Annotated in this window: 109 protein-coding genes, 1 tRNA gene and 3 rRNA genes (2 of these 113 running past the window's edge); 82 read left to right on the forward strand and 31 right to left on the reverse strand. The window is 72.0% G+C overall.

Annotated elements, in window-relative coordinates:
• From GFH29_RS04715 to GFH29_RS04745, 7 genes are all read left to right on the forward strand, one after another.
• Positions 1–41, forward strand: a 16S ribosomal RNA gene (locus GFH29_RS04715); it begins 1,477 nt to the left of the window's first position.
• 382 nt (positions 42–423) lie between these two features.
• Positions 424–3,542 (forward strand): 23S ribosomal RNA (locus GFH29_RS04720).
• Between the two features lie 157 nt (positions 3,543–3,699).
• Positions 3,700–3,816, forward strand: a 5S ribosomal RNA gene (rrf, locus tag GFH29_RS04725).
• The 16S, 23S and 5S rRNA genes sit together here, the layout of an rRNA operon.
• A gap of 147 nt (positions 3,817–3,963) precedes the next feature.
• Entirely contained in the window at positions 3,964–4,347 is a 384-nt protein-coding gene (locus GFH29_RS04730) for a hypothetical protein (protein WP_153322270.1), read from the forward strand.
• A 27-nt stretch (positions 4,348–4,374) separates the two neighbouring features.
• Positions 4,375–5,478, forward strand: a complete 1,104-nt coding sequence (locus GFH29_RS04735) for a DNA glycosylase AlkZ-like family protein (RefSeq protein WP_153322271.1) — start codon at positions 4,375–4,377, stop codon at positions 5,476–5,478.
• 39 nt (positions 5,479–5,517) lie between these two features.
• Positions 5,518–6,288 carry a VOC family protein gene (locus GFH29_RS04740; RefSeq protein ID WP_153322272.1) on the forward strand — a complete coding sequence of 257 codons (771 nt, stop codon included), beginning with the start codon at positions 5,518–5,520 and terminating at the stop codon, positions 6,286–6,288.
• Positions 6,285–6,884 carry a nucleosidase gene (locus GFH29_RS04745; RefSeq protein WP_228387768.1) on the forward strand — a complete coding sequence of 200 codons (600 nt, stop codon included), beginning with the start codon at positions 6,285–6,287 and terminating at the stop codon, positions 6,882–6,884. The genes GFH29_RS04740 and GFH29_RS04745 overlap by 4 nt, the downstream gene beginning before the upstream one ends.
• On the opposite strand, the gene GFH29_RS04750 is transcribed toward GFH29_RS04745, so the two are convergent.
• On the reverse strand, positions 6,872–8,182 hold the full coding sequence (locus GFH29_RS04750) for an MFS transporter (protein WP_153322273.1): 1,311 nt from the start codon (positions 8,180–8,182) through the stop codon (positions 6,872–6,874). The genes GFH29_RS04745 and GFH29_RS04750 overlap by 13 nt on opposite strands.
• Before the next feature lie 143 nt (positions 8,183–8,325).
• Between GFH29_RS04750 and GFH29_RS04755 the strand changes: the two genes are divergently transcribed.
• The 4 genes from GFH29_RS04755 (at position 8,326) to GFH29_RS04770 (ending at position 12,171) form a co-directional block, all read left to right on the forward strand.
• A complete protein-coding gene (locus tag GFH29_RS04755) occupies positions 8,326–9,750 on the forward strand; it encodes a M15 family metallopeptidase (protein ID WP_153322274.1) in 1,425 nt (474 codons plus the stop codon).
• On the forward strand, positions 9,747–10,184 hold the full coding sequence (locus GFH29_RS04760; protein ID WP_153322275.1) for an HIT family protein: 438 nt from the start codon (positions 9,747–9,749) through the stop codon (positions 10,182–10,184). Before GFH29_RS04755 ends, GFH29_RS04760 begins: the two co-directional genes overlap by 4 nt.
• Before the next feature lie 43 nt (positions 10,185–10,227).
• On the forward strand, positions 10,228–10,995 hold the full coding sequence (locus tag GFH29_RS04765) for an SDR family NAD(P)-dependent oxidoreductase (protein ID WP_153322276.1): 768 nt from the start codon (positions 10,228–10,230) through the stop codon (positions 10,993–10,995).
• A 177-nt stretch (positions 10,996–11,172) separates the two neighbouring features.
• Positions 11,173–12,171, forward strand: coding sequence for a DUF3048 domain-containing protein (locus tag GFH29_RS04770; RefSeq protein ID WP_194289037.1), 999 nt, complete (start codon positions 11,173–11,175; stop codon positions 12,169–12,171).
• A gap of 30 nt (positions 12,172–12,201) precedes the next feature.
• On the opposite strand, the gene GFH29_RS04775 is transcribed toward GFH29_RS04770, so the two are convergent.
• The gene (locus tag GFH29_RS04775) at positions 12,202–12,909 is read right to left on the reverse strand and encodes a TetR/AcrR family transcriptional regulator (protein WP_153322278.1); all 708 of its coding nucleotides are present in this window, start codon (positions 12,907–12,909) and stop codon (positions 12,202–12,204) included.
• A gap of 85 nt (positions 12,910–12,994) precedes the next feature.
• On the opposite strand from GFH29_RS04775, the gene GFH29_RS04780 reads away from it, so the two are divergent.
• The 3 genes from GFH29_RS04780 (at position 12,995) to GFH29_RS04790 (ending at position 15,748) form a co-directional block, all read left to right on the forward strand.
• Positions 12,995–13,579 (forward strand): YqgE/AlgH family protein, encoded by a 585-nt coding sequence (locus tag GFH29_RS04780; RefSeq protein WP_228387769.1) that lies wholly within the window; start codon positions 12,995–12,997, stop codon positions 13,577–13,579.
• Positions 13,580–13,670: 91 nt separating this feature from the next.
• Positions 13,671–13,940: a DUF3039 domain-containing protein gene (locus GFH29_RS04785; protein ID WP_153322279.1), complete on the forward strand. Its 270-nt coding sequence runs from the start codon at positions 13,671–13,673 to the stop codon at positions 13,938–13,940.
• Positions 13,941–14,050: 110 nt separating this feature from the next.
• Positions 14,051–15,748 carry a DEAD/DEAH box helicase gene (locus tag GFH29_RS04790; protein ID WP_416224780.1) on the forward strand — a complete coding sequence of 566 codons (1,698 nt, stop codon included), beginning with the start codon at positions 14,051–14,053 and terminating at the stop codon, positions 15,746–15,748.
• A 6-nt stretch (positions 15,749–15,754) separates the two neighbouring features.
• Here GFH29_RS04790 and GFH29_RS04795 read toward each other — a convergent pair whose 3' ends face one another.
• Complete coding sequence (locus GFH29_RS04795) at positions 15,755–16,231, reverse strand: Lrp/AsnC family transcriptional regulator (RefSeq protein WP_153322281.1); 477 nt, start codon at positions 16,229–16,231, stop codon at positions 15,755–15,757.
• A gap of 94 nt (positions 16,232–16,325) precedes the next feature.
• Between GFH29_RS04795 and hppD the strand changes: the two genes are divergently transcribed.
• On the forward strand, positions 16,326–17,519 hold the full coding sequence (gene hppD, locus GFH29_RS04800) for a 4-hydroxyphenylpyruvate dioxygenase (RefSeq protein WP_153322282.1): 1,194 nt from the start codon (positions 16,326–16,328) through the stop codon (positions 17,517–17,519).
• 38 nt (positions 17,520–17,557) lie between these two features.
• On the opposite strand, the gene GFH29_RS04805 is transcribed toward hppD, so the two are convergent.
• Positions 17,558–18,196, reverse strand: a complete 639-nt coding sequence (locus GFH29_RS04805; RefSeq protein WP_153322283.1) for a TetR/AcrR family transcriptional regulator — start codon at positions 18,194–18,196, stop codon at positions 17,558–17,560.
• Between the two features lie 99 nt (positions 18,197–18,295).
• Between GFH29_RS04805 and GFH29_RS04810 the strand changes: the two genes are divergently transcribed.
• From GFH29_RS04810 to GFH29_RS04820, 3 genes are read left to right on the forward strand one after another with little or no spacing between them, the layout of a single operon-like run.
• Positions 18,296–19,612 (forward strand): cytochrome P450, encoded by a 1,317-nt coding sequence (locus tag GFH29_RS04810; RefSeq protein WP_153322284.1) that lies wholly within the window; start codon positions 18,296–18,298, stop codon positions 19,610–19,612.
• Positions 19,609–20,463, forward strand: a complete 855-nt coding sequence (locus tag GFH29_RS04815; RefSeq protein WP_153322285.1) for an SDR family oxidoreductase — start codon at positions 19,609–19,611, stop codon at positions 20,461–20,463. Before GFH29_RS04810 ends, GFH29_RS04815 begins: the two co-directional genes overlap by 4 nt.
• 50 nt (positions 20,464–20,513) lie before the next feature.
• A complete protein-coding gene (locus GFH29_RS04820) occupies positions 20,514–21,038 on the forward strand; it encodes a DUF1697 domain-containing protein (protein ID WP_153322286.1) in 525 nt (174 codons plus the stop codon).
• A 151-nt stretch (positions 21,039–21,189) separates the two neighbouring features.
• Here the strand turns inward: GFH29_RS04820 and GFH29_RS04825 are convergent, their stop codons facing one another.
• The 3 genes from GFH29_RS04825 to GFH29_RS04835 are packed head-to-tail and all read right to left on the reverse strand — an operon-like array spanning position 21,190 to position 23,802.
• Positions 21,190–21,960, reverse strand: coding sequence for an enoyl-CoA hydratase-related protein (locus tag GFH29_RS04825; protein ID WP_153322287.1), 771 nt, complete (start codon positions 21,958–21,960; stop codon positions 21,190–21,192).
• Positions 21,953–22,528 (reverse strand): nicotinamidase, encoded by a 576-nt coding sequence (locus GFH29_RS04830; protein WP_153322288.1) that lies wholly within the window; start codon positions 22,526–22,528, stop codon positions 21,953–21,955. The genes GFH29_RS04825 and GFH29_RS04830 overlap by 8 nt, the downstream gene beginning before the upstream one ends.
• 35 nt (positions 22,529–22,563) lie before the next feature.
• Positions 22,564–23,802 (reverse strand): nicotinate phosphoribosyltransferase, encoded by a 1,239-nt coding sequence (locus tag GFH29_RS04835; RefSeq protein WP_416224779.1) that lies wholly within the window; start codon positions 23,800–23,802, stop codon positions 22,564–22,566.
• Positions 23,803–23,891: 89 nt separating this feature from the next.
• Here GFH29_RS04835 and clpS point away from each other — a divergent pair, with 89 nt between their 5' ends.
• Positions 23,892–24,197 carry an ATP-dependent Clp protease adapter ClpS gene (gene clpS / locus GFH29_RS04840; protein WP_153322290.1) on the forward strand — a complete coding sequence of 102 codons (306 nt, stop codon included), beginning with the start codon at positions 23,892–23,894 and terminating at the stop codon, positions 24,195–24,197.
• A gap of 6 nt (positions 24,198–24,203) precedes the next feature.
• Positions 24,204–24,794, forward strand: a complete 591-nt coding sequence (locus GFH29_RS04845) for a DUF2017 domain-containing protein (protein ID WP_153322291.1) — start codon at positions 24,204–24,206, stop codon at positions 24,792–24,794.
• Positions 24,795–24,878: 84 nt separating this feature from the next.
• On the opposite strand, the gene gdhA is transcribed toward GFH29_RS04845, so the two are convergent.
• Positions 24,879–26,225: an NADP-specific glutamate dehydrogenase gene (gdhA, locus tag GFH29_RS04850; protein ID WP_153322292.1), complete on the reverse strand. Its 1,347-nt coding sequence runs from the start codon at positions 26,223–26,225 to the stop codon at positions 24,879–24,881.
• Between the two features lie 106 nt (positions 26,226–26,331).
• Between gdhA and GFH29_RS04855 the strand changes: the two genes are divergently transcribed.
• The 11 genes from GFH29_RS04855 (at position 26,332) to GFH29_RS04905 (ending at position 34,060) form a co-directional block, all read left to right on the forward strand.
• The gene (locus tag GFH29_RS04855) at positions 26,332–26,799 is read left to right on the forward strand and encodes an NUDIX hydrolase (RefSeq protein ID WP_228387770.1); all 468 of its coding nucleotides are present in this window, start codon (positions 26,332–26,334) and stop codon (positions 26,797–26,799) included.
• Positions 26,800–26,858: 59 nt separating this feature from the next.
• Positions 26,859–27,287 (forward strand): Mov34/MPN/PAD-1 family protein, encoded by a 429-nt coding sequence (locus tag GFH29_RS04860; protein ID WP_153322293.1) that lies wholly within the window; start codon positions 26,859–26,861, stop codon positions 27,285–27,287.
• Between the two features lie 104 nt (positions 27,288–27,391).
• On the forward strand, positions 27,392–27,667 hold the full coding sequence (locus tag GFH29_RS04865) for a MoaD/ThiS family protein (RefSeq protein ID WP_153322294.1): 276 nt from the start codon (positions 27,392–27,394) through the stop codon (positions 27,665–27,667).
• 18 nt (positions 27,668–27,685) lie between these two features.
• A complete protein-coding gene (locus tag GFH29_RS04870; RefSeq protein WP_153322295.1) occupies positions 27,686–28,249 on the forward strand; it encodes an NYN domain-containing protein in 564 nt (187 codons plus the stop codon).
• A gap of 55 nt (positions 28,250–28,304) precedes the next feature.
• On the forward strand, positions 28,305–29,252 hold the full coding sequence (locus GFH29_RS04875) for a PLP-dependent cysteine synthase family protein (protein WP_153322296.1): 948 nt from the start codon (positions 28,305–28,307) through the stop codon (positions 29,250–29,252).
• 151 nt (positions 29,253–29,403) lie between these two features.
• Positions 29,404–30,177 carry an MBL fold metallo-hydrolase gene (locus GFH29_RS04880; protein WP_153322297.1) on the forward strand — a complete coding sequence of 258 codons (774 nt, stop codon included), beginning with the start codon at positions 29,404–29,406 and terminating at the stop codon, positions 30,175–30,177.
• Between the two features lie 83 nt (positions 30,178–30,260).
• A complete protein-coding gene (locus tag GFH29_RS04885; RefSeq protein ID WP_153322298.1) occupies positions 30,261–31,190 on the forward strand; it encodes an ABC transporter ATP-binding protein in 930 nt (309 codons plus the stop codon).
• Positions 31,187–32,014, forward strand: a complete 828-nt coding sequence (locus GFH29_RS04890; RefSeq protein ID WP_153322299.1) for an ABC transporter permease — start codon at positions 31,187–31,189, stop codon at positions 32,012–32,014. Before GFH29_RS04885 ends, GFH29_RS04890 begins: the two co-directional genes overlap by 4 nt.
• Before the next feature lie 50 nt (positions 32,015–32,064).
• Positions 32,065–32,784, forward strand: coding sequence for a ribonuclease PH (gene rph, locus GFH29_RS04895; protein WP_153322300.1), 720 nt, complete (start codon positions 32,065–32,067; stop codon positions 32,782–32,784).
• Positions 32,781–33,401, forward strand: a complete 621-nt coding sequence (rdgB, locus tag GFH29_RS04900; protein WP_153322301.1) for an RdgB/HAM1 family non-canonical purine NTP pyrophosphatase — start codon at positions 32,781–32,783, stop codon at positions 33,399–33,401. Before rph ends, rdgB begins: the two co-directional genes overlap by 4 nt.
• 50 nt (positions 33,402–33,451) lie before the next feature.
• Positions 33,452–34,060, forward strand: coding sequence for a 1-acyl-sn-glycerol-3-phosphate acyltransferase (locus GFH29_RS04905; RefSeq protein ID WP_153322302.1), 609 nt, complete (start codon positions 33,452–33,454; stop codon positions 34,058–34,060).
• 43 nt (positions 34,061–34,103) lie between these two features.
• Here the strand turns inward: GFH29_RS04905 and GFH29_RS04910 are convergent.
• Together GFH29_RS04910 and bcp are read right to left on the reverse strand one after the other, a co-directional pair.
• Positions 34,104–34,180: transfer RNA gene (locus GFH29_RS04910), tRNA-Leu, on the reverse strand.
• A 73-nt stretch (positions 34,181–34,253) separates the two neighbouring features.
• Positions 34,254–34,736, reverse strand: a complete 483-nt coding sequence (gene bcp / locus GFH29_RS04915) for a thioredoxin-dependent thiol peroxidase (protein ID WP_153322303.1) — start codon at positions 34,734–34,736, stop codon at positions 34,254–34,256.
• Positions 34,737–34,867: 131 nt separating this feature from the next.
• Here bcp and GFH29_RS04920 point away from each other — a divergent pair, with 131 nt between their 5' ends.
• From GFH29_RS04920 to GFH29_RS04940, 6 genes are read left to right on the forward strand one after another with little or no spacing between them, the layout of a single operon-like run.
• Positions 34,868–35,560, forward strand: coding sequence for an energy-coupling factor ABC transporter permease (locus GFH29_RS04920; RefSeq protein ID WP_194289039.1), 693 nt, complete (start codon positions 34,868–34,870; stop codon positions 35,558–35,560).
• Positions 35,557–35,895, forward strand: coding sequence for a PDGLE domain-containing protein (locus GFH29_RS20425; RefSeq protein WP_194289036.1), 339 nt, complete (start codon positions 35,557–35,559; stop codon positions 35,893–35,895). Before GFH29_RS04920 ends, GFH29_RS20425 begins: the two co-directional genes overlap by 4 nt.
• Positions 35,892–36,623 (forward strand): cobalt ECF transporter T component CbiQ, encoded by a 732-nt coding sequence (gene cbiQ, locus GFH29_RS04925; protein ID WP_153322304.1) that lies wholly within the window; start codon positions 35,892–35,894, stop codon positions 36,621–36,623. The genes GFH29_RS20425 and cbiQ overlap by 4 nt, the downstream gene beginning before the upstream one ends.
• Positions 36,620–37,381, forward strand: coding sequence for an energy-coupling factor ABC transporter ATP-binding protein (locus tag GFH29_RS04930; protein WP_153322305.1), 762 nt, complete (start codon positions 36,620–36,622; stop codon positions 37,379–37,381). Before cbiQ ends, GFH29_RS04930 begins: the two co-directional genes overlap by 4 nt.
• Positions 37,382–37,440: 59 nt before the next feature.
• Positions 37,441–37,695 carry a DUF3618 domain-containing protein gene (locus tag GFH29_RS04935; protein ID WP_153322306.1) on the forward strand — a complete coding sequence of 85 codons (255 nt, stop codon included), beginning with the start codon at positions 37,441–37,443 and terminating at the stop codon, positions 37,693–37,695.
• A 29-nt stretch (positions 37,696–37,724) separates the two neighbouring features.
• Complete coding sequence (locus tag GFH29_RS04940) at positions 37,725–38,024, forward strand: GroES family chaperonin (RefSeq protein ID WP_153325641.1); 300 nt, start codon at positions 37,725–37,727, stop codon at positions 38,022–38,024.
• Positions 38,025–38,054: 30 nt separating this feature from the next.
• Here the strand turns inward: GFH29_RS04940 and GFH29_RS04945 are convergent, their stop codons facing one another.
• Positions 38,055–39,062 carry an MDR family NADP-dependent oxidoreductase gene (locus GFH29_RS04945; RefSeq protein WP_194289035.1) on the reverse strand — a complete coding sequence of 336 codons (1,008 nt, stop codon included), beginning with the start codon at positions 39,060–39,062 and terminating at the stop codon, positions 38,055–38,057.
• 106 nt (positions 39,063–39,168) lie between these two features.
• On the opposite strand from GFH29_RS04945, the gene GFH29_RS04950 reads away from it, so the two are divergent.
• Together GFH29_RS04950 and GFH29_RS04955 are read left to right on the forward strand one after the other, a co-directional pair.
• Positions 39,169–40,098 carry a hypothetical protein gene (locus GFH29_RS04950; RefSeq protein ID WP_153322308.1) on the forward strand — a complete coding sequence of 310 codons (930 nt, stop codon included), beginning with the start codon at positions 39,169–39,171 and terminating at the stop codon, positions 40,096–40,098.
• Positions 40,099–40,375: 277 nt separating this feature from the next.
• The gene (locus GFH29_RS04955) at positions 40,376–41,971 is read left to right on the forward strand and encodes an ABC transporter substrate-binding protein (RefSeq protein ID WP_194289034.1); all 1,596 of its coding nucleotides are present in this window, start codon (positions 40,376–40,378) and stop codon (positions 41,969–41,971) included.
• A 102-nt stretch (positions 41,972–42,073) separates the two neighbouring features.
• Here GFH29_RS04955 and GFH29_RS04960 read toward each other — a convergent pair whose 3' ends face one another.
• Entirely contained in the window at positions 42,074–43,462 is a 1,389-nt protein-coding gene (locus GFH29_RS04960; RefSeq protein ID WP_194289033.1) for an MFS transporter, read from the reverse strand.
• 174 nt (positions 43,463–43,636) lie between these two features.
• Here GFH29_RS04960 and GFH29_RS04965 point away from each other — a divergent pair, with 174 nt between their 5' ends.
• The 13 genes from GFH29_RS04965 (at position 43,637) to GFH29_RS05025 (ending at position 57,036) form a co-directional block, all read left to right on the forward strand.
• Entirely contained in the window at positions 43,637–44,473 is an 837-nt protein-coding gene (locus GFH29_RS04965; RefSeq protein WP_153322311.1) for a VOC family protein, read from the forward strand.
• Complete coding sequence (locus GFH29_RS04970; RefSeq protein ID WP_153322312.1) at positions 44,470–45,936, forward strand: FAD-dependent oxidoreductase; 1,467 nt, start codon at positions 44,470–44,472, stop codon at positions 45,934–45,936. The genes GFH29_RS04965 and GFH29_RS04970 overlap by 4 nt, the downstream gene beginning before the upstream one ends.
• 1 nt (position 45,937) lies before the next feature.
• Entirely contained in the window at positions 45,938–46,900 is a 963-nt protein-coding gene (locus GFH29_RS04975) for a VOC family protein (protein WP_153322313.1), read from the forward strand.
• Between the two features lie 100 nt (positions 46,901–47,000).
• On the forward strand, positions 47,001–48,329 hold the full coding sequence (locus GFH29_RS04980; RefSeq protein WP_194289032.1) for a DUF4437 domain-containing protein: 1,329 nt from the start codon (positions 47,001–47,003) through the stop codon (positions 48,327–48,329).
• Positions 48,330–48,442: 113 nt separating this feature from the next.
• Entirely contained in the window at positions 48,443–49,873 is a 1,431-nt protein-coding gene (locus GFH29_RS04985; RefSeq protein ID WP_153322315.1) for an FAD-dependent oxidoreductase, read from the forward strand.
• A 14-nt stretch (positions 49,874–49,887) separates the two neighbouring features.
• Positions 49,888–50,484 (forward strand): cupin domain-containing protein, encoded by a 597-nt coding sequence (locus GFH29_RS04990; protein WP_153322316.1) that lies wholly within the window; start codon positions 49,888–49,890, stop codon positions 50,482–50,484.
• 231 nt (positions 50,485–50,715) lie between these two features.
• A complete protein-coding gene (locus tag GFH29_RS04995) occupies positions 50,716–51,516 on the forward strand; it encodes an ABC transporter ATP-binding protein (RefSeq protein WP_228387772.1) in 801 nt (266 codons plus the stop codon).
• Positions 51,513–52,313 carry an ABC transporter permease gene (locus tag GFH29_RS05000; protein ID WP_153322318.1) on the forward strand — a complete coding sequence of 267 codons (801 nt, stop codon included), beginning with the start codon at positions 51,513–51,515 and terminating at the stop codon, positions 52,311–52,313. Before GFH29_RS04995 ends, GFH29_RS05000 begins: the two co-directional genes overlap by 4 nt.
• Positions 52,314–52,337: 24 nt before the next feature.
• Positions 52,338–53,387, forward strand: a complete 1,050-nt coding sequence (locus GFH29_RS05005) for an ABC transporter substrate-binding protein (RefSeq protein ID WP_153322319.1) — start codon at positions 52,338–52,340, stop codon at positions 53,385–53,387.
• Positions 53,384–54,409, forward strand: coding sequence for a nitrilase-related carbon-nitrogen hydrolase (locus GFH29_RS05010; protein ID WP_228387773.1), 1,026 nt, complete (start codon positions 53,384–53,386; stop codon positions 54,407–54,409). Before GFH29_RS05005 ends, GFH29_RS05010 begins: the two co-directional genes overlap by 4 nt.
• A gap of 21 nt (positions 54,410–54,430) precedes the next feature.
• Positions 54,431–54,901 carry a DUF3598 family protein gene (locus GFH29_RS05015; protein ID WP_153322320.1) on the forward strand — a complete coding sequence of 157 codons (471 nt, stop codon included), beginning with the start codon at positions 54,431–54,433 and terminating at the stop codon, positions 54,899–54,901.
• 5 nt (positions 54,902–54,906) lie between these two features.
• Positions 54,907–55,626, forward strand: coding sequence for an SDR family oxidoreductase (locus tag GFH29_RS05020; RefSeq protein ID WP_194289031.1), 720 nt, complete (start codon positions 54,907–54,909; stop codon positions 55,624–55,626).
• 60 nt (positions 55,627–55,686) lie between these two features.
• Positions 55,687–57,036, forward strand: a complete 1,350-nt coding sequence (locus tag GFH29_RS05025) for an aldehyde dehydrogenase family protein (protein WP_153322322.1) — start codon at positions 55,687–55,689, stop codon at positions 57,034–57,036.
• Between the two features lie 22 nt (positions 57,037–57,058).
• On the opposite strand, the gene GFH29_RS05030 is transcribed toward GFH29_RS05025, so the two are convergent.
• A complete protein-coding gene (locus tag GFH29_RS05030) occupies positions 57,059–57,829 on the reverse strand; it encodes an SDR family oxidoreductase (protein WP_153322323.1) in 771 nt (256 codons plus the stop codon).
• Positions 57,830–57,929: 100 nt separating this feature from the next.
• Here GFH29_RS05030 and GFH29_RS05035 point away from each other — a divergent pair, with 100 nt between their 5' ends.
• Complete coding sequence (locus tag GFH29_RS05035; RefSeq protein ID WP_153322324.1) at positions 57,930–58,775, forward strand: LysR family transcriptional regulator; 846 nt, start codon at positions 57,930–57,932, stop codon at positions 58,773–58,775.
• Between the two features lie 856 nt (positions 58,776–59,631).
• On the opposite strand, the gene GFH29_RS05040 is transcribed toward GFH29_RS05035, so the two are convergent.
• The 4 genes from GFH29_RS05040 to GFH29_RS05055 all read right to left on the reverse strand — a co-directional run bounded on the left by GFH29_RS05040 (position 59,632) and on the right by GFH29_RS05055 (position 63,867).
• The gene (locus GFH29_RS05040; protein ID WP_153322325.1) at positions 59,632–60,645 is read right to left on the reverse strand and encodes a hypothetical protein; all 1,014 of its coding nucleotides are present in this window, start codon (positions 60,643–60,645) and stop codon (positions 59,632–59,634) included.
• Positions 60,646–60,807: 162 nt separating this feature from the next.
• Positions 60,808–62,076: an HNH endonuclease signature motif containing protein gene (locus GFH29_RS05045; RefSeq protein ID WP_153322326.1), complete on the reverse strand. Its 1,269-nt coding sequence runs from the start codon at positions 62,074–62,076 to the stop codon at positions 60,808–60,810.
• Between the two features lie 95 nt (positions 62,077–62,171).
• The gene (locus GFH29_RS05050; RefSeq protein WP_153322327.1) at positions 62,172–63,464 is read right to left on the reverse strand and encodes an RNA polymerase sigma factor; all 1,293 of its coding nucleotides are present in this window, start codon (positions 63,462–63,464) and stop codon (positions 62,172–62,174) included.
• Positions 63,465–63,504: 40 nt separating this feature from the next.
• The gene (locus tag GFH29_RS05055) at positions 63,505–63,867 is read right to left on the reverse strand and encodes a YciI family protein (protein ID WP_228387774.1); all 363 of its coding nucleotides are present in this window, start codon (positions 63,865–63,867) and stop codon (positions 63,505–63,507) included.
• A gap of 267 nt (positions 63,868–64,134) precedes the next feature.
• On the opposite strand from GFH29_RS05055, the gene GFH29_RS05060 reads away from it, so the two are divergent.
• Positions 64,135–64,992, forward strand: a complete 858-nt coding sequence (locus tag GFH29_RS05060; RefSeq protein ID WP_228387775.1) for a YihY/virulence factor BrkB family protein — start codon at positions 64,135–64,137, stop codon at positions 64,990–64,992.
• Positions 64,993–64,999: 7 nt separating this feature from the next.
• Here the strand turns inward: GFH29_RS05060 and GFH29_RS05065 are convergent, their stop codons facing one another.
• Positions 65,000–65,770 (reverse strand): response regulator transcription factor, encoded by a 771-nt coding sequence (locus tag GFH29_RS05065; protein ID WP_153322330.1) that lies wholly within the window; start codon positions 65,768–65,770, stop codon positions 65,000–65,002.
• A 139-nt stretch (positions 65,771–65,909) separates the two neighbouring features.
• On the opposite strand from GFH29_RS05065, the gene GFH29_RS05070 reads away from it, so the two are divergent.
• Positions 65,910–66,212, forward strand: coding sequence for a hypothetical protein (locus GFH29_RS05070; RefSeq protein ID WP_153322331.1), 303 nt, complete (start codon positions 65,910–65,912; stop codon positions 66,210–66,212).
• 531 nt (positions 66,213–66,743) lie between these two features.
• Here GFH29_RS05070 and GFH29_RS05075 read toward each other — a convergent pair.
• The 4 genes from GFH29_RS05075 to GFH29_RS05090 form a co-directional block, all read right to left on the reverse strand.
• On the reverse strand, positions 66,744–68,006 hold the full coding sequence (locus GFH29_RS05075; RefSeq protein ID WP_153322332.1) for an HNH endonuclease signature motif containing protein: 1,263 nt from the start codon (positions 68,004–68,006) through the stop codon (positions 66,744–66,746).
• Positions 68,007–68,117: 111 nt separating this feature from the next.
• Entirely contained in the window at positions 68,118–68,540 is a 423-nt protein-coding gene (locus GFH29_RS05080) for a DUF3224 domain-containing protein (protein ID WP_153322333.1), read from the reverse strand.
• A 115-nt stretch (positions 68,541–68,655) separates the two neighbouring features.
• Positions 68,656–69,372, reverse strand: coding sequence for a hypothetical protein (locus GFH29_RS05085; protein WP_153322334.1), 717 nt, complete (start codon positions 69,370–69,372; stop codon positions 68,656–68,658).
• A gap of 85 nt (positions 69,373–69,457) precedes the next feature.
• Positions 69,458–70,984: a class I adenylate-forming enzyme family protein gene (locus tag GFH29_RS05090; protein WP_153322335.1), complete on the reverse strand. Its 1,527-nt coding sequence runs from the start codon at positions 70,982–70,984 to the stop codon at positions 69,458–69,460.
• 285 nt (positions 70,985–71,269) lie between these two features.
• On the opposite strand from GFH29_RS05090, the gene GFH29_RS05095 reads away from it, so the two are divergent.
• From GFH29_RS05095 to GFH29_RS05120, 6 genes are all read left to right on the forward strand, one after another.
• Positions 71,270–72,079, forward strand: a complete 810-nt coding sequence (locus GFH29_RS05095) for an IclR family transcriptional regulator (protein WP_153322336.1) — start codon at positions 71,270–71,272, stop codon at positions 72,077–72,079.
• Between the two features lie 181 nt (positions 72,080–72,260).
• Positions 72,261–73,208 (forward strand): hypothetical protein, encoded by a 948-nt coding sequence (locus GFH29_RS05100; RefSeq protein WP_153322337.1) that lies wholly within the window; start codon positions 72,261–72,263, stop codon positions 73,206–73,208.
• A 157-nt stretch (positions 73,209–73,365) separates the two neighbouring features.
• Complete coding sequence (locus GFH29_RS05105; protein ID WP_153322338.1) at positions 73,366–74,331, forward strand: ABC transporter permease; 966 nt, start codon at positions 73,366–73,368, stop codon at positions 74,329–74,331.
• 5 nt (positions 74,332–74,336) lie between these two features.
• Positions 74,337–75,371, forward strand: a complete 1,035-nt coding sequence (locus tag GFH29_RS05110) for an ABC transporter permease (protein WP_153337587.1) — start codon at positions 74,337–74,339, stop codon at positions 75,369–75,371.
• Entirely contained in the window at positions 75,368–76,426 is a 1,059-nt protein-coding gene (locus GFH29_RS05115; RefSeq protein WP_153322340.1) for an ABC transporter ATP-binding protein, read from the forward strand. Before GFH29_RS05110 ends, GFH29_RS05115 begins: the two co-directional genes overlap by 4 nt.
• Positions 76,423–77,472: an ABC transporter ATP-binding protein gene (locus tag GFH29_RS05120; protein ID WP_153322341.1), complete on the forward strand. Its 1,050-nt coding sequence runs from the start codon at positions 76,423–76,425 to the stop codon at positions 77,470–77,472. The genes GFH29_RS05115 and GFH29_RS05120 overlap by 4 nt, the downstream gene beginning before the upstream one ends.
• A 15-nt stretch (positions 77,473–77,487) precedes the next feature.
• Here the strand turns inward: GFH29_RS05120 and GFH29_RS05125 are convergent, their stop codons facing one another.
• Positions 77,488–78,420 (reverse strand): VOC family protein, encoded by a 933-nt coding sequence (locus tag GFH29_RS05125; RefSeq protein ID WP_153322342.1) that lies wholly within the window; start codon positions 78,418–78,420, stop codon positions 77,488–77,490.
• A gap of 213 nt (positions 78,421–78,633) precedes the next feature.
• Between GFH29_RS05125 and GFH29_RS05130 the strand changes: the two genes are divergently transcribed.
• From GFH29_RS05130 to GFH29_RS05160, 7 genes are all read left to right on the forward strand, one after another.
• A complete protein-coding gene (locus GFH29_RS05130; RefSeq protein ID WP_153322343.1) occupies positions 78,634–79,602 on the forward strand; it encodes an ABC transporter permease in 969 nt (322 codons plus the stop codon).
• Positions 79,599–80,483, forward strand: a complete 885-nt coding sequence (locus tag GFH29_RS05135; RefSeq protein WP_194289030.1) for an ABC transporter permease — start codon at positions 79,599–79,601, stop codon at positions 80,481–80,483. Before GFH29_RS05130 ends, GFH29_RS05135 begins: the two co-directional genes overlap by 4 nt.
• A gap of 100 nt (positions 80,484–80,583) precedes the next feature.
• The gene (locus tag GFH29_RS05140) at positions 80,584–82,161 is read left to right on the forward strand and encodes an ABC transporter substrate-binding protein (RefSeq protein WP_153322344.1); all 1,578 of its coding nucleotides are present in this window, start codon (positions 80,584–80,586) and stop codon (positions 82,159–82,161) included.
• A 14-nt stretch (positions 82,162–82,175) separates the two neighbouring features.
• The gene (locus GFH29_RS05145; protein ID WP_228387776.1) at positions 82,176–83,177 is read left to right on the forward strand and encodes an ABC transporter ATP-binding protein; all 1,002 of its coding nucleotides are present in this window, start codon (positions 82,176–82,178) and stop codon (positions 83,175–83,177) included.
• Complete coding sequence (locus GFH29_RS05150) at positions 83,174–84,208, forward strand: oligopeptide/dipeptide ABC transporter ATP-binding protein (RefSeq protein WP_153322346.1); 1,035 nt, start codon at positions 83,174–83,176, stop codon at positions 84,206–84,208. The genes GFH29_RS05145 and GFH29_RS05150 overlap by 4 nt, the downstream gene beginning before the upstream one ends.
• Positions 84,205–84,657: a DUF3598 family protein gene (locus GFH29_RS05155; RefSeq protein ID WP_153322347.1), complete on the forward strand. Its 453-nt coding sequence runs from the start codon at positions 84,205–84,207 to the stop codon at positions 84,655–84,657. Before GFH29_RS05150 ends, GFH29_RS05155 begins: the two co-directional genes overlap by 4 nt.
• Positions 84,658–84,727: 70 nt before the next feature.
• Complete coding sequence (locus tag GFH29_RS05160; protein WP_153322348.1) at positions 84,728–85,741, forward strand: nitrilase-related carbon-nitrogen hydrolase; 1,014 nt, start codon at positions 84,728–84,730, stop codon at positions 85,739–85,741.
• Between the two features lie 52 nt (positions 85,742–85,793).
• Here GFH29_RS05160 and GFH29_RS05165 read toward each other — a convergent pair whose 3' ends face one another.
• Positions 85,794–86,636, reverse strand: a complete 843-nt coding sequence (locus tag GFH29_RS05165; protein ID WP_153322349.1) for a FadR/GntR family transcriptional regulator — start codon at positions 86,634–86,636, stop codon at positions 85,794–85,796.
• Positions 86,637–86,721: 85 nt separating this feature from the next.
• Here GFH29_RS05165 and GFH29_RS05170 point away from each other — a divergent pair, with 85 nt between their 5' ends.
• Positions 86,722–87,522: an IclR family transcriptional regulator gene (locus tag GFH29_RS05170; protein ID WP_153322350.1), complete on the forward strand. Its 801-nt coding sequence runs from the start codon at positions 86,722–86,724 to the stop codon at positions 87,520–87,522.
• A 73-nt stretch (positions 87,523–87,595) separates the two neighbouring features.
• Positions 87,596–89,254 carry an alpha/beta fold hydrolase gene (locus GFH29_RS05175; protein ID WP_153322351.1) on the forward strand — a complete coding sequence of 553 codons (1,659 nt, stop codon included), beginning with the start codon at positions 87,596–87,598 and terminating at the stop codon, positions 89,252–89,254.
• 69 nt (positions 89,255–89,323) lie between these two features.
• Here the strand turns inward: GFH29_RS05175 and GFH29_RS05180 are convergent, their stop codons facing one another.
• From GFH29_RS05180 to GFH29_RS05200, 5 genes are all read right to left on the reverse strand, one after another.
• Positions 89,324–90,790: a dihydroorotase gene (locus GFH29_RS05180; RefSeq protein WP_153322352.1), complete on the reverse strand. Its 1,467-nt coding sequence runs from the start codon at positions 90,788–90,790 to the stop codon at positions 89,324–89,326.
• A complete protein-coding gene (locus GFH29_RS05185; RefSeq protein ID WP_153322353.1) occupies positions 90,787–92,274 on the reverse strand; it encodes an MmgE/PrpD family protein in 1,488 nt (495 codons plus the stop codon). Before GFH29_RS05185 ends, GFH29_RS05180 begins: the two co-directional genes overlap by 4 nt.
• Positions 92,271–93,101, reverse strand: a complete 831-nt coding sequence (locus GFH29_RS05190) for a cyclase family protein (RefSeq protein ID WP_153322354.1) — start codon at positions 93,099–93,101, stop codon at positions 92,271–92,273. The genes GFH29_RS05185 and GFH29_RS05190 overlap by 4 nt, the downstream gene beginning before the upstream one ends.
• A gap of 50 nt (positions 93,102–93,151) precedes the next feature.
• Positions 93,152–94,348, reverse strand: coding sequence for a CaiB/BaiF CoA transferase family protein (locus GFH29_RS05195; RefSeq protein WP_153322355.1), 1,197 nt, complete (start codon positions 94,346–94,348; stop codon positions 93,152–93,154).
• A 133-nt stretch (positions 94,349–94,481) separates the two neighbouring features.
• A complete protein-coding gene (locus GFH29_RS05200) occupies positions 94,482–95,441 on the reverse strand; it encodes a hydroxymethylglutaryl-CoA lyase (protein ID WP_153322356.1) in 960 nt (319 codons plus the stop codon).
• 63 nt (positions 95,442–95,504) lie between these two features.
• Here GFH29_RS05200 and GFH29_RS05205 point away from each other — a divergent pair, with 63 nt between their 5' ends.
• Genes GFH29_RS05205 through GFH29_RS05215 form a run of 3 tightly spaced genes read left to right on the forward strand, consistent with a single transcriptional unit; the run spans position 95,505 to position 97,961 of the window.
• A complete protein-coding gene (locus tag GFH29_RS05205) occupies positions 95,505–96,719 on the forward strand; it encodes a CaiB/BaiF CoA transferase family protein (protein ID WP_153322357.1) in 1,215 nt (404 codons plus the stop codon).
• Between the two features lie 4 nt (positions 96,720–96,723).
• Positions 96,724–97,386, forward strand: coding sequence for an isochorismatase family protein (locus tag GFH29_RS05210; RefSeq protein WP_153322358.1), 663 nt, complete (start codon positions 96,724–96,726; stop codon positions 97,384–97,386).
• Positions 97,383–97,961 carry a hypothetical protein gene (locus tag GFH29_RS05215; RefSeq protein ID WP_153322359.1) on the forward strand — a complete coding sequence of 193 codons (579 nt, stop codon included), beginning with the start codon at positions 97,383–97,385 and terminating at the stop codon, positions 97,959–97,961. Before GFH29_RS05210 ends, GFH29_RS05215 begins: the two co-directional genes overlap by 4 nt.
• 266 nt (positions 97,962–98,227) lie before the next feature.
• Here the strand turns inward: GFH29_RS05215 and GFH29_RS05220 are convergent, their stop codons facing one another.
• Positions 98,228–99,688 (reverse strand): MFS transporter, encoded by a 1,461-nt coding sequence (locus tag GFH29_RS05220; protein ID WP_153322360.1) that lies wholly within the window; start codon positions 99,686–99,688, stop codon positions 98,228–98,230.
• 74 nt (positions 99,689–99,762) lie between these two features.
• Between GFH29_RS05220 and GFH29_RS05225 the strand changes: the two genes are divergently transcribed.
• Positions 99,763–101,433, forward strand: coding sequence for a carbon-nitrogen hydrolase family protein (locus tag GFH29_RS05225; RefSeq protein WP_153322361.1), 1,671 nt, complete (start codon positions 99,763–99,765; stop codon positions 101,431–101,433).
• 131 nt (positions 101,434–101,564) lie between these two features.
• On the opposite strand, the gene GFH29_RS05230 is transcribed toward GFH29_RS05225, so the two are convergent.
• Positions 101,565–102,263, reverse strand: a complete 699-nt coding sequence (locus GFH29_RS05230) for a GntR family transcriptional regulator (protein ID WP_153322362.1) — start codon at positions 102,261–102,263, stop codon at positions 101,565–101,567.
• A gap of 176 nt (positions 102,264–102,439) precedes the next feature.
• On the opposite strand from GFH29_RS05230, the gene GFH29_RS05235 reads away from it, so the two are divergent.
• The 8 genes from GFH29_RS05235 to GFH29_RS05270 all read left to right on the forward strand — a co-directional run.
• Complete coding sequence (locus tag GFH29_RS05235) at positions 102,440–103,819, forward strand: flavin reductase (protein WP_153322363.1); 1,380 nt, start codon at positions 102,440–102,442, stop codon at positions 103,817–103,819.
• On the forward strand, positions 103,816–105,156 hold the full coding sequence (locus GFH29_RS05240; RefSeq protein ID WP_153322364.1) for an acyl-CoA dehydrogenase family protein: 1,341 nt from the start codon (positions 103,816–103,818) through the stop codon (positions 105,154–105,156). The genes GFH29_RS05235 and GFH29_RS05240 overlap by 4 nt, the downstream gene beginning before the upstream one ends.
• Positions 105,153–106,655 (forward strand): aldehyde dehydrogenase family protein, encoded by a 1,503-nt coding sequence (locus GFH29_RS05245; RefSeq protein WP_153322365.1) that lies wholly within the window; start codon positions 105,153–105,155, stop codon positions 106,653–106,655. The genes GFH29_RS05240 and GFH29_RS05245 overlap by 4 nt, the downstream gene beginning before the upstream one ends.
• Positions 106,652–107,584 (forward strand): isocitrate lyase/PEP mutase family protein, encoded by a 933-nt coding sequence (locus GFH29_RS05250; protein ID WP_228387777.1) that lies wholly within the window; start codon positions 106,652–106,654, stop codon positions 107,582–107,584. The genes GFH29_RS05245 and GFH29_RS05250 overlap by 4 nt, the downstream gene beginning before the upstream one ends.
• A gap of 10 nt (positions 107,585–107,594) precedes the next feature.
• On the forward strand, positions 107,595–108,827 hold the full coding sequence (locus GFH29_RS05255; protein ID WP_153322366.1) for an FAD-dependent oxidoreductase: 1,233 nt from the start codon (positions 107,595–107,597) through the stop codon (positions 108,825–108,827).
• Positions 108,824–110,266, forward strand: coding sequence for an aldehyde dehydrogenase family protein (locus GFH29_RS05260; protein ID WP_153322367.1), 1,443 nt, complete (start codon positions 108,824–108,826; stop codon positions 110,264–110,266). Before GFH29_RS05255 ends, GFH29_RS05260 begins: the two co-directional genes overlap by 4 nt.
• Positions 110,267–110,351: 85 nt before the next feature.
• Positions 110,352–111,167, forward strand: a complete 816-nt coding sequence (locus GFH29_RS05265) for an oxidoreductase (protein ID WP_153322368.1) — start codon at positions 110,352–110,354, stop codon at positions 111,165–111,167.
• 10 nt (positions 111,168–111,177) lie between these two features.
• On the forward strand, positions 111,178–111,952 hold the 5' portion of the coding sequence (locus GFH29_RS05270; RefSeq protein ID WP_153322369.1) for an alpha/beta hydrolase family protein. Its footprint extends 224 nt past the window's final position; only the first 775 of its 999 coding nucleotides appear in the window; the start codon lies at positions 111,178–111,180; its stop codon lies off the right edge, out of view.

Raw genomic sequence — 111,952 nt, forward strand, 5'->3', positions numbered from 1 at the left:
AAGGTAGCCGTACCGGAAGGTGCGGCTGGATCACCTCCTTTCTAAGGAGCACACGCCCCGACAACCGGCGCCTGTTCGGTTGCGCATGGTGGTGTTCACTAGTGGAATCGTCGATGAAGGCTGTGCCTGGTGCCTGTCTTTCGCTTTAGTACTGCCTCATGCTTTTGGTGTGGGGTGTGGAACGTGGTGGGGATGGGTGTGGGGGATGGTCGTGTGACACACTGTTGAGCTTTGAGGGATCAGCCCGAGTTTTGGGTTGTGAGCTCGATGCCTCCTTCGGTTGCTGCCCTGTAGTTGGGGTGGTGGTGGTTGGTGGGTTGGTTGTTTGTGAACTGGATAGTGGACGCGAGCATCTTGTGTGACACACGTTGTGTGTTGCGCATATTGCAATTAAGTCTTTGTAGTTTTTGTTGAGTGTTTGTGAGACAAGCTATGAAGGGCACATGGTGGATGCCTTGGCATCAAGAGCCGATGAAGGACGTAGGAGCCTGCGATAAGCCCCGGGGAGTTGGCAACCAAGCTGTGATCCGGGGGTGTCCGAATGGGGAAACCCAGCTGGAGTCATGTCCAGTTACCTGCACCTGAATATATAGGGTGTGTGGAGGGAACGCCGGGAAGTGAAACATCTCAGTACCGGTAGGAAGAGAAAACAATAGTGATTCCGAGAGTAGTGGCGAGCGAAATCGGATCAGGCTAAACCTCATGCGTGTGATACCCGGCAGGGGTTGCGTATGGGGGGTTGTGGGACCATTCAGGGTCGTCTGCCGGCGATCCAGACAGTAAGAAACCACAGTTGAAGTCGAATTCCATTGGAAAGTGGAGCCGTAGAGGGTGATAGCCCCGTAGGTGTAAGGCTGTGGCTGTCGAGTGGGATCCCAAGTAACACGGAACCCCTGAAATTCCGTGTGAATCTGGCAGGACCACCTGTTAAGCCTAAATACTCCTTGATGACCGATAGCGGACAAGTACCGTGAGGGAAAGGTGAAAAGTACCCCTGGCGGGGAGTGAAATAGTACCTGAAACCATGTGCCTACAATCCGTGGAGCGAGGTCTTGTATCTTGTGACGGCGTGCCTTTTGAAGAATGAGCCTGCGAGTTTGCGGTGTGTTGCGAGGTTAACCCGTGTGGGGAAGCCGTAGCGAAAGCGAGTCCGAATAGGGCGTTTCAGTAGCGCGCTCAAGACCCGAAGCGAAGTGATCTATCCATGGGCAGGTTGAAGCGCGGGTAAGACCGCGTGGAGGACCGAACCCACTTAGGTTGAAAACTGAGGGGATGACCTGTGGATAGGGGTGAAAGGCCAATCAAACTTCGTGATAGCTGGTTCTCCCCGAAATGCATTTAGGTGCAGCGTCGCGTGTTTCTTGCCGGAGGTAGAGCACTGGATAGCTAATGGGCCCTACAAGGTTACTGACGTTAGCCAAACTCCGAATGCCGGTAAGTGAGAGCGCGGCAGTGAGACTGCGGGGGATAAGCTCCGTAGTCGAGAGGGAAACAGCCCAGACCATCAGCTAAGGCCCCTAAGCGGTGACTAAGTGGAAAAGGATGTGGAGTCGCAGTGACAACCAGGAGGTTGGCTTGGAAGCAGCCACCCTTGAAAGAGTGCGTAATAGCTCACTGGTCAAGTGATTCCGCGCCGACAATGTAGCGGGGCTCAAGTCATCCGCCGAAGCTATGGCATTCGCACCCACCTTGTGTGGAGAGCCCGAAAGGGTGTGTGGATGGGTAGGGGAGCGTCGTGTCGCGGGTGAAGCCGCAGAGTGATCTAGTGGTGGATGCGACACGAGTGAGAATGCAGGCATGAGTAGCGAATCAGGAGTGAGAAACTCCTGCGCCGAATGATCAAGGGTTCCAGGGTCAAGCTAATCTGCCCTGGGTAAGTCGGGACCTAAGGCGAGGCCGACAGGCGTAGTCGATGGACAACGGGTTGATATTCCCGTACCGGCAAAGTAGCGCCCATGACGAACCTGGTGATGCTAACCATCTGAAACCGCAGTTATCGACTCCTTCGGGAGAAGAGGCTGCGGCGTAGCGTGGGACCCGAACTGGTAGTAGTCAAGCGATGGGGTGACGCAGGAAGGTAGTCGAACCGTACCGATGGTTGTGTACGGCCAAGCATGTAGGGAGCCGCCTAGGCAAATCCGGGTGGCTGACTTTGATGTCGATCCTGAGGTGTGATGGGGACCCAATTGGGGAAGTCGGTGATCCTATGCTGTCGAGAAAAACCTCTAGCGAGCTATGCGCCGCCCGTACCCCAAACCGACTCAGGTGATCAGGTAGAGAATACCAAGGCGATCGAGCGAACCACGGTTAAGGAACTCGGCAAAATGCCCCCGTAACTTCGGGAGAAGGGGGGCCCGGATCGTGTACCCACTTGCTGGGGAAGCGTGAAGGGCCGCAGAGACCAGGCCCAAGCGACTGTTTACTAAAAACACAGGTCCGTGCTAAGTCGTAAGACGATGTATACGGACTGACTCCTGCCCGGTGCTGGAAGGTTAAGGGGACCGGTTAGAACGCAAGTTCGAAGCTGAGAACTTAAGCCCCAGTAAACGGCGGTGGTAACTATAACCATCCTAAGGTAGCGAAATTCCTTGTCGGGTAAGTTCCGACCTGCACGAATGGAGTAACGACTTGGGCGCTGTCTCAACCGTGGACTCGGCGAAATTGCACTACGAGTAAAGATGCTCGTTACGCGCGGCAGGACGGAAAGACCCCGGGACCTTTACTATAGTTTGGTATTGGTGTTTGGTTCGGCTTGTGTAGGATAGGTGGGAGACTGTGAAGTGGCCACGCCAGTGGTTGTGGAGTCATCGTTGAAATACCACTCTGGTCGTACTAGATGTCTAACCTAGGTCCGTAATCCGGATCAGGGACAGTGCCTGATGGGTAGTTTAACTGGGGCGGTTGCCTCCTAAAATGTAACGGAGGCGCTCAAAGGTTCCCTCAGCCTGGTTGGCAATCAGGTGTTGAGTGTAAGTGCACAAGGGAGCTTGACTGTGAGACAGACATGTCGAGCAGGGACGAAAGTCGGAACTAGTGATCCGGCGTCGGCATGTGGAAGCGGCGTCGCTCAACGGATAAAAGGTACCCCGGGGATAACAGGCTGATCTTCCCCAAGAGTCCATATCGACGGGATGGTTTGGCACCTCGATGTCGGCTCGTCGCATCCTGGGGCTGGAGCAGGTCCCAAGGGTTGGGCTGTTCGCCCATTAAAGCGGCACGCGAGCTGGGTTTAGAACGTCGTGAGACAGTTCGGTCCCTATCCGCCGCGCGCGCAGGAAACTTGAGAAAGGCTGTCCCTAGTACGAGAGGACCGGGATGGACGAACCTCTGGTGTGCCAGTTGTCCCGCCAGGGGCACGGCTGGTTGGCTACGTTCGGAAGTGATAACCGCTGAATGCATCTAAGCGGGAAGCACGTTTCAAGATGAGGTTTCCCACCCGGTTAACGGGGTAAGGCCCCCAGCAGAACACTGGGTTGATAGGCCGGAGGTGTACAGCAGCAATGCCTAGCCGACCGGTACTAATAGGCCGAGGGCTTGTCTTACACTCACTTTACTGAAACTATCAAGACAACCGCGCAATTGATCGCGTCCACGATCCAACACAACACCACATGCACAACATGTGAATAGTGGCTTGGCTCCCCAGATACACACCCCAACTTTTTTGCGGCGGGTGTTGATGGGTGGAGTCGATAGAGTTACGGCGGCCATAGCGAAAGGGAAACACCCGGTCCCATCCCGAACCCGGAAGTTAAGCCTTTCAGCGCCGATGGTACTGCAACCGAGAGGTTGTGGGAGAGTAGGACGCCGCCGGACAATAATTCACAGAACGGGTCGCACCCCACGGGGTGCGACCCGTTCTGGCATTTCGCTATTTCGTCGCGCGCCGGACGTGCAGTGGCATGGTGCAGGGCGCGCGGGTCACCGGTGAGGCGTCCTGTCCCACGACGATGTGAGGTCACCATGTTCACGCTCCGCCGTACGACCGCCGCCCTGGGCGCCAGCGTCCTGCTCGCGGTGCCCCTGAGCATTGTCGGCACGCCGCCCGCGCACGCGGCAGATCGGGAGTTCCGCTGCGCCGGCGCCGACGTCGACTTCGAGGTCGACAAGGACGGCCGCCGCTTCGAGGTCGACGTCAGCATCGACACCACCCGCAACGCCCGCTGGCGGGTCACCCTGCGCCAGAACGGCAGGGTCTTCCACAACCGGCTGCACCGTGCGGACCGCGACGGCGACATCGACGTCGACCTGCGACGCCGCGACACGCGCGGGGCTGACGTGTTCAAGCTGCGGGTGAAGAAGGTAGGCGGTCCGGCCGCGTGCACCAGCCGGATCCGGCTGCGCTGATCACCGCCCCGCGGTCGACACCCTCAGATGGGCGTCCATGAGCTGAGCCGCGCCGACGCGCGTCGTATCGCGGTGTCGGCTCAGCTTGCCGCGCGCCCGCGGCCCACGGACCTCGAGGAGGTGGTGCGCGCTCTGTCCCAGGTGCAGCTGGAGCCGACCGCCGCGATCGCGCCCAGCGCGGACCTCGTGCTGTGGAGCCGGCTCGGCGCGGCGTACGACCCGGCGGATCTGCGTGACGCGCTCGACGAGCAGCGACTCGTCGAGCTCAGTGGCTTCGTGCGTCCGCCGGAGGACATCGCGCTGTTCCGCGCCGAGATGGCGATCTGGCCGGGGGAGGAGCCGCTGCGGGAGTGGCAGGAAGCCGCCCGCGACTGGGTGCGCGCGAACGACGGGTGCCGGCGCGAGGTGCTCGCCCTGCTGCGCACCGACGGACCGCTGCCGGCCAGCGACCTCCCGGACACCTGTGTGCGACCGTGGCGCTCGAGCGGGTGGAACGCCGATCGCAACCTGCGGATGCTGCTGGAGGTCCTCGGGCGCCGTGGTGAGGTCGCGGTGGCCGGGCGGCGCGGCCGGGAACGGATCTGGGATCTCGCCGAGCGTGTCTACCCCGACGATCCGGTGCCACCGCTCGCGGAGGCGCGCCGGCTCCGCGCCGAGCGTCGGTTGCGCTCGGTGGGCATCGCGCGGCCGCGGGGGCCGCAGGACCCGGGTGAGCCGCTCGACCTGAGGGAGGCCGGGGAGCCCGCCGTGATCGCGGGGGTCCGCGGCGCCTGGCGGGTCGACCCCGCTCGCCTGGGACAACCGTTCTCGGGGCGCACGGTGCTGCTCTCGCCGTTCGACCGGCTGGTCAAGGACCGCCGGATGCTCGCGGACGTGTTCGGCTTCGACTACCTGCTGGAGATGTACAAGCCGGTGGCTCACAGGCAGTGGGGCTACTACGCGCTGCCGGTGCTGCACGGCGACCGGCTCGTCGGCAAGCTCGACGCGCACGCCGACCGGGATGCCGGTGTGCTGCGGGTGGCCGCACTGCACCTCGACGTCGAGCTCGGCGCGGCGGCGCGCGCATCCGTCGACCGGGAGATCGCTGCTCTGGCGTCCTGGCTGGATCTGGAGGTCGAGTGCGCGGACTGACCAGCGGCTGCTCGGCTGCGGGGCGATAGGTTGCCCTGCGTGCCCGAGACCTCCAACGACGACCACGTCGTCGCCCTCAACCACGTCGGCGTGAGCGTCGCCGACCTGGCCGTGGCCCGCACCTTCTGGATCGACGGCCTGGGGGCGCTCGAGCACGGCGCCTTCGGCTGGGGTGTCGGTACGACGCCCGCCGACGAGTCCCTCGCCACCGCCGGGACGGCCGCTGAGGTGGTGCTGCTGCGCACCGACGCGGCGTTCCTCGAGCTGTTCGCGTTCTCGGCGCCCGCCCCCGCGGCGCGGCCCGCCGGCGCGCCCGGGGTGACCGCGCTGACCTGGGCGGTGGCCGACGTCGAGGCGACCCGTGCTCGGCTGCGAGCTCTCGGGGCCGGCACCGTGCCCGCCGACGAGAGCGCGCCCGTGCGCTGCCCCGACGGCACCGAGGTGGTCCTGCGGCAGGCCGGCGACGGCCCGCACGGCCTCGTCGGCGTAGGCGTGGCGGTGGCGGACCCGGCCCGGCACCCGCTCCCGGCGGTCCCGGGCCCGGTCGCGGTCGAGGTGGTCGGAGGCGCTCGCACGGCACCCGCGCGGCCGGTCGACCTCGGCGTCAACCACGTCTGTCTCGACGTCGCCGGCATCGCCGCACTGCGCGCGCGCCTCGACGGCGTGGGCTGGCACCACGAGGTCACCGAGTCCAGCGGGGGCATCGCGGCGGTCTGCTACGGCACGACCACGGACGGGCTCCTCGTCGAGCTGCTCGAGAGCCGGTCGCCCGAGGCGTTCCTGGCCCGGTGCAAGCTGGTGCACCCGTGAGCGCGCTGCGCCCCGAGCGGGTGCTCGTCGTGGCCGCCACCCGCGAGGAGGCGGCGTACCTGCCCGCGGGGACGCCGCTGGTCGTCACCGGCATCGGCAAGACCCTGGCCGCGGTCGCGACCACCCGTGCGCTGCACGAGCGCGCCGGCGAGGCGGACCTGGTGGTCAACCTCGGCACCGCCGGCGCGCTGCGCCCCGGCCTGGTCGGGCTGCACCGTCCGAGCATCGTGCTCAACCACGACCTCTCTGCAGCCGCAGTCCGCGCCCTCGGGCACGATCCGCACGATCGCCTCGAGCTCGACCGCGGCGACGAGACGGTGCTGGCGACGGGCGACGCCTTCGTCAGCGAGCCGAGCGTGCGCGACCGGCTCGCCGCCCGGGCGCACCTCGTCGACATGGAGGGGTACGCCGTGGCGTGGGCGTGCCGCGCGGCCGGGGTCCCGGTGCTGATGCTCAAGCACGTCTCCGACGCCGCCGACGCCTCCGCGCTGGACTGGCCGAGCGTCGTCGACGCGAGTGCGCGGGTGCTCGCGGCGGCGCTGGCCGAGGTCCTCGCGGACCCGACCGGCGCCACCGGCGGAGCTCAGCCGGGCTGACCCGCCCGGTCGGTGTCCAGGCCCGCGTGTGCCGCCGCGGTGGCGGCTTCCGCGTCGGCGGCGGCGGTGGCCGCCGCTGCGGCCGTCGCGGCGTCCAGGGCACGGCGTACCGGCCGCTGACCGAGCAGCGCGAGCAGGACCGCGGCGACGGTGGCCGCCACCGTCACCACGAAGGCGGCGCCGTACCCGTCGGCGTCGGCGGCCCGACCGGCCAGCCCGGAGCCGAGGGCGTAGCCGACCCCGGTGGCGCCGCCGAGCAGGGTCATCGCCATCCCGACGCGGGACATCGGGACGAGCCGCTCGCCGAGGGTGAAGACGCTGATCATGTAGGGCGCGACCGCGAACCCGAGCAGCAGCACGACCGCCACCAGCGCGCCGATCGAGTCGACCCCGAGCAGCGGCGTCGAAAGCACCACCAGGCCGGCGGCGAAGGCGAGCACGCGGCGCTCCAGCCCGAACCGCTCGGGCAGCGCGACCGTGGCCAGGCCGGCCAGCACGCTGCCGATGCCGAGGACGGCGTGCACCAGGCCGGCGACCTCCGGGTGCCCGGCCTGGTCGGTCAGCGCGGTGGTGCCGGTCTGCACGGACCCGAACAGCACGCCGACGAACATCTGGGCGAGCAGCAGACCGCCGAGCAGCGGCGTGAACAGCCGGCCACCGGCCTGGACCAGGCCCGTGGCCGCGCGGCCCGTGAGTCGGGCGGTCGGGTGCAGGGCGAACGCGGTACCGAACACCAGCAGCATCACCGAGGCGGTGAGCAGCGCCCCGCCGGGGGAGGCCACCGCCACCAGGCCACCGACGAGCGCCGGGCCCAGGACGAACGCCGCCTCGTCTGCCGCTCCCTCATAGGAGAACGCCGCCGACATCAGCCGGCCCTGGGACGTGCCCGTCGGCGAGGTGATCGGCCGCCAGCGCACCCGCGCCAGCGGGCCGACCTGGGGGATGAAGAAGCCGGCGGCGGCCGCGGCGGCGACCAGCGCGCCGTCGGCGACCTCGGCGTCGGTGAGCAGGACCAGTGCGGCCAGGCCGACGGCGCCGAGGACCGACTGCACCAGCACCACCGGGCGCTGGCCGATCCGGTCGGCGATCCCGCCGGCGAGCGGGGAGCCGACGGCGTTGGCGACCGCGAGCGCGCCGGCGGCCGCGCCGCCGGTGCCGTAGGAGTCGGTGGCGGTGGCGACCAGGAGCAGCGTGCCGATCTGGCTCATGCTCATCGGCAGCCGGCCGAGGAAGGCGACCGCGACGTAGAGCGAGCCGGTCAGGCCGAAGAGTCGTCGGTAGGTGGCGAGGGGGGACACGTGTGGGGAGTTCCTTCAGGGTCGTTCGGACAGCGCGCCGAACCCACCACCAAGACGCGCGGAACCCTGTACCGGTTCCAGATCATATCGAGCCGCCCCAGCCGGGCGTAGTCGTCGGCGCCACCCACGGCAGACTTGGTGTCATGCCGCTCGGGTCTCGCATCTTCTCCTCCCTGCTCGCCGTGACGATCGGCCTCACCGGTGCCCTGGCCGGTGTGGTCGTGACCGCACCCGCCGCCCGGGCGGCCGATCCGGTGCCCACCGTGCTGACCCTCGAGGCCCCGGCGGCCGCGGCCGGCGAGGTCAGTGACGTGACGGTCTCGCTCGGCACCGGCACCGCGCCGGTGCTCGCCGCCACCGTGGCCCTCGAGCGGCGCGTCGGCGGGTCCTGGCGTCCGCTGACCACCGCGGTGACCGACGACACCGGGCACGCGGTGGTGCCGGTGCGGCTGCGCAGGCGCGCGGCCGACAACGTCGTGCGCGCCACCTGGGCCGGTGACGAGGCCTACGGCCCCGCGAGCGCGACGCTCACCGTCGGGCTGCGCAAGCTCCCCAGCCGCCTGGTGGTCCGCGCGCCCGCCCGGGTGGTCGACGAGAAGCAGGTGCGCGTCGAGGTGCGGTGGCGCGCCGCCGGTCGCCCGGTCGCGGGCCGGGTGCAGGTGCTGCGCCGCGACGCCAGTGGCTCCTGGCGGGCGGTGCGCTGGGTGCGCACCGGCGCGCAGGGCGTGGCGCGCTTCGACGTACGCCCGCGGGTCGACACCGCGTGGAAGGCCAAGGCCCCCGCCGTCGACTGGGCCACCCGTGCGGTCAGCACGGTGCGCCGCATCGACAACGTGCCGCCCGGTACGCCGGTGACCCTGCCCGGCGCGGCGCCGAAGCCGCGCGTGTCGCTGCCGCGCCAGCAGCGCGCGGTCGGCAGCGGGCCGAACGCCGTGGTCAGCACGATCCCCGACGACGTGTGGCGCAGCATGCGGGGGCGCAGCTGGCACCGGGGCTGCCCGGTGGGTCGCAGCGGGCTGCGACTGCTGCGGATCAACTACTGGGGCTACGACGGCTACCGCTACCGCGGCGAGCTGGTCGCGAACGCCGACGCGGTAGCGCGGATGTCGGCGGCCCTCGCCGACATGTACCGCCGCGAGCTGCCGCTGCGCTCGATGTATCGGGTGGACCGCTTCGGCTGGTCCACGCGCCTCCGTGGCGCCGACGACTACGCCTCGATGGTGGCTGGCAACACCTCGGCGTTCAACTGCCGCGACGTGGTCGGGCGCCCCGGCGTCCGCTCCCCGCACTCCTACGGGCGGTCGCTGGACGTCAACCCGTGGGAGAACCCCTTCCGTGCCTCGCACGGGTGGACCCCGAACTCCTGGTGGGTCGCGCGCAGCCACCCCCGCGTGGCCTGGCGCTCGAGCGGCCACCAGGTCGTGGCGCTGATGGCCAGGCACGGCCTGCGCTGGACCTACGGCACCGCTGACGCCCATCACTTCGACGCCGTGCCCGGCGGTGCGTCGGGCCGTGCCCTGACCCCGGCCGAGCTGCACCCGCAGTGCGGCGGCTTGCTGTGCAAGTGAGCAGCGGCTGCGCGTTCTGCGCCATCGTCGCCGGCGAGGCGGCCGCGGACGTGGTGTTGGAGACCGACGACCTGCTCGCCTTCCTCGACCGCCGCCCGGTCTTCAAGGGCCATGTCCTGCTGGTGCCCCGCGCGCACGTCGAGACCCTGCCGGAGCTGCCCGCGGAGCTGCGCGACGGCTTCCTGGCCGCCGCCCAGCAGCTCGCGGCCGCGGTGGTCACCGGCCTCGGTGCCCAGGGCAGCTTCGTCGCGGTCAACAACACCGTGAGCCAGTCGGTGCCGCACCTGCACCTGCACGTCGTGCCGCGCACCAAGGGCGACGGGCTGCGCGGCTTCTTCTGGCCCCGCACCCGCTACGCCGATGCCGACGAGCCCGCGTCGTACGCCGCCCGGTTGCGCGCGGCGCTCGCCGACGGAGTCGGCGGGGACGCCTAGAGTGACCGCGGTCACCAGCACACGCCACGACGAAGGAGTCAGCATGGGTCGTTTCGAGGGACGCGTCGCCGTCATCACCGGCGCCGCTCGCGGCATCGGGTTCGGCACCGCGGCGCGCTTCGCGCAGGAGGGCGCCTCGGTCGCGATCATCGACCTCGACGAGCAGGCCGCCGGTGACGCCGCCGCCCGGCTGGAGCCGGTGGAGGGGGCGCGCGCGATCGGCATCGGCGCCGACGTGAGCGACTCCGCCTCGGTCGCGGCCGCCGTAGGCCGGGTGGTCTCCGAGCTCGGCGGCATCCACGTGCTGGTCAACAACGCCGGCATCACCCGCGACAACCTGCTGTTCAAGATGAGCGAGGACGACTGGGACCTGGTCCTCGGTGTCCACCTCAAGGGTGCGTTCTTGATGACCAAGGCTGCGCAGGAGCACTTCGTCGCCCAGCGCTACGGCAAGGTCCTCAACCTCTCCAGCACCTCGGCTCTCGGCAACCGCGGGCAGGCGAACTACTCCGCCGCCAAGATGGGCGTGCAGGGCTTCACCCGCACCCTGGGCATCGAGCTCGGGCCGTTCGGGATCAACGTCAACGCGATCGCCCCCGGCTTCATCGCCACCGAGATGACCGACGCGACCGCGGCCCGCCTGGGCATCGAGCTCGAGGAGTTCCGCCGGCTCAACGCCGAGGCCAACCCGGTGCGCCGGGTCGGCCAGCCCGAGGACATCGCGGCGGCTGCGGCGTTCCTGTGCAGCGACGAGGCCTCCTACATCACCGGCCAGACGCTGTACGTCGACGGCGGGGCCACCCTGGGCTGAGGTACGGACCACCCCCGCCCCGCGCACCGGGGGAGGGGGCGTGTCGGCGGGCGGGCGGGCGCGCCTACCCTGCAGGTGGGGTCAATCCCCCCAGACTGGGTGAGGCGACGCCGACCCGCTCGCCGCACCCGACGGGTGCACCCTTCCCCTGATGTCGATCCCGAACGGAGCCCTCCCGTGCGCCGTGCCCGCCTCCTGGCTGCCACCGTCCTCGCCTCCAGCCTCGCCCTGACTGCCTGCGGCGGCGGCGACGACCCCGAGTCCGGAGGCGACCAGCAGCAGGCCAAGGCCGAGGTCGCCTCGACCTGGCCGCTCACCGGCCTGCCGGTCGAGGGCGACGACGACGCGAGCCAGGAGCACCCGGTGATGGTCGTCAAGATCGACAACAGCTCCGCGAGCAGCCCCCAGCTCGGCCTGGGCTCCGCCGACCTCGTGGTCGAGGAGCTGGTCGAGGGCGGGATGACCCGCCTGGCCGCGTTCTTCTACTCCGAGCTGCCCGACAAGACCGGCCCGGTGCGCTCCATGCGCGCCAGCGACATCGGCATCGTGGCGCCGAGCGACGGCGTCATGGTCACCAGCGGCGCGGCGCCGGTCACGATCGATCGGATCAAGGACGCCGGCATCGAGTTCTTCGGCGAGGGCAGCCCCGGCATCAGCCGCGACGACGCGCGCGCCCAGCCCTACAACCTGTTCTCCGACCTCGCCGCCACCGCCAAGGCGGCCAAGGTCGAGGACGAGCGGCCCGACGACTACCTGGAGTGGGGCAGCGCCGAGGACCTCCCGAAGGGGCAGCCGGCGCGCACGATCGCGGCCAGCTTCTCCGGCGGGCACACCACCAACTGGCGCTTCGAGAAGGGCGCCTACGTCAACGAGAACTCCTACGCCGCCGACGGCGACGAGTTCCGCGCCGACACCGTGCTGGTGCTGCGGGTGAAGGTCGGCGACGCCGGCTACCTCGACCCGGCGAACAACCCGGTGCCCGAGACCAAGCTGACCGGCACCGGCGAGGCGCTGCTCTTCCACGACGGGCGCCTGGTCCGCGGCACCTGGACCAAGGACGGCCTCGACGCGCCGATCACCCTGTCCACCCAGGCCGGCGACCTCACCGTCCCGGCCGGGCACACCTGGCTCGAGCTGGTCCCGCAGGACGGCGGAGACGTCACCTTCGGGAAGTGACAGCGGCGCCCCGGCCGCGGGCCGGGGCGCTCACGCCTCCGGCGTCGGCGTACGCGGCGGGGTCGAGGTGGGCAGGTCCACGCCCGCGCTCGCGAGGGACTGGAAGCCCATCAGGATGAACGTGATCGCGGTCTCCACCCGCTGCGCGGCGGCGACCGGGTCGGGGTCGGTGCTGACCGTCTCACCGGCGGTCGACATCGCGCCGAAGAAGATCCGCGCGAAGGTCTGGAGCATGTCCTCGTCGAGCTCCCAGGTGCCGGCCTCGACCACCGAGCGCACGATCTCCAGCACGTTGGCGAAGGTCGAGCGTTCCTCCTGCTCGCGGTAGCGCTCGTAGCCCAGGACCGCGGGGCCCTCCTGGATCACGATCCGGCGGTAGGCGGGCTCCTGGACGACCTCGAGGAACGCCCCGAGCCCCGCCCGCGCCTTGTCCCACGGGTCGCGGTGCCCGCGCAGGGCCTTCTGGATCGTCTTCGACGCCGAGGTCTCGACGCCCTCGAAGACCGCCTCGAACAGCGCCTGCTTGCCGGTGAAGTGGTGGTAGAGCGCCCCCTTGGTCACCCGGGCACCCGCCACGATCGCGTCCAGCGAGGTGGCGGCGTACCCCTGCTCGGTGAACAGCTGCGCCGCGACCTCGACCAGCGCCCGCTTGGTCGAGGCGGAGTACTGCTGGCGCCGACTCGCCCCGGAGGCGCCGGGGACCTTCGGGACGAGCCTGGCGACGGGAGACTTCGGCATCCCGCCAGCATATGACCTACCGCGGGTACGGCGGGCGGCTCCGGTCGCGGGGGCCCGGCCTCGCAGGGGGGTGCAAGATGGAGGCATGGCAGCGGAACGAAGGATGCCGGGCACGGAGCCGGGGGCCGGCATGCTGCTGGTCGCGAGCCCCGAGCTGCTCGACCCGAACTTCGCCGAGACCGTCGTGCTGCTGCTCGACGTGGACACCGACGGCGCGCTCGGCGTCGTCTTGAACCGCCCCTCCCCGGTGCCCGTCGCCGACGTCCTGCCGGAGTGGTCGGCGGCCGTCGCGGAGCCCGAGCTGCTCTTCGAGGGCGGCCCGGTCGGGCCCGACGGCGCCCTCGCGCTGGCGCTCAGCGGCGGCACCGGCGACGACGCACCGGTCGGGTTCCAGCCCGTGCTCGGGGCGCTCGGGATGGTCGACCTCGACGCGCCGGTCGAGCTCGTGCGCGACCAGCTGCGCGAGCTGCGGATCTTCGCCGGGTACGCCGGCTGGGGCGCGGCGCAGCTGGCGGCGGAGATCGCCGAGGGCAGCTGGTACGTCGTCCCGGCCCGCGCCGACGACATCTTCCGCACCGACCCGACCCAGCTGTGGCGCGACGTCCTGCGGCGCCAGCCGGGGGAGCTCGCGTGGGTCTCGACACGCCCGGTGGACGCCGGGCTCAACTGAGCGGCGCCAGGTGGCCGCGCCGGCCTGGAGAGACCGGGCGCGGCGCATCGGCGGATGAGACCAGCCGGGATCCCTGTCGTACCCTTGCCAGGTGAGCACCATCGGATTCGGGACCGGCACAGCCGTCGACGAGCGGGTACGCGAGGACCGTTCCACGCTCCCCACCGACGGGGGTGACCACGAGCGCTTCTCGCACTACGTCGACAAGGACAAGCTCACCGAGGCGATGGTGATGGGCACGCCCGTCGTCGCCCTGTGCGGCAAGGTGTGGGTCCCCAGTCGGGCACCGGAGAAGTTCCCGGTGTGCCCGGACTGCAAGGAGGTCTGGGAGGAGCTCAACGACGACGAGGGCAAGGAGTGACCGGGGCGTCCGACGCCGCCGACCTTCAGCCCAACGCCCTCACCCCGGCCTGGCCGGAGCGAGCCGCGTGGGGTACCGCGCCGTCCCTGCGCGCCTGGCAGGCGGCTGCCATGCAGAAGTACTTCACCGAGCACCCGCGTGACTTCCTCGCCGTGGCGACGCCCGGTGCCGGCAAGACCACGTTCGCGCTCTCGGTGGCCTCCGAGCTGCTCGGGCGCCGGATCGTGGACCGCATCATCGTGGTCGCGCCGACCGAGCACCTGAAGACCCAGTGGGCCGAGGCCGCCTCCCGGGCCGGCATCCCGATCGACCCGACGTACTCCGCGGGCAAGGGCAAGACCTCCGGCGACTACGTCGGCGTCGCAGTGACCTACGCCGGCGTCGCGGTCAACCCGCTGGCCATGCGGATCCGCGCCGAGCGGTTCAAGACCCTGGTGATCCTCGACGAGGTCCACCACGCCGGTGACGCGTTGAGCTGGGGCGAGGGCGTCCGCGAGGCCTTCGAGCCGGCCACCCGCCGCCTGGCGCTGACCGGTACGCCGTTCCGATCCGACATCAACCCGATCCCGTTCGTCACCTACGCCCCGGGCCCCGACGGCGTCGCGCGCTCGGTGGCGGACTACACCTACGGCTACGGCGACGCGCTGGCCGACCACGTGGTGCGTCCGGTGCTGTTCATGGCCTACTCGGGCGAGATGTCGTGGCGCACCAGCGCCGGCGACGAGATCGCCGCCCGGCTCGGCGAGCCGCTGACCAAGGACCTCACCAACCAGGCGCTGCGCACCGCGCTGGACCCGCAGGGCTCCTGGATCCCCTCGGTGCTCGCGGCCGCCGACAAGCGCCTCTCGGAGGTGCGCCGCCACGTCCCCGACGCCGGCGGCCTGGTGATCGCCACCGACCAGGACGCCGCCCGCTCCTACGCCAAGACCCTGCGCCAGATCACCGGCGAGTCCGCGACCGTCGTGCTCTCGGATGAGAAGGCCGCGTCGAAGAAGATCGGCGAGTTCTCCAAGTCCGACAGCCGCTGGATGGTCGCGGTGCGGATGGTCTCCGAGGGCGTCGACGTCCCGCGCCTCTCCGTCGGCGTCTACGCCACGACCACCTCCACGCCGCTGTTCTTCGCCCAGGCCGTCGGTCGCTTCGTGCGCTCGCGCTCGCGCGGCGAGACCGCCTCGGTGTTCCTGCCCAGCGTGCCCAACCTGCTCACCTTCGCCTCCGAGATGGAGGTGACCCGCGACCACGTGCTGCAGAAGAAGGTGCGCACCGAGGACGACATCTTCTCCCCCGAGGAGCGGCTCCTCGAGGCGGCCAACGCCTCCGAGTCGGCCTCCTCGGACCTGCTCGCCTCCTTCGAGGCACTGGGCTCGGAGGCCCGCTTCGACCGGGTGCTCTTCGACGGTGGCGAGTTCGGCCACGCCGGCGAGGTGCAGGTCGGCTCGGATGAGGAGATGGACTTCCTCGGCATCCCCGGCCTGCTCGAGGCCGACCAGATGCGCGACCTGCTTCGCCAGCGCCAGAGCGACCGGGCCCGCAAGCAGAAGTCCGCGCTGGCCTCCCGCGTGGACGAGGCCAAGAAGGCCTCCGAGGACCTGACGGAGGTCGCCACCCACGAGCAGCTGGCGGTGCTGCGCCGCGAGCTCAACGGGCTGGTCGCCGCCTGGTACCACCGCACCGGCACCCCGCACGGCATGACCCACGCCAAGCTCCGCAAGGAGTGCGGCGGCCCCGCCGCCGCCGTCGCCAACGCCGAGCAGCTGCGCGCCCGCATCGACCGGGTGCGCGACTGGGCGGCGCGCAAGTCGTCCTGATCCGGCTCAGGCCGGGTCCACCGCCGCGCGCACGAGCGGCAGCACCCGGTAGGGGACCTGGGTCGCCAGCGCGATCACGGTCGCGGAGCGGACGATCGCGGGGTGCGCCAGCACCGCATCGATGACCCGCTGCAGGTCGGCGTTGGAGCGGGCCACCACCCGCACCCACAGGTCGCCGGCGCCGGTGATCGTGTGCGCCTCCAGCACCTCCGCGATCGCGGCCAGGTGGGCGCCGACGGCGTCGTGGCCGCCGGCGTCGGGTGACTGGCGGATCTCCAGGGTCAGGAACGCCGACACCGGGTGGCCCAGCGCCGCGGGGGAGACCTCGGGTCCCCACCCGGTGACGACCCCGGAGGCCTCCAGCCGGTCCAGGCGCGCCTGCACCGTGCCGCGGGCGACCCCGAGGCGGCGGGAGGCCTCCAGCACCCCGACGCGCGGCTCGGCGGCGAACAGCTCGATCAGGCGCCTGTCCAGATCGTCCACGGGCTCCTCCGTCCCGACCGCCCCGGCTGGGCAGTCTGTTCAGTGCTTCGCGCCACGGTTGCACAACCTGTAGCCTAGGTCACACGCTGCGACCATGACCCTCACGCCCGACGAGATCAAGGCCGACCTGACCCTCGAGCAGCTGCGCCAGCTGGTGGGGCTGGTGGAGTACGACGCGGAGTCCGACCCGTTCCCCGTCACCGGCATGGACGCGGTCGGGTTCGTCGTGGGCAACGCGACCCAGGCGGCGGCCTGGTACCAGCTCGCGCTCGGCATGGACCTGGAGGCCTACCGCGGCCCGGAGACCGGCTGCCGCGACCACAAGTCCTACGTGCTGCGCTCGGGCAGCGCCCGGTTCGTGCTGTCCGGCGCGGTCTCGCCCGACAGCCCGCTGGTCGAGCACCACCGCCGCCACGGCGACGGGGTCGTCGACCTCGCGCTCGCGGTGCCGGACGTCGACGTCTGCATCGACCACGCCCGCGCATCCGGCGCCACGATCCTCGAGGAGCCGCACGACGTCACCGACGAGCACGGCACGGTGCGCCTGGCCGCGATCGCGACGTACGGCGAGACCCGCCACACCCTGGTGGACCGCTCGCGCTACGCCGGGCCCTACCTGCCCGGCTACGTCGCGCGCACGTCGACGGTGGTGCGCCCGGCGGACCGCCCGGAGCGGCTCTTCCAGGCCGTCGACCACTGTGTCGGCAACGTCGAGCTGGGCCGGATGGACGAGTGGGTCGACTTCTACCGCCGGGTGATGGGCTTCGCCAACATGGCCGAGTTCATCGGCGACGACATCGCCACCGACTACTCCGCCCTGATGAGCAAGGTGGTCGCGAGCGGCAACCACCGGGTGAAGTTCCCGCTCAACGAGCCCGCGATCGCCCAGAAGCGCTCGCAGATCGATGAGTACCTCGAGTTCTACGACGGCGCCGGCTGCCAGCACCTCGCGCTCGCGACCGGCGACATCCTGCGCGCCGTCGACGTGATGCGCGAGCAGGGCGTGGAGTTCCTCAGCACCCCGGACTCCTACTACGACGACCCCGAGCTGCGCGCCCGGATCGGGCAGGTCCGGGTGCCGGTCGAGGAGCTCAAGCGGCGCGGCATCCTCGTGGACCGCGACGAGGACGGCTACCTGCTGCAGATCTTCACCCGGCCGATCGGCGACCGGCCCACGGTCTTCTTCGAGCTCATCGAGCGGCACGGCTCGCTGGGCTTCGGCAAGGGCAACTTCAAGGCGCTCTTCGAGGCGATCGAGCGCGAGCAGGAGCTGCGCGGCAACCTCTGAGGCCGCGCGGGTGATCAGCGCCCCGTCGTACGACGTCCTCAGTCGCGGCGGGCGAGCGCCACGAACAGGTCGCTGCCGACCTCGACCAGCCGGTCCGGGGTGACACCGGGCTCGTCGTGGAGCCAGGAGACCACCAGCTCGGCGAGGCCGGCGACGAAGAACGTCGCGTGCAGCCGCAGCCGGTCCTCGGGCTGGGCGCGCTCGCCCAGGATCGAGCGCGCCTCGTCGGCGACCACGCCGGCGAACCACGCCACCAGCTCGCGGCGCCGGGCGCGCAGCGGGGCGCTCGCGGTGGACTCCAGCACGATCACGCGCGCCTTGGCCGGCTCGGCGACCAGCAGGTCGACCGCGGCCCGCAGCGCGGCCCGGGTGCGGTCCAGCGGCTCGCCCTCGGTGGCCTGGACCGCAGCCACGGCGCTCGCCGCGAGCTCGCGGCAGACCTCGTCGAAGGCGGCCACGAGGGCCTCGTCGCGGTGCTTGAAGCTCTCGTAGAAGTAGCGCTCGGTCAGCCCGGCGGTCTGGCAGATCGCGGTCATGGTGGCCTTGTGCTCACCGTGCTCGCCGAGCAGCGTGGTCGCCGCCGCGACCAGCCGCGCCCGGCGCTCGGCCGCCCGCTCCGCCGCGCTGCGCCCGCCGTAGCTCCTGGTCCCGCCGCCGCCGTCCGTTGCCTGGGTCACAGGAAGACCTTGACATCTCGTGCTGTCGCGTCAAAACTGACAGCGCTCCCTGTCAGATGCCTCCCGGCTCCTGACGACTCCCCACCGAACGGAGTCCCGATGCCCTCCCTCCCGCTGGTCGGCGACACGCTCGCCTACGTGCGTGACGCCCCCGGCTACATGCAACGCCGCTGGGACCAGCACGGTCCCGTCTCCGAGATCACCCTCCTGGGCCGCCGCTGGACGGTCCTGCTCGGCCCCGACGCCTGCGCCGAGGCGCTGCGCAACGCCGACAAGGCCTTCGCCAGCGGCCCCGGGTGGGGCTACCTGGTCGGGCCGTTCTTCGACCGCGGCCTGATGCTGCTCGACTTCGGCGAGCACCACCAGCACCGCCGCGTCCTGCAGCAGGCCTTCACCCGCCAGCGCCTCGAGGGGTACGCCGCGGCGCTGAGCCCCGCCGTCGCCCGCGGGGTGGCCCGCTGGCCCGCGCAGCCGGGGTTCCGCGCCTACCCGGCGCTCAAGGAGCTGACGCTGGACCTGGCGACCGAGATCTTCATGGGTGGCGCCGAGCTGGCCTCGCCGGCGGAGCTGGCCCGGGTCAACCGCGCCTTCGTCGACTGCGTCCAGGCCGCGACCGGGCTGGTGCGCGCCGACCTGCCCGGCACCCGCTGGGGACGCGCCCACCGCGGGCGGCGGGTGCTGGAGGAGTTCCTGCACCGCCACCTGCCGGCCAAGCGCGCCGGCGGCGGTGAGGACCTGTTCTCGGTGCTGTGCCGGCTGCGCGACGAGGACGGCACGGCGTTCAGCGACGACGACATCGTCAACCACATGATCTTCTTGCTGATGGCCGCCCACGACACCTCGACGATCACCGTCTCCACCGTGCTGCAGCACCTCGGTCAGCACCCGGAGTGGCAGGAGCGCTGTCGCGAGGAGTCCCTGGCCCTGCCCGAGCACCCGACGCTGGCCGAGCTCGATTCGCTGACGTCGCTGGACCTGGTCATCAAGGAGTGCCTGCGCCTGGTTCCTCCGGTGCCGGTGCTGGCCCGGCACACCGTCCACGAGACCGAGGTGCTCGGCCACCGGATCCCGGCGGGGCGCCACACCGCGCTGATGCTGCACCACAGCCACCAGATGCCCGAGCTGTGGAGCGACCCGACCCGCTTCGACCCCGAGCGGTTCGCCGAGCCGCGCCGCGAGGACCGCTCCCACCGCCACGCGTGGGAGCCGTTCGGCGGCGGTGTCCACAAGTGCCTCGGCATGGCCTTCGCCGGCATCGAGGTGACCACGATCCTGCACCACCTGCTGCGCCGTCACCGCTGGTCGGTCGACCCCGGCTACCGGGCGCCGCTGAGCTATGCCTCGCTGCCCTTCCCCACGGACGGCCAGCCGGTCGACCTCGTCCCGCTCACCACCTCTCCCAGGAGCGCCGCATGACCCGAGACCTCAGCACCCTCACCGTCCTCGTCACCGGGGGCGCCCGCGGCATCGGCCGGGCCACCGCCGAGCGGCTCGCCCGCCACGGCGCCCGGGTCGCGATCGGCGACCTCGACGCCGCCCTGGTGCGCTCGGTGGCTGCGGAGATCTCCGCGGAGCCCGCGGTGTCCCGCGCCGGCGGCCGGGTCGTCGGCGCCGAGCTCGACGTCACCGAGCGCACCTCCTGGGAGGAGTTCCTCCTCGACACCGCCGAGCTCGGGCCCGTGGACGTGCTGGTCAACAATGCCGGGATCATGCCGCTCGGCTCGATCCTCGAGGAGCCCGAGGCGGTGACCCGCAAGATCGTCGACGTCAACCTGCACGGCATCATCCACGGCACCAAGGCCGTCGTACCGGGGATGGTCGCCCGCGGTCACGGGCACGTCGTCAACATCGCCTCGGCGGTGGGCCGGGTGGCGTTGCCCGGGGGCGCGACGTACTCCGCCTCGAAGTTCGCCGCGGTCGGGTTCAGCGAGGCGCTGCGCGGTGAGCTCGAGCCGCGCGGGGTGGACGTGACGGTGGTGCTGCCCAACGTCGTACGCACCGAGCTCGGCGCCGGCGTCCCGGCCGCGCGCGGGGTCAAGGCGGTCACCGCCGAGGACGTCGCCGCCGTGGTCGAGTCGACGATCCGCAAGCCGCGCCCGGAGCTGTGGGTGCCGCGCTACGCCCAGGTGGTCGCCAAGGGCGCGCTGGTGCTGCCGCCGCGGGTGCAGCACCTGCTGGCCCGTGCGATGCGCGCCGACTCGGTGCTGTCCTCCGCCGACCAGAGCGCGCGGGCGGCGTACGAGGCCCGGGTCCGCGCCCAGCACTGAGGCGGGACCGTACCGATGCGGGACCGTGCGCCTGCGGCGATGATGGCGCCATGACGACGTACGTCGGGTTCCTGCGCGCGATCAACCTGGGCGCCTCCCGGAAGTTCCCCAAGGACGTGATCGTGGCCGCGGTGGAGTCGCTGGGCTTCGCCGGGGTCGCGACCCACATCAACACCGGCAACGTCCGCTTCGACACCTCGATGCGCTCCCGGGCGCGGATCGAGGCGGCCCTGGAGAAGGCGTTCCGCGAGGCCGCAGGCTTCGAGGTCCCGACGATCGTGATGACCCCCGCCGAGCTGCGCGAGGCGCTCGCGCACGCGGAGGCCTTCGGCCACGGCGGGCGCCACTACGTCTCGTTCCTCAAACAGGAGCCGGACCCCGCCCAGGTCGCCGCGATCGAGGCGCGCAGCAGCGCCGAGGAGGTGGCCCGCGTCGGTGGCCGCGCGGTGCACCTGATGCTGGGGGAGAACTACCACGAGGCCCGGCTGACGAACGCCGTGGTGGAGAGGCACCTCGGGGTCGCCACCAACCGCAACCTCACGGTCCTGCGCGCGATCGTGGACAAGTGGTGCTGAGCTGAGGCGCGGTGGTTGCTCGTTTCCGCGCAATTGCTGGGAAAAGCACCTGGATCGGGCCGTGGGCGGTGTTTTTCCCAGCAATTGCTGAGTTCCGCGCACCCCGCGCTGACCCCGACACCGACGGGCGCGCCCCGGGCCGCGGCCGCCCTCACTCCCCGCGGAACACCGGGCGCCGGCGCTCGGAGAAGGCACGCATGCCCTCCGCGGCGTCGCGGGTGCGCAGCAGCACGCCCTGCCCGGTGCGCTCGCGCTCCAGGGCCTCCTCCAGGTGGGGGAGGGTGGCGGCGTTGACCGCCTTCTTGGCGGCCGCGAGCGCCAGGGGCGGGCCGGCGGCGAGCCGGCGGGCCAGGGTCGCGACCAGGTCGGGGAACTCCTCCTCGCCGGCCACGTGGGTGACCAGGCCCGCGGCCAGCGCCTCCGTGGCGCTCAGCGGCTCCGCGAGCAGCGCCATCCGCATCGCCCGGGCCCGCCCGATGGAGGCCGCCAGCGTGGCGCTGGCCCCGCCGTCGGGCATCAGCCCGACCCGGCCGAAGGCGAGCAGGAACGACGCGGACTCCGCCGCGACCACGAGGTCGGCGGCCAGCGCCGCCGAGCAGCCGACGCCGGCGGCGACCCCGTTGACGGCCGCCAGCACTGGCTTGTCGAGGTTGACCACCGCCCGGATGATCCGGTTCGCGGCGTCCAGCGCACGCACGTCGAAGCGCTCGTGGGCGTCCTCGCCGGAGATGTCGGCGCCGGTGCTGAACGCCGCCCCGGTGCCGGTGAGCACCACCGCGCGGACCTCGTCGCGCGCCCTGGCCCGCTCCAGCTCCTCGGCGAGGCCGGTGGCCATCTCGTCGCTGAGCGCGTTGAAGACCTCGGGCCGGTTCATCCGCAGCCACAAGACGCCGTCGGCCAGGCGGACCTCGAGGTCAGACAAGGTCGACTCCCGCCTCGCGCAGCTGGGCCAGCGCCGCCTCGGTGGTCTCCGGGGCCACGCCGGCGCACAGGTCGAGCAGCACCCGGGTCGCGAACCCCTCGCCGGCCGCGTCGAGAGCGGTCGCGCGCACGCAGTGGTCGGTCGCGATGCCGACGACGTCGACCGCGTCCACGCCGCGCTCGCGCAGCCAGCTCGCCAGCCCGGTGCCCGCGGGCTCGCGGCCCTCGAACCCCGAGTACGCCGCGGCGTGCTCGCCCTTGCGGAACACCGCGTCGAACGGGCGCGGCTGCAGGTCGGGGTGGAACTCCTCGCCCGGCGTACCGACCGCGCAGTGCACCGGCCAGGAGTCGACGAAGTCGGGCTCCTCGGACCAGTGCGCACCGGGGTCGACGTGGTGGTCCTTGGTCGCGACGACGTGGCTGTAGCCGGGCGCGTCGTCGCCGCCCGCGGACCAACGCCCGACCAGGGCACCGACGTCGCGGGCGACCTTGGCGCCGCCGCTCACCGCCAGCGAGCCGCCCTCGCAGAAGTCGTTCTGGACGTCCACCACGACCAACGCACGTGTCATGAGCCCGACCCTAGTCCGAGGCGCGGGCCCGGCGCTCAGACGTGCAGCGTCGGGATCACCGGCTCACCACGGGACAGCTTGCGCGCCGCGCGCGGCAGCTCGGCGCGGGCGAGCACGTGGCGCTCGCGGGCGGCCTCCAGCGGTTCGCGGCCGACGACCTCGCCGTCGCGGACCAGCGGGACCAGCAGAGCCCGGTCGTCGCCGTCGTCGACCGGCGCGGTGCCGACGCCGATGACCTCGGCCTCCGCGATGCCGCGGGCGCTGCGCCGGCGCAGGGCGTACTTGCGCCCGCCCATCGAGCTCTTGTCCTTGCTGAGCTTGGCCACCGAGACCAGCTCGCCGTCGACGCCCTCGCGCGCGACCAGCTTGTAGACGAAGCCGGAGGTCGGGTGCCCGGAGCCGGTGACCAGCTGGGTGCCCACGCCGTAGCCGTCGACCGGGGCGGCGGCCAGCGCGGCGATCGCGTACTCGTCGAGGTCGCTGGTGACGATGATGCGGGTCTGCGTGGCACCCAGCTCGTCGAGCTGGGCACGCACCTCGTGGGCGAGCACCCCGAGGTCGCCGGAGTCCAGCCGGACCGCGCCGAGCCCGGGGCCGGCGACCTCGACGGCGGTGCGCACGGCGGCGGCGACGTCGTAGGTGTCGACCAGCAGCGTGGTGTCGGCGCCCAACGAGGCGACCTGGGCGCGGAACGCGTCGGTCTCGCTGTCGTGCAGCAGCGTGAAGCTGTGCGCGCTGGTGCCCGTGCTCGGCACGCCGTAGCGCTGCCGGGCGGCGAGATTGGAGGTGGCGGTGAAGCCCGCGACGTACGCCGCGCGCGCGGCCGCGACCGCTGCCTCCTCGTGGGTGCGCCGCGCGCCCATCTCGATGCAGGGGCGGTCCCCGGCGGCGCAGGTCATCCGGGAGGCGGCCGAGGCGATCGCGCTGTCGTGGTTGTAGATCGACAGCAGCAGCGTCTCCAGCAGCACCGCCTCGGCGAAGGGCGCCTCGACCACGACGAGGGGGGAGTAGGGCAGGTAGACCTCGCCCTCGGGGTAGCCCCACACGTCCCCGGAGAAGCGGTAGGAGGCCAGCCACTCCAGGGTCGCCTCGTCGACCACGCCGTCGAGCGCGGCGAGCACCGGCTCGTCGAAGCGGAACGCCTCCAGGGCGTCCAGCGCGCGGCCGACCCCGGCGACCACGCCGTACCGGCGGCCCTCGGGCAGGCGTCGCGGAAACAGCTCGAAGACCGCACGGCGACCGGCGGTGCCGGCGGCCAGGGCGGCCTGCACCATCGTCAGCTCGTAGTGGTCGGTCAGCAGGGCGGTCGAGGGTGGCGTCGACGGGGACGCGGTGGGAGGAGCCACCGGGTCAGTGTGCCAACATGGTCAACGTGTCCGCCGCGAGCCCGGTCGAGGTCGAGCCGACGGTCGTCCCCGATGACCTCACCCACTTGTCGAAGCCGTGGGTGACCATCGTGTGGAACGACCCGGTCAACCTGATGACCTACGTCACCTACGTCTTCGAGACCTACTTCGGCTACCCGCGCAAGAAGGCGGAGAAGCTGATGATGGAGGTCCACGAGGACGGCAAGTCGGTGGTGAGCACCGGCACCCGCGAGGAGATGGAGCGCGACGTGCAGGCCATGCACGAGTACGGCCTCTGGGCGACCCTGCAGAAGGCGGAGTAGGCGGCGATGAGCAGCGGTTTCGAGCGGCACCGCCGCAGCGGGCGCGTCTTCGCCAACTTCACCGCCTTCGAGGCGGACCTGCTGCGCTCGCTGGCCTCCCAGCTGGTCGAGCTGCTGCGCAACGAGGCGGCCGTTCCCCGCGAGGAGCAGGACCCGTTCGAGGCGATGATGGACTTCTCCGGGCCCACCACGGCGCCCGAGGACCCGGTCCTGGCGCGGCTGTTCCCCGCGGCGTACGCCCACGACGAGGAGGCGGCCGGCGAGTTCCGGCGCTTCACCGAGGGCGCCCTGCGCGACGGCAAGGCGCAGGCGGCGAGCACCATCATCGAGACCCTCGAGGACGCCGGGCTGCCCGTCGAGCTCGAGGACGACAGCCTGCTGGTCATCGACGTCGAGCTGGACAAGGAGACCGCCCACATCTGGATGCGGTCCTTCACCGACCTCCGCCTCGCCCTGGCCACCCGCCTCGGCATCGAGGACGGCGACGAGGAGTTCTGGCTCTCGCTGCCCGACGAGGACCCCCGCGCGGCCGCCCACGACATCTACGAGTGGATCGGCTACCTGCAGGAGACGCTGGTCCAGTCCCTCATGTCCTGAGGCTCCGTTCGCACGCACGAGAGAGGCCGCCCTCACCGACTCGACGGTGAGGGCGGCCTCTTTTCGACCCTGGGGGCGTACGGCTCAGACGACGCCGAGGGAGAGCATCGCGTCGGCGACGCGCAGGAAGCTGGAGACGTTGGCGCCGGCGACGTAGTTGCCGGGCTGGCCGTACTCGTCCGCCGCGGCCGCGCACCGGTGGTGCACGCCGACCATGATCTCCTGCAGGCGCTGCTCGGTGTGCTCGAAGGACCAGGAGTCGCGCGAGGCGTTCTGCTGCATCTCCAGCGAGCTGGTCGCGACGCCGCCGGCGTTCGCGGCCTTGCCCGGGGCGAACAGCACGCCGGACTCCTGGAACAGGCGGGTGGCGTCGGGGGTGCAGGGCATGTTCGCGCCCTCGGCGACGGCGCGGACGCCGTTGTCGATGAGGACCTTCGCGGCGGTGCCGTCGAGCTCGTTCTGGGTCGCGCAGGGCAGCGCCACCTCGCAGCGGACGTCCCAGACCTGGCCGCCCTCGACGAACGTGGCGTTCGGGCGCTGGTCGGCGTACACCGAGACGCGCTGGCGGTCGACCTCCTTGACCTGGCGCAGCAGCGCGAGGTCGAGGCCGTCCTCGTCGACGACGTAGCCGGAGGAGTCGGAGCAGGCGACGACGTGGGCGCCGAGCTGGATGGCCTTCTCGGCGGCGTAGATCGCGACGTTGCCTGAGCCGGACACGATCACCCGGCGACCCGACAGCGACTCGCCGCGGGTGGCCAGCATCTCCTCGGTGAAGAAGACGGTGCCGTAGCCGGTGGCCTCGGTGCGCACCTGGGAGCCGCCGTAGGACAGGCCCTTGCCGGTCAGCACGCCGGACTCGTAGCGGTTCGTGATGCGCTTGTACTGGCCGAACAGGTAGCCGATCTCGCGCTGGCCGACGCCGATGTCGCCGGCGGGGACGTCGGTGTACTCGCCGAGGTGGCGGTAGAGCTCGGTCATCATCGACTGGCAGAAGCGCATGATCTCGGCCTCGGAGCGACCCTTGGGGTCGAAGTCCGAGCCGCCCTTGCCGCCGCCGATCGGCAGGCCGGTCAGGGCGTTCTTGAAGATCTGCTCGAAGCCGAGGAACTTCACGATGCCGAGGTAGACCGAGGGGTGGAAGCGCAGCCCGCCCTTGTAGGGGCCGAGGGCGGAGTTGAACTCGACGCGGAAGGCGCGGTTGATCTGCACCCGGCCCTGGTCGTCGGTCCACGGCACCCGGAAGATCAGCTGCCGCTCGGGCTCGCACAGGCGCTCGATGACGGCCTGGTGCAGGTACTCCGGGTGCTTGTGCACCACCGGGCCGAGGGACTCGAGGACCTCGAGGACGGCCTGGTGGAACTCGCGCTCGCCGGGGTTGCGCGACAGAACCGTCGCGTAGTGCTCCTGCAGGGCGTCGTCGAGCTTTTCCATAGGAGAAACCTTAGGCGCTGCCGGTCCGGGCCCTGCGCCCGGATGTCGGGGCCGAGACGGGCGCGTGACCTACGCCGCGCGGCGGGTGTGCTGCCACACTGGCGCCGTGCCGATCCCGCCCTTCGTCGTCGAGCTGCGCCGCATGGTCGGCACCCGCGAGCTGTGGATGCCGGCGGTGACGGCGGTCGTGGTCCGTGAGGGCCGGGTGCTGCTCACCGAACGGGCCGACAACGGCCGGTGGGCCCCGGTGACCGGCATCTTGGACCCGGGGGAGGAGCCCGCGGTCGGTGCGCGCCGCGAGGCGCTGGAGGAGACGGGTGTCGAGATCGCCGTCGAGCGCCTGGCAGCGGTGTCGGTGAGCCCCCGGACCACCCACGTCAACGGCGACCGCGCGGTCTACCTCGACCTGACGTTCGCCTGCTCGTGGCTGTCGGGGGAGCCGTACGCCGCCGACGACGAGAACACCGACGTGCGCTGGTGGCCGCTGGTGGACCTGCCGCCGATGGCGGAGCACCTGTGGGCCCGCATCGAGGCGGCGACCTCGGGGGAGACCGCCCCGCGCTTCGCCCTCTGACCTCGTCCGGGTCCCGGGCTGGTGCCGGGCGCGGCCTGCGCAACCCCTACCCTGGAACGGTGCTGACCATCGACCAGGCCACCTTCGACGCGATCGTCGCGCACGCCAAGCGCGACCACCCCGACGAGGCCTGCGGCATCGTGGCCGGGCCGATCGGCACCGACCGGCCCGAGCGGTTCGTGGAGATGATCAACGCCGCCGGGAGCCCGACGTTCTATGAGTTCGACTCGATGGACCTGCTCCAGCTCTACAAGGAGATGGACGAGCGCGACGAGGAGCCGGTGGTCATCTACCACTCCCACACCGCGACCGAGGCCTACCCGAGCCGCACCGACATCGGGCTGGCGAGCGAGCCGAATGCGCACTACGTGCTGGTCAGCACACGCGAGCACGGGAATAACGAGGGCCCCGTGGAGTTCAGGTCGTATCGGATCCTCGACGGCGAGGTGACCGAGGAAGAGGTCGTCGTCGTCCCGGCCCTGGGCTGAGGATCCCGACCGCCGCACCCGGCACCACCGCACGACCGCACCGACCTGCCCAAGACCTGTCCCGCACGACGACGCTGAAAATCCCTGAGGAGCTGTTCGAAGCCATGGCCATCGAGGTCCGGATCCCCACCATCCTGCGCACCTACACCGGCGGCGAGAAGGCCGTCTCGGGTGACGGCGCCACGCTGAGCGCGCTCATCGACGACCTCGAGGGCAACCACCCCGGCATCAAGGACCGCCTCATCGACAACGGCGACCTGCGCCGCTTCGTCAACGTCTACATCAACGACGAGGACGTCCGCTTCATCGGCGGCCTCGAGGCCGAGCTCTCCGACGGCGACCAGGTCGTGGTGCTTCCCGCCGTGGCCGGGGGCTGCTGAGACCGCGACGGTCCCGCGATGATCACCACCCCGGCGCGGCGCACGTTCGTCCTGGTCGACGGCGAGAACATCGACGCGACCCTCGGCAACTCGCTGCTGGGCCGACGCCCGCAGCCCGACGAGCGGCCCCGCTGGGAGCGGGTCACGGCGTACGCCCGTGACCTGTGGGACCAGCCGGTCACCGGCCTGTTCTTCCTCAACGCCTCCAGCGGCCAGCTGCCGACCAGCTTCGTGCAGGCGCTGCTGGCGATGGACTACCGGCCGATCCCGCTGGCCGGTCGCAGCGACGAGAAGGTCGTCGACGTCGGCATCCTGCGCACGCTCGACGCGCTCGTCGGCCGCGACGACGACGTGCTGCTGTGCAGCCACGACGCCGACTTCGCCGAGGCGCTGGGCCGGCTGCTCGGCAACGGGCGCCGGGTCGGCGTGGTGGCGCTGCGCGAGTACGCCAGCACCGCGTTCGACAACCTCGGCCTGGAGGTCCACGACCTCGAGGACGACGTGGCCGCGTTCAACGTGCCGCTCCCGCGGGTGCGGATCATCGCGCTCGAGGACTTCGACCCCGAGCGCTTCCTCAGCTGAGCCGGTCCCGGCCGGCGCTCCGTTCCACCACGACCCGAATGGCATCCTGATACCCATGCGCTACGACAACCTGCTCGCCTCGGTCGGCAACACTCCGCTGGTCGGGCTGCCTCGGTTGTCGCCGACCTCCGAGGTCCGGCTGTGGGCCAAGCTGGAGGACCGCAACCCCACCGGCTCGATCAAGGACCGCCCGGCCCTGAAGATGATCGAGCAGGCGGAGAAGGACGGCACCCTCCGACCGGGCTGCACGATCTTGGAGCCCACCTCCGGCAACACCGGCATCTCGCTGGCGATGGCGGCCAAGCTCAAGGGCTACCGGATCGTGTGCGTGATGCCGGAGAACACCTCCGAGGAGCGGCGTCAGCTGCTGCGGATGTGGGGCGCCGAGATCGTCTCCAGCCCGGCCGCGGGCGGCTCCAACGAGGCGGTGCGGGTCGCGAAGCGGATCGCCGAGGAGCACCCCGACTGGGTGATGCTCTACCAGTACGGCAACCCCGCCAACGCCCTCGCACACGAGGAGGGCACCGGTCCCGAGCTGCTCGCCGACCTGCCCTCGATCACCCACTTCGTCGCCGGGCTCGGCACCACCGGCACGCTGATGGGCGTCTCGCGCTTCTTCCGCGCGGCCAAGCCCGACGTACGCATCGTCGCGGCGGAGCCGCGCTACGGCGAGCTCGTCTACGGCCTGCGCAACCTCGACGAGGGCTTCGTGCCCGAGCTGTACGACGCGGACCTGATCGACTCGCGGTTCTCGGTCGGCCCCCGCGACGCGGTCCGCCGGGTGCGCGAGCTGCTCGAGCTCGAGGGCATCTTCGCCGGCGTCTCGACCGGCGCGATCCTGCACGCGGCGCTGGGCCAGGCCGCCAAGGCGGTCAAGGCCGGCGAGAGCGCCGACATCGCGTTCGTCGTGTGCGACGGCGGCTGGAAGTACCTCTCCACCGGCGCCTACGAGGGCACCGTGGACGACGCCGAGGAGCGCCTCGAGGGCCAGCTCTGGGCCTAGGCCGGGAGCTCCGGCCACGCCGCCGTGGTGGGGACCACCTCACCCGCAGACGTGATGTCGGTCGCGACTCGCTGCGCGCGGGGGTGCGACGCCCTAGCCTGTGCGACGTGCCCCTGACGACGACCTGCCTTCCGTGCTCCCGGGGGCGTGCATGAGGCTGACGATCGTCGGGTGCTCCGGCTCCTTCCCCGGGCCGGACTCGCCCGCCAGCTGCTACCTCCTCGAGGCCCGCCACGACGACGGCACCGGTGAGCGCACCTGGCGCGTGCTGGTCGATCTCGGCAGCGGCGCGCTCGGGGCGCTCCAGCGCTACGCCGACCCGCTGCAGATCGACGCGGTGCTGCTCAGCCACCTGCACGCCGACCACTGCCTGGACCTGTGCGGCTACTACGTGATGCGTCGCTACCACCCCGACGGGGCGCAGCCGCGGATCCCGGTCTGGGGTCCCGTGGACACCGCCGACCGGATGGCCCGCGCCTACGACCTGCCCGTGGAGCCGGGGATGCGCGAGGAGTTCGACTTCCACGACTGGGACGGCCCGATCGACGTCGGGCCCTTCCACGCCGAGCCGGTGCCCGTGGACCACCCCATCGCGGCGTACGGCCTGCGCATCAGCGTCGACGGCGCGGTGCTGGCCTACACCGGGGACACCGGCCCGTGCGCGGCCCTCGACGACCTGGCCCGCGACGCCGACCTGCTGCTCGCCGAGGCGTCGTTCCTCTCCAGCGCGCAGAACCCGCCCGCGCTGCACCTCACCGGCACCGAGTGCGGCCAGGTCGCGACCCGTGCCGGGGCCCGGAGCCTGGTGCTCACCCACATCCCGCCGTGGCACGACCCCGAGGTCGCGCTGGCCGAGGCGCAGGGCCAGTACGCCGGCCCGCTCCAGGTCGCCCGCGCCGGCGCGACGTACGAGCTGGGCGGCTGACGGCGCCACCGATCGCGGCGCGGACGGTCTCGGCACCGCGCGTCTCGGCGGAGGACGGCCTCCACCTCTGCCAGGGTGGAAGCATGATCACAGTCGAAGGACTCACCAGGACCTACGGCGCGTTCACCGCCGTCGACGACGTGAGCTTCGTCTGCCAGCCAGGACGGGTCACCGGGTTCCTCGGTCCCAACGGCGCCGGCAAGACGACGGCCATGCGGATGATGGTCGGGCTGACCGCGCCCACCCGCGGTCGCGCCACGATCGGCGGGCACCGCTACGCCGACATCCCCAACCCCGGACGCCACGTCGGCGTCCTGCTCGACGCCTCCGCACAGCACGCCGGCCGCACGGGCCGCGAGGTGCTCACGATCGGCGCGAAGACCATGGGCCTGCCCGCCTCGCGCATCGACGAGATGCTCGCCCTGGTCTCGCTCAGCGACGCCGAGTCCAAGCGCCGGGTGCGCAACTACTCCCTCGGCATGCGCCAGCGCCTGGGCATCGCCCACGCGCTGCTCGGCGACCCCGAGGTGCTGATCCTCGACGAGCCGGCCAACGGCCTGGACCCCGCTGGCATCCGCTGGATGCGCGGCCTGCTGCGCGGGTACGCCGGGCGCGGCGGCACCGTGCTGCTCTCCAGCCACCTGCTGCACGAGGTCGAGCAGATCGCCGACGAGCTGATCCTCATCGGTCGCGGGCGGATCGTGGCCCAGGGCGACCGCGAGACGCTCCTGGCCGACTCGGGCCCGGCGAGCAGCCTGGTCACGGCGCTCGACAACGACGCGCTCGCCGCCGCCCTGACGGCACAGGGCATCCAGGTCAGCCCCTCCGGGACCGGACTGCGCGTGGCCGCCTCCCCGGAGACCGTCGGGCGCGCGGCGCTCGACGCCCGCGTCGTGCTGACCGACCTCCGCACCGGCCAGGCCGGCCTGGAGGACCTCTTCCTCGAGCTCACCGCCGACACCCAGCGCGAGGGCCACCCCGCCGCCGCGACCCAGCAAGGAGCCTCCGCATGAGCACCCCCGACCTCACCGCGACGGCACCGCCGCGCACCCTCGACATCTCCAGCACCGCGCGGGTCCCCTTCACCCGGCTGGTCGCGGTCGAGTGGCGCAAGATGCTGGACACCCGGGGCGGCTTCTGGCTGATGGCCATCACCGCACTGCTGCTCGCTGGCACGATCGCGCTCGTCCTGCTCGTCGTCGCCCTCGACGACGAGGCGACGGTGAGCGCCAACGACCTCGCCCAGATCCTGTCCATCCCGCTGTCGCTGCTGCTGCCGGTCTTCCCGATCCTCGTGGTGACCAGCGAGTGGAGCCAGCGCACCGGGCTGGTGACCTTCAGCCTCGAGCCGCACCGGCTGCGGGTGCTGCTCGCCAAGCTCGGTGCCGTGGTGCTGTTCGCGTTCGCGACCATCGCCCTGGCGGTCGTGCTGGGCGCCATCACCAACCCGATCGGAGCCGCGATCGGCGGCTACGACGTGCGCTGGAACCTCGACGCCGGCACGCTGTCGATGACCGTGCTCAGCCAGCTGCTCTACTTCCTGATGGCGTTCGGCCTGGCGATGCTGATGCTGAGCACCCCGGCGGCGATCGCAGTCTTCTACGTCGTCGCGATCATGTTGCCGTTCATGGTCTATTCGATCCTCTACTTCGCCTTCGACTGGGCGCAGTCGCTGATCCCGTGGATCGACCTCAGCTACGCGTTCACGCCGTTCTTGGACGGCTTCTCGGGTGTCGACGGTCTTGACGTCGCCCGTCTCGTGGTCGCGATCGCGATCTGGATCGTGGTGCCGATGGTGCTGGGCGCTCGGCGGGTGCTCCGCTCCGAGCCCAAGTAGCCAGCAGGCCAGCGGAGCGACCGTCGGCGCCGGGTCGTAGCCTTCGGGCCATGACACGTGCCGACGGTCGCGCCGACGACGAGCTCCGCCCCATCACCATCACCCGCAACTGGCTGGACCACGCCGCGGGCTCCGTCCTCGTGGAGTTCGGCCGCACCAAGGTGCTCTGCGCCGCCTCCGCCTCCGAGGGCGTGCCGCGCTGGCGCAAGGGCTCCGGCCTGGGTTGGGTCACCGCCGAATACGCCATGCTCCCCGCCTCCACCAACACCCGCTCGGACCGCGAGTCGGTCAAGGGCCGCATCGGCGGGCGCACCCACGAGATCAGCCGCCTGATCGGCCGCTCGCTGCGCGCGGTCATCGACTACGAAGCCCTCGGCGAGAACACCATCCAGCTCGACTGCGACGTGCTCCAGGCCGACGGCGGCACCCGCACCGCCGCGATCACCGGCGCCTACGTCGCCCTCGCCGACGCCGTGGCCCACCTGCGCTCCACCGGGGCAATCAAGGGCGAGCCGCTGACCGGCTCGGTCGCCGCCGTCAGCGTCGGCATCATCGACGGTGTGCCGCGCCTCGACCTGCCCTACGAGGAGGACGTGCGCGCCGAGACCGACATGAACATCGTGATGACCGGCACCGGCTCCTTCATCGAGGTGCAGGGCACCGCCGAGGCCGCGCCGTTCGACCGCGCTGAGCTCGACGCGCTCCTCGCCCTCGGCGAGAAGGGCTGCGCCGACCTGACCCGCATGCAGGCGGAGGCGCTGGCCCGATGAGCGGCGCGCCCCGCGTCTTCCTGGCCTCGCGCAACGCCAAGAAGCTGGCGGAGATGGAGCGGATCCTGCTCGAGCACGTGCCCGACGCCGTGGTCGTGGGCCTCGACGACGTGCCGGCCTACGACGAGCCGGTCGAGGACCAGCCGACGTTCGCCGGCAACGCGCTGCTCAAGGCCCGCGCCGGCTTCGAGGTCACCGGCCTGCCCTCGGTGGCCGACGACAGCGGGCTGTGCGTCGACGCCCTCAACGGCATGCCCGGCGTGCTGTCCGCGCGCTGGAGCGGTCCGCCGAAGTCCGATGCGCGCAACAACGAGCTGCTTCTCGCCCAGCTGGCCGACGTGCCCGACGAGCGTCGTACGGCGCACTTCGCGTGCGCGGTCGCGGTGGTCCACGCCGGCGGCGAGCTGGTCGTCGAGGGCCGCATGGACGGACGCGTGGTCCACGAGGCCCGGGGGAGCGGCGGCTTCGGCTACGACGTGGTCTTCGAGGCCGACGACCGGCCCGGCCTCACCACCGCCGAGCTGGACCGCGCCGACAAGGACGCGATCTCCCACCGCGGCCGCGCGCTGCGCGAGCTGGCGCCGCGGCTGGCCGAGCTGCTCACTGGCAGCGACTAAAGGCTGACCCCACCTGCGCCGCGCGCGGGGGTGCGTGGGAATCTCGGGGGGTGAACCGCCACTTCCTCCTCCGTCGCACCCTCGCCCGCGTGCTGCTGCGCCTGGCCCGCTGGCGCACGGTCGGAACCGTTCCCGAGCGCGGGGTGCTGGTGGGCGCACCGCACACCTCCAACTGGGACTGGGTGCTGACCATCCTCCTGGCCTGGGACAACAGCGTGAACATCCACCTGCTGGTCAAGAAGGAGCTCTTCGTCGGCCCGCTCGCGTGGGTGCTGAAGGCGACCGGCGCGGTGAAGCTGGACCGTGCCGACCCCGGCGCGACCGTCCGCGAGCTGATCGAGCAGGCGGGCGCCTCCGAGGAGCCGTTCCTGCTCGGGATCGCCGCGGAGGGCACCCGCACGCGCGGGGAGTACTGGAAGTCCGGCTTCTACCGGATCTCCCAGCGCACCGGGCTGCCGGTCACGCTGGCCTTCATCGACGTCCCGACGCGCACCGTGGGCTGGGGCCCGACCTTCCACCCCTCGGGCGACGTCCGCGCCGACATGGACCAGGTGCGGGAGTTCTACGCCGACAAGCGCGGGTTCCGGCCCGACGACTTCACGCCGCCGCGGCTGCGTGAGGAGGACCGGGGCCAGGAGCCCACGGCGCCCCAGACCTGAGACGCTGGCTGTCCCCGGCCCGCTGTCGCGGGACCGGGGCCGGTGGTGCGCTCGGAGAGACTCGAACTCTCACTGGCCAGGACCTAAACCTGGTGCCTCTGCCAATTGGGCTACGAGCGCGCTGCCGCGCCGAGTCTAGGGAGGGCGCTGCCTGCGTGCTGCAGCGCCCGCCGCGGACCGGCGTACGGCGGACTCAGGCCTCGTTGAGGGCCAGGTCGCGCTTGAGCTTGGCGACGTGGCCGGTGGCCTTGACGTTGTACTGCGCCAAGAAGACCTTGCCGTCCTCGTCGACCACGATCGTGGAGCGGATGACGCCCTCGACGACCTTGCCGTAGAGCTTCTTCTCGCCGAACGCGCCGTAGTCCTTCATCACCTGCTTGTCCGGGTCGGAGAGCAGCGTGATCGACAGGCCGTCCTTCTCGCGGAACTTGGCGAGCTTCTCCGGCTTGTCCGGGGAGATGCCGATGACGTCGAACCCGGCGCCGCGCAGCGACTCCAGGGAGTCGGTGAAGTCGCACGCCTGCTTGGTGCACCCCGGGGTCATCGCCGCCGGGTAGAAGTAGACGATCACCTTGCGGCCCAGGTAGTCCGAGAGGGCGACCTCCTTGCCGGTGTCGTCGGCGAGGATGAACTCGGGGGCGGTGTCGCCGGGGGACAGGCGGGTGCTCTCGCTCACGTGGGGGCTCCTCGGGTGATTCGAAATCGGCGCTATTGCGACCAATGTGCAACAGCGTAGGGTGGGCAGCCATGGCCGGTCGCCCGGTCGCCAAACTAGCGGCACCCCTCGCGAGCACCTGGAGCGACTCCATGCACGTGCCCGACGGCTTCCTCGATGCGCCCACCTCGATCGCGACCGGGGTGGTGGCCGCCGGCGTGGTCGCGATCGCCCTGCGCCGCGCGCGTACCGAGCTCGACGACCGCACCGCGCCGATGGCGGGCCTGGTGGCCGCGTTCGTGTTCGCCGCCCAGATGATCAACTTCCCGGTCGGGGCAGGCACGAGTGGCCACCTGATGGGCGGGGCGCTGGCCGCGGTGCTGGTCGGGCCCTGGACGGCGGTGCTCTGCCTCGCGGTGGTGCTGCTGGTGCAGGGGCTGTTCATGGCCGACGGCGGGATCAGCGCGCTGGGCACCAACATCGTGCTGATCGGGGTGGTCACGACCGCCGTCGGCTGGTTGGTGTTCCGCGCGCTGCGCGCGGTGCTGCCGCGCCGTCTCGGGGTGGTGGCGCCCGCGGCGGCGATCGCGGCGCTGGTCTCGGTCCCTGCCGCCGCGGCGGTCTTCACCGGGCTCTTCGCCGTGGGGGGCACCGTCCCGGTGGAGTCCGGCGACGTGCTCGCCGCGATGCTCGGGTGGCACGTGCTGATCGGGATCGGCGAGGCGGTGGTGACCGGACTGGTCGTCGCCTCCGTGGTCCGGGTGCGCCCCGACCTGGTCTACGGCGCCCGCGACCTGATCCGCGCGCGGACGCTGGAGATCCGCGAGGCCGGGCGCCCGACATGAGGGCCCGCCACCTCTATCTCGTCGGGCTCCTCGTCGCGCTGGGCGTGGCGGGTGTCGCGAGCTACTACGCCAGCGCCCACCCCGACGGTCTCGAGCACGTCGCGGAGCAGCTGGGCTTCCTGCACGCCGCCGAGGACTCCGCGACCTCCGACAGCCCGTTCGCCGACTACCAGGTGGCCGGGATCGACGACGCCCGGCTCAGCGGCGGGCTCGCCGGCGTGCTCGGCGTGCTGCTGGTGCTGCTGATCGCCGGCGGCCTGGCCTGGGCGGTGCGCCGGCGGGGCGGCGCCGAGGAGCCGGTCGAGGAGCCGGTCGAGGACCGGGAGCGCCGGTGAGCGGGGCACACACGCACCTGCTGCACCACCACGGGCACAGCCCGGTGCACCGGGCACCCGCGCACCTCAAGCTCCTCGCCCTGCTGGCCTTCGTGCTCCTGGTCGTCGCGACGCCCCGGGACCTCTACGCCGCGTTCGCCGCCTGGCTGGTGCTGCTCCTGGGCGTGATCGCGGTGGCGCGGGTGCCGCTGCGCCACCTGCTGGCGCGGATGGTGGTCGAGGTGCCGTTCGTGGTGTTCGCCGTGCTGGTCCCGTTCGTCGCCACCGGGCCGCGCACCGAGGTGCTCGGCCTCAGCGTGTCCGAGCCCGGGCTCGTGGCCGCGGGCGGGTTGTTGATGAAGGGCACCCTCGGCGTACTCGCCTCGCTGACGATGGCCGCGACCACCGCGCCGACCGAGATCCTCGTGGGCCTGCGCCGGCTGCGGATGCCCGAGCTGATCGTGTCGATCATGGGCTTCATGGTGCGCTACCTCGAGGTGGTCACCGACGAGATGAGCCGCATGCTCACCGCGATGCGCTCGCGGGGCTGCCAACCGCGCTCACCGCGGCACTGGCCGGCGCTGGCGCGCGCGCTGGGGGCGCTGTTCATCCGCTCCTACGAGCGCGGCGAGCGGGTCCATCTCGCGATGATCTCGCGCGGCTACACCGGCAGCCTCCCCGACCTGGCAGGCGCCGCCGGCGAGTCGGGCACCTCGGGTCCTCGGCGTGAGCGGCCCGTGGCGCCGTGACGCGGCCGGTCCTGGACGTCCGCGGCCTGGCCTACGCCTATCCCGACGGCCGACAGGCGCTGTACGGCGTGGACCTGCACGTCCACCGCGGCGAGCGGGTCGCGCTGCTCGGGCCCAACGGCGCCGGCAAGACCACGCTGGTGCTGCACCTCAACGGCATCCTCACCGCGGGCGCCGGGTCGGTGAGCGTCAGCGGGATGCCGGTGGTCACGAAGCACCTGGGCGAGATCCGCCGCCGGGTCGGGATCGTGTTCCAGGACCCCGACGACCAGCTGTTCATGGCCAGCGTGCGCCAGGATGTCGCCTTCGGCCCCGCCAACCTCGGCATCCGCGGCCCCGAGCTGGAGCGCCGGGTGCTCGCCGCGCTGGAGCTGGTCGGGATGGCCGAGCATGCCGACCGGCCGCCGCACCACCTCTCCTTCGGTCAGCGGCGCCGGGTCGCCCTGGCCACGGTGCTGGTGATGGAGCCGGAGATCCTGGTGCTCGACGAGCCCTCCTCCAACCTCGACCCGGCCTCGCGCCGCGAGCTCGCCGACATCCTGCGCTCCCTCGACGTCACCGTCTTGATGGTCACCCACGACCTGCCCTACGCCCTGGAGCTGTGCCCTCGCGCCGTGGTGCTGAGCGACGGCGTGGTGGTGGCCGACGGCCCGACGTACGACGTCCTGCTCGACGCGGAGCTGATGCGTGCGAACCGCCTCGAGCTGCCCTTCGGCTTCGACCCGCGCACCACGCGGGCCGCACCCGACGCTGATTGATAGCCTCCCCCTAGTTCAGCACCGTCGGGGGTGACCCGGCCCAACCCAGGAGCAGGCCCGTGAGCAACGCCAACGACACCTCGGCCCTCGAGCGCGAGATCGAGGAGACCCGCGAGCGGCTCGCCGGCACCATCGACCAGCTGCTGCACCGCTCCAGCCCGAAGACCATCGCCAGCCGCGAGGCCGCCTCGCTGAAGGCGCACTTCGTGGACCCCGTGACGGGCGAGCCGCGCACCGACAACATCCTCAAGGTCGTGGGCGGCGTCGTCGGCGCGATCGCGCTCATCGTCGTGGTCCGCAAGGCCGTCGGCTGATCGTCGTGAGCGACAAGACGCCCATCAAGATGCTCCACGACCGTGTCCTCGTCGAGGTCGACGGGGAGGCGGGGGAGCGGCGCTCGTCGGGCGGCATCGTGATCCCGGCGACCGCCGCCATGGCCGCGCGCCGGCTCAGCTGGGCCAAGGTCATCGGCACCGGCCCGTCCGCGCGCGCCGTACAGCCCGGGGACCGGGTGCTCTTCGACCTCGAGGACAAGGCGGAGGTCGAGGTCTCCGGCGAGGTGTACGTCGTCATGCGCGAGCGCGACATCCACGCCGTCGCCGCCGACCGCGTCGCCGACCAGTCCTCCGGCCTCTACCTCTGACCCCTGCCGGACGGCCCCCTCGCTCGGGGACTACGGGGAGACCTGGACGACGACCTTGCCCTGGTTGCGGCCGGACATGAGGCGGGCGAAGGCCTCGGGGGCCTGGTCCAGGCCGACGTAGCGGTCCTCGAGCAGGGTGATCCGGCCGTCCGCAATCAGGGCGCCGAGGCGGGCGGCCTGCTCGGCGAGGAGGTCGTGGTGGTCGTAGACGACCATGCCCCGCACCTCGGCGCGGGCGGTCATCACGGCGCCGGCGCGCACGGTCGTCGGGGCCCCGCCGTTGTACTGGTCCATCAGCCCGCACAGCGAGACGCGCGCGCCGACGGCGAGCTGCTCCATCACCACGTCGAGGGTCGCCTGGTCGCCCATGTGCAGGTAGGCGTCGATCCCGTCCGGGCAGGCCTTGCGCAGCTCCTCGACCCAGCCCTCGCGCCCCCGGACCACGGCCGCGGCGTACCCCAGCTGGTCGGTGGCGATCGCGACCTTCTCGTCGGTGCCGACGATCGCGACCGCCCGCGCGCCGGCCACGGTGGCCAGCTGCCCGGCGACGGCGCCGACGCCGCCGGTGGCCGAGGAGATCACCACGGTGTCGCCGACCCGCGGCTTGAGGTGCCGCACGTGGGCGGCGTACGCCGTGAGGCCGGGCATGCCGAGCGCGCCCAGGGCGGCGCTCGCCGGCACCCCCGCGCGTCGGGGGACAGGGGTCACCGCGGCGGCCGGGAGCACGGCGATCTCGCGCCAGCCGGTCTCGGCGAGGACCAGGGTGCCGACCGGCACCGAGTCGTCCGCGGAGGCGGTGACGGTGGCGATCGAGCGCCCGGGCACGACGTCGCCGGGGTTGACCGGGGCGTCGCCGAGGTGGCGACCGCCCAGGGTGGAGCGGATGTAGGGATCGAGCGACAGCACGTCGACCGTGACCGTCACCTGCCCGGGGGCCATCGCCGGCACCTCGACGGTGGCGACGGCGAAGTCCTCGGCACAGGGCGTGCCGTCGGGGACCCGCGCGAGGGTGACAGCGCGGGAGGAGGTGGTGGCCATGGCGTGCTCCTGGGACTCATCGGGTGGGCTGCTCCGAGTCTCGCACAGCAATATATGATCTAGGAGACACCGTTGCGGGATGTGGAACATGGTTACACTCCCAGCCGTGGCGGACACCTACCTCTTCGGGCCCCTGATCTCCACCGGCGACGTGGCGGCCCACCAGCAGACCTTCGGTGAGGTGTTCGACCTCGTCGAGGCCGGCCGGGCGCAGCTGCCCACCGCCGACGCGCGGGCGATCTTCGGCGCCGGCGTCGACACTGCGAGCCTCGTCTCCCTGCAGACCGAGGGCGTCCCGGCGGGGGTGCTGCTCGCCGACTTCGGGCCGCGCTCGGCGGAGACCGTGCGGGACCCGGACACCTGGATCCATCGCGACGTCCTGCGGGTGGTCGACTTCCACGCCCCGGACTTCCCGGCGGCGGTGGCCCACGCCCGCGCCGCGGGCTGCAAGGTCGAGGGATCCGAGGCGGAGTACGAGGGCGAGGACGCGGGGTTCCGCGAGGCCCACCTGCGCCTGCCCGACCACGTCGTCGCCGCGGTGCTGGGGGCTCCCGCGGACTTCTTCGCCGACTTCGTCCAGGTCTCCGACCGGCGGGTGAGCGAGGTGGTCAGCATCTCGCTGCCGCTCAGCGACGCCGCCGAGACCCTCGACTTCCTCGACCGGGTGCTCGGCTGGGGTGTCGTCTACGAGCTCAGCTTCCGCGACGCCTCGTTCAGCGAGCTGCTGGGCACCGACGAGGAGCTCACCGTCCACGCCCGGATGGTGGGCCCGGCGCGCAACCAGCCCTACCTCAACCTGGTCGACTACGGCCTGCCCGCCACCGCCGCTGCGAGCCTGCGCGGTCGCGCGGTGGCCCCGCGCCGCGGGCTCCTCGGCGCGGTCCTGGGCACGGCCGACCTGGACGCCGTCCGCGCCGCCGCGGGGGAGGCCGCGGGACCCGTCGTACCGCTCGATCTCGCGCCGTTCGGCGACACTCGCGCCTGCGTGCTCGACCTTCCTCCGGGCATCCCGCTGCTCCTCGTCGAGACCCGCTGACCCCTCGTCGGCACGAGTCCCCCGGGGCGGTCTGCAACCTCCCCGTAATGAGCGCACCTTTTGGCGTAACACCGTTCCGTCAAGGTGCATCCGGGCGTGCCGACCGGGTCTCGTCACGGGATCGGACGATCCGGCTCGCCGCCTTGACGGTGTGGTCCACACCACTTACCTTTGCCGTATTCCGCAAATAGAAAAGGCGTTCCGAATGGCGGAACGCCTGGCCCGCCTCTGGGGTCGGACCGGTTCTTCCATGCGTGAAAAGCAGAATGGAGCCCCCATGTTGTTCAATCGGCGCACCCCGCAGTACGCCGCCCGCTCGACCGGCCGTCTGCGCCTCGGCACCGCCACGCTCGCCGTGCTCGGCCTCGGCGTGCTGACGGCCTGCGGCGGCGGATCCGGATCCTCCAGCGACGCCCCGGACAGCACCACGATCACGGACCTGGTCGTCGACGTCCTGGCCGAGCCGGACTCGCTGGACCCGTTCTACCGCAACACTGCGGAGGCGCAGCGCTACTACCGCCTGGTCTACAGCAGCCTGCTGCAGTGGAACGAGGACGGCACGATGTCGCCGGACCTCGCCGCCGAGATGCCCGAGGTCAGCAAGGACGGGCTCACCTGGACGGTCAAGCTGCGCGAGGGCGTCACCTTCCACGACGGCTCCCCGCTCACGGCCGCGGACGTGGTGCACACCGTGAAGGAGGCTCAGGACCCCGAGAACGGCGCGGTCTGGCTGGCCGCCATGAGCTTCGTCGAGTCGGCCACCGCGCAGGGCGAGGACACGGTGGTGCTGAAGCTCAGCGAGCCGTACGCCTACCTGGACAGCAAGCTGGCGATGCTCCCGATCATCTCCGACGAGGACGACTACAAGCCGAACGCGACGTACGCGACCACCGGCAACGGCAGTGGGCCCTACGCGCTGGCCTCGCTCAAGCGCGGCGACGCGCTGACGCTGGAGCGCAACGAGGACTACTACGGCGAGCCGATGAAGTTCGAGACGATCACCTTCAAGGTGGTCCCCGAGGACGCCTCGCGGATCGCGCGGCTGACCAACGGCGACTCCCACATCGTGCCCGACCTGCCCACCGACCAGGTCGAGCTGGTCACCCAGCGCGACGCCAACGCGGTGACGGTGGAGTCGAACGTCTCCCGGCTCTTCGCCTACCCGTCGATGAAGGCCGACCGGCCGACGTCCAACGCCGACTTCCGCCTCGCGATCGCCTACGCCGCGGACCGCCAGCGCATCGTCGACCAGGTCTACAGCGGCGCCGGTCGCCCCAACAGCACCTACCTGACCTACGGCACGCTCTACCACGACGAGGACCTCGGCCTGGCGTTCGGCGCCGAGCCGGACCTGGACAAGGCCAAGGAGCACCTCGCCGCCTCGGGCGTCGAGCTGGACCGCAAGCTCAACATCATCGCGGTCAACGACCCGCAGGTGACCAGCGCGGCGACGATCCTGCAGTCCAACCTCAAGGACCTGGGGATCGAGGCGACCGTGGAGTCCCAGGACGTCGCGGGCTTCTACGCCAACCTCGTCTCGGGCGACTACGACCTGATCCTGTTCGACGCGCCGGCCTCGACCTCGACCGGTTTCGCGCCCGACTACGTCAACGGCGGGCTGAACTCGAAGGCCGCGAACAACTTCGCGAAGTTCGCCGACGCCGAGATGGACAAGCTCCTCGAGGTTGCGCTGACCGCGCAGGGCGAGGACGCGCAGGCCGAGGCGTGGCGCGCCGTGCAGCAGCGCGACGTCGAGACCCAGGGCAACATCCAGCTCGTGGTCTCCCAGAGCAGCCAGGCCTGGTCCAATCAGCTGGTCGGCTACGAGCCGTCCTCGCTGCTGTGGCTCAACACCCTGCGTGACGTCACGTAGTCCAGCAGGCATCGAGTCGGCGCCGGCCGGGGGAGCGACCCCGGCCGGCGCCGTGCCTCATCCGGCCCGGGCTCCGGTCAGGGCGCTCCGGTCAGGGTCCGATCAGGCGGCGAGCAACCTGCGCCGCAGCCAGATGCCGAGGACGACCAGCACGAGCGCGGAGAGCGCGAACGCGACGGGCTCGCCGTGCTCGGTGATGCCGGTCGACACCGCGACCTGTCCGGCCGAGGCGAGCGCGGCGATGCCCAGCACCGTGCCGATCTGCCGCATCAGCGCGACCGAGGCCATCGCGGGGGCGCTCTGATGACCTTGCGCCGCGTCCAGCAGCGCGCTGGTGTCGAGGGAGTACAGCACGCCGCACCCGACCCCGACGAGCACCAGCGGCACCACCAGGGCCCCGATCGGCAGGTCGCCCCCGAGCGCCAGCGCCAGGTACGCCGCGGCCAGGACCAGCAGGCTCCCGCCCATCAGCGTCGGCGAGGAGAGGAAGGGTCGCAGGACGTTGACCAGCACGCCCGCGATCGGCATCCCGGCGTTCGCGATCAGCATCAGCAGGCCGGCGGCCGTGACGCTCAGCCCGCGCGTGTCCTGGAAGTGCATCGACAGCAGGAACGCCGAGCCGTTGATGACGGCGTTGTAGCCCAGGCAGGCGACCAGGATCGCCCGGATGCGGGGGGAGGCGAAGAGCTCGACGTCGAGCACCGGGCGCTCCGCGCGACGCTCCACCCGCACGAACACCCAGGCCAGCACGGCCGCGCCGGCGTACGCCGCGAGGAGAGGTCCCGCCCCGGCGGTGCCGCGGCCGGTCGCGATCAGCGCCCAGGACAGCAGCGCCAGCGTCGCGCAGGCCGTCACCAGCCCGGCGACGTCGAGGCGTCCCGCCTCGCGCCGCGCGGTGTTGTCCAGGCGCCCGGTCACCAGTACGGCGAGGAGCGCGACCGGGACGACTGCGGCGAACGTCGCGCGCCACCCGTAGGCATCGGCCAGGGTGCCGCCGAGGAGCGGGCCGAGGAGCAGGCCGGTGGAGCTGGCCATCATCCAGTGGCTGACGCTGCGCGCCCGATGGGCGAGGTCGACGTTGCCGCCGAGCAGGGTGGGGCCGTTGGGCAGCACCAGGGCGGCGCCCACGCCCTGGACGACGCGCGCGGCGAGCAGCACCGGGAGGCTCGGCGCGAGCGCGGCGATCGCAGCGCCGGCGGCGAAGACCAGCAGTCCGGCGCGCAGCGTGGTCCGGGCGCCCCAGCGCTCGCCGAGCAGCCCGCTGACCGGCATCGTGCTCGCGGCGACCAGCGGGAAGATCGCGGTCAGCCACTGCAGACCGCTGATCCCGGCGCCGAGGTCCGCGCCGATGGTGGGCGCGGCGACGACCAGGGAGGTCTGGTCGAACATCACGCAGCCCATGCCGATCGCGCACATCAGCGCCACCACGAGCGGCGGGCGGGTCCTGCTCGCCGCCGATCGGCTGCGCGGGCGGGGGAGGGCAGTGCTCACGAGATCTCCGGTTCCTCGAGCGGCGGGGGGCCCGAAATCCGAGCGCCGAGGAGTGGGCAGCCGTTGACGGAGCCCGACCTCGCTGTTTACGCTCAGCGAAACGATGTTTCCATTAGTGGAACACATGGGCGGTCTGGTCCGCTACGCACGACCGGCCGCCGAGAGAGGAAGACGATGAGCCTTCAGTACCTCCAGGAGGTGGTGGTCGCCAGCGCCGACGTCGCTGCCGCCGCCCGCTTCCACCGCGAGGCCTTCGACCTCGAGGTGCTCGAGGAGGTCGACGGCTCGGTGCTGCTCGGCGTCCCGGGAGCGCCGGCCGGCCGGCTGCGGCTGGTGCCGGCGCAGGGCTCGCCCGCCGACGAGACGAGCCCGGCGGTGTGGGACCTCGGCGCCCGGCTGCTCGGGATCTACTCCCGCGACCTCGACGCCACCGCGGCCGCGATGGCCCGCGCCGGGGGAGCCCCGCGGCGCCCGGTGACCTACCCGTACGGCGAGGCGAGCCTCTCCGAGCTGGTCGGCCGGGGCCCGGACGGCGTGTGGTGGACGATCCCGCTGGCCGTGACCGGCGCGCACCGCCCCAGCGCGGCGTACGACGCGGACGCCGGCCGGCGTCACTCCGAGCTGCACACGGCCGTGCTCGTCGTGGCCGACCACGACGCCGCTGTCGCGTTCTTCGAGGCGGCCGGCTTCAGCACCCTCTTCGACGGCGCGATGTCGGGGGCTCCCTTCGACGAGCTCGTCGGCATGCCCGCCGACGCCGCGCTCCGCCTCGCCTTCATGGTCGGCCCCCAGCACCAGCCGGCCCGCCTGGAGATCATGTCGTTCACCGGCGTCCCGACCCGCGACCGCAGCGCGGACCCCGTCGGCATCCGCCGCCTCGTCCTGGTCGCCGACGACCCCGCGGCTACCCGCGAGGCGCTGGTCGCGGTCGGGGCCGAGGAGCTCGGTGACGGCGTCCTGCGCGGTCCGGTCGGTGTCGAGATCGAGATCGTCGCCGACGGGGCGCGATGAGCCCCACGACGCCCGGCCCGGTCGTGGTCGTGGTCGGCACCGGCGGCGCCGGTCTCGCGACCGCCATCACCGCGGCCGAGCACGGCGCCCAGGTGCACCTGGTCGAGAAGCAGGCCGGCATCGGCGGCATGCTGCACATCGCGAACGGTGAGTTCTCCGGCGCCGGCAGCCGGCGCCAGCGCGAGCACGGCATCGACGACAGCCCGCAGCGCCACCTCGAGGAGGTCGAGCGGATCTCCCACGGCCGCATCGACCGCGACCTGGCCGCGCTCTCGGTGCGTCACCAGGGCGAGACCGTCGACTGGCTCGACGACCTCGGCTTCGAGTTCCACCCCGACTGCCCCGGGCTGATCCACGGCCATGAGGTGTACGACGTCCCGCGCACCTACTGGGGCGTCGGGCACGGACGCTCGGTCATCACCGTCCTCCAGCGGCTGCTCGAGGAGCAGATCGCCGCCGGCCGGATCCGGCTGCACCTGTCCACCACGATGACCGGGCTGCTGCGTGATGGGTCCCGGGTGGTCGGGGTCGAGGTGGAGCACGACGGCCGCGCAGACTCCCTCGCCGGCGACGCCGTCGTGCTGGCCACCGGCGGCTACGACGCCAACATCGAGCTGCGCAACCGCTTCCTGCCCGAGGGGTGCCGTGACGTGCTCGTCGGCTGCCTCGACCACGCCACCGGCGACGGCCTGCTCGCCGCCGAGGCCCTCGGCGCGGCGGTCTCGGCCGACGGCTTCTTCCTCCCGGTGATGGGGCTGATCCCCGACAGCGCCCGGCCCCAGCACGCCGTGGACTACCGCGAGGCGTTCGTGGAGATGGCTCCCGCCTACCGCGCGCCCCACGAGATCTGGGTCAACCGCGAGGGCCACCGCTTCGTCGCCGAGGACACCACCAGCCCCGAGCACCGCGAGCGGGCGCTGATCCGCCAGCCCGGCAACGCCATGCACGTCATCTTCGACGCCGGCGTCGTCGAGCACGCGCCGGTCAGCCTGATCCGCAACCCCGCCGACGAGTGGACCCCCGCGCGCTTCGCCGAGGCCTGCCGCACCAGCCCGTGGGTGACCCGCGCCGACTCGCTCGCCGAGCTGGCCGCGTTGCTCGACGTCGACGCGGACGCGCTGGCCGCGAGCGTCGCGTCGTACAACGAGGCGGTCAGCAGCGGGAGCGACCCGCTCGGCCGGACCACCCTTCCCCGGCGCCTGGAGCAGGCGCCGTACTACGCCATCACCACCGTCGCCTCCTCGATCCTGTCCCGCGACGGGCTGGCGGTGGACACCTCGCTGCGGGTGCTCGACACCGCCGGCGAGCCCATCGAGGGGCTGCACGCGGTGGGCGAGGTGCTCGGCAACAACAGGTTCGCCGGGGACAACTACGTGGGTGGCATGAGCATCACCCCCGCCATGACGTTGGGCCGGCTGCTGGGTCGCCAGCTGGCCGGCGCCGGCACCGAGAAGGAGAGCTGACATGGGCGAGTCCCTCATCATCGGCGGCGTCGACGCCGCGTTCCTCGGGGTCAACGACCTCGCCGCCCAGCTCGAGCTCTACGTCGGCCAGCTCGGCTGGGAGGTCGTCGAGGAGGGCGTGCTCCCCGCCGCCGAGGCCGCCGCGCTCTGGGGCGAGGGGGTCGGTGACCTGCCGGTCACCGTGCTCAACGCCGCGGGTGCCCAGCACGGCCGGCTGGTCCTCCTCCAGGTCCCGGACCAGGAGGTTCCCGAGCACCCGCTCCAGGCCGACACCGGCCTGGTGGCGATCAACATGTACACCCGCGACATCGAGGTCAGCCACGCCACGCTGGCCGCCGCCGGGCAGCAGTGGCGCACCCCGCCGGCGACCTGGGCGGTGCCGCTGGGGGAGAAGCTGGTCTCGGTGACGCAGGGGTTCCTGCTGGCCCCCGAGGGGACCGACATCGTCTTCGTCGAGCCGGCCCAGGCTCGCGGCACCGCGGCCTGGGACGCCGACCCCGACCGGCACTACACCGAGCTCACCTCGGTGGTGTGCCACGTGCCCGACTTCGAGGCCGAGACCGCCTTCTGGGGACCCGACGGGCTGGGCCTGCAGAGCTGGTACGACGTGTCCTTCACCCACCCCGGCCTCGACGAGATGGCGTTGCTGCCCGCGGGCTCGGTCATGCGCCTGAGCTTCCTCGCCGGGCCCAGCACGGCCCGTCTGGAGGTCACCCGCCTCGAGAACCGGACCCTTGGCACCGACCGCCGGGACCGGCAGCGGACCGGTCGGCACCTCGGCCACACCGGCTGGCTGTTCAAGGTGAAAAACCTTGAAGAAACACTGTTCCGCGCGGAGCAGTTAGGCGGTACAGTTTGTACGAGAAACCAGGCGGGACCGTCGGTCCTCTTCGCCGGGCAGCCGGTGGCGTTCGTGGACACCCCCAACGGACTCCCGGTGACCTTCGTCGAGATCTCCGCCTGACGCGCGTGTCCGGGACGCGCGTCCGAGTGCCGTCGAGCAACGCAGCACCACGCACCACCACCACCCATCGAGAGAGAAGAGGCGCGTCTTGCGACCGCACGTGGAACTGATCCAGGAAGACGACTACGTCTGGCACGCGGCCGAGCTGCCGGGCGCCGAGGGCCGCGCGAGCGAGCGCCGCCTCTCGGTGGACGAGGAGGACGGCTCGTCCTCGCTGCGGGTCGACTTCCACACCGAGTGGGGCCGCAGCGCCGGCATCCACCACGCGAACACCGAGTACTACGTCCTCGAGGGCGAGATCGACTACGGCGGTCGCAAGATCGGCAAGGGCGGCTACGTCTACGCGCCCAAGGGCGTGCCGGTCGACTACCTCAAGGTCGCCGAGGGCACCAAGATCCTGCACTACCGCGAGTACGGCGACGCCGGCTTCGACGCGGTGGACTCCCTCGCCGGCGCCAAGGCCTGGGACGACGCCCGCGAGGACGTCATCGTCATCGACTCCGAGGCGATGAAGTGGGACGCCGTCCCCAACCCCGGCCCGATGCCCGGCCTGTACATCAAGTACCTGCACGTGGACCCGGTCACCGGCTTCTACACCCGCCTGGTCCACGCCCAGGAGGGCTGGTCGGACCACCGCCTCGCGCACCACCCGTGCTACGAGGAGGCGTACACGACCCAGGGCCACATGGAGTACAACTTCGGCACCCTGGACCTCGGCACCTACTTCTTCCGCCCCGCGCGGGTGAAGCACGGCCACTTCACCACCATGGAGGGTGGCGCCACCTGGCTGCTGCGCTCGGACGGCGAGCTGAAGAACTGGTACACCCAGAACGAGTGGGTGCGCTGGGGCGGCGACGGCGTCAACTACACGCCCGAGGGCCTCAACGAGGCGCCGCACGAGCCGGCCCGCTGGTCCTCCTCGACCCACGACCTCGCCGAGCCGTGGCGCTCGGACGAGGACATGCGTCAGATGACCGCCGCCTGGCAGTTCCAGATCGACCAGGGCCAGAACAACACCCCGGTCAAGCACCAGGGCCTGGGCGCGGACCCGTCGATCCTGGCGATCATGAAGGCGATGGACGCGGCCAACCTCCAGGGCGGCCACGGCCACGACCACGAGCACGGTCACGACCACTCGCACGACGACGAGCACGGTCACGACCACTCGCACGACGACGAGCACGGTCACGACCACGAGCACGGTCACGAGCACAGCCACGACGAGACCCCGGCCCGCGAGACCATCAACCTCGACTGGGGTTGGAGCGGCCGCGACGTCGAGCACCCCGACGAGCGCACCGGCAAGTTCGCGCACAACTGGGGCACCCGCGTCGACTGGAAGGACGGGGACCCCATCCCCGCCCCGATCATCTCCTCGCTGCCGGTCCGCAGCCGCTCGCGCGGCCGCTGGGACGGCGACGGCATGTGATCACCCGGTGCGCCCCACGTCGTACGGCGTGGGGCGCACCACCCCCTGGGGCTCCGGCCCCAGACCCGTTCGAGCCCGCCTCCGACCGAGGCGCCCCTGAGGAGTGAAGAGCGATCAGCACCGAGACCAGCTACGACGTCGTCGTCGTGGGAGCCGGCACCGCCGGGATCCCGTGCGCCATCCACGCCGCCCAGGGCGGCGCCCGGGTGCTGCTCGTCGACAAGGAGTCCAAGGCCGGCGGCACGCTCTTCATCACCGGCGGCCACATGGCGGCCGGCGGCACCAAGCGTCAAGCGGAGAAGGGCATCGTGGACTCGCCCGAGGCGCACCTCGCCGACGTCCGCGAGATCAGTGCCGGCACCGCCCGCGACGACCTGATCACGATCGTGGCCGAGCACTCCCCGCAGACCCTCGACTGGCTCCACGAGCGCGACTTCCCCTGGGCGCCGGAGACCCCGCGCATCGTCTACGGCCACGAGCCCTACAGCGTCGCGCGCACGGCGTACGGCAAGGACGAGGGCCTCTCGATCCTCGAGGTGCTGCGCGCCGAGCTCGACCGCACCGTCGCCGAGCACGACCTCACCGTGTGGACCCAGGCGCCGGTCATCGAGCTGCGCCAGGACGACGAGGGCCGGGTCATCGGCGTCTCGGTCCTGCGCGGCAGCGACGAGGTCGAGGTCGACGCGCCGGCCGTGGTCCTGGCGACCGGCGGGTACGGCGCCGACCCCGAGCTCTTCCTCGAGCTCGAGGGCGCGCCCCTCGTCTCCGCCGCCGCGAAGACCTCCACCGGCGACGGCATCCACCTCGGGATGTCCGTCGGCGCCCGCCTCCAGGGCGAGGGCACCTACCTGCCGACCTTCGGTGGGCTGCCCGACCCGCAGGCGCCCAACCGTGCCAACTGGAACGACCGGCAGCGGCTGACCAGCGAGCGGCCGCCGCGCGAGATCTACGTCGACGTGCACGGCAAGCGCTGGGTCGCCGAGGACGAGGAGTCCATCGACCAGAAGGAGCGGGCGCTGGCCACCATCACCGACCAGACCTTCTGGACGGTGTTCGACGACCAGGCCCTGAGCCTGTCCACCGGCACGCTCAACGAGATGGTCGTCGGCAAGGACCCCGACGCGGTCCGCGCCATGGTCAACAAGCGCCCGGGCCTGCACTCCGCCCCCACGATCGCGGAGGTCGCCCGGCTGGCCGGGATCGACCCGGACGGCCTGGAGGCGACGGTCGCGGCCTACAACGAGGCGGTGGCGAACGGCGTGGACCCGGAGTTCGGGCGCACCTACCTGCCCGCGCCGATCGCCGAGGGCCCGTTCTATGCGATCCGCAACCACGCGATCACGCTGGTGACCTTCCAGGGCCTCGACATCGACGCGGACTTCGCGGTCCGCGACGAGGCCGGCGAGCCGATCCCGGGGCTCTACGCCATCGGCGAGGTCATCGGCGCCGGCGCCACCTGCGGCAACAGCTTCTGCGGCGGGATGCTCGTGACACCGGCGCTCACCTTCGGGCGGCTGCTCGGCACCCGCCTCGCGGCCGGCTGAGCGGTACCGGCCCGATGCCCGCAGCCGACGACGCGCCCGCGCTGCAGTCCCTCGACGTCCCCGAGAGCAGCTGGCTCGACCTGACGATCCCGGGATCGGCGCCGCAGGTCCGGCTGTGCCGGCTGCACGCCGACCCCGTCTCCAAGGCCAGCGTCTCGCTGGTCAGGTTCCCGCCGGGATGGCGGCGCCCGGGGTCCGGGCACTACCTGCCGGCGGAGGAGTTCGTCGTGCTCGAGGGCTCGATCGAGGTGATCGGGACCCATCGGGTCGGTGACTACGTCTATCTGCCGCCCCGCACCCTGCGCGTCGACACGCGCTCGGAGGAGGGCGCCCTGGTGATCGCCTGGTTCTCCGGCGTGCCGGAGTGGGTCGCCGGCGAGCCGGCGGTGGCCGCCCCGCAGGACCCGGTCGCGCTGGATGCGCGCGGCGTCCTGCGCGCCGACGCCCCCGAGGTGCCCGGGGAGTACGCCGTGCTCGCCGACGGGCTCGGCGGCCCGCTGCACCACGACGCCGACCTGCTCGACCTCGACGCGCGCCTGTGGGGCTGGCTGCCGGCCGGCACCCGGCCGCCTGCCGGGCACGCGCCGCTGCACGTGCGTGCCTGGGGCTGAGCGCCCCTCCTCCGACGCCGGCGCGCCAATTACCTGACATATCCGCTGGCTCTTCCCAAGCCGCGGCCCGCGGTGGAGGATTCCCTCACCGATTCGGAATGACGTTTCGCGGTGCGGAATGACCTGACGTCGGCGGACACGCCCGCGTCGTCGTACCGGTGCGGCGACCGGCTCGGCGGTCCTCCCCCCAGGTTGCGCCCCTCACGCCACCGACCCGCGAAAGGCCGTGCAGTGACTGCCCTCTCCATCGACCACGTCTCCAAGAGATTCGGCCCGCCCGGGGCGCCCTTGATCCTCGGCGACATCGAGCTCGAGATCCCCGAGGGGCAGTTCGTCGCCCTGCTCGGGTCCTCGGGGTGTGGCAAGACCACGCTGCTGCGCATCATGGGCGGCCTCGAGACCGCCACCGGGGGACGGGTGGAGGTGGCCGGGCGCGAGCTCGGCAGCAGCGCCGCCTCGCGCCGCCGGGCGCTGGGGGACGTGGGCTTCGTCTTCCAGGAGCACAACCTGCTGCCCTGGCGCTCGGCCCTCGCCAACGTGCTGCTCCCGCTGGAGAGCCGCAAGGTGCCGCGCTCCGAGCGCCGGGCGATCGCCGCGGCGATGCTCGACGTCGTCGGCCTGTCGGCCGCCAGCGCCAAGCTGCCGCACCAGCTCAGCGGCGGGATGCGCCAGCGGGTCGCGATCGCGCGGGCGCTGTCCTACGACCCCTCCGTGCTGCTCATGGACGAGCCGTTCGGCGCCCTCGACGCGCAGACGCGGGACAACCTCAACCTCGAGCTGCAGCGGATCTGGCTGGAGAAGCAGAAGACGGTGGTCTTCGTGACCCACTCCATCCAGGAGGCGGTGTTCCTGGCCGACCGGGTGGTGGTGATGCAGGCCGGCCCGGGCCGGATCGTGGCGGACGTGCCGATCGAGCTCGAGCGGCCCCGCGGCATCGACGTGCTGGCGACACCGGAGTTCGCCCGCTACACCGGAGTGCTGCGCGAGGCGCTGGCCCACGACGCGGCCGGCGAGCACGGGAGCGCGGCATGAGCGCCCGGGGCTGGCTCGATCGCTACCTGGTGCTGGTGACCACGCCGCTGCTCGCGCTCGCGCTGATCGGCGGCTGGCAGCTCTACGTCGAGGTCAGCGACGTCTCGCCGTTCATCGTCCCGCCGCCGGGCGACGTGTGGACCGCGCTGCGCAGCCAGGTCAGCGACCCCTACATCTGGAAGGTGCACGTCTGGACGACCTTCGTCGAGACGGTGCTCGGGCTGCTGATCGGCGCCGTGATCGGGATCGGGTCCGGCTTCGCCATCGGCAAGTCCCGGATCCTGAACCTCGTGCTCAAGCCGTTCCTGGTGCTGCTGCAGGTGACGCCGAAGGTCGCGCTCGCGCCGCTGTTCGTGCTCTGGTTCGGCTTCGGAGAGGAGTCCAAGATCGCCCTCGCCGCGCTGGTCTGCTTCTTCCCGCTGATGGTCAACACCGCCTTCGGCATCCAGTCGCTGCCCCAAGGGCACACCGACATGGCCAGCTCGATCGGCGCCGGACGCCTCTTCCGCTTCGTGCGCGTCGAGGTGCCGCACACGATGGCCTTCATCCTCGCCGGCCTGGAGCAGGCGATCGTGCTGGCCACGATCGGCGCGATCGTCGGGGAGTACCTCGGCGGCGACAAGGGCCTGGGCCGCTACGCGCTGAACCTGCAGAACAACCTGCAGATCGACCTGCTGTTCGGCGCGATCGTGCTGATGGCGCTCTACGGGCTGGTGCTCTACCTGGCCGTGACGTCGCTCAAGCGGTTCCTCATCCCCTGGCACGAGTCCGTCCGGCTCGCCCGGCCCACCCACTGATCCCCCCGAAGCACAGGAGAATCCATGCACCAGAACGGACTGAGCCGCCGCAGCGTCCTCTCGTGGGCCGCCGGCCTCGGGGTCGCGATCCCCACCGCCTCGCTGCTGAGCGCCTGCGGCGGTGACAACGCGGGCGGCGGTGGCGGCGGGGGGACCGGGCGCACCTACCAGACGGCGCTGGGCTACAACGTCGGCAACTGCCCGGAGATGGTGGCCCGCGAGGCCGGCTTCTTCAAGGACCTCGGCCTCGACGTCGACGTGATCTCCTCGACCGGCACCCCGCAGGCGATGTCCGGGCTGATCGCCGGCTCGACGGCCTACACCCGCTTCCAGTCGATCAGCGCGCTGATCACGATCGCCAACGAGGACGCGCCGTTCGTCGCCATCGGGATGCCGGTGCAGCGCACGGCCTTCGAGCTGCAGTCGATGGCCGAGTCGCCGATCACCGAGATCGGCGAGCTCGAGGGCAAGGCGGTCGGCGTCGTCTCGGCCGGCGGCACCACCGACCAGCTGATCGACCTGATGGCCGTCCAGGCCGGCATCGACCCGAAGGCCATCGAGCGCAAGGTCACCGGCCTCGGCACCGCGGCGTACCAGTTCGCGGCGAAGGACGACGTGGCCGCCTGGATCGGCAGCGCGGCCGAGCGCGAGGCGCTCGAGGAGGCCGGCAGCGGCGTGCACGCGTGGAACTTCGACGACGTGATGCCGGTTCCCGCGGACACCTACCTCACCACCCGCGACGAGCTCGACCAGCACCGCGACGTCGTCGTCAAGGTGCTGGCCGGGTTCTACCAGGCACTGGAGTTCGTCTGCGAGGAGTCCAACGACTCCCAGACCATCGAGTGGATCCGCAAGTACAACCGCGAGATCACCCCGGAGGACGCCCAGGAGCAGCTCGACCTGGTGCGCCCGCTCTACCTCGCCCGCGGCCAGAAGCAGCTGATGGCGCTGCACCCGCAGGAGTGGGAGCAGATGCAGGACGCGCTGCTCGGCGCCAAGCTGATCACCCGGGAGGCCGACCTCTCCAAGGTCGTCTATCCCGACCTCCTCGCCGAGGCGAAGGCGCTGCTGTGAGCGCCCCTCGCTTCCGCGCCCTGGCCCTGCAGACCGCCTGCCATGCGATCAACGAGTGCCCCGACACCGCGTCAGCGCGCTCGGCGATGCTGGCCGCCGTCGACCGCATCCACGGGGAGGTGCTGGCCTCCCGGGCCAGCGTCGGCCAGGACCTGCGCCTGGTGGTGCTGCCCGAGTACGTGCTGTCCGGGCCGCCGATGGGGGAGGCCCTGCCGGTCTGGGCCGAGCGCGCCGCGCTGGACCCGGACGGGCCGGAGTACCAGCGGCTCGCGGCGATCGCCCAGGACGCCGGGGTGTTCCTCGCGGTCAACAACTACGAGACCGACCAGCACTTCCCGGGGGTGTACTTCCAGGCCTGCGTGATCTTCGGGCCGACCGGTGAGCTGCTGCTGCGCTACCGCCGGCTCAACTCGATGTGGGCGGTGACCCCGCACGACGTGCTGGACCGCTACCTGGAGATCTACGGCGAGGACGCGCTGTTCCCGGTCGCCGACACCGAGATCGGCCGGCTCGCGCCGATCGCCTCGGAGGAGATCCTCTACCCCGAGATCGCGCGCTGCTTCGCGATGCGGGGGGCGGAGATCTTCGTGCACAGCTCCTCGGAGGTGGCCAGCGGCCTGCAGTCGCCGAAGAACGTGGCGAAGCTGGCGCGCGCCCTCGAGAACAGCGCGTACGTCGTGTCGGCCAACACCGCCGGGCTCTACGGCACCTCGCTGCCCCCGCAGTCCGGCGACGGCAGCAGCAAGATCGTCGACCACCGCGGGTTGGTGCTGGCCGAGGCGGTCCAGGGCCCGTCGATGGCGGCCAACGCGGAGATCGACCTGGCCTCGCTGCGGGCGTTCCGGCGCCGGGTGGCCATGGAGAACGTGCTGGCGCGCCAGCGCTTCGAGCTCTACGCCCCGACGTACGCCGGGACGAGCGTGCACCCGGCCAACACCGTCACGGGTGTCCCGGACCGCGCGCACTTCCGCAGCACCCAGGAGAGCGTCATCCGCGGCCTCGAGGCCCGCGGCATCATCTGATCCCAGCCGAGGAGATCGCACATGAGCACCACCATCAACGACATCCTGCGCGAGAAGGTCGCCGGGGTGTGGGCGGGCACCTACACGGTGCTGCGACCCGACGGCACCCTGGTCGAGAAGTTCGACAGCCGCCAGGAGGGCCGGATGGCGGGCACCACCTGGACCGAGCGGGTCACCTACCTGCGCGCCGGGCAGGAGCCCTACGAGCACTACTACCACGCGACCGTCGAGGGCGACTCGGTCCGCTTCCACAACTCCGACATGTGGGGCGAGACCAGCCGGGTCGGCGCGGAGGCGGTGATCTTCTCCTTCGGGTGGAAGGACCGCCCCGACGAGCGGATCATCGAGGTCACCCGGCCCGACGGCGACTACCGGACCCGGGTCTGGCAGCACTTCGAGAACGGCGAGCTGAGCAAGCTCACGATCATCGAGGAGCGCCGGGTGCCCGGTGCTGAGGCGGTCCGCTGGGACCCCGAGCAGAACCCGGTCTGAGCCCGGTGCCAGGGACGATCCTCATCACCGGCGGCGGCACCGGCCTCGGTGCCGCGACCGCCCGGCTCCTCGGCGCGCTCGGGTGGACGGTGCACGTCGCCGGGCGCAGGGCAGCACCGTTGGACGCCGTCGTCGCGGAGGTCCGCGCGGGCGGCGGCCGGGCTGAGGCGCACGTGCTCGACGTGCGCGACGCCGAGGCCTGCGTCCGGGTGGTCGCGGACGTGGTGGCCTCCTCCGGGAGGCTCGACGCCCTGGTCAACAACGCCGGGGTGTTCCGGCGCGGCACCGCCACCGGGGTCAGCGCCGAGGACTGGTCGACGACCCTCGAGGTGAACCTCACCGGCGCGCTGCACGCCCTGCAGGCCGCCGTCGCCCAGATGCGGTGCCAGGCGCCGGTCGACGGCTGCCGCGGGCAGGTGCTCAACGTCAACTCCGGCGCCGGGCTGCGCGGCTACGAGCCCGGCGCCGCCTACACCGCCTCCAAGTTCGGCCTGCTCGGGCTCTCCGACGCGCTGCGCCTGGAGGTCGCGCCCGACCAGGTCAAGGTCACCGACGTGGTGGTCGCCGCCGCGGTCGAGAGCGACCTCTCGACCGGCGGCTCGGTACGCCGGCTGCCGGCGCTCACCGTGGCGCAGGTCGTCCTGAGCGTGCTGACGATGCCCGGCGCCGCCGTGCTCAGCCGGGTCGACCTCACCCAGCTGCCCGAGCCGCCGACCCTGCCCTGATCACCACCGACGGGGCCCGACCGGGCGTCCGTCCCCGCCGTACAGCAGAGGAGCACGAGAGTGGAGCACGAGATCGTCACCGCGGTGAGCGACGTACGCGCCCGGGTCGCCGACTGGGTGGCGCGCGGCGTGGAGGGCCGCATCGAGGTCCTCGCGCAGTGGGCGGATGAGCTGCGGGCCCGCCGTACCGAGCTGGTGGCAGGGCTGGTGGCCGACACCGGCCGGATCGCGCTCTCCGAGATGGAGATCGACTCCGTGCTGGCCTCCATCGAGCGCCAGTCGGGGTGGGCCCGCGACCTGCTCGGCGGGCCCTCGGGCCGGCCGAGCAGCGACGGCAGCGTGCTGATCACCGACGCGCCCGTGCCGCTCGGCGTGGTCGGGGTGATCTCGCCGTGGAACTTCCCGCTCCAGCTCGCCCTCATCGACGCGGTCCCCGCGCTGCTGGCCGGGTGCCCGGTGGTCGTGAAGCCGAGCGAGGTCACCCCCGGCTTCGTGCCGGCGCTGCAGGCGAGCATCGCCGCGGTCCCGGGCCTGGCGGAGGTGCTGGTCGTCGTGGAGGGCGGCCCGGAGGCCGGTCGGGAGCTGGTGTCGTGCGTGGACGCGGTCTGTTTCACCGGCAGCGTGCGCACCGGGCAGGCCGTGGCCGTCGCGGCCGCGGAGGCGTTCGTGCCGTCGTTCCTCGAGCTTGGTGGGAAGGACGCCGTGATCGTCGCGGCCGACGCCGACCTCGACATCGCGAGCTCGGCGATCCTGTGGGGCTCCACCGCCAACACCGGGCAGTCGTGCATGTCCCTGGAGCGGGTGTACGCCGAGCGCGCGGTCGCCGAGGAGCTCGTCGAGCTGATCGTGCGCAAGGCCGCCGCGGTGCGGCTCGCCGTACCGACCCCCGCCGACGGCGAGATGGGCCCGTTCATCGATGCGCGGCAGGCGGCGGTCGTCGCCGAGCACATCCGGGACGCGGTCGAGCGCGGTGCCGTGGTGCGCCACGGGGGCGAGGTCGAGGAGCACGGCGGGCGGCCCTACCTGCGCCCCACCGTGCTGTCCGGCGTCGACCACACGATGACGGTGATGACCGAGGAGACCTTCGGCCCGGTGATCCCGGTGATGGCCGTCGACGACCTCGACCAGGCGGTCGCGCTGGCCAACGACACCCGCTACGGGCTCTCGGGTGCCGTCTTCGGCAGCCGTGAGGTCGCCCAGGGCGTCGCCGCCCGCCTCGAGGCGGGCGGCGTCAGCATCAACGACGTGTGCCTGACCGGTCTGGTCCCGGAGGGGGAGAAGCAGGCGTTCAAGCTCTCCGGTCTCGGCCCGAGCCGGATGGGCCCGGCCTCGGTGCGCCGCTTCCTGCGCCAGCGGGTGCTGCTGACCCGCGAGGAGCCGAAGCTGCAGCCGTGGTGGTACGAGGCCTGAGCCCCGCGTCACCTCTCGCACCTCACCAGGGCTGGATGCCCTCGTCGTCGCGGAAGGTGCCGGTCGGTCCGCCGTCGGGCAGCGTCGCGAGCTGGAGGAAGACCGCGGCGCCCTGCTCGGGCGTGCGGTGGCCCTGGAAGCCGTTGAGGTCGGTGGCGACGTAGCCGGGGCAGCCGGCGTTGATGAGGATGCCGGTGTCGGCGAGCTCCTTGGCGTACTGGATCGTGACGGCGTTGAGGAAGGACTTGGATGGCGAGTACGCCGCCGAGATCGGGCCGACGGCATCGGCCTGGGCGGTCTGCAGGGTGAGCGAGCCGACCGTGCTGGAGACGTTGACGATGCGCGGTGAGGTCGCGCGACGCAGCGTCGGCAGCATCGCGTTGGTCACCCGGATCACGCCGACGACGTTGGTGTCGACGACCGCGAGGACCAGCTCGGGGCTCACCCGGGTCGGCTCCTGCGGCACCCCGCCGGTGACGCCGGCGTTGTTGACGAGCACGTCGAGGCCGCCCTGGGCCTCGAGCTGGGCGGCCGCGGCGGCGACGCTGGCGTCGTCGGTGACGTCGAGGGGTACGCCGAACACGTCGAGGCCCTCGGCACGGAGCTTGGCCACGGCCTCCTCGCGGCGGCCGGTGTCGCGGGCACCGAGGCCCACGCGGAAGCCCCGGCGGGCGAGGCCCGCGGCGATCTCGTAGCCGATGCCCTTGTTGGCGCCGGTGACCAGCGCGGTCCTCGGCTCTGTCTGGTTGTCCTGGTTGGTCTGGGTGCTGTTCTCGGTGTTGTTCTCGGTCATGCCTCGATCCTGTTCGCCACGCGCCGGGCGGGTCCAAGACCGATCGGGTGCTGCTCGATACCGGGGAGGTATCGCACCAGGTGGGGGTAGCCTCCGAGAGATGGAGACCCGCGAGCTGCGCTACTTCCTCGCCGTCGCCGAGGAGTCGCACGTCGGCCGGGCCGCCCAGCGCCTCGGGATGGCCCAGCCGCCGCTGTCGCGCGCGATCGCCGGCCTGGAGCGGCGCCTCGACGCCGACCTGTTCGTGCGTACGCCGCGGGGGGTGAGCCTCACCAGCGCGGGGGAGACCCTGCTGCGCGAGGGGCGCGCCGCGCTGCGCCGCGGTCGAGGCCGCGAGCGGCGCACCCGGCGTACCGCCGCGGCCGGGGCCCGGGCCCCGGTGATCCTCACCGCCAAGGCGGGCGCGTCGAGCGAGCTGATGGCCAAGCTGCTCGACGCCTATGCCACCGAGCCCGACGCCGTCGACGTCGAGGTCGTGCTGAGCCCGCCCGGACATCAGGCCGCGATGCTGCGCGACGGGCGCGCCGACGTCGCGATCCTGCACCAGCCCTTCGACGACACGAGTGGGTTCGACCTGGACCCGCTCACCGTCGAGGACCAGGTGCTGATCCTGCCCGCCGGTCACGCGGCCAGCGCCCGGACCGAGATGACGGTGGCCGAGGCCACCTCGATCCCGGATCTGCCGCTGCCGCGGTGGCCGCACCTCGACGGCACCTACCCCGACGGACCCGGCCCCGAGCTACGCGACCTGACCCAGGTGCTCCAGCTGGTACGCCTCGGCCGCACCGCGCTGGTGCTGCCCGAGTCCGCGCGCGCCAACCTGCGTGACGGCCTCGCCGTCGTACCGCTCACGGACGCGCCGCAGGTCACCACCGTCATCGCCTGGCCGCCGCACAGCACCTCGCCCGCCGTCGCCGGTCTGGTGCGGACCGCCGGGCGGTTGTGAGGGGCGCAGCCAGCGCACGATGATCGCCCGCTCCGGCCTGATCAGGGCTTGTGCTGAGGGTGCGGAGCGGATCCTTCAACTCCAAGCGTCGGGCCGCGTGGTCGTTGCCTCGCCACCCGTCTGGTCAGGATCTCCGTGCCCAACTGGAGAGCCACGGCCACAGCGCCGAGGCCCAGTAGAAGAGCCCGGAACGATCCGAACCCGTCGAGGAACACGGCCCCGACGGTCGCAGCAGGGAGGACGACCAGGGCAAGGAGTCTGAGCGCCCACCAGCGTCGAGAACGCGGCGCACGGAAGACCGGCGACCGGGGGATCGCCTCGCCGGGCAGCTCTTCGAGGAACGCCGCAAACGGGGTACGCCCGATCAGCTCCTGCCGACCCGGATGCCGATGGATCTCCCCATCGTCTCCGTCCAAGAACCCCGCAGGGACAGGGATCTTCAGCTGCTCGACTGCCGCCCGCCACGACTGTTGGGGGTCGCCCCCGCCACGCAGAACGGCCGTCAGGCGGTGCGGATCCACGCCGAGCAGCGGTCCTATCCGGTCGGCAGTCGCACGAGCTCCCTCGAGGTCCAGCAGGTCCAATGAACTCGCGGACCATGCCGCGGTCCCTGCCTTCTCACCATGGCTCCACACGGAGATCGTGCAGCGGTGACCGCGTCGCAGCACCACCGTGACACCAGCTCGGCGGCTCACTGATTCCGCCAGTGTGTCGAGGTGCGCCTCCCTCGGATCCAGGCACGCCAGCCACGTCCAGCCAGGATCGTGCGCAGGGACCAGGACGGTGCCGAACCTCTGGTGGCGAGAGGCCTCGGCAACGGTGCCCCGCGGCCCACGGACTGCCGCCAGTTCGACGCTCATCGATGACCGGCAGCGATGTGTGTCGCGACCACGTCCCGAAGGCTCAGGAACTCTGTGCGTGCATCACCGAAGTAACGCCACGGGTAGGACGCCGCCCGCGCGCCGATCGCGATGAACTGCGCATGAGCCGGGGCGAACTCCTTCTGGGCCAGGTGGACCCAGGCGAGCATGTTGCGGGTCTCGGCCACGCCGGCAGGGTCGGCGGTGTCGATTGATTCGATCCAGGCCGTTGCGCGCTCCACCGCCCCGTCGCGGTAGCTCATCCATTCCGTGCGGTCCCTCTCGGTCGGGTCGAAGAGGTACTCCGTGAAGGCGACCAACGGCAGGGTGTGCAGTCGCGACGTCGCGGGGCGCCCAGCGCTCGCTTGCTCTGCGTACTGGAACATCGCCTCGCGACTCCCGTGGTGCTTCGGTGTCAGGTAGATCAGTGCGGAGCGGTGTCCGAGGAAATGGTCGGGATCGATGTCCACCAGGGTCGCGCGGCAGGCGTCGAAGTCGATCGCGTGGGCGTCGAGTCCCTTTGCGAGCACCAGCACCTGCGCCCATGGCTCGGGGTCTTCGGGCGCCGCAGCCATCGCGGCCTTCAACACCGCTGTGGCGTCGTCCAGCAGGGCCAAGAAAGCGCGTACCTGATCTTCTTCCAACAGGATCGCCCGATCGTCGCCCCTGACGTTCCATGCCTCGAGGATCATGCAGGTCGCGCGCACGAGGAGCTGGTCGGGACAGTGCGGGTCGGCCCGTCTCCAGTCCTCCAGCCAGGTGGGGAAGATGGACGCTCTGCGAGCAAGGTGTGCCACCGCCTGGCTCCGAGCAGCCCAGTCACCCCGCAGACGGAGTGCAGCAAGGAGGTCGGCCGCGGGCCCGAAGAGGCCGACTCCAGCTGCCGCGAGGGCATCGTGGAGAAAGGCCTCCGGCAGGTCGGTGACGACCTCGTCGTCCGGTACAAGCTGGGCTCTGATGCGGTCGCCGTTGCGATACAGCGCAGCAGTCCGCCGCAGGTTGTCAAACATGGCCCCCCTCAGGTGATGCCTCAGCGATGCTAGTTCGTCGTGGCATGGCGCGCTGACGCTCGACCAGGTCGCGCACATGTCAGGGGTCACATGCCCGGGAGATGTCACACGGCATGGCTGCCGGCAGGCGAACGCCAAGACGGTCGTGAAGGGCCGGTCGGCCTAGCAGCGTCGGTGGAAGGCGAGCTTCCCGTCGGGCAGGTGCTTGGTCTCGTACGCCGGGTCATGGGCGCGGGCGTGGTGGCGGGGGCAGAGGAGCCGGCCGCTGGCCACGCTGGTGCCGCCACCGCGGGACCACGGGACGTCGTGGTGGGCGTGGCACAGGCCGGGTGGCCAGTCGCAGCCTTCGGCGGTGCAGCCGCCGTCGCGTAGGGCGAGGGCGACGCGGTGGGTCTTGGTGTGGAAGCGGCGCTTGCGGCCGACGTCCAAGGGGCGGCCCTGGCCGTCGAGGACTGCGGGCACGATCCCCGCCTCACACGCCAGCCGTCGCGCCTCGGTCGCGGAGATCGTTTCGCCGGTGTGCAGGTGGGCCGCGCGCAGCCCGCCGATCAGGGAGTCGAGGGGCATCGTGATGACGATGGTGGCGGCGACACCGCCGGCATCGGGGAGCCGGTCGGTCGGGTAGCGCTCGAGGTACTCGCAGAACGCCTGGCCCATCCGCTCCGGACCCGGCCGCCGCTCAGCCCCGATAGGTCCGGCGCCGTTCACGGCGTGCTGGTGCTTCGGAGCGGCAATGGCGAGGAGAGCGGCGCGCAACATGGCCGCGTGGTGGGTGGGGATGGTGAACCGGCCGTGGGTCTTGCCGTGCCCGTCATCGGACATGGTCAGCCGGGCGGCGGCACGCGCGGCGGCCTCCTCACGCTCGAGTCGGGCGGCTTCGGCGGCGTCGGCATGCTCAGGCGCAGCGACCTCGACCAGCCGCTTGGCCAGCCGACGCAGCGTGATCGCGTCGTGCTCGCCCGCCTGCTCCAGGAGGAACTCCTCGGCCTTGGCCCGGATCTCGTCGTCGACGACCTCGGCGGGGAGGTCATCGACGGCGTCGATGATCACCTGGGCCTGGTCGAGATGGATCCGCCCCGCAGCCAACGCGTCGCGGACACCGTCGTGGTGGCCGGTGTCCAGGGCCCGGGCCAGGCGCATCAATCGGTGGGTCTCTGGGCGGGTGAGACGGGAGTGGTGCGCCCACCAGTTCGCGGTGCTCGTGGCACCCACCGCGTCGCCGACCTCGACGGCATGGGCGTGGGCCGCGACCCGCAACCGGAGCTCCTGCAACCGATCGATCTCAGACGTCAGCTCCAGCAGCGTTGCCCCGGCCTCGGCTTCGCTCAGCGACCACACCGGCGCACCCGCAACCGCGTCGAGCGCCTCGTGCACGCACGCCACCGCCGCAGCCACCGGGTGGCCGGATCGGGGTGCGAACGAGGGTTCCATGGACCTACTCAACCACCCACCACCGACAGTCCCGACCAGTCGTTGTCGCAGGTCAGAGCGCCTGTGGACAACCGCCCGTCAGCCCGCGCGCGGGCTCACCGTGGCTTCGGCACCCGGTCCAGGTTCTCCCGCGCCCGACGGCGCAGGAGGGCGCGCTCGCTCTCGTTGCGGGTACGCGCGGCCGCCTCGGCGAACGACCTCTCCGCCTGCTCATGAAGGCCAGCCCGCTCCAGCAGGTCGCCGCGCACGCTCGGCACGAGTGGTGAGTCGCCGAGCGCCTCGGCGCCCACTTCCGACAGCACGGCCAGCCCTGCGTCCGGACCGAACGCCCGACCGTGCGCCACGGCGCGGTTCACCTCGACGACCGGCCCGGGCGCGGCGCGGGCCAGGACGTCGTACAGGGCCGCGATCCGGCGCCAGTCCGTGTCCTCGGCCCGCGCGGCGCGGGCGTGCTCGGCGGCGATCGAGGCCTGCAGGACGTACGTGCCGACCGGCTTGCCGCGCGCGGCGAGCTGCTCGGCGCGTCGCAGGGCGGCCAGACCGCGCCGGATCAGCGTCGTGTCCCAGCGCGTCCGGTCCTGCGCCTCCAGGAGCACCGGTGCGCCGGAATCGTCGAGCCGGGCGGCCGTCCGCGAGCCCTGGATCTCCAGCAGCGCCTGGAGCCCGAGCACCTCGGGCTCGTCGGGCGCGAGTGCGGCGAGCATCCGGGCCAGCCGCATCGCCTCGTTCGACAGGTCGGGGCGCATCCAGTCGGTGCCCGAGGTGGCGGTGTAGCCCTCGTTGAAGATCAGGTAGATCACCGCCATGACGTCGTCGAGGCGCCGGGTCCGCTCCGCCCCCGTGGGCAGCTCGAACTCCGCGCGCGCCTCGGACAGGGTCCTCTTGGCCCGCGAGATCCGCTGGCCCATGGCGGACTCGGTGGCCAGGAACCCGCGGGCGATCTCGGCGGTGGTGAGCCCGCCGACGAGTCGAAGCGTCAGCGCCGCGCGGGTCTCGGCGCTCAGGACGGGGTGGCAGGTCAGGAAGATCAGCCGCAGCACGTCGTCCTCGATGTGGTCGACCTGAGCGTCGAGATCGGGCATCGCAGCCTCCTCTCCCTGGCCGGCGTGCCCGAGCTCCTCGACCTTGCGGCGCAGCACGTCGGCGCGCCGGAAGTGATCGATGCCGCGCCGTTTCGCGGTGGTCATCAGCCACGCGCCAGGGTTCTGCGGTACGCCGGCCGTGGGCCACTGCTCGAGCGCAGCGACCAGGGCGTCCTGCGCCAGGTCCTCCGCGAGCTCCACGTCCCGGGTGATCCGGGTCAGCGCGCCGACGAGGTGGGCCGACTCGGCCCGCCACGCGGCGACGATGGCTTCGCCGGGGTCCTCCGAGCTGGTCGCTGCCGGCACGCTCCCAGCGTAGTGAGTCCCGGTCGTCAGGGGCTCCGGTTCACTCGCCCGGCGCCTCCGGGCCCTCCGAGATCTGGCGCAGGGTCGAGATCACGGTGGCCTCGGGCCAGTGCTTCGCATGCAGCTCGGCGAACTGCTGCTGGTCGGCCACGGCCTCCTCGACGGTGTCGTACTGCAGGAGGGACCAGCCGCCGACCACCTCCTTGGCCTCGGCGTACGGTCCGTCCACCCGGCTGACGTCGCCCTGACGGACCACGAAGTTCACGGCGTCCTCGGTGCCGTACAGGCCGCCGCCGTCGAGGAACACACCGTTGGCGGCCCGCTCGCCGATGTAGGTGTCCATCGCGTCGAACAGCGACTGCGGCGGCATGCCGATGCCCTCGGCCATCCTCACGAATCCCATGAAACGCGGCATCTCGATCAATCCTCTCGTTGGCTGCTTCTCGCACAGACGTCGAACGGCCACCCGGTTCTTCGACATCGGATCTCGGGGGTTCTCCTCGCCGCGAACCTCCGGGCATCGACACCAGCCCCGCGTCGGCGAATGATGAGCCGAGTGACGCGCAGCCCGGAGCAACGCACGGGCGCCGGAGCCGACGATGCGGTCGCCCCGGCGCAGCTGTCGGCGCGGGACTGGCGAGAGCTCATACGTCGAGCCGGGGGCCACCTGATGGAGGCGCGCCTTCCGTACCTCAGTGCCGGGGTCGCGTTCTTCGCGGTCTTGTCGGTGGCACCGATGCTGGTGACCGCGCTCTCGGTCTACGGCGCCCTCAACACCCCGGCCCAGGCGCGGAGCCAGCTGGCGCAGATGGCACAGGTGCTGCCGCCGCAGGTGCACGTGCTCGTCACCGACCAGCTGACCAGCATCACGACCGCCTCGACGGAGGTGCTGACGGTGCGCGGTGTGGTCGGGCTCGTGCTCGCGCTGTGGACCGCCACGACCGCCGCGGTGGCGCTCATCGACGCGCTGACCGTGGCCTACCACGAGACCGAGACCCGGGGCTTTGCCCGGCGTACGCTCCTGGGCCTGCTGTTCGTCCTGGGCGGCGCGCTCCTGCTGGGCGCGGTGATCGCTCTCGCCGGCGTGATCTCCCGAGCCGCAGACGATGCTCCGGGCTTCGTGCGAGCCGCGGTGGCGGTGCTCGCGTGGCCGGCGGCCGCGGTGCTGATGAGCACGATGCTGGCATTCCTCTACCGGTTCGCCCCGGACCGGAGGGACCCGCAGTGGCGATGGACGACGTGGGGAGCCGTGGGCGCCACCCTGCTGTGGGCGGCGACCTCCGCCGCGCTGTTCGCCTACGTGCAGAACCTCGGCACCTACGGGACCACCTACGGCTCGCTGGCGGGGGTGGCCATCAGCATGTTCTGGCTCTGGCTCACCGTCCTGCTGGTCGTGTTCGGGGCGGCCGTCAACGGGGAGTCGGAGCGGCAGACCCGGCGCGACTCCACGACCGGCCCGGAGCGGCCGCTCGGCGAGCGCGGCGCGGTCGTCGCCGACAGCACGCCGACCCACCTCGACCAGCCCTGACCGCCGCTCAGGCCGCATCGAGGAAGGCGCGGACGCGTGCCACCGCCTCGGTCCGGCTCTGCACCCCGAGACGGAGGAAGACGTTCTCGAGGTGCTTGCGGACCGTCGCCTCGGAGACTCCGAGGGTGCGGGCGATCTGCGCGTTCCCGGCTCCGGTGGCCACCAGGCGCAGGACCTCCCACTGACGGGGGGTCAGATGGGGCTCGCCACGAAGCTCCCGGGCTCGCCGGGTGTGCAGCTCCGCCAGGTGCGGGCGAACCAGCGCGAGCATCGCCTTCTCGTGATCGGAGAAGTCGGGCTCATCCTTGCGCCAGAGCAGGAGACGTCGGTCCAGGCCCCCGAGCGGTGGCAACGGGACCAGGAGCTCGTCCTTCACACCCATGTCGTGGAGCAGCGAGCCGAAGGGAGTGTTGGCGTACGCCCGGCCGCGTGAGATCTCCGCGTGGTGGACCAGGGTGGAGTGGTCACCGGTCCTCAGCGGGCCCGCGCAGCCGTGCTCCCCCCAGAACTGCTGCCAGAACAGCGTCAGGTACTCGTCGGTCGTCCCGACGACCTCCTCGCGTTCCACCCCGCTGTCGTTCACGCACAGGGTCCAGACCCGCTTCTCGGCGACGTCCATCAGCTGGAAGGTGATGTCGAAGCACGGGATCAACTCGCGCAGGCCGGCGAGGACATCGGCGTAGAAGATGTCGTCGGCGGCAGCGGGTCGGCACCGATCGAGGACGTCCAGCAGGGCGCACAGGTCATCACAATCGGTGGCTGCCCCACTGTCTGACACGGCGCTACCTCCGTTGCGTCCGTGCCCACCACACTACGACCACCGGGCAGGCTGCGGCATGCGCGATATCGCGTACGTCGATCCGCCAACGGCGAACGTCGCATTGGCGTCTCCGCGGGGCCGGGTGCACCGTCGGAGCATGTCCACCGCACCGATCACCCGCCGAGGGGCCGCCGGCATCGCCGCGGCAGCCACAGGCCTGGTGGTCGCTGCCCTGCCGGTCGCCACCCTCGCCAGCGCCCACGTCGAGCCGGCACCTCCCGACGTCCCCGCCCACATCGACCGCACCGACAACCGCACCGACGGCGACGGTGACTACAGCACCGGCGGCAGCCACGTCGAGCGAGGCTGCTTCATGGTGCGCTCCAGCTGGGGCGAGGGCGGCGAGCACGTGCCCCGCTGCTACACCTACATCCGCAACAGGCCGGCGGAGCTGCGCTGAGCGACGGCCTGCCGGTGCTGCGCTGATGCGCCGCCGCCTACCTGTTCATGGCTTGTAGACGATGTGGAACCGATGGTCCAGCTCCTCGGTGATCAGTCGGATCAACCGTGCCGCTTCCGCATCCAGTCTGGCGCTGCCTCCGGCTTGGCACATCGCGACCCCACGCCACGACGGCGGCAGCAAGCGCCTCGCTGATGCCCCACTCACGGACCAGATCCTCGCCGTCCACGAAGATCGCACCGTCCTGGTCCCACAGCGGTACGTCGACGGTGTCCTCGGACATGAACTTGATCTGTGCGCTGTCGCGAGGGCCTTCCCAGGGTTCGTCGTCATCGGCGCTGTATCCCGCACGCGGGAGCGCGTGCCAGCCCAAGCTCGCGTCGGGAGAGAGGATTCGGTCCGGGGGCGGTTCGCGCATCGCAGCATTGTGGTCTGCCTCAGGCTCCGCCGCGATCAACTTCTGCACAGGCCGCGCGATGTGCTCGTGAAGGTGCGTCCTTCTGTCGCTTATGAGGAACCAGCGCGGTCGGCCTAACAGCGCCGGTGGAAGGTGAGCTTCCCGTCGGGCAGGTGGGTGGTGTCGTAGGCGGGGTCGTGGGCTCGGGCGTGGTGGCGGGGGCAGAGTAGGCGGCCGCTGGCCACGCTGGTCGCACCGCCGCGCGACCAGGGCAGGTCGTGGTGGGCGTGGCACAGACCGGGTGGCCAGTCACACCCTTCGGCGGTGCAGCCACCGTCGCGCAGGGCGAGGGCGACGCGGTGGGTCTTGGTGTGGAACCGGCGCTTGCGGCCGACGTCGAGGGGGCGGCCTTCGCCGTCGAGAACGGCCGGCACGATCCCGGACTGGCAGGCGAGGCGCCGGGCTTCGGAGGCGGAGATGGTCTCGCCGGTGTGCAGGTGCGCCGCACGCAGCCCGCCGAGCAGCGAGTCCAGGGTCATCGTGACCACGATGGTCGCGGCGACGCCGCCGGCGTCCGGGAGTCGGTCGGTGGGGTAGCGCTCCAGGTACTCACAGAACGCCTGCCCCATCCGCTCCGGACCCGGTCTGCCCTCCGCTGTGCCAGGGCCGTTCACCGCGCGCTGATGCTTCGGCGCCGCGATCGCCAACAGTGCGGCGCGCAGCATCGCTGCGTGATGGGTCGGGATCGTGAACCGGCCGTGGGTCTTGCCGTGCCCGTCATCCGACATCGTCAGCCGGGCCGCGGCACGCGCGGCGGCCTCCTCACGCTCGAGTCGGGCGGCCTCGGCGGCGTCGGCCTGCTCGGGAGCAGCGACCTCCACCAGCCGCTTGGCCAGACGACGCAGCGTGATCGCGTCGTGCTCACCCGCCTGCTCCAGGAGGAACTCCTCCGCACGGGCTCGGATCTCCTCGTCGACTACGTCGGCGGGCAGGTCATCGACCGCGTCGACGATCACCTGCGCCTGGTCCAGGTGGATCCGACCGGCCGCCAGGGCCTCACGAACACCCTCGTGATGGCCGGTGTCCAGCGCCCGGGCCAGACGCATCAACCGGTGCGCCTCGGACCGGGTCAGACGCGACTGGTGCGCCCACCAGTTCGCGGTGCTCGTCGCCCCCACCGCGTCACCGACCTCGACACTGTGGGCGTGCGCGGCCACCCGCAGCCGCAGCTCCTGCAACCGGTCGATCTCGGCGCCCAGGTCCAGCAGCGCCGCCCCGGCCTCCGCCTCGCTCAACGACCACACCGGCACATCGGCAACCGCGTCCAGGGCGTCGTGCACGCACGCCACCGCCGCGGCCACCGGGTGGCCGGATCGGGACGGACGAGGTGCTTCCATGGACCTACTCAACCACCGACCACCGACAGTTCTGGCCGACGTTCTCCCAGGTCAGAGCACCTGTGGACAACCGCACGGAGCCCTCCGACAGCCCCCAGGGCAGGGCTGAGCTCAGCCCTCGAGCGTGTAGTCGAGCAGCAGCCGGTGGGTCCCGTCGGCGTCGACGACGATGCCACCCGTGCCGGCGATGCCGGAGAGGTCCCCGGCGCCGCTGTGCGGGACGATCACGAGGTGCTCGTCGAAGCGGTCGGTGCCGTGCGTCGACGCCGCGTGCACCACGTTGAAGGTGCCGCGCCGTCCGCCGAGCACTCCGTCGACGGCCTCGACGGCGGCGTACGAGCCGTGCCCGGTGTCGGGATTCAGACAACCCAGGAACCAGGTCACCGAGTGGCCGGCCAGGTCTCCCTGGAAGGTCTTGACCAAGTGGGCGAGAGCCGCAGGCGCGGACGTCTCCGGGACCGGCGTGCTGCCCACGGTGGTGGGGGAGCCCACCGGAGTCCAGTCGGAGACCGTGAAGGTCGAGGTCGCGTGCATGGAACGACGCTAATGACCCCGGGCGACGTCGGCCACCACGAATCCGGCGGCCGTCGTACGACGACGGGCCCGGCCCACCGCGAGGTGGACCGGGCCCGACGGCGTACGACGCAGCTCAGCCGGCGAGCGTGCCCGGCTTGAAGACGCCCAGGAACGAGGCGATCAGGACCAGCACCCAGATCGAGTAGACCCACGGCACGGCGCGCTTCATCGCGCCGCCGATGCCGGCCTCGACCTCGGGGGTGGAGCCGGTGGTCATCAGGGCACCGAACGCGGGCCCGAACGGTCGCAGCGCGACCCGGATCATGATCCCGCAGAAGATGCAGAGGGCGTAGGCGATGATCTTGCCGGCCAGCCACTTCGGGTTGGTGTCGACGCCGAACGGCGAGTCGACCACGAGGGCGTAGCAGGCGGCGGCCAGCAGCCCCACGGTGATGGCGATGCGGACCACCCAGTCGGCGCGGTAGGCCAGGTCGGCGTGCTTCGCGGGGGACTTGAAGAAGGCGATCAGCATGATCGCCAGCCAGGCGAGCGAGCCGACCCAGGCGAGCACCAGCGGCCACCCGTAGAAGATGTCGCGGCCGATGTCGCCGGCCGCCATCAAGGTGACACCGCTGGGCAGCATCAGGATCAGGCAGACCCGCGGCGCGAGGTCGACCATGTGCATGATCTTCATGGCCGTCGCGCGGGCGGCCGGCGTGATGCTCGGGTCGACCACGAACTTGCTGGAGTAGAACACTCCGAGGTCGCTGCCCAGCCAGTAGGTCACCAGCAGGATGTGCAGGAGGATCGCGAAGCTGTGCAGGTCGAAACCGACTGCGGGTTCGATCATCGCAGCGAGGTCCATGGGTCTCCGTTCGAGGGCAAGACGGGGTGGGGAGCGCCGCGCGGGCGGCGGCTCCGAGGCAGGGGCAGGTTCAGAGGTGGATGTCGCGCTTGACGACCTTGCCCGCGGCGTTGCGGGGCAGGGCGTCGGTGGTCGACCAGCGGCGGGGGATCTTGAAGCCGGCGAGGCGCTCGCGGCAGAACGACTCCAGGTCGTCGGTGTCGAGGGTCGCGCCGGGCGTCAGGACCAGCACGGCGGCGACCTCCTCGCCCCACTTCTCCGAGGCCACGCCGAGCACGGCCGCCTCGGACACGCAGGGGTGCTCGGCCAGGACGTCCTCGACCTCGCGCGGGTAGACGTTGATGCCGCCGGACACGATCATGTCGCTCTTGCGCCCGACGATGTGGATGAACCCGTCCTTGTCGAGCGAGACCAGGTCGCCACAGGTCACGAAGCCGTCCGCGGTGGTGCAGCGGGCGGTGGCGTCGGGGTTCTTGAAGTAGCCGTTCATCAGGTACGGCGAGCGGCTGAACAGCTCGCCGCTGCCGCCCGGGCCGACCTCGGCGCCGGCCTCGTCGATGACGCGCACCTCGGTCATGAACCACGGCTGGCCCACCGACCCGGGACGCCGGGTCGCCTCGTCCGGTCGCAGGTTGGTGATGATGCCGCTCTCGGTCGAGCCGTAGAGCTCGTGGACGTCGACGCCGGGGAAGGCGCCCATCACCCACTGCTTGAGCTCCCAGGGCAGCGCCGAGGCGTTGAAGTACAAGGTGTCCAGGCTGGACAGGTCGGTCGCGGCGATCGCCGCGTCGCCGAGCCCGCGCAGCATCTGGGCGTGGGCGGGCACCAGGAACACCGACTGCACGCCGTGCTTCGCCACCAGCTCGAGCATCGCGGTGGGCGACCACTTGTTCAGCATCACGACGGTGCCGCCGGTGAAGACCGGCGCGTAGCCGAACGCGAACCCGGCGCCGTGGTACATCGGCGCGACCGCGAGCGAGGTCCGTCCGTTGCCCAGCCCCCACTCGGTGGCGGCCTGGTAGAAGGTCAGCGCGCGCGAGCGGTGGCTGATCATCACGCCCTTGGGCTGCCCGGTGGTCCCCGAGGTGTAGGCGATGCAGAACGGGTCGGTCTCCGCGACCTGGCGGCGCGGGTCGACCGGCGAGGCGGCCGCGAGCGCCGCGTCGTACGTCGGGAACTCGGTGCTCTGCCCGACGACCACCAGCGGCAGCCCGGCGGCGCGGACGGCCGGGCCCACGACGTCGACGAGGTCGTCGGCCGCGATCACGGCGCGGGCCTCGGAGTGCTCGAGGATGAACTGCGCCTCGGCGGCGGTGTAGCGCGGGTTGACCGGGACCATCGTCATCCCGGCCATCGCGATGCCGCAGGCGATCTCGGGGTGCTCGAGGCGGTTGCCGAGGCCGACGGCGACGTGGGCGCCGCCGTCGAGACCGAGACCGATCAGCAGGTTCGCGACCCGGGCCGCCCGCTCGCCGAGCTGCGCGTAGGTCAGGGTGCGGTCGCCGTCGATGACGGCGAGACGGTCGGGCGTCGCGCGGACGAACTCACGGACACCGTTGGCGATGTTGAGCGGGGCGCCGCCCGGGGCGAGTGACATGGGTAGCCCTTCCGATTTCGGGATACGAAACAGCGTTCCACACCATGGCATGCCCCGTCCAGCAGTTCCCGCCGGTGGTCGGGGATCGGACGTGGTCGTCTGAGCCAGCCCCCCTCTTGTCTTGCGAGGACGGGGAGAACGTGGGAGAAACGTCATTGCCCTGCGTGGAACAGGTGGACGCGGCGAACCGTTGAGCGCTGCGAGGCCCGACGGGGCGACGTGGGCGGCTCTCGCCCCGCTACGACGACGACACGATGTCCAGACATCTCCCAAGGAGTTTCAGCTATGTCCCCCACGGCCAAGTCGGTCGCCGGCGCCGAGAGTCACGGCAGCGCCACCATCGCCACCGTCGAGCGCGCGGCGGACATCCTCCTGCACCTCGCGAACACCCGCGGCCCGGACTTCGGGATCACCGAGCTCAGCGAGCAGCTCGGGATGTCGAAGGCGGCGATCCACCGGGTCCTGGCCTCACTGCGCAGCCGGGGCCTCGTCGACCTCGACGAGCGGACCCGCCGCTACTCCCTCGGCGTCGGCGCCCTGCGCCTCGGGCTCGCCTACCTCGACCGCATCGACGTACGCCGGATGGGGCGCCCGACCCTCGAGCAGCTCTCGGCACGCACCAACGAGACGGCCACCCTCTCGGTGCTCCTCGGTGGGCGCGAGCGGATCTACGTCGACCAGGTGACCCCCGATCGCGAGGTCATCATGTCGGTCTCGCTCGGCGAGCCCTATCCCCTGCACGCCGGCGCCTCGGGGCGCACGTTCCTGGCCTTCCTCCCCGAGGAGCAGGGCGAGACCTACCTCAACGAGGTGCCCCTGGACGCGCTGACCGCCAGCACGATCATCGACGCCGACACCCTGCGCGCGTCGATGGCCGAGATCCGCGCCCAGGGATGGGCCCGGTCCTCCGGCGAGCGCAAGGGCGGTGCCGCCTCGGTCGCCGCGCCCATCCGCAGCCACGACGGCTACCCGATCGCCGTGATCAGCGTCTGTGGCCCCGCGGAGCGCCTGGCGGGGGAGTTCGAGGGCTGCCGCGACGCGCTGGTGCACGCCGCCCGCACGATGTCGCGCCAGTTCGGCTGGACCGGGGAGTGAGCACGGGGGTCGCCTCGGCGATCCCAGATTTAACATGAACGTTCCTCCGTTACCCCTTGTGGAACAGCGTTCCCCTAGGTGAAACTCCTGTCTAGCGCGGTGCTGCCGGCCGAGGTCGGCGCGCGTCGTGCCATCAGCTGGTCGTCCGCGTCTGCGGCGCTGCACAGGAACGAGGAACGCGATGGGATCGCACCGACCCGTGCTGTACGGCGGCCTGATCTCGACCGCGACGCCGCAGGAGCACGTACGCCTCTTCGGTGACGTGTTCGAGATGGCGGTCGTCGGCACCACCCGCCTCGACGCCGCCGCGGCTACCGCGCTCTTCGGGGCCACGCTGAGCGGAGCGGAGCTCGTGGTCCTCCAGACGCCGGGCGTCGAGTCCGGCGTGGTGCTGGTGAGCTTCACGCCCTCCTCGGCGGAGACCGTGCGCACCTACGGCACCCGGGTCGACCGCGACGCGCTCAAGGTGATCGACTTCTACGCGCCGGACTACGAGGCCGCGATCGCGCACGCCCGCGCCCTCGGTTACGAGGTCGTCGAGGCCGAGGCCGAGTACGAGCTCGCCGCCGGCACCTTCCGTGAGGCGCACCTGTGGGCGCCCGACAACGTGGTGACCGCGTTCCTCGGCGGGCCGGCGGAGTTCTTCGCCGACTTCGCCCAGGTGCGCGACCGCCGTACCAGCGAGGTGCAGAGCATCTCCGCGCCGGTGAGCGACGGCGCGTCCGTCGTCGACTTCTACCGCGAGGTCCTCGGCTGGGACGTGGTCTTCGAGTACGCCATCGACGACCCGAGCTTCGCTGCGCTGGTCGGCGTCGAGGAGCCGCTCCGGCTGCGCTCGCGCAACGTCGGCCCGAGCACCCGTGAGCCCTACCTCGGCCTGATCGACTACGGCCTGCCCGCGGGCGTCGGCGGGTCCCTGCTCGGCCGCAGCGTCGCTCCGCGACGCGGGCTGCTCGGCGCGGTGGTGCTCGTCGGGGACCTCGAGGCCGTGGTGGCCGCTGCCGGCGACGCCGCGGGGCCGGTCCAGGCCCTGGACCCCGTCGCCTTCGTGGGACCGCACGCCTGCGTGCTGACCCCGCCGCACGGGGTGCCGCACCTGGTGCTGGAACGCACAGGGCTGACGGCGTGACGAGAGTGTCCAGGAATGCCGACGGCGCGGTCCGTACGACGGGCGCGCCGGACGGCGAGAGGAGTGGAGCCGTGAGGCGGACGCAGAGGGACGTGGGGCGCGACGCGCACCCCACCGCTCGAGGGGCCGGTCGAGGGGCCGGTCGAGGGGACGCAGCATGCTGAGGATGACGCTGTCGCGGCTCGCCTCGGCGGTCCCGGTGCTGATCGTGATCTCGATGGTGTCGTTCGCGCTGCTGCGGCTCTCGCCCGGCGACCCGGCGCTGCTCTCGGTCGGGATGGAGGCACCGGCGGAGGCGCTGGCCAAGGCCCGCGCCGACATGCGGCTCGACGACCCGATCTGGGCCCAGTACTGGGCCTGGGCCACCGACATGCTGCGCGGTGACCTCGGCACGTCGTACTCCGACAAGGCGCCGGTCACCGACGCGATCGCGGACCGGCTGCCCGCGACGCTCCAGCTCGCCGTCATGGCGCTGCTGCTCATCGTCGCCATCGGCGTCCCGCTCGGCGTGCTGTCCGCGCTGCGCGCCAACCGGCTCACCGACCAGATCATCCGGGTCGGCTCGCTGGCCGGCATCTCGGTGCCGAACTTCGTGGTCGCGCTGTTCTTGGTGCTGGCCTTCGGGTGGTGGTTCCCGGGGATCATGCCGTACCAGGGCTACGTCGCCCTGGGCGAGGATCCGCTGCTCAGCCTCAAGACGACGTTGCTGCCCGCGATCGCCCTCGCCGCGCCGCAGATCGGCCTGGTGGCCCGGCTCACCCGGTCCAGCATGCTCGAGGTCCTCGGCCAGGACTACGTGTCCGCGGCCCGGGCGATGGGCGTGCGCGAGCGGGTGATCATCTGGAAGGACACGCTGCGCAACGCGCTGCTGCCGGTCGTGACGGTGCTCGGCGTGCAGACCGGCTTCCTGCTCGGCGGGTCGGTCGTCGTGGAGACCGTCTTCGGCATCCCGGGCCTGGGCCGGCTGCTCGTGGAGTCCTTCACCATCCGCGACTACCCGGTGACCATCGGCGTGATGATGTTCATCGCCGCCGTCTTCGTCTTCATCAACATCGTCGTCGACCTGCTGTACGGGGTCATCAACCCGCGCATCCGGGTCGGCTACGCGAGCGGGAAGGAGTGAGCGCGGTGAGCACCAGCATCCCCACCCCACCCGCGGTCGAGCCGAAGGCGCCGGCGAACGCGCCGGCATCGGTCCACCGGGCCGACGAGGTCGGCCTGCTGCGCCGGCTGGCCTCGAACAAGCTCAGCCTGATCAGCCTGATCGGCGTCGTGTTCTTCCTGCTGCTGGCCCTGGTCGGGCCGTTCTTCTCCCCCCACGACCCCGCGGCGCTGGGCGACGACCCGATGGCCGCGCCCAGCGGCGAGTACTGGATGGGCACCGACTCGGTCGGGCGTGACGTGTTCTCCCGGTTCCTGCACGGGTCCCGGGTCTCGATCCTGGTCGGCTTCCTCGCGGTCGTCTTCGCGCTGGTCGTCGGCACCGCGCTGGGCATGCTCGCCGGCATGCGCTCGGGCAAGTGGCGCGACTCGGTGATCATGCGGCTGATGGACGTCATCTTGGCGTTCCCGCTGCTGGTGCTGGTGCCGGTGATCACCGGCATCATCGGCCAGCGCGACCTCTCCCTCGGGCCGATCCCGATCGGGCCGGAGACGCTGGTCGCCATCGCGATCGGCATCGTGCTGGTGCCCGTCTTCGCCCGCATCGCCCGCGCCAGCGTGCTGGCCGAGATGCGCGAGGACTACGTCATGGCCGTGCGCTCCTTCGGCGGACGCAGCCGCGACATCCTGCTGCGCAACCTGCTGCCCAACATCGCCGCCCCGCTGGTCGTGCAGGCCGCCTTCGGCCTGGCCATGGCGATCACCGTCGAGGCGGCGGTCTCGTTCCTCGGCCTCGGTGTGCAGCCGCCCGGGGCGAGCTGGGGCACCCTGCTCGCCGACGCGCGCCAGTACGTCACCCTCGGCGCCTGGTGGCTCGTGGTGTTCCCCTCGATCGCGATCGCGCTGTTCGTGCTGGTCTTCAACCTGCTCGGCGACCAGCTGCGCGACGAGCTCGACCCGCGGGCCAAGACCGCGATGAAGAAGAAGTCAGCGAGCCCGCGACGGGCCCGCCGTGGCACCGACCCGGTCGCCACCCCCGACCGTGTGGAGGGAGAGCGATGAGCGCGATGACGACCGACGAGGCGACCAGCGGCGAGGCGTCCCAGGACCGGGAGGTCCTGCGGGTCACCGGCCTGCGGACCAGCTACCTGTTCCGCGGCACCCCGGTCCCCGCCGTACAGGAGTTCGCCCTGTCGGTGCGACCCGGCGAGATCGTCGGGCTCGTGGGGGAGAGCGGGTCCGGCAAGAGCACCGCCCTGAAGTCGATCCTCGGGATGCTGCGACCGCCCGCCGAGGTGGTCGCGGACGAGATCGTGCTCGACGGCCGCGACCTGCGTGGCCTCTCCGCCGAGGAGGCGCGACGCGTCCGGGGCGGGGAGATGTCGATGATCTTCCAGGACCCCATCAACTCCTTCAATCCGGCCTGGACGATCGGCAGCCAGTTCCGCCGGGTGCTCGCGCTGCACCGTCCCGACCTGCGGCGCAAGGAGTACGACGAGGAGATCATCCGGCTGCTGCGCGGCGTCGGGATCGACGGCGCCGGCAAGCTGGACTCCTACCCGTTCCAGTTCAGCCAGGGTCAGCTCCAGCGGATCATGATCGCCGTCGCGTGCGCCAGCAAGGACCTCAAGGTGCTGCTCGCCGACGAGCCCACCACCAGCCTGGACGTGACCATCGAGGCGCAGGTGCTCGACCTGCTCCGCACCCTGCGCGCCGAGCGCGGCCTGGCGATGGTGCTGGTCACCCACGACCTCTCGGTCGTCGCGGAGATGTGCGACAAGGTGGTCGTGATGTACGCCGGCCGCGTGGTCGAGGTCGCCGACGTCTTCGACCTCTTCGAGCGCCCGCAGCACCCCTACACCGCCCAGCTGCTGCGCGCGATCCCCGGCTTCCCGCACGACGGCGAGCGGCTCTACGCGATGCGCGGGGCGGTGCCCGGGCTGGACGCGGAGATCCGCGGCTGCCGGTTCGCGGACCGGTGCGACGCCAAGCTCGGCGCCATCTGCGACACCGACGACCCCGAGCTCTACCCGGTCGGCGACCGGGGCGCGCGGGCCGCGTGCCACCGGGTCCTCACCGACCTGCCCACCCCGATGGTCAAGGAGACGAGCCGATGAGCACCCGACCCCTCGACGACGGCGCCCCCGCGCTGGTCTCCGTGCGCGGCCTGCGCACCCACTTCCCGGTCGGCGGCGGCCTGCTGGCCCGGGCCCGCGGCAAGCAGCAGGTCGTGCACGCCCTGGACGGCGTGACCGTGGACATCCGGGCCCGCGAGACCCTGGCCGTGATCGGGGAGAGCGGGTCCGGCAAGAGCACCATGGGGCGCAGCATCCTGCGCCTCGAGGAGCCGACCTCGGGCACCGTGGCCTTCCGCGGCAAGGACGTCACCTCGCTCTCGCGCGAGGACCTGCGTCAGCAGCGCCAGCACATGCAGATGGTCTTCCAGAACCCGTACTCCTCGGTGAACCGGCGCAACCGGCTCATCGACATCATCTCCGAGCCGCTGCGCGTGCACGGGATCGGTGACGCGGCGTCGCGGCGGGCCCGGTCCCTGGAGCTGCTCGAGCTGGTCGGGCTCAACCCCGACTTCCTGCACCGCTACCCCCACGAGGTCTCCGGCGGGCAGCTGCAGCGCGTCGGCATCGCCCGGGCGCTGGCGACCGGGCCGGAGTTCCTGGTCGCCGACGAGCCGACCGCGAGCCTCGACGTCAGCGTCCGCGCGCAGGTGATGAACCTGCTCAAGGACCTGAAGGAGGAGCTCGGCCTGACGCTGATGTTCATCAGCCACGACCTCGCGGTCGTGTCCTACATCGCCGACCACATCGCGGTGATGTACCTGGGACGCATCGTGGAGGTCGGCACCAAGCAGCAGCTGGAGTCGGAGCCGCAGCACCCCTACACCCGGGCGCTCTTCGCGGCCGCGCCGAAGCCGGACCCGCGCCAGCGCAAGAAGGAGGCGGTGCCGCTGGGGGAGGTCCCCAGCGCGATCGACCGGCCCGCGGGATGTCACTACCAGCCGCGCTGCCCCCTGGCCATGGACATCTGCGCGGTGGAGTACCCGCCCCTGGAGCTGAAGGCGCACGGCCAGCAGGCGGCCTGCCACGCCGTCCCGTCGGCCCCGCTGCCGGCCGGCGTCACGGCGCTGCCGCTGACGACGGCCTGAGACCGGGCGTCCGGGTCAGCGACGCTCGTAGAGCTCGAGGCGCTCGCCGTCGGGGCCGAAGTAGGCGCGGGCCGCCACCGGGCCGAGGCCGGGCAGGTGGAGCTCCACGCGCTCGCCGGCCGCCTCGGCGCCGATCGCCTGGAGCAGCAGCTCGGCGGCCGAGAGGTCGTCGGTCTCGAACGACGCGGTGAGGATGCCGAGCGCGGGCGGGACCGCGCGGTCGCGCTGGGAGCGGCCCGGGAACCCGACGTACTGGGCGATCTCGAGGCGCCCGAGGTCGGGTGCCTGCGGGTTCATCATGTTGATGTTGTGCAGCCCGGTGCCCTCCGGAAGGCCGAAGAAGGCCTCCATCTCGTGCAGCACCTTGTCATAGAGCGGCCGCATCCCGAGCGCGGCGTAGAACTGCGCCGAGCGCCGCGCGTCGCTGCTGTGGATCGCCACCGTCTGCAGGGCCGAGGGGCGCCCGTCGTAGTCGGCCAGCAACGACCCGGGCGCGGGCTCGAGCTCGAAGACGTCGAGCAGGACCCGGTCGGGGTCGTAGGACAGCGAGTCCCAGGCCGACAGGTCGGGGGTCACGGTCCAGTGGGTCGGGCCGGACTTCGCGCTGCCGCCGTTGGTGCGTACGGCGTGCACCGCCGCCTGGATCTCCGGGACCCGGACGTTGAGCGCGTAGTGGCCGTAGTCCTGCATGGCCGAGTAGTCGCCCCAGTAGAGCTCCCCGGGGCGGTCGAACTGGACCAGGCGCAGCAGGCCGCTGGTGGCCCCCTCCGGGCCGAGCAGCACGGTGTCCGCGCTCATGTCGGCCGGCAGGCCCCACAGATGGCCGAGGGCCTCTCCGGACAGGCGTCCCGCGCCGAGCTCGACGTAGTCGAAGCTCTCGGCGTAGAAGCGCCGGGAGCGCTCGAGGTCGCTGACGCCCACGGTGGCCACGCGGATCTCACTGATCATCTGGTCATTCCTCGTTCCACCTATCGAAACACTGTTTCGGCAGTCTCGTGGTCGCGAGGAGTGGATGTCAAGGGTTGCGAACGCCCGGCGCATCGGGCGCTCGATCTCCTTAAGTAGGACTTTATTCCTGCACTCGGGGCGCAGCCCTAGCGTGAGTGAAACCACGTTACGAAGAGCGGAACGTGCGATCGATCACGGACGGAGGGCGCGCTGATGCTGTCCTACCTGCTGCGGCGCCTGGGCGGAGTGGTCGTCGTGCTGCTGCTCGTCTTGACCATGGTGTTCCTGATGCTGCACGCCACCCCCGGCGGCCCCGAGACGGCGTACCTCGGCAGCAACCCCACGCCCGAGAAGCGGGACGCCGTGATGGCCCAGCTCGGCCTGGACCGGCCGCTGTGGCTGCAGTACCTCACCTTCGTGGGCAGCGTCCTCACCCTCGACCTGGGCCAGTCGCTGACGACCGGCACCCCGGTCACCGAGCTGCTCGGCGACCGGATGCTGGTGACCCTGGAGCTCGGCCTGGTCTCCTTCGTGGTCTGGACGGCGGTCGGCATGCTCGCCGGCGCTCTCGCCGCGGCCCGCCGCGGCCGGCTCCTCGACGGGGTCGTCCGGGTCGGCAGCGTCGTCGCCCTCTCGATCCCCAGCTTCTGGCTCGGCCTCGTGCTCGTCATGGTCTTCGGCCTCTACCTCCCCGGGGTGCTGCCCAGCTCGGGCTGGGTGCCGTTCACCGAGGACCCGGTGGAGAACCTGCGCTCGCTGGTGCTGCCGGCCTTCACCCTCGGCATCGGCGCCGCGGCGGTGATCGCCCGCACGCTGCGGACCTCGATGATCGAGGCGCTGGACGCCGACCACGTCGCCTTCGGGCGGGCCCTCGGGCTGCCCGAGCGGACGATCCTGTCCCGGCTCGCGCTGCGCAACGCGGTCATCCCGACGCTCACCGTGCTGGGCATGATGCTCGGCACCTTCATCGGTGGCGCGGTCCTCGTCGAGAACGTCTTCAACGTGCCGGGGGTCGGGCAGCTCGTCGTGACCTCCTTCCTCGCCCACGACTACCCCGTGGCGATCGCCGCGACGGTCTGGACGGCGGGCACCTTCCTGGTCACCACGCTCGTGGTCGACCTCTTGTACTTCGCGATCAACCCGCGTATCCGTGCCCAGTTCGTCGGAGGTGGTTCCCGGTGAGTGCCCCCGCTCTGACGGTCAGTGCCAGGCGCCGCCCGAGGCTCCCGCGCCTGTCGGCCCTGGGCTGGATCGGGCTGGTCCTGGTGCTGGCGTTCTGCGCGCTCGCGCTCCTCGGCCCGCTGTTCTCGCTCCCGCCCGACGAGCGCACCGGCGGTGCCCTCGAGGCGCCGAGCGCGGCGCACTGGTTCGGCACCGACGACCTCGGCCGCGACCTGTTCGCCCGCACCGCGGTCGGCGCGCGCCTCTCGCTGCTGGTCGCGCTGGGCAGCGTCGTCGCGGGCCTGGTCGTGGCCGTGCCCATCGGGCTGCTCGCCGGCTACCTCGGCGGCACCTGGGTCGACGACGTGCTGATGCGGGTCATGGAGGCGCTCCAGGCGCTGCCGATCTTCGTGCTGGCGCTGTTCGTGGTCGGCATGATCGGGACCGGGCCCACCGACCTCGGCCCGGTGACCCTCTCCGCCGGCGTCAAGGTCATCCTGCTGCTCGCGCTCTCCTTCCTCCCGTTCTTCGCCCGCGTCACCCGGGCCGCGACCCTCGTCGAGGTCCAGGAGGAGTACGTCGCCGCGCTGCGGGTCGTCGGCGTCTCCCGGCGCCGGATCATGCTCGGCGAGCTGCTGCCCAACGTGCTGCCGCCGGTGCTCGTGCAGGGCTTCTTGTGGGTCGGGGTCGCGGTCTTCGCCGAGAGCGCCCTCTCCTTCCTCGGGCTCGGGGTCCAGCCGCCGCAGGCCAGCCTCGGCAACCTGCTCTCGGATGCGACCAGCGCACTGATGATCGGAGGCTGGTGGCTCTCGGTGGTCCCCGGCCTGGCGATCCTGCTCGTCACGATCGGCATCAACCTCCTCGGCGACGAGGTCGACCGCCATCTCGGCGGCCGGCACTGACGACCGGTCCCACCACGGCCGCGCCCGGGCGCGGTCCCGCTTCGCGTCGCGGACGCCCGTCCTCACCGACCGCACCACCACCTCTTTTTCAGGAGCTCGCATGAAGACCGATTCCTTCGCCATGTCGCGCCGCGGCCTGCTCGGCACCCTGGGCGTCATCACCGCCGGCGTCGCCCTCGCCGGGTGCGGTGACGACTCGAGCACGAACCGCTCCGGCGGCGCCGGCGGCAAGCCCGTCGCCGGGGGTGCGCTGGTGCTCGGCCTTCCCGCGCTCTCGGACTACCTCAACCCGCTGGTCGCGACCACCAACGCCCTGGCCTGGGTCACCGACCCGGTCGTGGAGACGCTCTACACCTACGACGACCAGATGCGCTCGATCCCGCTGCTCGCGGCCGGGGAGCCGACCGTCTCCGAGGACGGGCTCACCTGGACCATCGAGGTGGCCAAGGGCGTGACCTTCTCCAACGGCGAGCCGCTCACCGCCGAGGACGTCGCCGCCGTGATCAACCACGTCTCCGACCCCGCGGCGTACACCGACTGGACCAGCTACTTCGCCTACTTCGTGTCGGGCGCCAAGGCCAAGGGCCCGCGCACCGTCGTGATCTCCCTGGCGATGCCGTACGGCGTGCTGCGCTCGCACCTGAGCAACCTGCCGATCATCCACCGCGACTCGCTGAAGAAGAACGACACCACGATCGGCACGGGCCCCTACGTGATCGACAAGGTCACCCAGGGCCAGTCGGTGCTGCTGCGCCGCAACGAGAGCTACCACGGCACCGCGGGCGGCCCCGACACCCTGGAGTACCGCGCGATCCCGGATGCCGGCACCCGGCTGGTCAACCTGCGCGAGGGCAAGATCCACGTGATGACCGACGTGCCGGCGAGCAACGTCGCCACCTTGGAGAAGGACGACTCCCTCGCCGTCGAGGTCGTCGACGCCCCGATCTCGATCCTCACCTTCTTCAACGCGACCAAGGCGCCCTTCGACGACGTCCGGGTCCGCCAGGCCCTCGCCCACGCCATGGACCGCGAGGGCGTCGCCGAGCTGGTGTACGCCGGCACCGCGGTGCCCGCGCAGGGGCCGGCGGGCCCGGCCCTCGAGGCGCACGACCCGGACCTCGAGATCTACTCCACGACCCCCGACGTGGAGCGGGCCAAGGAGCTGCTCGCCGAGGCGGGCCTCGAGGACGGCGTGGAGTTCACGCTCACCATCAGCAGCTCCTCGGAGTCCACGGTCAAGATGGCCGAGGTCCTGGCGCAGGGCTGGGCGAAGGCCGGCATCACCTGCCGTCTGGAGACCACCGACGCCGGCACCTGGATCACCCGGTGGATGGAGGGCGACTACGAGCTCTCGATGACCACCTACATCACCGGCGTCAGCGCCGGGGCCAGCGCGTTCCCGCTGTTCACCTCCTACGCCTCGAGCAACACGATGAACTTCGGCTACTCCAACAAGGAGGCCGACGCGCTGATGACCCAGGCGTGGGCGACCACCGACGACGCCGAGCGCGCCGAGCTGACCCGCCAGGTGGACAAGATCCTCGCCGAGGACGCGGTCGCGGTGCCCCCGGTCTACCCGCGGATGATCGTGGCCCAGCGCCGCGACGTCACCGGCCTCGACGCCGGCCAGCTCGCCGTGGGCCGACTGGACGCCGCCAACCTGCGGCGCCTGGCCTGAGGATGGCAGCCGTCGTGAGGGACCGCGGGGAGCCGCGGTCCGCCGGGGAGGCCGGGGACTCCGCAGCGACGCCGGTGCTGCGCGTCGAGGGGCTCGACGTGACCTACCGGACCGGCCGGGGCACGCTGCCGGCCGTCCGGGACGTCTCCTTCGAGGTCCACCGCGGTGAGGTGTTCGGGCTGGTGGGGGAGTCGGGCTCGGGCAAGAGCACGCTGCTCAGCGCCCTGATGCGGCTGCTGCCGCGGGGCACCGAGCTCTCGGCCGGTCGCCTCGAGCTGGACGGCCGCGAGCTGCTCGGCATGTCCGAGAGCCGGTTGCGCGGTCTGCGCGGGACCGACATCGGGCTGGTGCCGCAACGACCGATGACCTCGCTCTCGCCGGTCACCCCGGTGCGGGCCCAGCTGCGTCGCCTGACCGGCGGGCAGGTGGACGACGCCCGGCTGCACGAGCTGCTCACCAGCGTCGGCCTCGGCGGGCTGCGCGAGCGGCTCGGGGACTACCCGTTTCAGTTCTCCGGCGGCCAGCTGCAGCGGATGCTGATCGCGATCGCCGTGCTCGCCCGCGAGCCGCGGCTGGTCCTGGCCGACGAGCCGACCACGACCCTCGACGCCACCGTGCAGGCGCAGGTGCTGCGGCTCCTGATCGACCTGCGCGAGCGGCTGGGCAACACGGTCGTGCTGGTCACCCACGACCTCAACGTGGTCGCCCAGGTCTGCGACCGGGTGGGCGTGATGTACGGCGGCCGGCTGGTCGAGGTCGCGCCGACGCTCGAGCTCTTTCAGGACCCGCAGCACCCCTACACCCAGGCGCTGCTCGCGGCTATGCCGAGCAAGCACGCGCCGGGGGAGCGGCTGCGCCCGATCCCGGGCACGGTCAGCGGCGCCCAGCGGCTGGCGGGGTGCCCCTTCGCCCCGCGCTGCCCGCGCGCCGACGCGCAGTGCCGCGAGATCGACCCCGCGCCGCGGGAGGTCGCCTCCGCCACGGTCCGCTGCCACCACCCCGGGAGTGCCGCATGAGCGCCGTCGTCGAGCCCCTCGTCTCGGTCGAGGGCCTGGTCAAGCACTACCCCGTGCGGGGCCCGCGGCGCTCGCGCGGCGCCCCCGAACGGGTCGTGCACGCCGTCGATGGCATCGACCTGCGGATCGCCCCGGGCGAGTCGGTCGCGCTGATCGGGGAGTCCGGCTGCGGGAAGTCGACGGTCGCGAAGGTGCTGGTCGGGCTGGTCCCGGCGACGCAGGGCGTGGTCCGGGTCGCCGGGCACGACGTCGTACCGGTGACGGTGAAGGACACCGAGGCGCGCCGTCGCGTGCAGCTGGTCTCGCAGAACCCGTGGTCGGCGCTGAACCGGGCCCGCACCGTGCGCCACATCCTGGCCCAGCCGGTCCTCCTGCACGGCCGGGCGAGTGGCAAGGAGGCGGTGGAGCGGCGAGTCACCGAGCTGCTGGGCCTCGTGGGGCTCCCGGTCGAGTACCTCGACCGGCGTCCGCGCGACCTGAGCGGCGGCGAGCTGCAACGGGTCACCGTGGCCCGGGCGCTCGCGACCGAGCCGGCGCTGCTGGTGCTCGACGAGCCGACCGCCAGCCTGGACGTCAGCGTCAAGGCGACGCTGGTCAACCTGCTGGCCGACCTGCGCGCCGAGCTCGGGCTGACCTACCTGCTGATCACCCACGAGCTCGACGTGGCCCGCCACCTGGTGGACCGGGTCGCGGTGATGTACCTCGGCGAGGTCGTCGAGACCGGCACCGCCGAGCAGATCTTCACCGCACCGGAGCACCCCTACACCCGCGCGCTGCTGGCCGCCTCGCCGGCCGAGCTCGTGATCGGCCAGCTGCACGGCGACGGCCTGGTGGGCGAGGTGCCCTCGGCGATCGACGTGCCGTCGGGCTGCCGGTTCCACACCCGCTGCCCGTTCGCCACCGCGACGTGCGCCACCGAGCACCCCCTCCTTCGCAGCCGGCCCGGCGAGCGCGCCGTGGCCTGCCTGCGCATCGACGAGCTCGTCGACGAACCCGTCGCGAGCACCCCCACCGGAAGGACACCGCAATGAACCCCTGGGACCAGGACTTCCCGATCCTCAGCAAGCACATGGGCGAGTGGGAGGGCGAGTACGTCCACCTCGACCCCGAGGGCAACGAGATCGACCGGCACGCCTCGCACCTGAAGATGTGGGTGCCCGAGGACGGCTCGTGCGACATCAAGCAGATCAACACCTACACCTGGCCCGACGGCCGGGTCGAGGCCGTGGAGTTCCCGGGCATCCTCAAGGGTCGCGACGTGCACTTCGAGACCGACCGGATCAGCGGCCACATGCACCAGGCCGACGAGCTGAACATCCTGCTGACCTGGACCTACAAGGAGCTGCTCAAGAAGGGCAACTACCTCTACGAGCTGATCCAGCTCAGCCGCGACGGCCAGCAGAAGGTGCGCACCTGGCACTGGATGGAGGACGACCGGCTGGTCAAGCGGACGGTCATCCGCGAGCACAAGATCGCCTGATCCGCCCGCGGCGGGCCGACGCCACGCGTCGGCCCGCCGACCCCCTCCGAGCCGAGAACGAGAGCGAGCCATGCACGCAGACACGAACCCGGGGCGCTATCCGGTGGCCCCGCTGGCGCAGGACGCCTGGACCCTCGGGGTGGCGCAGTCCCGCATCCACCCCGCGGCGGACCGGGCCGACATGGAGGACAACCTCCAGCACATGCTCCACCTCATCGACAACGCCTTCCACTACGGCCCCGGCCCGGACCTGCTGCTCTTCCACGAGTTCCCGATCAGCGGCTGGGACACCTGGACCCGCGAGGAGGCGCTCGAGCGCTGCATCACCCTCGACGGTCCCGAGGTCGCCGCGATCGCGGCGAAGGCGCGCCAGTACGGCTCCTACCTCGCCTTCGGCGCCTACGTGAAGGACCCCGACTGGCCCGGGCACGTGCTGAGCCTGACCAACCTGATCGCCCCGGACGGCGAGCTGGTCGCCAGCCACTGGAAGGCGCGCAACGTGCGCGGGCTCTTCCCCGGCTTCGAGCTCTTCACGACCGCGATCTACGACGTCCTCGACGAGTACGTCGAGCGCTACGGCGCCGACGCGGTGCTGCCGATCGCCCAGACGCCGCTGGGCAACATCACGCTCTCCTCGACCCAGCTCGAGCCCGAGCTGATGCGCGCGCTCGCGATCAAGGGCGCCGAGGTCATCCTGCGCACCGCCAGCGGCAGCTTCACCGAGACCGACATCGCCGCCACCGCGCTGTACAACCGGGTCTACGTGGCGGTCGCCAACAACGCGCTGCTGCTGCGCAAGGGTCCCTACTTCGAGGACACCGGGGCCGGCGGCTCGGCCATCTACGGGCCCGACGGCAAGGTGATCGTCCGGGCCGAGGGCAAGCACGAGGCACTGATCCAGGCCCGGATCCCGATCGCGGAGTTCCGCGCGCGGCACCTGCAGCCCGACATCCACTGGGACCTCTACCGCGAGGTCTTCGACGGCTACGTGAGCCGGTTCCCGCCGAACCTGTTCGCCGCCGAGCAGCCCCCGACCCTGGCCGACACCGCGTCGTACGTCGCGGGCCGGAGCCGGTGGACCTGAGCCGGTGGACCTGACGCCCGGCCCGCCCGGCGGCGCCCCCACGGGGCGCCGCTCAGCGGGCGGTCGGAGCGCTGCGGGCGATGACCCGGTCGTGGGCGTTGAGGAAGAGCGCGAGGGTGAGGTCCATCAGCTCCCCGCACACCCGCTCGGCGCCCGCGACGTCGCCGGCCTGCACCAGGTCGACCAGTCGGCCGTGGCGGGCGGCGGTGTCGGAGGAGAAGTGCTGGTAGCGCTGGAAGTCCGGGACCCGCAGGCAGGCGTGCACGGTGCCCGCGAGGCGCGCGAGCATGTCGTTGCCCGAGCCGAGGTAGAGCAGCCGGTGGAAGGCCGTGTCGGCCTCGATCATCAGGCGCGGGTCCGCGGCGCGCGTCGCGCGGTCGATGCGGACCACCGCGTCGGCGAGCGACTCGAGCACCACGGGGTCGGCGTGGGTGGCGGTGAGCCCGGCGGCCAGCGGCTCGAGGCGCTCGCGCAGCTGCAGGGACTCCCGCAGCTGCACGAACCGGCTCGAGCCGGACGCGCGCCAGCGGATCACCTGCTCGTCCAGGAGCGCCCAGCTGCTCGGGTCGGTCACCGTCGTACCGGTGCGCTGGCGGGCCTGGACCATGCCCTTCGCGGCCAGCGTGCGCAGGCACTCGCGCACCAGCGACCGCGACACCCCCAGCTCGGTGGCGATCCGGTCGGGGTCGATCACCCCGGTGACCTCCCCGGCGGCGATCTGGCTGCCGAGGCGCTCCACGATCCGTCCGTGCATGCTCGCCAGCTCCGCGGGCTCCGGCGGGACCGGCGGATAGGAGAAGCGCGGAGTCGTGGCCGCCGCGGCCCCCGAGGCGGGGCGGCGGCCCGGCCGGCTGGCGGCGCCGGGCGAGGACAGGGCGTGCGAGTGGTCCGCCACGGTCGGTCCCTTTCGATAGGAGGGCAACGCAGTGATCGCACCATATAGGAATACTGTTTCGGAGATTGGAACGAAAGATGACGCGATGATTCCCGCGCGACCGGTCGCCCCCGGCGCCACGATCGCGACGGTGGAGCGCGCCGCCGACATGCTGCTGCACCTCGCCCGCGAGCCCCGCGCCGACCACGGCGTCACCGAGGTCGCCGAGGCGATGGGGCTGTCCAAGTCCGCGGTCCACCGGGTGCTGACCTCGCTGCGGCGCGGCGGGCTCGTCGAGCTCGACGAGCGCACCCGCCGCTACTCCCTCGGCGTCGGTGCGCTGCGTCTCGGGCTGAGCTACCTCGACCGCATCGACGTGCGGCGCCTGGCCCGCCCGGTCCTGGAGGACCTTGCCGAGCGCACCGGTGAGACCGCGACGCTGTCGGTCCTGCTCGGCGAGCGCGACCGGATCTACGTCGACCAGGTCACGCCCGAGCGCGAGGTGATCATGTCGGTCTCGCTGGGGGAGCCCTACCCGCTGCACGCCGGCGCCTCGTCGCGGGTGTTCCTCGCCTTCCTGCCCGACGCCCAGCGCGAGCGCTATCTCGCCGGCGGCCCGCTGGCCTCGGTGCGGGCGGCGACCATCGTCGACGACGTGGGCCTGCGCGAGGACCTGCTCCGGGTGCGCGCCCAGGGGTGGGCCCGGTCTGCGGGGGAGCGCCAGGACGGTGCCGCCTCGGTGGCCGCGCCGGTGCTGCGTCATGACGGCTCGCCGGCAGCGGTGATCAGCGTGTGCGGCCCGGCCTCGCGGTTCGCCGCCGAGCTCGACCACTGCCGCGAGCTGCTGCTGGAGGCCACCCGGTCGCTTTCGGCCGGGTTGGGGTGGATGACGCAGCTCCCTCACTGAGCCCTTGTGCGGCGCCCGCCCGACGAGGACAATAGTTCCACTAAGCGAAACAGTGTTTCACGAGGAGGAATCAGTGATCGAGCGTCACTACGTCAGTCTCCCGGGCGGCCAGCTGCACTACCGGCGTGCCGGAGCGGGGGCGCCGCTCATCGTGCTGCACTCCTCGCCGATGTCGTCGGCCTGCATGACACCGTGGATCGAGCGGCTCGCGGCGCACTTCACCGTCTATGCCCTCGACACCGCAGGCTACGGCCAGTCCGACCCGCTGCCCTACGGCGGCGCCGACCCCGAGATCGCCGACTACGGGCGCCGGGTGCTGGAGTTCGCCGACGCGGTCGGGCTGGAGCGCTTCGTGCTCGCCGGCACCCACACCGGCTCCAAGATCGCCCTGTCGGCCGCGGTCCTGGCGCCCGAGCGGGTCGCGCAGCTGGTGATGGACGGCCTCGGCCTCTACACGGTCGAGGAGATGGCCGAGCAGCTCGCGCACTACACCCCGCCGGTCGAGCCGGTCTGGCACGGCGCCCACCTCACCGAGGCCTGGCACCGGATGCGCAACATGTGGACCTTCTGGCCCTGGTACCGCCAGGAGGCCGGGCGTCGCCTCGATGAGTCCATGCCCGCGCTGGCCGACCTGCACCAGATGACCTTCGACATGCTGCGCGCGCGCCCGGACTGGGGCCTGGCCTACCGCGCGGCGTTCCGCTACGACGCCCGCGCCGCGCTGCAGGACCTGCGGGTGCCCGCGGTGCTGCTGGCCAAGCACGCGGACCCGCTGCACGAGCACCTCGACCGGCTGCGGGTCGAGGCCCCGACCATGGAGGTCCGCAGTGTCGACAACGCCACCCACCTCGAGGACCTCGTCGCCGCGTTCGACCGCGGGCTCGGCCTGCCCGACGCCCCGCCCGCGCCGCCGGTCACCCACCTCGGAGGTACGACGCGGACCTACGTGCGCACCGAGCACGGGGTCATCCACGTGCGGATCGACGGCGACCCGGGCGCCCCTCCGCTGCTGGTCGTCCACGGCTCACCGGGCTCGGCGGACAGCTTCGAGGGCCTGATCGGCGAGCTGGCACGGGACCACCTGGTGGTCTCGCCCGACACCCTCGGCAACGGCTACTCCTCCGCGCACCGCGGCGAGGACCCCCGCATCGATCAGTTCGCCGCCGCCGACGCCGCGGTCCTCGACGCGCTGGGCCTCGCCGGCGTCACGGCGTACGGCAGCCACACGGGGGCGTGCATCGCGCTCGAGCTGGCCTGCCAGCGTCCGGACCTGGTGGCCGGGGTGGTCGCCGACGGACTGCCGGTGCTCGGCGAGGAGGAGCGCGCCGACCTGCTGGAGAGCTACTTCATCTCGATGGAGCCCGAGCGGCACGGGGAGCACCTGCTGCGCGCCTGGCACACGATCCGCGACGTGCAGCTGTTCTGGCCCTGGTATCGCCAGACGGCGGCGACCGCGCGCCCCACGGCGCCCTCGGACCCCGCGCACCTGCACCGCCTGGTGCTGGAGTTCCTCAAGAGCGGCCCGACCTACCGGCACTCCTACCGCGCGGCGTTCCTCTTCGAGTCCCGCGAGCGGCTGGCGGCGGTCTCGGTGCCCACGCTGGTGTGCGCGGCGCCCGAGGACATGCTGCGCCGGGGCAGCGAGGAGGTCAGCGGCGAGGGCCATGTGCGCTTCGTGGAGCTGGACCACGCCGCGGGGCGCGACGCCGCGTGGGCGGTGCGACAGGGCTGAGGCCCCGTACGGCAAACGCCCGCCGCTCCCGGAAGGGAGCGGCGGGCGTCGCTGTGCTGCGGGCCGCGGTCAGGCGGTCGGGCGGGCCAGGTAGCGCCCGGGCGTCTCGTCGGTGACGACGCCCTCGGTCATGATCTGCTGGCCGCGCAGGAAGGTGTCGGTGACCTTCGCGGTCAGGTCGGCGCCCTCGAACGGCGTGTACTCCTGGCTGGAGACCGAGTCCTCGGCGCGCACCGTCCAGGCGTGGTCGATGTCGACCAGGGCGAGGTCGGCGTCCTTGCCGACGGCAATGGCGCCCTTGGTGGCACCCAGGCCGTAGCGCTGCGCGGGGTTGGTCGCGGTGAGCTCGGCGATCCGGCCGAACGCCAGACCCCGCTTGCGGCCCTCGGAGACCATGCCGGCGAGGAGGTACTCCGCGCCGCCGAAGCCCGACTTCGCCACGAAGACGTCGTCCTTGGGCTCGCCGAACTTGAGCTCCTGCTTGCAGCAGGCGTGGTCGGAGACGACCCAGTCGATCTTGCCGTCGAGCAGGTAGTCCCACAGCGCCTCGACGTCCTCACGCGGACGCAGCGGCGGGTTGACCTTGCCGCCGACGCCGTGCGCGGTGTCGCAGTCGGCGAGCAGGTGGCCCACGGTGACCTCGCGGCGGAAGTCGATGTGCGGGAACGCCGCGGCCATCGTCAGCGCCGCCTCGACCGCCTTGCGGCTGGTGAGGTGGAGCAGGTTGATGGTGGGCAGGTTGGTCTCGTGCGCCAGGTAGGAGGCGATCGTGACCGCGAGGCCCTCGGAGTGCGGGGGACGCGAGGCGGAGTACGCCGGGAGCCCGGTGAGGGTGCCGTCCTCCTCGACCATCTTGGTGTAGGCGGCCATGATCTCGGCGGTCTCGCAGTGCAGCGAGAGCGAGATCTGGTCGGCGATCTCCGGGTTCTCCTCGCGGGCCTTCTGCACGCCGCGCATCACGAACTCGAAGTGGGCGTAGTCGTAGCGCTCGCCCTCCGGGGTCATCAGGAACTGCGACTGGTCGCTGCTGCGCCCGTGCAGGCCGTACGAGCCGTAGAACATGAACACCTTGAACGAGGTCACGCCGTGGTCCTTGACCAGGGCCGGGATCTCGGCGATCTGCGACTTGCTCATCGGCGCGAGGTGGTAGGTGTAGTCGATGGTCGCGTTGCCCTCGGTCAGGGCGAGCACCTCGGGGAAGAAGTCGGCGTAGTCGCCGGACTTGTTGAGGTAGTACTGGCCGGTGCGCATGTAGGACAGCGAGGTCGTCACGCCGCCCTGGGCCGAGGCGCGCGACTCGGTGCGCACGTCCTCGGGCAGCGGGTTGTAGATGCCCCAGTGCTGGTGGGCGTCCACGACGCCGGGGAAGGCCACCTTGCCGCCGGCGTCGACGACCCGGGCCGCGGAGCCGGCCGGGATGCCGGCCTCGATCCGGGCGAACTTGCCGTCCTTGACGGCGATGTCGACGGTCTGGGGCTCGTCGTGGCCGGGCAGGACGGCCTTGACGTTGGTGAGGAGGACGTCGTACTCGGTCACTCGGATTCTCCTTGCTCGGTGAACGTGGACAGCGGCGTGAGGACGGACACCAGGTCGGTGGCCGTGTGGAGCGAGAGCACCGAAGAGCTGACGGACTCGGCGACCTCGGGAGCCAGCCGGCCGGCGACGTTGTCGCTGAACTTGCGGGCCAGCTCGGCGTCCGAGAGGGGGTTGGCCGGACCGCCGCGGTTGGCCAGCACCTCCTCGACCAGGACCTCACCCGACGTGGTGGTCACGGTGACCACGGCCGGGAACTGGAAGGGGTAGATCTCGTTGCACCGCTCGTCGGCCACCACGTCGACCTTCGCCATCAGCTCCCGGCGGGCCGGGTCCTGGGCGAGGGCGTCGGTGTAGTCGTCGAGCCCGGTGCCGAGGCCGCCGCCGCCGAAGAGCCCCGCGGCGAACGCGTAGGGCCCGGAGAACTGGGCCTGGTAGCCGGTGGCCGGGGTCCGCTTGACCTCGATCGGCTCGCCGATGGTGCGCACGGTCGAGCCCGCGACGCCGACGACGACCGAGACGACGTCCTCGGGGCGCAGCCCGCGCTCGCGGAAGGCCCGACCGGCGTCGACGGTCGTGTGGGTGAAGTGGTTGGCCGGGTAGGGCTTGAAGAAGATGCCCGGCACCGACCACTCGGTGCCCAGCCCCGCGGTGATCGCCTCGGGGAAGAACTGGCCGTGCAGCCAGGCCTGGAAGAACCCGAAGCGGCCCTCGAGGACGGTCGGGGGACCGGTGAAGCCGCGGCGCACCAGCTGGGCCGCGGTGACGCCGGCCTGGGCGGCGTAGCCGCAGTGCAGGCGCTTGACGGTGCCGCCGGTGCGGTTGGCCTCGATGATGCCGGAGGCCAGCGAGGCGGTGATGCCGAGCGCGTCGGCGACGCCGGCCTCGTCGAGCCCGTAGGCGATCGCCGCGGCGACCGCGGAGCCCATCGCGCCGGTGATCGAGGTGGCGTGCTGGCCGTGCTCGAAGAAGACCGAGTTGCCCAGCTCGGCGTCGTACCCGGCCATGCCGAGGCGGACCGCGACCTCGAGGCCGACGGCGATCGCCCGCACGGTCAGCTCGCCGCTGGCGCCGGCGTGCTCGGCGGCGGCCAGCGCGGCCGGGACCACCGAGGCGGACGGGTGCAGCACCGAGGGCAGGTGGGTGTCGTCGTAGTCCAGGGAGTGCGCGAGCACGCCGTTGGCGAACGCGGCCTGGATCGCGCTCACCCGGGTCGGCTCGCCGACGACCGTCGCCTGCGGGTGACCGCCCTGGTCGAGCACGTGGCCGATGGCCGCGGCGCTGGTCGGGAGACGGTGGGCCGCCACGCAGAGACCGAGCACGTCGAGGGTGCGCTGGCCGACTGAGGCCACGACGTCGGCCGGTACGCCGTTCTTCGCGGCGTCCACGGCGAAGGCCGCGAGCTGCTGGGCCAGCGTCGGGCCGCCGGACTCCTCGCCGGTCGGGTTGCCGGCCGGGCGGGCGTGCGGGGCGGGGGCGTAGCTCATGCGCCGACCACGGCCAGCGGGCGCACCGGGGAGCCGGTGGCGCCGAAGAACTTCAGCGGCGAGAGCACGAAGAGGAACTCGTGCACCCCGGCGGCGGCGAGCGCCTCCAGGTCCATCGCCTCGATGATGTAGATGCCGGACTCGACCAGCAGCACCCGGTGGGCGGGCAGCAGGCCGTGGCCGGCGCCGGGCTTCAGCTGCTCGTAGGCGATGGTGTCGGCGCCGGTGGCGTGGATGCCGTGCCCGGCGAGGAACGCCGCGCCGGCCTCGGAGACGCCGGGCACGCCGGTGGACAGGCCGCGGTAGAGGTCGCCGTCGCCGTTGTCGAAGTGCTGGCCCCAGCCGGAGCGGACCAGCACGACGTCGCCCTCGCGGATCTCGGTGCCCTGGGCGGCGAGGGTGGCCTCGAGGTCGGCGACGGTGATCTCCTGGCCGGGCTCGAGGCGGTCCACGCCGAGGGTGCCGGGCACGTCGAGCAGGACGCCGCGGCGCACCATCGGCTTGATGGTGTGCGCGCCGTGCTCGAGGAAGCGGCCACCGACCTGCGCGGCCTCGGCGTCGAGGTCGCCGTGCAGCTTGCCGTCCTGGGAGACGTGGCTCAGCGCGTCGATGTGGGTGCCGACGTGGGTGCCCATCGAGATCATGTCGTTGGCCGCCGAGCCGCCGTCCGAGCGCACCATGTCGCCGTGGCGGCGCGGCAGCGCGTGCCAGTACGCCGGGTGGTTGGGCGACTGCGGCATGCCGACGGTGAGCGTGCGGCCCAGGTCGAAGATCTCCAGGCCGGCAGCGGCGGCGTCCAGGAGGCGTGCGGTGGTGGAGTCGGTCATCTGTCCTCGGATTCGGTGCGTGCAGGTGCGGGCGTGGGCCAGTGCGGATGTCAGCGGATGACGGAGCGGCTGCGCAGGTCGGCGAGGTCCTCGGTGCTCAGGCCGAGCTCGCCGAGCACGACGTCGGTGTCCTCGCCGTGCTCGCGACCGGTGAACCGGATCGAGCCGGGCGTCTCCGACATCCGCCACATCACGTTGTGCTGGAGCAGGGGACCGAAGTCGCGGTCCTCGACCTCGGTGAGCATCCCGGTCTCGCGGATGTGCGGGTCCTCGACGATCTCCTTGGCGGAGTAGATCGGGGCGATCGCGGCGCCGGCCTCGGTGAAGGCGTCGACGACCTCGTCGCGGGTGCGGGCACCGATCCAGGAGCCGACGTACTCGTCGAGCTCGTCGGCGTGCTGCGCGCGGGTGTTGCCCGCCGCGAACCACGGCTCCTCGATGACCTCGGGGTGGCCGACGAGGCGCAGGACCCGCTCGGCGATGGCCTGGGCGCTGGTGGAGATCGCCACCCAGTGGCCGTCGGAGGTCTCGTAGGTGTTGCGCGGGGCGTTGTTGGTGGAGCGGTTGCCGTGCCGGGTGCCGATGGCCCCGGTCTGCTGGTAGACCGTGGGGCCGGGACCGACAGCCGTCATGATCGGCGAGAGCAGGTCGAGGTCGATGACCTGGCCGCGGCCGCCGTTGCGCTCCCGGGCGAGCAGCGCCATCGAGACGGCCGAGGAGGCCGCGATGCCGGCGATGGAGTCCGCCAGGCCGAACGCAGGCAGGGTCGGGGGGCCGTCGGCCTGGCCGGTGAGGTGCGCGAAGCCGCTCATCGACTCCGCGAGGGTGCCGAAGCCCGCGCGCGAGGCGTAGGGGCCGGTCTGGCCGAAGCCGGTGATCCGGACGATGACCAGGCCGGGGTTGACCTCGTGCAGCTGCTCGGGGCCGACGCCCCAGCGCTCCAGGGTGCCGGGGCGGAAGTTCTCGACGACGACGTCGGCGGTGGCGGCCAGCCGGAGGAAGAGCGCCGCGCCGTCGGGCTCCTTGAGGCTCAGCCCCACGGTGCGCTTGTTGCGCGAGATCTCCTTCCACCAGATCGGCGTGCCGTCCTTCGCGGGGCCGTGGCCACGCATGCCGTCGACCTTCGCGGGATGTTCGATCTTGACGACGTCGGCGCCGTAGTCCCCGAGGATCTGGCAGGCGAGCGGGCCCGCGAGGATCGTCGACGCGTCGATCACCGTGTAGCCGGTGAGCGGTCCTGCGGTCATTGACTTCCCTCCGTGGTGTTCCGCCTTGCGAAACTCTATTCCAGAACCCGCAATATAGGGCGGATCGCCCGCCGAGCGCCAGTACGCCGTCGGTGCGGTCTGTGCGGGTGGGTCGAGCGGCCCCGACCGTCGCTCAGAGGATCGGTGCGCCGAACCCGCCGGCGCGCCCGAGCATCGCGGGGGCCTGGGGCAGGCCCAGCTGCTCGGCGATCCAGGTGCCGGTCTCGGCGACCAGGGCCGCGTCGAGCGGGACGCTGGTGGGGATCGCGGACTGCTGCAGCAGGTAGAGCAGGTCCTCGGTGGCGATGTTGCCGGTCGCGCCCGGGGCGAAGGGGCACCCGCCGATCCCTCCGGTCGAGGCGTCGAGCACGCTCACGCCGGCCTCGATCGCGGCCAGCGCGTTGGCGTAGCCGGTGTTGCGGGTGTTGTGGAAGTGCGCACGCAGGGGCACGTCGGCGCCCAGGTCGCGCAGTCCGCCGACGATCGCGGTGACCTGACGCGGCACGCCCACGCCGATGGTGTCGGCGATCGCGAGCTCGTCGGGTCCGGCGTCCAGGCAGCCCTTGGCCACCTCGAGCACGCGCGCCACCGATACGGGGCCGTCGAAGGGGCAGCCGAAGGCCGCCGCGATGATGACGCTGGCCCGCACGCCGGCGTCGCGGGCGGCGGCGGCCATGTCGTGCCACGCGGCGATCTGGGCGGCGGTGTCGGCGCCCTGGTTGCGCAGCGCGAGGCCGTCGGAGGCGACGACCACCGCGGTGATCTCGGTGCAGCCGGCGGCCACGGCGCGGTCCAGGCCGCGGCGGTTGAGCACCAGTCCGATCGACTGCAGGCGCGCGTCGTCACGCACCGCTGCCAGCACGTCCTCGGCGTCGGCCATCTGGGGCACCCGGTCGGGGCGGGCGAACGCGGTGACCTCGATGCGGCGCAGTCCGGCGTCGAGGGAACGGCGGATAAGCTCGGCCTTGATCTCGGTGGGCAGTACCCGCTTCTCGTTCTGCAGCCCGTCGCGTGGGGAGACCTCGACGATCTCGACCGGTGCTGCGGGCGGTGCGGCGGGGGTGCTGCCAGGGGCGGTCGGGTGCGTCGTCACGGTGTGTCCCAGTCCTCGGGGTCTCGGGTGCGGGCCGATGATATCGGATATACGATCAGTGCCATGACCAGTTCCGAGACCGTAACCGGCCCGCTGCACGGAGTGCGCGTCCTGGAGGCCGGCCAGCTCCTCGCCGGACCCTTCGCGGGCACCCTCATGGGCGACCTCGGCGCCGACGTGATCAAGGTCGAGCCCCCGGGCATCGGCGACTCGATGCGCCAGTGGGGGCGGGCGACCGCCGCCGAGGGCAAGTCGCTGTGGTGGCCGGTGGTCGGGCGCAACAAGCGCTCGGTGACCCTCGACCTGCGCCAGGCCGAGGGTCAGGAGATCTTCCTCAAGCTCGTCGAGCAGGCCGACATCGTGGTGGAGAACTTCCGCGTCGGCACCTTCGAGAAGTGGAACCTGGGCTACGAGCAGCTCAAGGCCGTCAACCCCAAGATCATCTTCGTGCGGGTCAGCGGCTACGGCCAGACCGGGCCCTACGCCAAGCGCGCGGGCTACGGCTCGATCGGCGAGGCGATGGGCGGGCTGCGCTACATCGTCGGCGACCCCGACCGTCAGCCCTCGCGCACCGGCATCTCGATCGGTGACTCCCTGGCCGCGATGCACGCCACCATCGGCGCGCTCGCCGCGCTGCGCCACCGCGACGTCACCGGCGAGGGCCAGGTCGTGGACTCCGCGATCTATGAGGCCGTGCTCGCCATGATGGAGAGCCTGGTGACCGAGTGGGACGCCGCGGGCTACCAGCGCGAGCGCACCGGCGCGATCCTGCCCAACGTCGCGCCCAGCAACGTCTATCCCACCGCCGACGACAGCATGGTGCTGATCGCGGCCAACCAGGACAGCGTCTGGGGTCGTCTCGCGGAGGCCATGGGCCGCCCCGAGCTGGCCAAGGAGGGGCAGTACGCCACCCACACCGGCCGCGGCGAGCGCCAGGCCGAGCTCGATGACCTGATCTCGGAGTGGACCCGCACGGTCGACTCCGAGGACCTGCTCGCGCTCATGCACGAGAACGGCATCCCCGCGGGTCGCATCTTCAAGGCCGAGGACATGCTCACCGACCCGCACTTCGAGGCCCGTGAGGCCATCGTGCGGGTGCCGGACGAGTCCTTCGGCAGCCTGGCCATGCAGAACGTCGTGCCCAAGCTCTCCGCCACGCCCGGGTCGATCCGCTGGACCGGTCCCGAGCTCGGCCAGCACAACGGCGACGTGTACGGCGACCTGCTCGGCCTCTCCGAGGACGAGCGCGCCGCGCTCCTCGAGCGCGGCGTGATCTGAAGCGATGGCGACCGAGCGCTCCGCGGACTACTCCTCGGCCGGCTTCCTGGGCCGCATCGGCCCGGGAAGTTCGCCGGCGGTGATCGTCGTCGACGTGTGCCGCGCCTACCTCGCGGGCGGTCCGCTGACCGACGAGGGCGGCCGGTTCGAGGCGGCGCGGGCGAGTGCCGAACGGGTCGTCGAGGCGGCCCGCGCGGCCGGCCACCCGGTGCTGTTCACCGAGGTCCGTCTCGCCCCCGGCCGCAAGGACGCCGGCTGGTTCGGCGTCAAGGTGCCCGGCCTGGCCGCCTTCGAGCAGGGCTCGCCGTGGGCCGAGGCCCCCGACGCGCCCGCGCCGCTGCCCGGCGAGCTCGTGGTGTCCAAGCAGTACGCCTCCGGCTTCTTCGGCACCTCGCTCGCCTCGACCCTGCGGGCGCTCGGCGTCGACACGACGTACGTCCTGGGGTTCTCGACCAGCGGCTGCGTGCGGGCCACGGCGCTGGACGCGCTGCAGAGCGGGTTCCGCCCGCTCGTGGTGCGCGAGGCGAGCGGCGACCGCGACGCGGGTGTGCACGAGGCCAACCTCTTCGACCTCGACGCCAAGTACGCCGACGTGGTGTCCGAGGCCGAGGCCATCGACCAGCTGCGGGCGATCGCCCCGCGCGACCTGACCGGAGGACCTGCATGAGCATCGTCGAGCTCGACTCCCCAGACCTGACCTGGGGCCAGCACACCGTGGCCGGCGCCGACGTGCCGGCCGGGATGGTGATGCTCCACGCCGACGCGGAGCGGCCCTACCGCGCCGTGCTCGTCGGCTTCCCCGACGGCTGGCGCCGCGACGTGACCGGCAATCAGCCGGCCGGTGAGGAGATGGTCGTCGTCTCCGGTGCCCTGCACATCAGCGGGCGCACCTGCGGCACCGGCGAGCTGCTCGTCGCCGAGCCGCACGCCACCCGGGCGGCGACCTCCACCGAGCCCGGCACGCGCGCCGTCGTCTGGTTCACCGGCACGCCCGGTGGCTGGAGCGAGGGCGAGGCCGAGCGCCCGGGCAAGCTCGACGTCGTCCCGATCGCCCCGGGCCTGGTCCGCGGCCCGAGCGCCACCCTGCCCGGCACCATCGAGGTCCGCGACGACGTCGCCGGCGCGGTCTTCGACAGCGACGCCGACCTGGTCTGGCCCGACACTCAGCGCTACCTGCACCTGCCCGCCGGCACCCCGGCCCCGCAGCTCCCCGGCCGCGCCGTCATCCGCATCTGGGGCTGACCCCGCCCTCGGCGCCCAGCGCCCAGCAGTACCCACCGCCCGCCCCCGGCCTCCGTGCCGGGGGCGGGCGTTTGCTTGTAACGCGGGGTTGTTGCCGCTCCACACGCGTCGTACGACGGGGGAAGCGTCGACGGTCCGTGGGAAGGGCCCCGCGGCCCCGCCACACGCGCCGACTCGCGCCGCCACACGCGCCGACTCGGGGAAGGCGACGAAGCGCCCGGCCCCTCCCTCGCGGGAGGAGCCGGGCGCTCGTGGTGTCTGCCGGGTCAGGCCACCGTGTCGGGCGAGGCGTGCGAGGCCGCCGCAGCGGCGGCGGCGTCGTCCTCGAAGGTGTCGCGGATCCACAGCAGTGCGAGCACCGCGGCGAACATCGCCGGCACCAGGACCAGCATGGCCAGGGCCAGCGGCTCGCCGTCGTACGACGTGGACCCGATCAGGTCGGAGGTGACGCCGATGAGCAGCGGGCCGACGGCGCCGCCGAGGGTGACCAGGAAGGTGAGCAGGGCGAAGCCCATGCCCCGGCGGTCCGCCGGCACGACGTCGGCGGAGGCGGCGGTCAGGTTGGGGATGGCGGCGGCGAAGCCGGCGCAGGCCACGCAGACGAGCGCGATCCGCAGCCACAGCCCCGGCAGCAGGACCGAGCCGGTCAGCGCGACGGCACCGACGAGCAGGAACCCGGTCGCGACCTTGATGCGCCAGCCCGGACGGATGCCGTGGAACTTGTCGCCCATCCGGCTGCCCAGGATGATGCCGATCACGATGCCGGTGCCGCCCACGCCGCCGGCGAGGCCCGAGGCGGCGTCGTAGCCCAGGTCCTCGGTGCGCTGGAGGAAGGTGGGCAGCCAGTAGAAGAGCCCGGCCACGCCCAGCGACAGCAGCGCCTGGCCCAAGATGATGCCCTTGAGGGTCTTGACCTTCAGCAGGCCCCGGGCCTCGGCGAGCAGTGAGCTCTTCGACGCCGTGAGGACGCCGTGGGCGCCGTCGGACTCCACGGCACCGCCGCGGAGCCGGTCCATGCGGTCACCCAGGCCGCGCAGCGGCTCCTTGAGGGTGAGCACGAGCAGCGCCACGACCAGGCCGGGCACCGCCGCGACGAAGAACACCGCACGCCAGTCCATCGCCTCGGCGATCGCGCCGCCGAGGATGACGCCGGTCGGCAGGCCCATGTAGTAGCCGGCGCGCTCGAAGCCGAAGGCCTTGCCGCGGCTGCGGGCGGGGTAGTAGTCGGCGATCAGGCTGGAGGCCGGCGGGTTGTAGAGCTGGCCGGCGGCGCCGATGAGGACGCGGACGGCGAAGAACATCACCAGGCTGGTCGCCAGGCCGCTCAGCACCGAGCAGATCGACCAGATGAGCACGACGACGAAGATCGTCACCACGCGGGGGGCCCGGTCGGCGAGGCGCCCGGCGGGCAGGAGGAGGATCGCGGCCGCCAGGCTGGCGGAGGTAGGGATCGCGCCCGCGACCGTGTCGCTGAAGCCGAAGTGGTCCTGGATCGCGGGCAGGGCACCGGAGATCAGGTTGATCTCGACGCGGTCGATGAACGCGACCAGCGCGATCACGATCGCGGGCCACCAGCCGAGAGGAGCCGGCTTGGAGAGGTCGACGCTGCGTGCGGGACGCCTCGGGAAGACGTCCAGGGTGACGGTGGAGGACGCGGCCACGCCGGACGAGGCGTCAGCGGCCTCCCGGGCGGGCCGCTCCGGTGCCACGTCGTGCGTGTCGGTCATGAGATCTGCTCCTGTCGTGGAACCTGGTGTGCAACGCTTGGTGCAAGATCGTACAAGATATATAGGAGACAAAGTTGTCCGTCCTACGCGTCGCCGCCGTCCAGTTCGCCGCCACCGAGGACGTCGCCGAGAACCTCGCGACCTGCCTGCGCACGATCGACGAGGCCGCCTCTCAGGGCGCCCGGGTGGTCGTGCTCCCGGAGTTCTGCAACCACGTCTCCTGGTACGGCTCGCGCGAGCACGCACGGGAGAAGGCCGTGACCCTCGACGGCGACTTCGTGGCGGCCCTCGCCGAGCGCGCCGCGCGCCACGAGCTGCACCTGATGGCCAACCTGACCCTGCTGCGCGAGGACGGGCGCGTCAGCGGCAGCAACGTGCTCTTCGGCCCCACCGGCGAGGTGCTGTGCGTGAGCGACAAGCAGGTGCTGATGGGCAGCGAGCGCGACCACATCGACACCGCCGTGGACCGCTCACCGGTCGTGGCGACCGAGGTGGCCCGCTTCGGCCTGTACTCCTGCATGGACGGCGTCATCAACGAGACCCCGCGGATGCTCGCGGTCGAGGGCGCCCAGGTGCTGCTCAACAGCGTGAACTCCTTCGCCCTCGACGAGGCCACGCTGCACGTCCCGGTCCGTGCGGTCGAGAACAAGGTGTGGGTCGTCGCCGGCAACAAGGTCGGCCCGCTGGTCCCCGAGCACAGCATCCAGGCGGTCGCCGAGCGCGTGGGCGTGCCGGTCGAGCGCCTCCACGGTGCGGGCGAGGCGCAGATCGTGGCCCCCGACGGCACCGTGGTCGCCCGCGGCCCGCGCACCGGGGAGGCGGTCGTCGTCGCCGACATCGAGGTCGAGGCGGCCGACGACAAGCGGCGCCCGGACGGCACCGACCTGATGGCCGCGCGCCGTCCCGAGATCTACGGCCCCATCGCCGAGGAGCCACGGGGCCGCCGGGCGCCCGCGGGCGCTCCGCGCGCCACCGCGGTCGTCGTCGCGCCCGCCCCGGGCGAGGACGTCGCGGCACTGCTCGCCAAGGCGATCGCCGAGGGCCCCGACCTGGTCGTGCTCCCCGAGCTCGCCGCCCACGAGGACGGTACGGCGAGCACGCCCGCACGCGCCGGGCTCGCGGCCGCCGACATCGCCGCCGCTCTGGCCGGCACCTCCACCCTGGTCGTGACCAGCGTCGTCGATGGTGCGCGCCACCTCGGCCTGGTGGTGGGGGAGCGCGGCGTGGTCCTCGAGCAGCCGCAGCTGCACCGCAGCGCCCGGCACGCCGCCTGGCACACCGAGCTCGGTGACGAGGTCACGGTGCTGGAGACCGACTTCGGCCGCCTGGTGGTGCTCGTCGGCGACGACGCGCTCTACCCGGAGGCGTTCCGGCTCGCGGCGTTCCAGGACGCCGACGTGGTCGCGGTGCCGTTCAGCGCCGCCGAGTCGCACGACCTCGACCTGCTGCTGCGCGAGCGCGCCGCGGAGAACCGGGTCAACCTGGTCGCCGGCTCCCGGCGCACCGGCGCGGAGCGCACTGGCGCCGCCGTGCCGCTCTCGCCCGACTTCACGCTGTGGGGCGACGGCTGGGAGACCGGCTTCGCCGGCGTCATCAGCTGCCCGGAGCTGGTCGTGGCCCGCGAGTCGCTCACCACCGTGTCGCTGCGCCCGGAGTGCGCGACCAACCGCTTCGTCAGCAAGGGCACCGACGTCGTCGACGGTCGCCCGTGGTCGCTCGCCGCGCCGCTGGTCACCGCCCGCTGACCCCGTTCACGGCCCCGGAACGGCGAAGCCCGGACTCCTGAGGAGTCCGGGCTTCGTTCCCGTGAGACCCCGGGGGGCCTCGGAAGCTCTGGCCGCGTGATCGACGTCGCGCTCGTTGAGCGAGATCGAGGTCAGGCGGAGGTCTCGCCCCGGGCTGCCAGTGCCTGGAGCATCGCCTGCTGGGTGCTGTCGAGGTGGGCGATCCAGGCGGCCTTGAGCCCCTCGGTGTCGCCGGCGCGCGCGAGCGTGAGGAGCTCCTTGTGCTCGTCGATGCGGCTCTGCTGGGTCTCCGGCTCGCGGTCGAGGTTGTCCATCAGCAGGTGCAGGTAGCGGTCCGAGGACTTCCACAGCAGGTCCAGCACGCGCCGGTCCGCGCTGCCGAGCACGTGGTCGAGCATCGCCTCGTGGAACGCGTGGTGCTTGGCGGCCAGCAGGGCCGGCTCGCGCACGATCCCGACGTACTCCGCGAGGGCCTCGTCGGCGGTCTGGAGGTACTCCTCGCGCATCGAGGCCATCGCCCGCACGGTGAGCTCGCCCTCGATGAGCTTGCGCAGCTCATAGATGTTGGTGAGGTCCTCGGCGCTGAGCGAGGCCACGAGCGCGGAGCGGCCGGGGCGCAGGCTGATGACGCCCTCGCTCTCCAGTCGGCGCAGGGCCTCGCGCACGGGGATGTGGCTGACGGCGAACTGCTCGCACAGGTCCACGATCGAGACCGCGGAGCCGGGGGCGATGTCGCCGTTGAGGATCGCGCGGTGCAGCTCGTCGGTCACGCGGTCGACGAGGGACTGGTGCGCGATCGGGCGGACCGAGGTGGAGGCCTGTCGGGCCATCGGTACTCCTGGGGGTGACGGGGGGCAGGGGGGTGCCTCGGACGGGCCAAATCATATATCGGCCCCGCGCGGATCCGTCTGCTGCCGAGCGGGGTCCCCGGGTTGGGACCAAAGTACTCTTGCGCGCCACGGAAGAAGATATTGTATATTCTCCTACGAGGATGAGGAGGTGAGCCGTGGTCGATCCACAGGTCTTCCGGGACGTGCTGGCCCAATGGCCCAGCGGCGTGACCGTCGTGACGACACTGGCAGCCGACGGCAGCCGGATCGGGATGACTGCGAGCTCGTTCTCGAGCGTGAGCGCGACCCCCGCGCTGGTCTCGATCTGTCTGGACCGCACGCTCTACACGCATGATCAGATCGCCCAGGCCGGGTGCTTCGGCATCAACGTCCTGGCCAAGGACCAGATCGAGGTCGGCCGGCGCTTCGCCGGCATGGTCAAGGACTGCCCTGACCGGTTCGCCGGGGAGGAGTGGTCGACCGCCGAGACCGGCGTCGCCCTGCTCGACTCCGCGCTGGGCTGGCTGGACTGCCGCGTCGTGCACCAGTACGACGGGGGCGACCACACCATCTTCGTCGGGGAGGTGCTCGCGGCGAACGCCGCGCGCCGCTCCGCACCGCTGCTCTACCACGCCCGCGGCTGGGGGCAGTTCGCCGACGTCCTGCCCGAGGTGGCGACGCTCGCCGACGGCGGCGCCGTCCGGGCGCTGCGTGAGCGCGGCGAGGACCCGGAGTCGGTCGCCGCGGTGATCGCGGCGCTCGCCGGGGCCGGGGTCCGGGTGCGGGTGCTCGACCTGGTCGGCACCGAGCCCGGGGCGGACCCCTCCGTCGTGGCCGTGGACGCGGTCGACACCCAGGCCGCGCTCGCCGCGGTGCCCACCTGCGTCGACCTCGCGACCACCACCGCCCGGGTCGGCGACCGGCTCCAGGCCGAGCAGGCGCTGAGCCTGGGCATCGGCACCGTCGAGGTCATCGCCGACCTCGGCGGCGACCCCGTCCTCGGGGCCGACCCCGACGAGGCCCTCGCCCGTGCCCTGGCCACCATCGAAGGCATCGAGGACCGGGCCGCGGTGACCCTGCTCGACCCGTTCGATCCGGCCCGCGCCGAGAACGTCATCGCCGCCGTGATCACCCTGGCGGCCCGGGGGGTGCGCGAGGTGTGCCTGCCCGACACCGACGGTCGCGCCACCGCGCTCGAGGTGCGCGCGCTGCTGGCGGAGGTCACCCGGCTTGCCCGCCCGACCGCGCTGCGCGTCGCGCTGCACGACCGGGACCGCCTCGGCCTGGTCAAGGCCCTCACCGCGTTGAAGAGCGGCGTCACCCACTTCGACACGACCCTCGGCGGGCTCGGCGGCGCCGTCGCCACCGAGGACCTGGTCCGGCTGCTCGAGACGCTCGGCGTCACGACCCCCGCCGACCCCCACACGCTCTCCGGCCTCGCCCAGCAGCTGCGCGGCGAGGCCACCTCGGGCCTGCTCGGCCCGGACCCGGTCGCCGACCGGTCGGAGCTCGCTCCGGGAACTTCCACCCCTGACACCGTAGGAGCCGCAGGATGACGGCACGACTGACCGCAGAGCGCCTTCTGCCCGACCTGACCCCTGCCGAGCGCGCCCGCGCCGAGCGGGTCGAGTCGGTGCTCCCGGCGATCGCCGCTGCCGCCGAGGCAGCCGACACCGCGGGCAAGCTGCCCGAGGGGCACCTCGACCTGCTGGGGGAGGCCGGCCTGCTCGGCCTGGTGATCCCCGAGGAGTTCGGCGGGCTCGGGGGTGGCCTGCGCGACCTGGCCGCCACGACGTACTCGATCGGCACGGTGTGCGGCTCGACCGCGCTGGCGTACTTCTTCCACTGCTCCTCCTCCTCGCGCGGCATGCTGCCGATGGCGGCCCTCGAGGCCGGGCTCTACACCGACGAGGAGGCCCCCGTCGTCCGCGCGTTCGCCGAGAAGGTGCTCACGCTGATGGGTGCCGAGAAGAAGTCGATCGGCAACTTCGCCTCCGAGGCGGTCAAGGCCTCCAACGCCAACGTGCTGATCCAGACGACCGCGACGCGCACCGAGGGCGGCTGGCTGCTCAACGGCGAGAAGTCCTTCGGCTGCCTGTCCGGCTCCGGCGACTACGCCCTGGTCACCGCGCGCCGCGAGGACGTCGAGGGTCTCGACGCGCTCAGCCTGTTCCTGGTGCCCAAGAACGCGCCCGGCTCGCGCCCGCGCCTGAACTGGTCGGGCCTGGGCATGCGCGCCTCGGACAACTTCGGGCTCATCTTGGAGGACTGCTTCGTCGCCGAGGACCTCGCGCTGACCGTCCCCGGCGGCTTCACCCGCGCCACCCAGATGTCGCGCGGCTCGTGGGTCGGCAACCAGATCGCGATCGCCGCGATCTACGCCGGCATCGCGCAGGGCGTCTGGGACTACGCGCTCGGGCGCACCATGGCGGCGACCTTCGCCGACACCGGCAAGCCGATCGCGTCCTCCCCGATGCACCAGGTGCTGATCGGTGAGGGCGAGCGTCACCTGGCCGAGGCCCACCTGTGGCTGCGCCGCCAGATCGAGCTCGAGGCCAGCGACCCGCCGATCCTGCCCAAGCCCGAGGTCGTCCAGAGCTGGAAGCTCGCCAAGGGCGCGATCTGCGAGCACGCCCACGAGGTCGCGCTCGCGGCGCTGAAGATGTGCGGCACCTCCGGGGCCCTGATGGGCAACGAGATCGGCCGCGCGGTGCGCGACACGACCATGGGCCTGGTCCAGGCGTTCCCCGCCGAGCGCGGCAAGCTCGACCTGGCCAAGATGATCGTCGAGAAGGAGGGCTGGGCCGGTCTCACCACGACCGACAGCTTCAAGCCCGCCGCCGAGGCGACCCCCGTCAACGGCACCGGCGCCCCCGCGCTGGAGAAGGCATGACCGCCACCGAGGCGCCGGCCACCGCCGGCCGCATCGAGGTCCCCGACGTCGTCGAGATCATCGCCGGCGTGACGGCGGTCCCCGGTGACCGCCTCGAGCTCGTGCTCGAGGACCCGTTCACCGGCGCCGAGCTCGGCCATGCCGTCGCCAGCACCGCCGAGGCCGTCGAGCGCGCGCTCGCCGCGGCCACCGAGGTGCACCTGTCCGGCTCCTGGTCCAGCACGCCGATCGAGCGCCGCGCCGACATCCTCGAGTCGATCGCCGACGCCGTGATGACCGAGGTGCCGCGCCTGGCCGCGCTGGAGTCGTTCGCCACCGGGGTGCCGGTCAGCCAGACCCAGATCGTCGCGCTCATCGACCACGCCGCCTTCCGGCTGGCCGCCGCCGCGATCCGGGGCGGCGCGCTGCACGAGACCACCACCGGCGAGAGCGGTCAGGCCGTCGAGGTGCACCGCCTCCCGCTGGGCCCGGCGCTCAACCTGGTCCCGTGGAACGCCCCGGCCCCGATGGCCGCGCACAAGATCGCCAGCTCGCTGGCCGCCGGTGCGCCCACCATCCTCAAGCCGAGCGAGTACGCGCCGTACGCCACCACCGAGCTGGCGCGCATCGTCGCGCGCGTGCTCGACGCCGAGGGCGTCGCGCCCGGCACCTTCCAGCTCGTGCAGGGCGGCGCCCACGTGGGCGGGACGATGGTGCAGGACCGCCGGATCCGCGCGGTCTCCTTCACCGGCGGGCTGATCGGCGGCAAGGCCATCGCCGCGGCCTGCGCTGCGAACTTCACCTCCCTGCAGCTCGAGCTCGGCGGTAACAACCCGCTCCTCGTGCTCCCCGACGCCGACCCGGCCGCCGCGGCGCACCACGCCGCCGACCTGCTCACCACGCTCAACGGCCAGTGGTGCCGTGCGCTGGGCCGCCTGATCGTGCCCGAGGCGCTCGCGGAGGAGATCGTCGAGCTCACCCTGGGTCGGCTGGCGGAGCTCCAGGCCGGTGACCCGCTCGACGAGGCGACCCAGCTCGGCCCGATCGTGCACTCGGTGCACCGGGCCCGCCTGGTCGCCGCGATCGAGGAGCGGGTCCGGGCCGGCGGCACCGCACGCGCCGCGACCACGCTGCCCGAGGGGGGTCACTTCCTGGCGCCCACCCTCCTCACCGGCGTGCCCGACGAGGCCGCGCACGAGGAGGTCTTCGGACCGGTGGCCACCGTGCACACCTACCGCACCGAGGAGGAGGCGCTGGCCCTGGCCAACGCCACCCCCTTCGGGCTGGAGGGGTACGTCGTGGGCTCGGACGAGCAGCGGGCGCTCGCGGTGGCCCGCCGGGTCCAGGCCGGCGAGGTCAAGGTCAACGGCTCCACGATCATGAACCTCCACCTGATGACGCCCCGCCCCGCCTGGGGCTGGTCGGGCATGGGGGAGGAGGGCACCGTGGAGACCATCCGGATCTTCACCGGCGCCCGCGTGGTCGGCGTCGAGGGCGGCTTCGCCCTCCACGGCCGGTGACCTCGCAGCACCTCCTGCGGGCGGCGCCGGCCGGTGCCGCCGACCGGCTGCGGGCCCTGCTCCAGGGCACCGAGCTCGTGCACCTGCCGGGGGTGCACGACGCGGTCAGCGCGCGGCTCGCGAGCCGCAGCGGCGCCCGCGCCCTGCACCTCTCGGGCGCCGCGGTCTCCGCGGTGGAGCTGGGCCTGCCCGACATGGGCTTCGTGCACGGCACCGACATCGCCCGCCGGGCCGCCGTCGTGGCGGCCTCGGCGGACGGCGTCCCGGTGCTCGCCGACGCCGACACCGGCTACGGCAACGCCCTGCAGGCGCGGCACACCGCGATCGGCTACGCCGCCGCCGGGGTCGCCGGCCTGCACCTGGAGGACCAGGTCTCGCCCAAGCGCTGCGGCCACATGGCCGGCAAGGCGGTCGTCTCGCGCGCCGAGGCGGTGCAGAAGGTGCGCGCCACGATCGATGCCGGCACGTCCCTGGTCGTCGTGGCCCGCACCGACGCGCTGTCGGTCGAGGGCATCGACTCCGTGGTCGAGCGCTGCCTGGGGTTCGCCGACGCCGGCGCCGACGCGGTCTTCCCGGAGGGCGCCGGGCTCGCCGACCTGGAGCGGGTGCGCGCAGCCCTGGACGCCGCCGGCCACCGGGTGCCGATGGTCTGGAACCGCTCCGAGGCCGCCGGCCCGGTCGAGTCCGGTCCGACCGCGGCACAGCTCGCCGAGGTCGGCGTCCGCGCCGTGATCCACCCGGTCTCCGCGCTGCTGGCCGCCGCCCGCGCGATGGAGCAGGTCTACGCAGCAATCGTCACGTCGGGCTCCGCGGCCGGCACCGAGCGCTGGGAGTGGCCCTCGCTCACCGGGCTCGTGGGCCAGCCCGAGCTGCTCGACGAAGAGAAGCAGTACGCCGTCGCCGAGGCCTCCCCTCGGCGCACCTCGTGAAAGGGAAACGATGACCACCACCCCCGCCCCCCACCACAGCACCGTTCTCGTGGCCGGCGCCGGCGCGGTCGGCCTCACCGCCGCCCTGGTCGTCGCGCGTGCGGGCGTGCAGGTGACAGTGCTCGAGGCCGGCGCGACGCTGTCCACGGAGTCGCGCGCCTCGACGTTCCACCCGCCGAGCCTGGAGATGCTCGACGACCTCGGCGTCCTCGAGCCGCTGATGGCCCGCGGCATCGTCTCCACCGGGTTCCAGTACCGCGACCGCCGCTCCGGCCCGATCGCCGACCTCGACCTCGGCGTGCTGGCCGACGACACCCGCTTCCCGTTCCGGGTGCAGTGCGAGCAGTCCAAGCTCACCCCGATCCTGCTCGAGGTGCTCGAGGGCCTCGACAACGTGACCGTCCACTTCGACCAGCGTGTGGTCAAGGCCGAGACCACCGCCGAGCTCGCGACCCTGACCACCGAGCGCGGCGACGTGTTCACCGCCGACTGGGTGCTCGGCGCCGACGGCTCGAACTCCCAGGTGCGCCAGACGGCCGGGTTCACCTTCGAGGGGATGACCTACCCCGAGCGCTTCCTGGTCGCCTCGACCACCGAGGACCTCGACACGATCCTGCCGGGCATCTCCGCGGTCAACTACGTCTTCGACCCGACCGAGTGGCTGGTGCTGCTGCGCACCCCCGAGCACTGGCGGATCCTGTTCCCGACCGACCCGAGCACCCCCGACGAGGTCGAGATCGACGCGGCCCGCGTGCAGGAGCGCCTCGCCGGCGTCGCCGACCTCGGCCGCGACTGGGACGTCTTGCACACCACGCTCTACCGCGTGCACCAGCGGGTGGCCGACACCTTCCGCAAGGACCGGCTGATCCTGATGGGCGACGCCGCCCACATCAACAACCCGCTCGGCGGCATGGGCATGAACAGCGGCGTCCACGACGCCATGCTCGAGGCCCTCGCGCTGATCGGCGTGCTCGACGGCTCGGCCTCCCTCGACGACCTCGACGAGGTCTGCGAGGCCCGCCGCCAGGTGGCGCTCTCCTACGTCAAGACCATCACCCACGACAACTGGGAGAAGCTGCGCCAGGACGACCCGGCGGCGCAGAAGGCCTACCACGACGAGCTGCGCACGCTGGCCGCCGACAAGGAGAAGATGCGCAAGCACCTGCTCAACACCTCGATGATCAACTCGCTGCGCAGCGGCCAGGTCGTCGACATGGTCGGCGTGGGCGGTACGCAGGCGTGAGGATCGAACGCGAGAACCCGGCGCGCACCGACGAGGTCGTCGGCGCCGTCGAGTCCTCCGACGCCGCTGCGGTCGACGAGGTCGTCGCCCGCGCCCGCGCCGCCCAGGCGGAGTGGGTGACCGTGCCGGTGGACAAGCGCGCCGCGTTGCTGCGCGAGGCCGCGGCCCGGGTGCGTGCGCACCTGGAGGAGATCGCCACCCTCACCGCGCGCGAGACCGGCAAGGTGCTCGCCGACTCCCGCGGCGAGGCCGGCTTCGCCGCGACCGTGCTCGGCTTCTACGCCGACCGCGGCGAGGCGCTGCTGACCCCCGGCGGGTACGACGACGAGCGCGGCCGGATGAGCGTGCGGCACCGTCCGTACGGCGTGGTCGCCGCGGTCACCCCGTGGAACGCGCCGCTGATCCTCACCACGCTCAAGCTCGCGCCGGCGCTGGTGAGCGGCAACGCGGTGGTCGTCAAGCCCTCGCCGTTCGCGCCGTTCGGCATCGGCCGGCTGCTCGAGCTCGTCGGCCAGGACCTGCCCGCGGGCCTGGTCCAGGTCGTGCACGGGGGAGCGGAGACCGCCAGCGCGCTGGTCTCCCACCCGGGCGTCGACCGGGTCGCGTTCACCGGCGGCGAGACGGCCGGCCGGGCGATCGCCTCGCTGGCCGGGCGGGCGCTCACCCCCAGCGTGCTCGAGCTGGGCGGCAACGACCCGGCGCTGATCCTCGACGACGCCGCGCTCGACGACGCCGCGCTGGACCGGCTGGTCATGGCGGCCTTCGCCACCAGCGGCCAGGTCTGCATGGCGATCAAGCGCCTCTACGTCCACCGCAGCCGCCTCGAGGAGGTCGTCTCCGGACTGGAGTCCGCGGCCGCGCGGGTGCTGCGCACCGGCGACCCGCTCCACGACGGGGTCAGCATGGGCCCGGTGGTCAGCGGCCCCTCGGCGGCGCGGGTGTCCGGCCTGGTCGAGCAGGCCCGCGCCGCGGGCGCCGACGTGCGCGAGCTCGGCACCGTCGACCCGGCGAGCGACCTCGCGCGCGGCTACTTCGTGCGCCCGACGCTGGTGCTGGGCGCCGAGGACTCCGCACCGATCGTGGCCGAGGAGCAGTTCGGTCCCACCCTGCCGGTGCTGGCCTTCGACGACGTCGACGAGGCGGTGGCCCGCGCCAACGCCGGCGACCTGGGCCTGGGCGGCTCGGTGTGGTCGGCCGACGAGGACCGCGCGTTCGCCGTGGCGGCGCGCCTCGACGCGGGCTTCGCCTTCGTCAACACCCACAACCGCACCGGCATGGCGCTGCACGCGCCGTTCGGCGGGGTGAAGCGCTCCGGCTGGGGCCGGGAGTACGGCGACGACGGCCTGTGGGAGTACGTCCAGCCCTGCGTGGTGCACGCGCCGGCGGCGTTCCGTGCCGGGGGAGCAGGGCTGGCCGCGAACGCCTACCCCGGGTCTTGAGAGTTCGGGACCAAGGTCCCGAGCCGGACCGATCGATATAATATATAGTTCAGGCATCACCGCCCGAGATCCCCGAAGGACACCCATGAGCCAGAACCTCAAGTACGTCCAGGACTTCCTGGACGACGCCCCGGTCACTGACGTCTCCGCGATCTTCGCGGAGTGGACCGACATCATCGAGGGACTCAAGACCAAGGCGATGGCGCACTTCGATCTGGTGCGCGACCCCTCCACCGAGGAGCTCGAGGCGTTCTCCTCCGATGTCGAGGGCGGCCCCTCGGGCAGCGTCCGCGGCTACACCGGCCCCGACGTGGACTGGATGATCCACTCGCACATGCAGAACAAGGGCCTGGGCTTCGTCAACGTCCACCTGACCATCTGGCTCGGCCCGCACATCGACGTGCCGCACTTCGGCATGGCGCTCGGTGCGTTCCCGCAGGCCTGGATGTTCCTGGACTCGGTGCCGCGCAAGGTGATCTCGACCGACGCCGACTACTTCCGCAAGTACTACGAGCCCTTCAACCAGGAGTGGCTGACGCTGCACAAGGAGACCCCGGGCCTCGAGGAGTTCGTCTCCCGCGACGCGTTCGTGCGTGCGACGTACTCGCCGACGGCGTGGTCGTTCATGGCGCCGGGCTCGCAGGAGATCTTCGACCTGGCCCGCAAGACCGCCAACGCCCACATGGACCGCTGGCTGCAGTGGGTCGACGAGGCCATCGCGGTGCCGGTCGAGAAGCGCGCCGAGCTGGCCGCCAACGACCTGGCGACGCGGCGCAACATCGCCGAGCTGGACCCGGCCAACGTGGTCGCGGTCCGCTACTTCGGCGAGGAGCGCACCGCTCAGCTGGTCCGCGCCCTGTGGGGCGGCGACCGGGCCCTGCCCCGCCCGCTCGAGGCCTGACGACGACGCGATGAGCTCTCCTGTCCTGGTCCGGGCGGTCCGCGAGGCGGTGCGCGTCCCCGGCGCGCCCGCCCCGTACGACACCGCCCACGTGACCATCCGGCACCCGGCCCGGCCGGCGTCGACGGAGGTCGAGCGGATGAGCGGCATGCTCCCCGCCGACGCCTCCGGCGCGCCGTACCCCGTGGTCGTCGTGGTGCCGGGCGTGAACGTCTCCTCCGAGGGCTACCGCTGGCTGGCGGTCGCCCTGGTCGAGGCGGGCTACGTGTGCGTCACCTACGACTGGGTGGGGGAGCTGTTCGCGGGCCAGAACGGACTCACTCCCGGGGTCGACCTGACCGCGGTCGGGCCCGACACCTACGGCACCAAGCCGACCACGCCCGCGCTGGCCGCGGTGCTGGACAGGCTCGCCGAGCTGAACCGGGTCGAGGGAGTGCTCGGCGGGCTGCTCGACCTGGGCCGCGTCGCGCTGTTCGGCCACTCCGCCGGCGGCACCGTCGCGCTGCAGTCGGCGAGCCCGGGGTGGTTCCCCGGCGTACGCGCGGTCATCACCTACGCCTCGCACACGATGGCCTCCCAGCAGCTCGGCCACCCGGCCGGCACGCTGCTGACCGCGCCGGTCGCCGTACCCGTCCTGCTGGTCGGCGGCAGCGCCGACGGCGTGGTCGCGGCGAGCGCGGTGCGCTACGGGGAGGAGGCCGGCGCTCCCGGCCACGACCCGCTCGAGCGCACCTGGCGCGAGGCGCTGCCGGGCGCGGCCGAGGCGTGGCTCGCGGTGCTCTCCG

Origin of the sequence: Nocardioides sp. dk884, from assembly GCF_009557055.1 — a bacterium.
Taxonomy (GTDB): Bacteria; Actinomycetota; Actinomycetes; order Propionibacteriales; family Nocardioidaceae; genus Nocardioides.

Bases quoted from the DNA above. Each gene is read 5' to 3' on its own strand.
- GFH29_RS05100 (WP_153322337.1), top strand. From the start codon at position 72,261: ATGGGATCGCACCGACCCGTGCTGTACGGCGGCCTGATCTCGACCGCG.
- GFH29_RS04790 (WP_416224780.1), top strand. From the start codon at position 14,051: ATGCAGAAGTACTTCACCGAGCACCCGCGTGACTTCCTCGCCGTGGCG.
- GFH29_RS04955 (WP_194289034.1), top strand. From the start codon at position 40,376: ATGTTGTTCAATCGGCGCACCCCGCAGTACGCCGCCCGCTCGACCGGC.
- GFH29_RS05185 (WP_153322353.1), bottom strand. From the start codon at position 92,274: ATGAGCTACGCCCCCGCCCCGCACGCCCGCCCGGCCGGCAACCCGACC.
- GFH29_RS05240 (WP_153322364.1), top strand. From the start codon at position 103,816: ATGACGGCACGACTGACCGCAGAGCGCCTTCTGCCCGACCTGACCCCT.
- GFH29_RS05205 (WP_153322357.1), top strand. From the start codon at position 95,505: ATGACCAGTTCCGAGACCGTAACCGGCCCGCTGCACGGAGTGCGCGTC.
- GFH29_RS05080 (WP_153322333.1), bottom strand. From the start codon at position 68,540: ATGCACGCGACCTCGACCTTCACGGTCTCCGACTGGACTCCGGTGGGC.
- GFH29_RS04755 (WP_153322274.1), top strand. From the start codon at position 8,326: ATGCCGCTCGGGTCTCGCATCTTCTCCTCCCTGCTCGCCGTGACGATC.
- GFH29_RS05150 (WP_153322346.1), top strand. From the start codon at position 83,174: ATGAGCGCCGTCGTCGAGCCCCTCGTCTCGGTCGAGGGCCTGGTCAAG.
- GFH29_RS04920 (WP_194289039.1), top strand. From the start codon at position 34,868: ATGCACGTGCCCGACGGCTTCCTCGATGCGCCCACCTCGATCGCGACC.
- GFH29_RS04970 (WP_153322312.1), top strand. From the start codon at position 44,470: ATGAGCCCCACGACGCCCGGCCCGGTCGTGGTCGTGGTCGGCACCGGC.
- GFH29_RS05085 (WP_153322334.1), bottom strand. From the start codon at position 69,372: ATGATCGAACCCGCAGTCGGTTTCGACCTGCACAGCTTCGCGATCCTC.
- GFH29_RS04830 (WP_153322288.1), bottom strand. From the start codon at position 22,528: ATGACACGTGCGTTGGTCGTGGTGGACGTCCAGAACGACTTCTGCGAG.
- GFH29_RS05040 (WP_153322325.1), bottom strand. From the start codon at position 60,645: ATGTTTGACAACCTGCGGCGGACTGCTGCGCTGTATCGCAACGGCGAC.
- GFH29_RS05030 (WP_153322323.1), bottom strand. From the start codon at position 57,829: ATGACCGAGAACAACACCGAGAACAGCACCCAGACCAACCAGGACAAC.
- GFH29_RS04735 (WP_153322271.1), top strand. From the start codon at position 4,375: ATGGGCGTCCATGAGCTGAGCCGCGCCGACGCGCGTCGTATCGCGGTG.
- GFH29_RS05035 (WP_153322324.1), top strand. From the start codon at position 57,930: ATGGAGACCCGCGAGCTGCGCTACTTCCTCGCCGTCGCCGAGGAGTCG.
- GFH29_RS05090 (WP_153322335.1), bottom strand. From the start codon at position 70,984: ATGTCACTCGCCCCGGGCGGCGCCCCGCTCAACATCGCCAACGGTGTC.
- GFH29_RS05115 (WP_153322340.1), top strand. From the start codon at position 75,368: ATGAGCGCGATGACGACCGACGAGGCGACCAGCGGCGAGGCGTCCCAG.
- gdhA (WP_153322292.1), bottom strand. From the start codon at position 26,225: ATGGAAAAGCTCGACGACGCCCTGCAGGAGCACTACGCGACGGTTCTG.
- GFH29_RS04765 (WP_153322276.1), top strand. From the start codon at position 10,228: ATGGGTCGTTTCGAGGGACGCGTCGCCGTCATCACCGGCGCCGCTCGC.
- GFH29_RS05125 (WP_153322342.1), bottom strand. From the start codon at position 78,420: ATGATCAGTGAGATCCGCGTGGCCACCGTGGGCGTCAGCGACCTCGAG.
- GFH29_RS04965 (WP_153322311.1), top strand. From the start codon at position 43,637: ATGAGCCTTCAGTACCTCCAGGAGGTGGTGGTCGCCAGCGCCGACGTC.
- GFH29_RS05055 (WP_228387774.1), bottom strand. From the start codon at position 63,867: ATGGGATTCGTGAGGATGGCCGAGGGCATCGGCATGCCGCCGCAGTCG.
- GFH29_RS05140 (WP_153322344.1), top strand. From the start codon at position 80,584: ATGAAGACCGATTCCTTCGCCATGTCGCGCCGCGGCCTGCTCGGCACC.
- rdgB (WP_153322301.1), top strand. From the start codon at position 32,781: ATGAGCGGCGCGCCCCGCGTCTTCCTGGCCTCGCGCAACGCCAAGAAG.
- GFH29_RS04870 (WP_153322295.1), top strand. From the start codon at position 27,686: ATGATCACCACCCCGGCGCGGCGCACGTTCGTCCTGGTCGACGGCGAG.
- GFH29_RS04810 (WP_153322284.1), top strand. From the start codon at position 18,296: ATGCCCTCCCTCCCGCTGGTCGGCGACACGCTCGCCTACGTGCGTGAC.
- hppD (WP_153322282.1), top strand. From the start codon at position 16,326: ATGACCCTCACGCCCGACGAGATCAAGGCCGACCTGACCCTCGAGCAG.
- GFH29_RS05130 (WP_153322343.1), top strand. From the start codon at position 78,634: ATGCTGTCCTACCTGCTGCGGCGCCTGGGCGGAGTGGTCGTCGTGCTG.
- GFH29_RS05210 (WP_153322358.1), top strand. From the start codon at position 96,724: ATGGCGACCGAGCGCTCCGCGGACTACTCCTCGGCCGGCTTCCTGGGC.
- GFH29_RS05190 (WP_153322354.1), bottom strand. From the start codon at position 93,101: ATGACCGACTCCACCACCGCACGCCTCCTGGACGCCGCCGCTGCCGGC.
- GFH29_RS05015 (WP_153322320.1), top strand. From the start codon at position 54,431: ATGAGCACCACCATCAACGACATCCTGCGCGAGAAGGTCGCCGGGGTG.
- GFH29_RS04975 (WP_153322313.1), top strand. From the start codon at position 45,938: ATGGGCGAGTCCCTCATCATCGGCGGCGTCGACGCCGCGTTCCTCGGG.
- GFH29_RS04875 (WP_153322296.1), top strand. From the start codon at position 28,305: ATGCGCTACGACAACCTGCTCGCCTCGGTCGGCAACACTCCGCTGGTC.
- clpS (WP_153322290.1), top strand. From the start codon at position 23,892: ATGGTCAACGTGTCCGCCGCGAGCCCGGTCGAGGTCGAGCCGACGGTC.
- GFH29_RS04885 (WP_153322298.1), top strand. From the start codon at position 30,261: ATGATCACAGTCGAAGGACTCACCAGGACCTACGGCGCGTTCACCGCC.
- GFH29_RS04890 (WP_153322299.1), top strand. From the start codon at position 31,187: ATGAGCACCCCCGACCTCACCGCGACGGCACCGCCGCGCACCCTCGAC.
- GFH29_RS04815 (WP_153322285.1), top strand. From the start codon at position 19,609: ATGACCCGAGACCTCAGCACCCTCACCGTCCTCGTCACCGGGGGCGCC.
- GFH29_RS05105 (WP_153322338.1), top strand. From the start codon at position 73,366: ATGCTGAGGATGACGCTGTCGCGGCTCGCCTCGGCGGTCCCGGTGCTG.
- GFH29_RS05220 (WP_153322360.1), bottom strand. From the start codon at position 99,688: ATGACCGACACGCACGACGTGGCACCGGAGCGGCCCGCCCGGGAGGCC.
- GFH29_RS05170 (WP_153322350.1), top strand. From the start codon at position 86,722: ATGATTCCCGCGCGACCGGTCGCCCCCGGCGCCACGATCGCGACGGTG.
- GFH29_RS04820 (WP_153322286.1), top strand. From the start codon at position 20,514: ATGACGACGTACGTCGGGTTCCTGCGCGCGATCAACCTGGGCGCCTCC.
- GFH29_RS04780 (WP_228387769.1), top strand. From the start codon at position 12,995: ATGGCAGCGGAACGAAGGATGCCGGGCACGGAGCCGGGGGCCGGCATG.
- GFH29_RS04945 (WP_194289035.1), bottom strand. From the start codon at position 39,062: ATGGCCACCACCTCCTCCCGCGCTGTCACCCTCGCGCGGGTCCCCGAC.
- GFH29_RS04990 (WP_153322316.1), top strand. From the start codon at position 49,888: ATGCCCGCAGCCGACGACGCGCCCGCGCTGCAGTCCCTCGACGTCCCC.
- GFH29_RS05245 (WP_153322365.1), top strand. From the start codon at position 105,153: ATGACCGCCACCGAGGCGCCGGCCACCGCCGGCCGCATCGAGGTCCCC.
- GFH29_RS05195 (WP_153322355.1), bottom strand. From the start codon at position 94,348: ATGACCGCAGGACCGCTCACCGGCTACACGGTGATCGACGCGTCGACG.
- rph (WP_153322300.1), top strand. From the start codon at position 32,065: ATGACACGTGCCGACGGTCGCGCCGACGACGAGCTCCGCCCCATCACC.
- GFH29_RS05070 (WP_153322331.1), top strand. From the start codon at position 65,910: ATGTCCACCGCACCGATCACCCGCCGAGGGGCCGCCGGCATCGCCGCG.
- GFH29_RS04865 (WP_153322294.1), top strand. From the start codon at position 27,392: ATGGCCATCGAGGTCCGGATCCCCACCATCCTGCGCACCTACACCGGC.
- GFH29_RS05230 (WP_153322362.1), bottom strand. From the start codon at position 102,263: ATGGCCCGACAGGCCTCCACCTCGGTCCGCCCGATCGCGCACCAGTCC.
- GFH29_RS04775 (WP_153322278.1), bottom strand. From the start codon at position 12,909: ATGCCGAAGTCTCCCGTCGCCAGGCTCGTCCCGAAGGTCCCCGGCGCC.
- GFH29_RS04845 (WP_153322291.1), top strand. From the start codon at position 24,204: ATGAGCAGCGGTTTCGAGCGGCACCGCCGCAGCGGGCGCGTCTTCGCC.
- GFH29_RS04835 (WP_416224779.1), bottom strand. From the start codon at position 23,802: ATGGTGCAGGCCGCCCTGGCCGCCGGCACCGCCGGTCGCCGTGCGGTC.
- GFH29_RS04940 (WP_153325641.1), top strand. From the start codon at position 37,725: ATGCTCCACGACCGTGTCCTCGTCGAGGTCGACGGGGAGGCGGGGGAG.
- GFH29_RS04880 (WP_153322297.1), top strand. From the start codon at position 29,404: ATGAGGCTGACGATCGTCGGGTGCTCCGGCTCCTTCCCCGGGCCGGAC.
- GFH29_RS05255 (WP_153322366.1), top strand. From the start codon at position 107,595: ATGACCACCACCCCCGCCCCCCACCACAGCACCGTTCTCGTGGCCGGC.
- GFH29_RS20425 (WP_194289036.1), top strand. From the start codon at position 35,557: ATGAGGGCCCGCCACCTCTATCTCGTCGGGCTCCTCGTCGCGCTGGGC.
- GFH29_RS05095 (WP_153322336.1), top strand. From the start codon at position 71,270: ATGTCCCCCACGGCCAAGTCGGTCGCCGGCGCCGAGAGTCACGGCAGC.
- GFH29_RS05265 (WP_153322368.1), top strand. From the start codon at position 110,352: ATGAGCCAGAACCTCAAGTACGTCCAGGACTTCCTGGACGACGCCCCG.
- GFH29_RS05160 (WP_153322348.1), top strand. From the start codon at position 84,728: ATGCACGCAGACACGAACCCGGGGCGCTATCCGGTGGCCCCGCTGGCG.
- GFH29_RS05005 (WP_153322319.1), top strand. From the start codon at position 52,338: ATGCACCAGAACGGACTGAGCCGCCGCAGCGTCCTCTCGTGGGCCGCC.
- GFH29_RS04730 (WP_153322270.1), top strand. From the start codon at position 3,964: ATGTTCACGCTCCGCCGTACGACCGCCGCCCTGGGCGCCAGCGTCCTG.
- GFH29_RS05045 (WP_153322326.1), bottom strand. From the start codon at position 62,076: ATGGAACCCTCGTTCGCACCCCGATCCGGCCACCCGGTGGCTGCGGCG.
- GFH29_RS05120 (WP_153322341.1), top strand. From the start codon at position 76,423: ATGAGCACCCGACCCCTCGACGACGGCGCCCCCGCGCTGGTCTCCGTG.
- GFH29_RS05000 (WP_153322318.1), top strand. From the start codon at position 51,513: ATGAGCGCCCGGGGCTGGCTCGATCGCTACCTGGTGCTGGTGACCACG.
- GFH29_RS05060 (WP_228387775.1), top strand. From the start codon at position 64,135: ATGGAGGCGCGCCTTCCGTACCTCAGTGCCGGGGTCGCGTTCTTCGCG.
- GFH29_RS05215 (WP_153322359.1), top strand. From the start codon at position 97,383: ATGAGCATCGTCGAGCTCGACTCCCCAGACCTGACCTGGGGCCAGCAC.
- GFH29_RS05155 (WP_153322347.1), top strand. From the start codon at position 84,205: ATGAACCCCTGGGACCAGGACTTCCCGATCCTCAGCAAGCACATGGGC.
- GFH29_RS05075 (WP_153322332.1), bottom strand. From the start codon at position 68,006: ATGGAAGCACCTCGTCCGTCCCGATCCGGCCACCCGGTGGCCGCGGCG.